Source organism: Actinophytocola sp. KF-1 (genome assembly GCF_054661535.1).
In genome coordinates this window covers 225,925-339,500 of sequence record NZ_BAAFVK010000002.1, presented here as the reverse complement: position 1 = coordinate 339,500, position 113,576 = coordinate 225,925, and the positions used below count along the sequence as shown (strand labels likewise).

General features: G+C 71.6%; 105 protein-coding genes and 1 pseudogene (2 of these 106 only partly in view). 61 read left to right on the top strand and 45 right to left on the bottom strand.

The annotated features are described in order from the left end of the window. Both ACYQ77_RS07355 and ACYQ77_RS07350 read right to left on the bottom strand, forming a co-directional pair. Positions 1 to 150, bottom strand: partial view of a hypothetical protein gene (locus ACYQ77_RS07355; protein WP_459708719.1) — the 5' end (the start) only. It extends 804 nt beyond the left edge of the window; the window shows 150 of its 954 coding nt (coding positions 1-150); it begins with the start codon at positions 148 to 150; its stop codon lies off the left edge, out of view. Between the two features lie 8 nt (positions 151 to 158). Then, positions 159 to 500, bottom strand: a complete 342-nt coding sequence (locus ACYQ77_RS07350) for a hypothetical protein (protein WP_459708718.1) — start codon at positions 498 to 500, stop codon at positions 159 to 161. Positions 501 to 671: 171 nt separating this feature from the next. On the opposite strand from ACYQ77_RS07350, the gene ACYQ77_RS07345 reads away from it, so the two are divergent. The 9 genes from ACYQ77_RS07345 (at position 672) to ACYQ77_RS07305 (ending at position 9,811) form a co-directional block, all read left to right on the top strand. Beyond that, positions 672 to 1,163, top strand: coding sequence for an NAD(P)H-dependent oxidoreductase subunit E (locus tag ACYQ77_RS07345; protein ID WP_459708716.1), 492 nt, complete (start codon positions 672 to 674; stop codon positions 1,161 to 1,163). Beyond that, positions 1,160 to 2,731 (top strand): formate dehydrogenase beta subunit, encoded by a 1,572-nt coding sequence (locus ACYQ77_RS07340; RefSeq protein ID WP_459708714.1) that lies wholly within the window; start codon positions 1,160 to 1,162, stop codon positions 2,729 to 2,731. Before ACYQ77_RS07345 ends, ACYQ77_RS07340 begins: the two co-directional genes overlap by 4 nt. Beyond that, on the top strand, positions 2,728 to 5,538 hold the full coding sequence (fdhF, locus tag ACYQ77_RS07335; RefSeq protein ID WP_459708713.1) for a formate dehydrogenase subunit alpha: 2,811 nt from the start codon (positions 2,728 to 2,730) through the stop codon (positions 5,536 to 5,538). The genes ACYQ77_RS07340 and fdhF overlap by 4 nt, the downstream gene beginning before the upstream one ends. Beyond that, positions 5,535 to 5,753 carry a formate dehydrogenase subunit delta gene (locus tag ACYQ77_RS07330; protein ID WP_459708711.1) on the top strand — a complete coding sequence of 73 codons (219 nt, stop codon included), beginning with the start codon at positions 5,535 to 5,537 and terminating at the stop codon, positions 5,751 to 5,753. Before fdhF ends, ACYQ77_RS07330 begins: the two co-directional genes overlap by 4 nt. Positions 5,754 to 5,935: 182 nt before the next feature. Further along, positions 5,936 to 6,247, top strand: a complete 312-nt coding sequence (locus ACYQ77_RS07325; protein ID WP_459708709.1) for a hypothetical protein — start codon at positions 5,936 to 5,938, stop codon at positions 6,245 to 6,247. 60 nt (positions 6,248 to 6,307) lie between these two features. Beyond that, the gene (locus ACYQ77_RS07320) at positions 6,308 to 8,005 is read left to right on the top strand and encodes a formate--tetrahydrofolate ligase (RefSeq protein ID WP_459708708.1); all 1,698 of its coding nucleotides are present in this window, start codon (positions 6,308 to 6,310) and stop codon (positions 8,003 to 8,005) included. Further along, entirely contained in the window at positions 8,002 to 8,424 is a 423-nt protein-coding gene (locus ACYQ77_RS07315; protein ID WP_459708706.1) for a cyclodeaminase/cyclohydrolase family protein, read from the top strand. Before ACYQ77_RS07320 ends, ACYQ77_RS07315 begins: the two co-directional genes overlap by 4 nt. Positions 8,425 to 8,468: 44 nt before the next feature. Continuing rightward, positions 8,469 to 9,335, top strand: a complete 867-nt coding sequence (locus tag ACYQ77_RS07310) for a class I SAM-dependent methyltransferase (protein WP_459708704.1) — start codon at positions 8,469 to 8,471, stop codon at positions 9,333 to 9,335. Next, positions 9,317 to 9,811 carry a GNAT family N-acetyltransferase gene (locus ACYQ77_RS07305; protein WP_459708702.1) on the top strand — a complete coding sequence of 165 codons (495 nt, stop codon included), beginning with the start codon at positions 9,317 to 9,319 and terminating at the stop codon, positions 9,809 to 9,811. Before ACYQ77_RS07310 ends, ACYQ77_RS07305 begins: the two co-directional genes overlap by 19 nt. A gap of 598 nt (positions 9,812 to 10,409) precedes the next feature. Here the strand turns inward: ACYQ77_RS07305 and ACYQ77_RS07300 are convergent. Genes ACYQ77_RS07300 through ACYQ77_RS07275 form a run of 6 tightly spaced genes read right to left on the bottom strand, consistent with a single transcriptional unit; the run spans position 10,410 to position 16,854 of the window. Then, positions 10,410 to 11,486 carry a hypothetical protein gene (locus tag ACYQ77_RS07300; RefSeq protein WP_459708701.1) on the bottom strand — a complete coding sequence of 359 codons (1,077 nt, stop codon included), beginning with the start codon at positions 11,484 to 11,486 and terminating at the stop codon, positions 10,410 to 10,412. Positions 11,487 to 11,488: 2 nt separating this feature from the next. Further along, complete coding sequence (locus ACYQ77_RS07295) at positions 11,489 to 12,295, bottom strand: ABC transporter permease (protein ID WP_459708699.1); 807 nt, start codon at positions 12,293 to 12,295, stop codon at positions 11,489 to 11,491. Then, the gene (locus tag ACYQ77_RS07290; RefSeq protein WP_459708697.1) at positions 12,292 to 13,185 is read right to left on the bottom strand and encodes an ABC transporter permease; all 894 of its coding nucleotides are present in this window, start codon (positions 13,183 to 13,185) and stop codon (positions 12,292 to 12,294) included. Before ACYQ77_RS07290 ends, ACYQ77_RS07295 begins: the two co-directional genes overlap by 4 nt. After that, entirely contained in the window at positions 13,182 to 14,222 is a 1,041-nt protein-coding gene (locus ACYQ77_RS07285; protein WP_459708695.1) for an ABC transporter ATP-binding protein, read from the bottom strand. Before ACYQ77_RS07285 ends, ACYQ77_RS07290 begins: the two co-directional genes overlap by 4 nt. Continuing rightward, on the bottom strand, positions 14,219 to 15,424 hold the full coding sequence (locus ACYQ77_RS07280) for an extracellular solute-binding protein (protein WP_459708694.1): 1,206 nt from the start codon (positions 15,422 to 15,424) through the stop codon (positions 14,219 to 14,221). The genes ACYQ77_RS07285 and ACYQ77_RS07280 overlap by 4 nt, the downstream gene beginning before the upstream one ends. Before the next feature lie 11 nt (positions 15,425 to 15,435). Then, positions 15,436 to 16,854, bottom strand: a complete 1,419-nt coding sequence (locus ACYQ77_RS07275; protein ID WP_459708692.1) for a glycosyl hydrolase family 28-related protein — start codon at positions 16,852 to 16,854, stop codon at positions 15,436 to 15,438. Positions 16,855 to 17,055: 201 nt separating this feature from the next. Here ACYQ77_RS07275 and ACYQ77_RS07270 point away from each other — a divergent pair, with 201 nt between their 5' ends. Together ACYQ77_RS07270 and ACYQ77_RS07265 are read left to right on the top strand one after the other, a co-directional pair. Beyond that, the gene (locus ACYQ77_RS07270) at positions 17,056 to 17,442 is read left to right on the top strand and encodes a YciI family protein (RefSeq protein ID WP_459708690.1); all 387 of its coding nucleotides are present in this window, start codon (positions 17,056 to 17,058) and stop codon (positions 17,440 to 17,442) included. 24 nt (positions 17,443 to 17,466) lie between these two features. After that, positions 17,467 to 18,726, top strand: a complete 1,260-nt coding sequence (locus ACYQ77_RS07265; protein ID WP_459708689.1) for an RNA polymerase sigma factor — start codon at positions 17,467 to 17,469, stop codon at positions 18,724 to 18,726. A 203-nt stretch (positions 18,727 to 18,929) separates the two neighbouring features. Here ACYQ77_RS07265 and ACYQ77_RS07260 read toward each other — a convergent pair whose 3' ends face one another. Genes ACYQ77_RS07260 through ACYQ77_RS07250 form a run of 3 tightly spaced genes read right to left on the bottom strand, consistent with a single transcriptional unit; the run spans position 18,930 to position 21,393 of the window. Beyond that, positions 18,930 to 19,418, bottom strand: coding sequence for a flavin reductase family protein (locus ACYQ77_RS07260; protein ID WP_459708687.1), 489 nt, complete (start codon positions 19,416 to 19,418; stop codon positions 18,930 to 18,932). Next, on the bottom strand, positions 19,415 to 20,656 hold the full coding sequence (locus ACYQ77_RS07255) for an RNA polymerase sigma factor (protein ID WP_459708685.1): 1,242 nt from the start codon (positions 20,654 to 20,656) through the stop codon (positions 19,415 to 19,417). The genes ACYQ77_RS07260 and ACYQ77_RS07255 overlap by 4 nt, the downstream gene beginning before the upstream one ends. Positions 20,657 to 20,700: 44 nt before the next feature. Continuing rightward, a complete protein-coding gene (locus ACYQ77_RS07250) occupies positions 20,701 to 21,393 on the bottom strand; it encodes a FadR/GntR family transcriptional regulator (RefSeq protein ID WP_459708684.1) in 693 nt (230 codons plus the stop codon). A gap of 532 nt (positions 21,394 to 21,925) precedes the next feature. On the opposite strand from ACYQ77_RS07250, the gene ACYQ77_RS07245 reads away from it, so the two are divergent. From ACYQ77_RS07245 to ACYQ77_RS07235, 3 genes are read left to right on the top strand one after another with little or no spacing between them, the layout of a single operon-like run. Further along, positions 21,926 to 23,173, top strand: coding sequence for an NAD(P)/FAD-dependent oxidoreductase (locus ACYQ77_RS07245; protein ID WP_459708682.1), 1,248 nt, complete (start codon positions 21,926 to 21,928; stop codon positions 23,171 to 23,173). Continuing rightward, positions 23,170 to 23,868: a DUF1365 domain-containing protein gene (locus ACYQ77_RS07240; protein WP_459708681.1), complete on the top strand. Its 699-nt coding sequence runs from the start codon at positions 23,170 to 23,172 to the stop codon at positions 23,866 to 23,868. Before ACYQ77_RS07245 ends, ACYQ77_RS07240 begins: the two co-directional genes overlap by 4 nt. Then, positions 23,865 to 25,061, top strand: a complete 1,197-nt coding sequence (locus tag ACYQ77_RS07235) for a class I SAM-dependent methyltransferase (RefSeq protein WP_459708679.1) — start codon at positions 23,865 to 23,867, stop codon at positions 25,059 to 25,061. The genes ACYQ77_RS07240 and ACYQ77_RS07235 overlap by 4 nt, the downstream gene beginning before the upstream one ends. Here the strand turns inward: ACYQ77_RS07235 and ACYQ77_RS07230 are convergent. The 3 genes from ACYQ77_RS07230 to ACYQ77_RS07220 all read right to left on the bottom strand — a co-directional run bounded on the left by ACYQ77_RS07230 (position 25,048) and on the right by ACYQ77_RS07220 (position 27,561). Further along, positions 25,048 to 25,359, bottom strand: coding sequence for a DUF202 domain-containing protein (locus ACYQ77_RS07230; protein ID WP_459708677.1), 312 nt, complete (start codon positions 25,357 to 25,359; stop codon positions 25,048 to 25,050). The genes ACYQ77_RS07235 and ACYQ77_RS07230 overlap by 14 nt on opposite strands. Positions 25,360 to 26,344: 985 nt before the next feature. Then, on the bottom strand, positions 26,345 to 26,710 hold the full coding sequence (locus ACYQ77_RS07225; RefSeq protein WP_459708676.1) for a YidH family protein: 366 nt from the start codon (positions 26,708 to 26,710) through the stop codon (positions 26,345 to 26,347). Beyond that, positions 26,707 to 27,561 (bottom strand): SMP-30/gluconolactonase/LRE family protein, encoded by an 855-nt coding sequence (locus tag ACYQ77_RS07220; protein ID WP_459708674.1) that lies wholly within the window; start codon positions 27,559 to 27,561, stop codon positions 26,707 to 26,709. The genes ACYQ77_RS07225 and ACYQ77_RS07220 overlap by 4 nt, the downstream gene beginning before the upstream one ends. Positions 27,562 to 27,644: 83 nt before the next feature. Here ACYQ77_RS07220 and ACYQ77_RS07215 point away from each other — a divergent pair, with 83 nt between their 5' ends. The 3 genes from ACYQ77_RS07215 (at position 27,645) to ACYQ77_RS07205 (ending at position 33,147) form a co-directional block, all read left to right on the top strand. Continuing rightward, positions 27,645 to 29,321: an AfsR/SARP family transcriptional regulator gene (locus tag ACYQ77_RS07215; RefSeq protein WP_459708672.1), complete on the top strand. Its 1,677-nt coding sequence runs from the start codon at positions 27,645 to 27,647 to the stop codon at positions 29,319 to 29,321. A 5-nt stretch (positions 29,322 to 29,326) separates the two neighbouring features. Next, complete coding sequence (locus ACYQ77_RS07210; protein WP_459708671.1) at positions 29,327 to 30,319, top strand: LacI family DNA-binding transcriptional regulator; 993 nt, start codon at positions 29,327 to 29,329, stop codon at positions 30,317 to 30,319. Between the two features lie 638 nt (positions 30,320 to 30,957). Continuing rightward, positions 30,958 to 33,147 (top strand): discoidin domain-containing protein, encoded by a 2,190-nt coding sequence (locus ACYQ77_RS07205; protein ID WP_459708669.1) that lies wholly within the window; start codon positions 30,958 to 30,960, stop codon positions 33,145 to 33,147. A 5-nt stretch (positions 33,148 to 33,152) separates the two neighbouring features. Here ACYQ77_RS07205 and ACYQ77_RS07200 read toward each other — a convergent pair whose 3' ends face one another. Further along, positions 33,153 to 34,382: an ROK family transcriptional regulator gene (locus ACYQ77_RS07200; RefSeq protein WP_459708667.1), complete on the bottom strand. Its 1,230-nt coding sequence runs from the start codon at positions 34,380 to 34,382 to the stop codon at positions 33,153 to 33,155. A 203-nt stretch (positions 34,383 to 34,585) separates the two neighbouring features. Here ACYQ77_RS07200 and ACYQ77_RS07195 point away from each other — a divergent pair, with 203 nt between their 5' ends. From ACYQ77_RS07195 to ACYQ77_RS07170, 6 genes are read left to right on the top strand one after another with little or no spacing between them, the layout of a single operon-like run. Further along, positions 34,586 to 36,253 carry an ABC transporter substrate-binding protein gene (locus ACYQ77_RS07195; RefSeq protein WP_459708665.1) on the top strand — a complete coding sequence of 556 codons (1,668 nt, stop codon included), beginning with the start codon at positions 34,586 to 34,588 and terminating at the stop codon, positions 36,251 to 36,253. 5 nt (positions 36,254 to 36,258) lie between these two features. Further along, positions 36,259 to 37,293, top strand: a complete 1,035-nt coding sequence (locus ACYQ77_RS07190) for an ABC transporter ATP-binding protein (RefSeq protein WP_459708663.1) — start codon at positions 36,259 to 36,261, stop codon at positions 37,291 to 37,293. Between the two features lies 1 nt (position 37,294). After that, the gene (locus ACYQ77_RS07185; RefSeq protein ID WP_459708661.1) at positions 37,295 to 38,275 is read left to right on the top strand and encodes an ABC transporter permease; all 981 of its coding nucleotides are present in this window, start codon (positions 37,295 to 37,297) and stop codon (positions 38,273 to 38,275) included. A 3-nt stretch (positions 38,276 to 38,278) separates the two neighbouring features. Then, positions 38,279 to 39,238: an ABC transporter permease gene (locus ACYQ77_RS07180; RefSeq protein WP_459708660.1), complete on the top strand. Its 960-nt coding sequence runs from the start codon at positions 38,279 to 38,281 to the stop codon at positions 39,236 to 39,238. After that, on the top strand, positions 39,231 to 40,232 hold the full coding sequence (locus tag ACYQ77_RS07175; protein ID WP_459708659.1) for an ABC transporter ATP-binding protein: 1,002 nt from the start codon (positions 39,231 to 39,233) through the stop codon (positions 40,230 to 40,232). The genes ACYQ77_RS07180 and ACYQ77_RS07175 overlap by 8 nt, the downstream gene beginning before the upstream one ends. A 15-nt stretch (positions 40,233 to 40,247) precedes the next feature. Further along, the gene (locus tag ACYQ77_RS07170; RefSeq protein ID WP_459708657.1) at positions 40,248 to 41,663 is read left to right on the top strand and encodes a GH1 family beta-glucosidase; all 1,416 of its coding nucleotides are present in this window, start codon (positions 40,248 to 40,250) and stop codon (positions 41,661 to 41,663) included. A 164-nt stretch (positions 41,664 to 41,827) separates the two neighbouring features. Here ACYQ77_RS07170 and ACYQ77_RS07165 read toward each other — a convergent pair whose 3' ends face one another. From ACYQ77_RS07165 to ACYQ77_RS07155, 3 genes are read right to left on the bottom strand one after another with little or no spacing between them, the layout of a single operon-like run. After that, positions 41,828 to 44,044, bottom strand: a complete 2,217-nt coding sequence (locus ACYQ77_RS07165) for a heavy metal translocating P-type ATPase (RefSeq protein WP_459708655.1) — start codon at positions 44,042 to 44,044, stop codon at positions 41,828 to 41,830. An 8-nt stretch (positions 44,045 to 44,052) separates the two neighbouring features. Further along, a complete protein-coding gene (locus ACYQ77_RS07160) occupies positions 44,053 to 44,958 on the bottom strand; it encodes a hypothetical protein (RefSeq protein ID WP_459708654.1) in 906 nt (301 codons plus the stop codon). A gap of 1 nt (position 44,959) precedes the next feature. Then, entirely contained in the window at positions 44,960 to 45,166 is a 207-nt protein-coding gene (locus tag ACYQ77_RS07155) for a heavy-metal-associated domain-containing protein (RefSeq protein WP_459708652.1), read from the bottom strand. A gap of 129 nt (positions 45,167 to 45,295) precedes the next feature. Here ACYQ77_RS07155 and ACYQ77_RS07150 point away from each other — a divergent pair, with 129 nt between their 5' ends. Both ACYQ77_RS07150 and ACYQ77_RS07145 read left to right on the top strand, forming a co-directional pair. Next, the gene (locus ACYQ77_RS07150) at positions 45,296 to 45,517 is read left to right on the top strand and encodes a hypothetical protein (RefSeq protein ID WP_459708651.1); all 222 of its coding nucleotides are present in this window, start codon (positions 45,296 to 45,298) and stop codon (positions 45,515 to 45,517) included. 67 nt (positions 45,518 to 45,584) lie between these two features. Further along, on the top strand, positions 45,585 to 45,815 hold the full coding sequence (locus ACYQ77_RS07145) for a hypothetical protein (RefSeq protein WP_459708650.1): 231 nt from the start codon (positions 45,585 to 45,587) through the stop codon (positions 45,813 to 45,815). Between the two features lie 1,298 nt (positions 45,816 to 47,113). Here the strand turns inward: ACYQ77_RS07145 and ACYQ77_RS07140 are convergent. Beyond that, the gene (locus ACYQ77_RS07140) at positions 47,114 to 47,935 is read right to left on the bottom strand and encodes an endonuclease/exonuclease/phosphatase family protein (RefSeq protein ID WP_459708647.1); all 822 of its coding nucleotides are present in this window, start codon (positions 47,933 to 47,935) and stop codon (positions 47,114 to 47,116) included. Positions 47,936 to 47,980: 45 nt separating this feature from the next. Between ACYQ77_RS07140 and ACYQ77_RS07135 the strand changes: the two genes are divergently transcribed. Together ACYQ77_RS07135 and ACYQ77_RS07130 are read left to right on the top strand one after the other, a co-directional pair. Then, positions 47,981 to 49,453 carry a glycosyltransferase family 39 protein gene (locus ACYQ77_RS07135; protein WP_459708645.1) on the top strand — a complete coding sequence of 491 codons (1,473 nt, stop codon included), beginning with the start codon at positions 47,981 to 47,983 and terminating at the stop codon, positions 49,451 to 49,453. Between the two features lie 7 nt (positions 49,454 to 49,460). Continuing rightward, positions 49,461 to 50,345 (top strand): aminoglycoside phosphotransferase family protein, encoded by an 885-nt coding sequence (locus tag ACYQ77_RS07130; protein WP_459708644.1) that lies wholly within the window; start codon positions 49,461 to 49,463, stop codon positions 50,343 to 50,345. A gap of 1 nt (position 50,346) precedes the next feature. On the opposite strand, the gene ACYQ77_RS07125 is transcribed toward ACYQ77_RS07130, so the two are convergent. Both ACYQ77_RS07125 and ACYQ77_RS07120 read right to left on the bottom strand, forming a co-directional pair. Next, on the bottom strand, positions 50,347 to 50,868 hold the full coding sequence (locus ACYQ77_RS07125; protein WP_459708643.1) for a DUF1697 domain-containing protein: 522 nt from the start codon (positions 50,866 to 50,868) through the stop codon (positions 50,347 to 50,349). 87 nt (positions 50,869 to 50,955) lie between these two features. After that, positions 50,956 to 51,828, bottom strand: coding sequence for an oxidoreductase (locus tag ACYQ77_RS07120; RefSeq protein WP_459708641.1), 873 nt, complete (start codon positions 51,826 to 51,828; stop codon positions 50,956 to 50,958). A gap of 103 nt (positions 51,829 to 51,931) precedes the next feature. On the opposite strand from ACYQ77_RS07120, the gene ACYQ77_RS07115 reads away from it, so the two are divergent. Continuing rightward, positions 51,932 to 52,495: a TetR family transcriptional regulator gene (locus ACYQ77_RS07115; protein WP_459708639.1), complete on the top strand. Its 564-nt coding sequence runs from the start codon at positions 51,932 to 51,934 to the stop codon at positions 52,493 to 52,495. Here the strand turns inward: ACYQ77_RS07115 and ACYQ77_RS07110 are convergent. Continuing rightward, a complete protein-coding gene (locus ACYQ77_RS07110) occupies positions 52,485 to 53,564 on the bottom strand; it encodes a calcium:cation antiporter (protein ID WP_459709742.1) in 1,080 nt (359 codons plus the stop codon). The genes ACYQ77_RS07115 and ACYQ77_RS07110 overlap by 11 nt on opposite strands. 150 nt (positions 53,565 to 53,714) lie before the next feature. On the opposite strand from ACYQ77_RS07110, the gene ACYQ77_RS07105 reads away from it, so the two are divergent. Continuing rightward, complete coding sequence (locus tag ACYQ77_RS07105) at positions 53,715 to 54,551, top strand: glycosyltransferase (RefSeq protein ID WP_459708637.1); 837 nt, start codon at positions 53,715 to 53,717, stop codon at positions 54,549 to 54,551. A 5-nt stretch (positions 54,552 to 54,556) separates the two neighbouring features. Here ACYQ77_RS07105 and ACYQ77_RS07100 read toward each other — a convergent pair whose 3' ends face one another. Continuing rightward, positions 54,557 to 55,306, bottom strand: a complete 750-nt coding sequence (locus ACYQ77_RS07100; protein WP_459708634.1) for a GAF and ANTAR domain-containing protein — start codon at positions 55,304 to 55,306, stop codon at positions 54,557 to 54,559. A 114-nt stretch (positions 55,307 to 55,420) separates the two neighbouring features. Here ACYQ77_RS07100 and ACYQ77_RS07095 point away from each other — a divergent pair, with 114 nt between their 5' ends. Next, entirely contained in the window at positions 55,421 to 55,786 is a 366-nt protein-coding gene (locus ACYQ77_RS07095) for an anti-sigma factor antagonist (protein WP_459708632.1), read from the top strand. Here ACYQ77_RS07095 and ACYQ77_RS07090 read toward each other — a convergent pair. Continuing rightward, on the bottom strand, positions 55,768 to 56,688 hold the full coding sequence (locus tag ACYQ77_RS07090) for a LysR substrate-binding domain-containing protein (protein WP_459708630.1): 921 nt from the start codon (positions 56,686 to 56,688) through the stop codon (positions 55,768 to 55,770). The two genes, ACYQ77_RS07095 and ACYQ77_RS07090, sit on opposite strands and share 19 nt — an antisense overlap. A 75-nt stretch (positions 56,689 to 56,763) precedes the next feature. Here ACYQ77_RS07090 and ACYQ77_RS07085 point away from each other — a divergent pair, with 75 nt between their 5' ends. The 8 genes and pseudogenes from ACYQ77_RS07085 (at position 56,764) to ACYQ77_RS07050 (ending at position 63,802) form a co-directional block, all read left to right on the top strand. Further along, entirely contained in the window at positions 56,764 to 57,750 is a 987-nt protein-coding gene (locus ACYQ77_RS07085; RefSeq protein WP_459708628.1) for an alpha/beta fold hydrolase, read from the top strand. A 16-nt stretch (positions 57,751 to 57,766) separates the two neighbouring features. After that, complete coding sequence (locus ACYQ77_RS07080) at positions 57,767 to 59,095, top strand: DUF2252 domain-containing protein (protein ID WP_459708626.1); 1,329 nt, start codon at positions 57,767 to 57,769, stop codon at positions 59,093 to 59,095. A gap of 123 nt (positions 59,096 to 59,218) precedes the next feature. After that, positions 59,219 to 60,082: an ATP-dependent DNA ligase gene (locus ACYQ77_RS07075; RefSeq protein ID WP_459708625.1), complete on the top strand. Its 864-nt coding sequence runs from the start codon at positions 59,219 to 59,221 to the stop codon at positions 60,080 to 60,082. 47 nt (positions 60,083 to 60,129) lie between these two features. After that, positions 60,130 to 60,627: a hypothetical protein gene (locus ACYQ77_RS07070; protein ID WP_459708623.1), complete on the top strand. Its 498-nt coding sequence runs from the start codon at positions 60,130 to 60,132 to the stop codon at positions 60,625 to 60,627. Positions 60,628 to 60,662: 35 nt separating this feature from the next. Beyond that, on the top strand, positions 60,663 to 61,943 hold the full coding sequence (locus ACYQ77_RS07065) for a cytochrome P450 (protein WP_459708621.1): 1,281 nt from the start codon (positions 60,663 to 60,665) through the stop codon (positions 61,941 to 61,943). Between the two features lie 29 nt (positions 61,944 to 61,972). Further along, a complete protein-coding gene (locus ACYQ77_RS07060) occupies positions 61,973 to 62,335 on the top strand; it encodes a DUF5313 family protein (RefSeq protein ID WP_459708619.1) in 363 nt (120 codons plus the stop codon). Between the two features lie 45 nt (positions 62,336 to 62,380). After that, positions 62,381 to 62,830 (top strand): annotated as a pseudogene (locus ACYQ77_RS07055) (SRPBCC family protein); the annotation flags it as partial. Between the two features lie 201 nt (positions 62,831 to 63,031). Then, positions 63,032 to 63,802 (top strand): DUF899 domain-containing protein, encoded by a 771-nt coding sequence (locus tag ACYQ77_RS07050; RefSeq protein WP_459708618.1) that lies wholly within the window; start codon positions 63,032 to 63,034, stop codon positions 63,800 to 63,802. 137 nt (positions 63,803 to 63,939) lie between these two features. Here ACYQ77_RS07050 and ACYQ77_RS07045 read toward each other — a convergent pair whose 3' ends face one another. The 9 genes from ACYQ77_RS07045 to ACYQ77_RS07005 form a co-directional block, all read right to left on the bottom strand. After that, positions 63,940 to 65,187, bottom strand: a complete 1,248-nt coding sequence (locus tag ACYQ77_RS07045) for a sugar ABC transporter permease (protein WP_459708616.1) — start codon at positions 65,185 to 65,187, stop codon at positions 63,940 to 63,942. Positions 65,188 to 65,412: 225 nt separating this feature from the next. Further along, on the bottom strand, positions 65,413 to 66,186 hold the full coding sequence (locus ACYQ77_RS07040) for an ATP-binding cassette domain-containing protein (RefSeq protein WP_459708614.1): 774 nt from the start codon (positions 66,184 to 66,186) through the stop codon (positions 65,413 to 65,415). Beyond that, entirely contained in the window at positions 66,186 to 67,232 is a 1,047-nt protein-coding gene (locus ACYQ77_RS07035; RefSeq protein WP_459708612.1) for an ABC transporter substrate-binding protein, read from the bottom strand. The genes ACYQ77_RS07040 and ACYQ77_RS07035 overlap by 1 nt, the downstream gene beginning before the upstream one ends. 14 nt (positions 67,233 to 67,246) lie before the next feature. Further along, a complete protein-coding gene (locus ACYQ77_RS07030) occupies positions 67,247 to 67,849 on the bottom strand; it encodes a histidine phosphatase family protein (protein WP_459708611.1) in 603 nt (200 codons plus the stop codon). Beyond that, complete coding sequence (locus ACYQ77_RS07025) at positions 67,846 to 68,856, bottom strand: 2-hydroxyacid dehydrogenase (RefSeq protein WP_459708609.1); 1,011 nt, start codon at positions 68,854 to 68,856, stop codon at positions 67,846 to 67,848. The genes ACYQ77_RS07030 and ACYQ77_RS07025 overlap by 4 nt, the downstream gene beginning before the upstream one ends. After that, positions 68,853 to 70,283: an FGGY-family carbohydrate kinase gene (locus ACYQ77_RS07020; protein ID WP_459708607.1), complete on the bottom strand. Its 1,431-nt coding sequence runs from the start codon at positions 70,281 to 70,283 to the stop codon at positions 68,853 to 68,855. Before ACYQ77_RS07020 ends, ACYQ77_RS07025 begins: the two co-directional genes overlap by 4 nt. Then, on the bottom strand, positions 70,274 to 71,719 hold the full coding sequence (locus tag ACYQ77_RS07015; protein WP_459708606.1) for an FGGY family carbohydrate kinase: 1,446 nt from the start codon (positions 71,717 to 71,719) through the stop codon (positions 70,274 to 70,276). Before ACYQ77_RS07015 ends, ACYQ77_RS07020 begins: the two co-directional genes overlap by 10 nt. Before the next feature lie 111 nt (positions 71,720 to 71,830). Further along, positions 71,831 to 72,628 carry a DeoR/GlpR family DNA-binding transcription regulator gene (locus ACYQ77_RS07010; RefSeq protein ID WP_459708604.1) on the bottom strand — a complete coding sequence of 266 codons (798 nt, stop codon included), beginning with the start codon at positions 72,626 to 72,628 and terminating at the stop codon, positions 71,831 to 71,833. Next, entirely contained in the window at positions 72,618 to 73,511 is an 894-nt protein-coding gene (locus ACYQ77_RS07005; protein WP_459708602.1) for a LysR family transcriptional regulator, read from the bottom strand. Before ACYQ77_RS07005 ends, ACYQ77_RS07010 begins: the two co-directional genes overlap by 11 nt. Positions 73,512 to 73,572: 61 nt before the next feature. Here ACYQ77_RS07005 and ACYQ77_RS07000 point away from each other — a divergent pair, with 61 nt between their 5' ends. The 10 genes from ACYQ77_RS07000 (at position 73,573) to treZ (ending at position 85,699) form a co-directional block, all read left to right on the top strand. Continuing rightward, positions 73,573 to 74,073, top strand: coding sequence for a nuclear transport factor 2 family protein (locus tag ACYQ77_RS07000; RefSeq protein ID WP_459708600.1), 501 nt, complete (start codon positions 73,573 to 73,575; stop codon positions 74,071 to 74,073). Positions 74,074 to 74,159: 86 nt separating this feature from the next. After that, positions 74,160 to 74,732, top strand: coding sequence for an XRE family transcriptional regulator (locus ACYQ77_RS06995; protein ID WP_459708599.1), 573 nt, complete (start codon positions 74,160 to 74,162; stop codon positions 74,730 to 74,732). A gap of 10 nt (positions 74,733 to 74,742) precedes the next feature. Next, complete coding sequence (locus tag ACYQ77_RS06990; RefSeq protein ID WP_459708597.1) at positions 74,743 to 75,234, top strand: GNAT family N-acetyltransferase; 492 nt, start codon at positions 74,743 to 74,745, stop codon at positions 75,232 to 75,234. Between the two features lie 129 nt (positions 75,235 to 75,363). Continuing rightward, positions 75,364 to 75,546, top strand: coding sequence for a hypothetical protein (locus ACYQ77_RS06985; protein WP_459708596.1), 183 nt, complete (start codon positions 75,364 to 75,366; stop codon positions 75,544 to 75,546). Positions 75,547 to 75,758: 212 nt separating this feature from the next. Then, positions 75,759 to 76,418 (top strand): endonuclease V, encoded by a 660-nt coding sequence (locus ACYQ77_RS06980; RefSeq protein WP_459708594.1) that lies wholly within the window; start codon positions 75,759 to 75,761, stop codon positions 76,416 to 76,418. Positions 76,419 to 76,719: 301 nt separating this feature from the next. Further along, positions 76,720 to 77,058, top strand: coding sequence for a hypothetical protein (locus ACYQ77_RS06975; RefSeq protein ID WP_459708593.1), 339 nt, complete (start codon positions 76,720 to 76,722; stop codon positions 77,056 to 77,058). Between the two features lie 12 nt (positions 77,059 to 77,070). After that, a complete protein-coding gene (gene malQ / locus ACYQ77_RS06970) occupies positions 77,071 to 78,864 on the top strand; it encodes a 4-alpha-glucanotransferase (protein ID WP_459708591.1) in 1,794 nt (597 codons plus the stop codon). 81 nt (positions 78,865 to 78,945) lie between these two features. Continuing rightward, positions 78,946 to 81,087: a glycogen debranching protein GlgX gene (gene glgX, locus ACYQ77_RS06965; protein WP_459708590.1), complete on the top strand. Its 2,142-nt coding sequence runs from the start codon at positions 78,946 to 78,948 to the stop codon at positions 81,085 to 81,087. A 41-nt stretch (positions 81,088 to 81,128) separates the two neighbouring features. Further along, complete coding sequence (locus ACYQ77_RS06960; RefSeq protein WP_459709740.1) at positions 81,129 to 83,990, top strand: alpha-amylase family glycosyl hydrolase; 2,862 nt, start codon at positions 81,129 to 81,131, stop codon at positions 83,988 to 83,990. Next, positions 83,987 to 85,699, top strand: a complete 1,713-nt coding sequence (gene treZ, locus ACYQ77_RS06955) for a malto-oligosyltrehalose trehalohydrolase (RefSeq protein WP_459708589.1) — start codon at positions 83,987 to 83,989, stop codon at positions 85,697 to 85,699. The genes ACYQ77_RS06960 and treZ overlap by 4 nt, the downstream gene beginning before the upstream one ends. Here treZ and ACYQ77_RS06950 read toward each other — a convergent pair. After that, entirely contained in the window at positions 85,686 to 86,651 is a 966-nt protein-coding gene (locus tag ACYQ77_RS06950; RefSeq protein ID WP_459708587.1) for an SDR family NAD(P)-dependent oxidoreductase, read from the bottom strand. The genes treZ and ACYQ77_RS06950 overlap by 14 nt on opposite strands. Before the next feature lie 33 nt (positions 86,652 to 86,684). After that, on the bottom strand, positions 86,685 to 87,971 hold the full coding sequence (locus ACYQ77_RS06945; RefSeq protein ID WP_459708585.1) for an MFS transporter: 1,287 nt from the start codon (positions 87,969 to 87,971) through the stop codon (positions 86,685 to 86,687). A gap of 328 nt (positions 87,972 to 88,299) precedes the next feature. Here ACYQ77_RS06945 and ACYQ77_RS06940 point away from each other — a divergent pair, with 328 nt between their 5' ends. Further along, the gene (locus ACYQ77_RS06940; RefSeq protein WP_459708584.1) at positions 88,300 to 88,929 is read left to right on the top strand and encodes a hypothetical protein; all 630 of its coding nucleotides are present in this window, start codon (positions 88,300 to 88,302) and stop codon (positions 88,927 to 88,929) included. Between the two features lie 207 nt (positions 88,930 to 89,136). Further along, positions 89,137 to 89,304, top strand: a complete 168-nt coding sequence (locus ACYQ77_RS06935) for a hypothetical protein (RefSeq protein ID WP_459708583.1) — start codon at positions 89,137 to 89,139, stop codon at positions 89,302 to 89,304. A gap of 110 nt (positions 89,305 to 89,414) precedes the next feature. On the opposite strand, the gene ACYQ77_RS06930 is transcribed toward ACYQ77_RS06935, so the two are convergent. After that, positions 89,415 to 90,071, bottom strand: coding sequence for a peptidylprolyl isomerase (locus ACYQ77_RS06930; RefSeq protein WP_459708581.1), 657 nt, complete (start codon positions 90,069 to 90,071; stop codon positions 89,415 to 89,417). A gap of 112 nt (positions 90,072 to 90,183) precedes the next feature. On the opposite strand from ACYQ77_RS06930, the gene ACYQ77_RS06925 reads away from it, so the two are divergent. Next, the gene (locus ACYQ77_RS06925; protein WP_459708580.1) at positions 90,184 to 90,573 is read left to right on the top strand and encodes a DUF6401 family natural product biosynthesis protein; all 390 of its coding nucleotides are present in this window, start codon (positions 90,184 to 90,186) and stop codon (positions 90,571 to 90,573) included. Between the two features lie 333 nt (positions 90,574 to 90,906). Here ACYQ77_RS06925 and ACYQ77_RS06920 read toward each other — a convergent pair whose 3' ends face one another. Beyond that, on the bottom strand, positions 90,907 to 91,872 hold the full coding sequence (locus ACYQ77_RS06920; protein ID WP_459709738.1) for a mechanosensitive ion channel family protein: 966 nt from the start codon (positions 91,870 to 91,872) through the stop codon (positions 90,907 to 90,909). 331 nt (positions 91,873 to 92,203) lie between these two features. On the opposite strand from ACYQ77_RS06920, the gene ACYQ77_RS06915 reads away from it, so the two are divergent. After that, complete coding sequence (locus tag ACYQ77_RS06915; protein WP_459708578.1) at positions 92,204 to 93,076, top strand: ParB/RepB/Spo0J family partition protein; 873 nt, start codon at positions 92,204 to 92,206, stop codon at positions 93,074 to 93,076. Positions 93,077 to 93,225: 149 nt separating this feature from the next. Here ACYQ77_RS06915 and ACYQ77_RS06910 read toward each other — a convergent pair whose 3' ends face one another. Continuing rightward, complete coding sequence (locus ACYQ77_RS06910) at positions 93,226 to 95,262, bottom strand: MMPL family transporter (protein WP_459708576.1); 2,037 nt, start codon at positions 95,260 to 95,262, stop codon at positions 93,226 to 93,228. A gap of 103 nt (positions 95,263 to 95,365) precedes the next feature. Here ACYQ77_RS06910 and ACYQ77_RS06905 point away from each other — a divergent pair, with 103 nt between their 5' ends. From ACYQ77_RS06905 to ACYQ77_RS06895, 3 genes are read left to right on the top strand one after another with little or no spacing between them, the layout of a single operon-like run. Beyond that, entirely contained in the window at positions 95,366 to 95,806 is a 441-nt protein-coding gene (locus ACYQ77_RS06905) for a MarR family winged helix-turn-helix transcriptional regulator (protein WP_459708575.1), read from the top strand. 17 nt (positions 95,807 to 95,823) lie between these two features. Then, the gene (locus ACYQ77_RS06900) at positions 95,824 to 96,240 is read left to right on the top strand and encodes an organic hydroperoxide resistance protein (RefSeq protein ID WP_459708573.1); all 417 of its coding nucleotides are present in this window, start codon (positions 95,824 to 95,826) and stop codon (positions 96,238 to 96,240) included. Beyond that, positions 96,240 to 97,241 carry an NADP-dependent oxidoreductase gene (locus tag ACYQ77_RS06895; RefSeq protein ID WP_459708571.1) on the top strand — a complete coding sequence of 334 codons (1,002 nt, stop codon included), beginning with the start codon at positions 96,240 to 96,242 and terminating at the stop codon, positions 97,239 to 97,241. Before ACYQ77_RS06900 ends, ACYQ77_RS06895 begins: the two co-directional genes overlap by 1 nt. Before the next feature lie 42 nt (positions 97,242 to 97,283). Here the strand turns inward: ACYQ77_RS06895 and ACYQ77_RS06890 are convergent, their stop codons facing one another. Further along, on the bottom strand, positions 97,284 to 97,988 hold the full coding sequence (locus tag ACYQ77_RS06890) for an SDR family NAD(P)-dependent oxidoreductase (RefSeq protein WP_459708569.1): 705 nt from the start codon (positions 97,986 to 97,988) through the stop codon (positions 97,284 to 97,286). Between the two features lie 230 nt (positions 97,989 to 98,218). Here ACYQ77_RS06890 and ACYQ77_RS06885 point away from each other — a divergent pair, with 230 nt between their 5' ends. Genes ACYQ77_RS06885 through ACYQ77_RS06875 form a run of 3 tightly spaced genes read left to right on the top strand, consistent with a single transcriptional unit; the run spans position 98,219 to position 105,062 of the window. Next, positions 98,219 to 99,793: a TIGR02677 family protein gene (locus tag ACYQ77_RS06885; protein WP_459708567.1), complete on the top strand. Its 1,575-nt coding sequence runs from the start codon at positions 98,219 to 98,221 to the stop codon at positions 99,791 to 99,793. After that, on the top strand, positions 99,790 to 100,986 hold the full coding sequence (locus tag ACYQ77_RS06880; protein WP_459708566.1) for a TIGR02678 family protein: 1,197 nt from the start codon (positions 99,790 to 99,792) through the stop codon (positions 100,984 to 100,986). Before ACYQ77_RS06885 ends, ACYQ77_RS06880 begins: the two co-directional genes overlap by 4 nt. Beyond that, positions 100,983 to 105,062 carry a TIGR02680 family protein gene (locus ACYQ77_RS06875; RefSeq protein WP_459708564.1) on the top strand — a complete coding sequence of 1,360 codons (4,080 nt, stop codon included), beginning with the start codon at positions 100,983 to 100,985 and terminating at the stop codon, positions 105,060 to 105,062. The genes ACYQ77_RS06880 and ACYQ77_RS06875 overlap by 4 nt, the downstream gene beginning before the upstream one ends. Before the next feature lie 39 nt (positions 105,063 to 105,101). Here ACYQ77_RS06875 and ACYQ77_RS06870 read toward each other — a convergent pair whose 3' ends face one another. From ACYQ77_RS06870 to ACYQ77_RS06850, 5 genes are all read right to left on the bottom strand, one after another. After that, positions 105,102 to 106,871 (bottom strand): hypothetical protein, encoded by a 1,770-nt coding sequence (locus ACYQ77_RS06870; protein ID WP_459708562.1) that lies wholly within the window; start codon positions 106,869 to 106,871, stop codon positions 105,102 to 105,104. A gap of 105 nt (positions 106,872 to 106,976) precedes the next feature. Further along, positions 106,977 to 107,486 (bottom strand): DinB family protein, encoded by a 510-nt coding sequence (locus ACYQ77_RS06865; protein ID WP_459708561.1) that lies wholly within the window; start codon positions 107,484 to 107,486, stop codon positions 106,977 to 106,979. Beyond that, positions 107,483 to 108,691: a sensor histidine kinase gene (locus ACYQ77_RS06860; RefSeq protein ID WP_459708559.1), complete on the bottom strand. Its 1,209-nt coding sequence runs from the start codon at positions 108,689 to 108,691 to the stop codon at positions 107,483 to 107,485. Before ACYQ77_RS06860 ends, ACYQ77_RS06865 begins: the two co-directional genes overlap by 4 nt. Continuing rightward, entirely contained in the window at positions 108,688 to 109,359 is a 672-nt protein-coding gene (gene cseB, locus ACYQ77_RS06855) for a two-component system response regulator CseB (RefSeq protein ID WP_459708556.1), read from the bottom strand. The genes ACYQ77_RS06860 and cseB overlap by 4 nt, the downstream gene beginning before the upstream one ends. Before the next feature lie 58 nt (positions 109,360 to 109,417). Continuing rightward, positions 109,418 to 110,008, bottom strand: a complete 591-nt coding sequence (locus tag ACYQ77_RS06850) for a hypothetical protein (RefSeq protein ID WP_459708554.1) — start codon at positions 110,006 to 110,008, stop codon at positions 109,418 to 109,420. Between the two features lie 135 nt (positions 110,009 to 110,143). Here ACYQ77_RS06850 and ACYQ77_RS06845 point away from each other — a divergent pair, with 135 nt between their 5' ends. From ACYQ77_RS06845 to ACYQ77_RS06835, 3 genes are all read left to right on the top strand, one after another. Then, positions 110,144 to 111,337 (top strand): LCP family protein, encoded by a 1,194-nt coding sequence (locus ACYQ77_RS06845; RefSeq protein ID WP_459708553.1) that lies wholly within the window; start codon positions 110,144 to 110,146, stop codon positions 111,335 to 111,337. A gap of 135 nt (positions 111,338 to 111,472) precedes the next feature. After that, positions 111,473 to 111,643: a hypothetical protein gene (locus ACYQ77_RS06840; RefSeq protein ID WP_459708551.1), complete on the top strand. Its 171-nt coding sequence runs from the start codon at positions 111,473 to 111,475 to the stop codon at positions 111,641 to 111,643. Between the two features lie 95 nt (positions 111,644 to 111,738). Then, entirely contained in the window at positions 111,739 to 113,463 is a 1,725-nt protein-coding gene (locus ACYQ77_RS06835; protein ID WP_459708550.1) for an aKG-HExxH-type peptide beta-hydroxylase, read from the top strand. On the opposite strand, the gene fxsT is transcribed toward ACYQ77_RS06835, so the two are convergent. Beyond that, positions 113,426 to 113,576, bottom strand: the 3' portion of a protein-coding gene (gene fxsT / locus ACYQ77_RS06830) for an FxSxx-COOH system tetratricopeptide repeat protein (protein ID WP_459708548.1). The gene runs 4,253 nt beyond the window's last position; the window shows 151 of its 4,404 coding nt (coding positions 4,254-4,404); the start codon falls outside the window, past its right edge — the gene reads right to left on this strand; its stop codon occupies positions 113,426 to 113,428. The two genes, ACYQ77_RS06835 and fxsT, sit on opposite strands and share 38 nt — an antisense overlap.

Genomic DNA, 113,576 nt, shown 5'->3' with positions numbered 1-113,576 from the left:
GCCCTCACCACAGCTGAAGAGGTTGAAGACCCGGTCGATCCGGTCATAGAGACGCGCTGACTCGCCGATGCCGTCGTCGTCGTGTTCCCGGAGGATCGCCTTGAAGTTCTCGCTGAGATCGCTCATCCGGGCCGCCCACTCGATGTCCACCGGGCCCCCTACGCCTGGCCGTCGGCTTGGCGGTACCGGAGCGCGATCTCCTTGATCGCCTGCGCCGCCAGCTGAACGTTCTCGTGGTTGTCCTGGAACACCTGGCGGAGGAGATCCATGGCGTAGTAGCACTCGTTGCCCGGCCGCCAGAACAGGTAGTACTCCTGTGGTTGCTCCGCGTTCCACGGGCCTTCGTCGTAGGACTTGCCCCGGGTGTCGAACGTCCGCGTTATCCAGCCGACCGCCTCCCGGAGTTGCGCCTCGGCGTCCGCGATCGACTTCGCGACGGCGGGCAGGTGAGTGCCGCCGACGCGGTCGAGCGCATCCAGCTGTACCTCGAACTGACTCACGTCTCCCCCTCGTGCTGTGATCACAGCGTGACCAAACGTAGCGTAGCCAGGGGTGGGCGGCGTGGCGGCCGTTTCCGGTGAACTGACCCCGGTGCGGTGATAAACAAGATCTCTCAACGGATAAGCACTAGTGCTTTGACCTGCGGGAAAAGCGTTGAGAGAGTCAGTGGCATGACACCCGGCGCAACGGCGGGCGGGTCTCCACTGGAACGCCACGTGCGCTCGGCGGTCGCCGCGCACCGGGGTGTGCGGGGGCCGCTCCTGCCGATCCTCCACGACATCCAGGCCACGTTCGGCTACGTCGACCCGGCCGTGGTGCCGGTCCTGGCCGAGGAACTGAACCTCTCGCGCGCGGACGTGCACGGCGTGCTCACCTTCTACCACGACTTCCGCTCGGCGCCCGCTGCCGGGACGCACGTGCGGATCTGCCGTGCCGAGGCGTGCCAGGCCGCGGGTGCCGACGACCTCGTCGAACACGCGAAAGCCAAGCTGGGCACGGAGATCGGGGGCACCGCGCCGGACGGGTCGGCCACGTTGGACCAGGTCTTCTGCTTCGGCAACTGCGCGCTCGGGCCGGCCGTGGAGATCAACGGCAGGCTCGCGGGGCGGGTCACCGCGGAGCGCTTCGACGTTCTTCTCGGCGAGGCGGTGCATACAGTATGAAAACTAGGGTCTACGTGCCCCGGGACTCCGCCGCGCTGTCCGTCGGCGCCGACGAGGTCGCGGTCGCCATCGCCACCTCCGCGGCGGCCGCGGGCCGCGAGATCGAGTTGGTGCGCAACGGTTCCCGCGGTCTGCTGTGGCTCGAACCGCTGGTCGAGGTCGAGACCGCGCGGGGCCGCGTCGCGTACGGACCGGTCGCGCCCGACGAGGTCGACGACCTGGTCCGCGCGGGCCTGCTCGACGGCGCGGGCACCGACCACAGCCTCGGCCTGACCGACGAGCACGAGTGGCTGCGCGACCAGCAACGCGTCACCTTCGCCCGCGTCGGCGTCGTCGACCCGCTGTCGGCCGACGACTACGAGGCGCACGGCGGCATGCGCGGCCTGCGCAACGCGCTCGCGATGGCCCCCGGCGAGGTCGTCGAGGAGGTCACCGCGTCCGGGTTGCGTGGCCGCGGCGGCGCCGGGTTCCCCGCGGGCGTCAAGTGGAAGACCGTGCTCGGCGCGCAGGCGGACGTGAAGTTCGTGTGCTGCAACGCCGACGAGGGCGACTCCGGCACGTTCGCCGACCGCATGCTCATGGAGGGCGACCCGTTCACCCTCATCGAGGGCATGACGATCGCCGCGTACGCCACCGGCGCCACCGAGGGCTTCGTCTACGTCCGCTCCGAGTACCCGGACGCGGTCGCCACGCTGCGCCGCGCGATCGACATCGCTTATGACCGGAGCTGGCTCGGCGCGGACATCCTCGGCAGCGGCACGCGGTTCGACCTCGCCGTGCGGGTGGGCGCGGGCGCGTACATCTGCGGCGAGGAGACCGCCATGCTGGAGAGCCTCGAGGGCAAGCGCGGCACGGTCCGCGCCAAGCCGCCGATCCCCGCGCTGGAGGGCCTTTTCGGCCGCCCCACCGTCGTGAACAACGTGCTCACGCTCGGCTCCGTGCCGATGGTCCTGGCCGACGGCGCCGACGCGTACCACGGCTTCGGCGTCGGCCGGTCCCGCGGCACGCAGGTGTTCCAGCTCGGCGGCAACGTCGCGCGCGGCGGGATCGTGGAGCTGCCGTTCGGCGTCACGCTCGGCGAGCTGGTCGACGGCTACGGCGGCGGCACCCGCACCGGCCGCCCGGTCCGCGCGGTGCAGGTCGGCGGGCCGCTCGGCGCGTACCTGCCGGCCGAGCGGTTCGACCTGCCGATGGACTACGAGGCGTTCGCCGCGGCGGGCGCGATGGTCGGCCACGGCGGGATCGTCGTGTTCGACGACACCGTGGACATGGCGAGGATGGCGCGCTTCGCGATGGAGTTCTGCGCCGAGGAGTCGTGCGGCAAGTGCACGCCGTGCCGCGTCGGCGCGGTCCGCGGCCGCGAGACCCTGGACAAGATCATCGCCGGCACGGACGTCGAGGAGAACCTGGTCCTGGTCGAGGACCTGTGCGAGCTGATGACCGACGGGTCGCTGTGCGCCATGGGCGGGCTGACCCCCATGCCCGTGCGCAGCGCCATCCAGCACTTCCCGGCCGACTTCCGGCGGAGTGTGCCCCTGCCCATGCCGACCTTCTGGAGTAAGTCATGAGCCTGCTCAAGGAACCCGACCTGGGCACCCCCGCACGCACGGGCGAGGCCACGGTCGACGTCGAGATCGACGGCCTGTCCGTCACCGTCCCCGAAGGCACGTCCGTCATGCGTGCCGCCGCGCTCGCCGGTGTCGACGTGCCGAAGCTGTGCGCCACGGACTCGTTGGAGGCATTCGGTTCCTGCCGCCTGTGCCTGGTGGAGATCGACGGCGTGAAGGGCACCCCCGCGTCCTGCACCACGCCGGTGCGGCCGGGCATGACCGTGCGGACGCAGTCGGAGAAGCTCGCGAAGCTGCGGCGCGGCGTCATGGAGCTCTACATCTCCGACCACCCGCTCGACTGCCTCACCTGCGCCGCCAACGGAGACTGCGAACTGCAGGACATGGCGGGCGTGACCGGGCTGCGCGAGGTCCGCTACGGCGTCGGCGAGGGCGAGAACCACCTCGACGCGCCCAAGGACACCTCCAACCCGTACTTCGACTTCGACGCCGGCAAGTGCATCGTCTGCTCGCGGTGTGTGCGGGCGTGCGACGAGGTGCAGGGCACGTTCGCGCTGACGATCGAGGGCCGCGGCTTCGACTCGAAGGTGTCGCCGGGCGGCACCGACTTCCTGTCGTCGGAGTGCGTGTCGTGCGGCGCCTGCGTGCAGGCCTGCCCGACGGCGACGCTCGAGGAGAAGTCCGTCGTGGACCTCGGCATGCCGAACCGCACGGTCCTCACCACGTGCGCGTACTGCGGCGTCGGCTGCTCGTTCAAGGCCGAGCTGAAGGGCGACGAGCTGGTCCGCATGGTGCCCTACAAGGACGGCGGCGCCAACGAGGGCCACAGCTGCGTGAAGGGCCGCTTCGCGTTCGGTTACGCCACGCACCCCGACCGGCAGCTGAAGCCGATGGTGCGCGAGAAGATCACCGACCCGTGGCGCGAGGTCTCCTGGGCGGAGGCCATCGGCACGGTCGCGACGACGATGCGCGACATCCAGGCCCGGCACGGCGTCGGCGCGATCGGCGGCATCACCTCGTCCCGCTGCACCAACGAAGAGGTGTACGTGGTGCAGAAGATGGTGCGCGCCGCGTTCGGCAACAACAACGTGGACACGTGCGCCCGCGTCTGCCACTCCCCCACGGGTTACGGTCTCAAGCAGACGTTCGGCACGTCGGCGGGCACGCAGGACTTCAAGTCGGTCGACGCCGCGGACGTGATCATGGTGATCGGCGCCAACCCGACCGACGCGCACCCGGTGTTCGGGTCGCGGATGAAACAGCGGCTGCGCAAGGGCGCCAAGCTCATCGTCGTGGACCCGCGGCGCACCGACCTGGTCCGCTCGCCGCACATCCGGGCCGACCACCACCTGGCACTCGCGCCGGGCACGAACGTGGCGATGGTCAACGCGTTCGCGCACGTGATCGTCACCGAGGGCCTGGTGGACGAGGACTTCGTCGCGGAGCGCTGCGAGGACTTCGACGAGTGGGCGTCGTTCGTGGCACGGGAGGAGAACTCCCCGGAGGCACTGGCGGAGATCACCGGCGTCCCGGCGGCGGACGTGCGTGCGGCGGCCCGGCTGTACGCGGCGGGCCCGAACTCCGCGATCTACTACGGACTCGGCGTCACCGAGCACAGCCAGGGCTCGACGATGGTCATGGGCATGGCGAACCTCGCGATGGCCACCGGCAACATCGGGCGTGACGGTGTCGGTGTGAACCCGTTGCGGGGCCAGAACAACGTGCAGGGCTCGTGTGACATGGGCTCCTTCCCGCACGAGCTGCCCGGCTACCGGCACGTCGCCGACGAGAGCGTGCGCGACATCTACGAGACGCTGTGGGGCGCGCCGATCCTGCCCGAGCCGGGGCTGCGGATCCCGAACATGTTCGACGCGGCCATCGACGGTACGTTCAAGGCGCTGTTCGTGCAGGGCGAGGACATCGCGCAGTCCGACCCGAACACCCAGCACGTGTTCGCGGCGCTGCGGTCGCTGGAGCTGTGCGTGGTGCAGGACCTGTTCCTGAACGAGACGTCGAAGTTCGCGCACGTGTTCCTGCCCGGCACGTCGTTCCTGGAGAAGGACGGCACGTTCACCAACGCGGAGCGGCGGATCAACCGCGTCCGGCCGGTGATGAAACCGAAGACCGGCAAGCACGAGTGGGAGATCGTCGCCGAGATCGCGCAGGCGATGGGCTACCCGATGCACTACGAGTCGACCGCGCAGATCATGGCCGAGATCGCGATGACGACGCCGACGTTCGAAGGCGTGTCGTTCGAGCTGCTGGACCGGGTCGGCAGCGTGCAGTGGCCGTGCAACGCGAACGCGCCGCTCGGGACCCCGATCATGCACGAGGGCGAGTTCGTGCGCGGCAAGGGCCGCTTCATGCCGACCAACTACGTGCCGACGAAGGAACGCAGCACCAGGAAGTACCCGCTGATCCTGACGACCGGCCGGATCCTGTCGCAGTACAACGTGGGCGCCCAGACCAGGCGCACGGCGAACGTGGCGTGGCACCCGGAGGACACCCTGGAGATCCACCCGCACGACGCGGAGGTCCGCGGCATCAACGACGGCGACCGGGTCACGCTCGCGTCGCGCGTCGGCCGGACCTCGTTGCACGCCAGGATCTCGGACCGCATGCCGGTGGGTGTCGTCTACACGACGTTCCACCACCCGGTCACCGGCGCGAACGTGGTGACGACGGAACACTCCGACTGGGCGACGAACTGCCCGGAGTACAAGGTGACAGCCGTCCAGGTGGGCCTCGCAACGGCGGCTTCCTCGCCGGCTGAGGACAGGGTCGCGATCCCGGTGGCGGGCTCATGAGCGGCCTGCCCTCGCACGTGCGCCTGGCGAACGAGATCGCCGTCCAGTTCGCGCACCTCCCCTTCGACGACGGCGCCGCACGGGTGGCCAGGCACGTGCACGACTTCTGGGAACCCCGGATGCTGCGGGCCCTGCTGGCCCACATCGACGCGGGCGGCGACGACCTCGACCCCATGGCGAGGGCGGCCGCGGAACAGCTCCGCCAGCCCGCGTGACCACCCGCACACCGGAGCTGACTGTGATGGAACCCTGCCCTGCCCGGGCGGGTCGAGGTTACCCTTCCTGGCTGAGCAGAGGAGGGGGCTCATGACCGACCCAGTGTGGCCGATCGTGACGACCACCGGGCCCGCGCCGCGGCCGGTGTGGCAGGAGACCCGGCAGGTACGGGGGACCGTGGATGACTGACCAGCGGGAGGAGAAGGAGCCCGGGCTGGCGGAGCACGTCGTCGACTCGCTGCTCGACACCGTGCGCGGATGGATCGCGACCATCGGCGGGCTGGCCGGTGGCGCGGGGGCCGGGATGGCGATCTGGCAGGGCCGCGCCGGCACGGTACCGGGGGTGATCTGCCTGGTGCTCGGCGTGTGCACACTGGTCGCCGCGTTCTTCGGGTTGCGGGACCGCGACCTCGGCGGGTGGGCCGGGGCGTTCATCGCGGTCGTGCTGGGGATCGCCACGTTCGTGATGTTCCTCGTGGCGCTCGGCGCGTAGGCCGCGCCGGGCTGGTTGACTGGACAGCGCACATCACCGGCGACCCCGAGGAGCGCACCCATGGCCTTCCCGTCCGACCTGGAGATCGCGCGTGGCGCGAAGCTCAAGCCCATCGACGACATCGCCGCCGACATGGGCCTGCCGCCGCGCCTGCTGGAGCCCTACGGGCGGGACGTGATGAAGGTCGGCCTCGGCGCGATCGAGGAGCTGAAGGACGCCCCGCGCGCCAAGTACGTGCTGGTCAGCGCCATCACGCCGACCCCGCTCGGCGAGGGGAAGACCACCACGACCGTCGGGCTCGGGCAGGGGTTCAAGCACGTCGGCAAGCAGGCGACGATCGCGGTCCGGCAGCCGTCGATGGGGCCGACGCTGGGCATCAAGGGCGGCGCGGCGGGTGGCGGGTACAGCCAGGTCGTGCCGATGGAGCTGCTGAACCTGCACCTCACCGGCGACATGCACGCCGTCACGGCCGCGCACAACCTGCTCGCCGCGATGGTCGACAACCACCTCCACCAGGGCAACGCGCTGGGCCTCGACGTCGGGGAGATCACCTGGCGCCGCGTGCTCGACATGAACGACCGCGCGCTGCGCAACATCGTGATCGGGCTCGGGGCCAAGGCCGACGGCGTCACCCGCCAGTCCGGCTTCGACATCACCGCCGCGTCCGAGGTGATGGCCGCGCTCGCGCTCACCACCGGCCTCGACGACCTCCGCGAGCGGCTCGGGCGGATCGTCGTCGGCTACACCACCGACGGCGAACCGGTCACCGCGGAGCAGCTGGAGACCGCGGGCGCGATGACCGTGCTGCTGCGTGAGGCCATCAAGCCGAACCTCATGCAGACCCTGGAGAACACGCCCGTGCTGGTCCACTGCGGACCGTTCGGGAACATCGCGACCGGCAACTCGTCCGTCGTCGCCGACCTGATCGGGCTGCGGACCGGCGACTACCTGATCACCGAGGCCGGGTTCGGCGCCGACATGGGCGCCGAGCGGTTCTTCAACATCAAGTGCCGGGTGTCCGGGGAGGCGCCGGACGCGGCCGTGCTGGTCGCCACCGTGCGCGCGCTCAAGGCGCACTCCGGCAAGTTCAAGATCGTGGCCGGCAAGCCGCTCCCGGCGGACCTGCTCAAGGAGAACCCCGACGACGTGCACGCCGGCGCGGCGAACCTGCGCAAGCAGATCGAGAACATCCGCATGCACGGCGTCTCGCCGGTCGTCGCCATCAACGCGTTCCCCGGCGACTTCGCCTCCGAGCACGCCGTGATCCGCGAGATCGCCGAGGAGATGGGCGCGAAGGTCGCGGTGTCCACGCACTTCGCCGACGGCGGCGCGGGCGCGGTCGAGCTGGCCGAGGCGGTGGCGGAGGCCGCGGCCGAGCCGAGCGAGTTCCAGCTGCTGTACCCGTCGTCGGCGCCGCTGCGGGAGAAGATCGAGACGATCGCGAAGCGCGTGTACGGCGCGGACGGCGTCAGCTACGCCCCCGCCGCGCGCAGGCAGCTGGACCGCTTCGAGCGCAACGGGTTCGGCGAGCTGCCGGTGTGCATGGCGAAGACGCACCTGTCGATCTCGTCGGACCCGAAGCTGCTCGGCGCGCCGACCGGCTGGACGCTGCCGGTGCGCGAGGTGCGCGCGTCGGTCGGCGCCGGGTTCGTCTACCCGATCTGCGGCGACATGCGGACCATGCCGGGTCTCGGCTCGTCGCCCGCGGCCACGCGGATCGACTTCGACGACAACGGCGAGATCGTCGGGCTGTCGTGAAGTCCTTCCTGGACGCGGTGGCGGCCCGCACGGCGGCGCCGGGTGGCGGGGCGGTGGCGGCGACGACCGCCGCCGCGGCCGCGGCGCTGGTGGCGATGGCGGCCCGCTTCGCCGACGACGAGACCACGGCCGCGACCGCCGACGAGCTGCGCGCCACCCTGCTCGGGTTGGCCGACGCCGACGCGGCCGCGTACACGGCGTACCTGGCGGCGCGCGGCGAGGCGCGGAAGGCCGCGCTGGCCGCCGCGACCGAGGTGCCCAGGAAGATCGCGTCGACCGCCGCGCGCGTGGCCGGACTGGCCCGCGAGCTGGCCGAACGCGGCAACCCGAGGCTGCTGGGCGACGCCCGCGTCGGCGAGCTGCTGGCCGACGCGGCGGCGACGGCGGCGACGGTGCTGGTGGAGATCAACACCGGGTAGAAATCGGGTCGCTCGTGCCGCGGTGGGCTGGTTAGCCTCACCGCGTGGGGTATGAACAGCCGCTGTCGTACGTGCTGGGGGTGGAAGGTCTCGCGCTGCTGCGGGCCTTCGGCGGGGAGCACGACCGGGCGTTCGTCGAGGCGCGGATCGCCGAGATCCGGGCGCTGCTCGACGACCCGGCGCTGGCCGAGGGCGTGACGTCCACCCCGGTCAGCACGGTCGACGGGTACGGCCTGTGGGCGCCGGCGTACGACGGTCCGAACTCGGCGTTCGACGTGGACGAACCGGTGCTGGCGGAGGTCCTGGCCGACCTGCCTCCGGGCCCGGCGCTCGACGCGGCGTGCGGCACCGGCCGGTACGCGGCGCTGCTCACCTCCCGCGGGCACGAGGTGATCGGTGTGGACGCCTCCCCGGACATGCTCGAACACGCCCGCAAACGCTTGCCTGCGGCGGACTTCCGGGTCGGTGACCTGACGGCACTGCCGGTCGCCGAATCCAGTGTGGACCTGGTGACGTGCGGGCTCGCGCTCACCCACGTGCCGTCGCTGGGGCCGGTCCTCGCGGAGTTCGCCCGCGTGCTGCGGCCGGGCGGCCACGTGGTGATCGCCGACATGCACCCGGAGCGGGTGCTGCGCGGCGCGGTCCCGCCGCTGCGCGACGCCGAGGGCCGCCCGGTCCGCGTGCCCGCGCACCGCCACCTGATCGGCGACTACGTGCGTGCCGCGCTGGCCGCGGGCTTCCAGGTGCGGCGGTGTGTGGAACCGGTCCTGGACCCGCCGTCCGGGGAGCGAGCCACCGACCCGGGCCCGTGGGACGTGTGGCCGTGGTCGCTGGCGGCCATGATCCCGGAGGCGACGGCGGCCGCGGACGCGGGAATCCCGGTGATGGTCGTATGGCACTTCCAGCTCTGACGCTGCGCCCACCCGCACCGGCCGACGAGCAGGTGGTCCGGCGGGCCCACGCACGGCTCGCGGAGGAGGGCTTCGTGTTCGGCCTCGGCCTGTCGGGCCTGTCGTGGCCGGACTACCTGCACCACCTGGCGGAGGTCGAGGCGGGCCACGACCCGCACGGCGGCGTACCGGCGTCGTTCTTGCTGGCGGACGTCGAGGGGGCAGTGGTCGGCCGCACGTCGATCCGCCACCGGCTGGACGAGCAGCTCGCGGTGGTGGGCGGCCACATCGGCTACTGCGTCCTGCCGGAACACCGCGGCCGCGGCTACGCCACGGAGATCCTGCGCCAGAGCCTGGCGGTGGCCCGCGACCACGGCGTGACGAGGGCACTGCTCACGTGCGACGAGACGAACGTGGCGTCGCGCAAGGTGATCGAACACTGCGGTGGCGAGCTGGCGAGCACCGACGGCCGCACCCGCCGCTACTGGATCGGCTAGCCTCCGGCCCCCGGAATCCAGCGTACCGGCGACCACCGACAGAACCGGCTCCCCGCGGGCGACCATCCACAGGCGACGGCACCGTGCCTTCGCATCACGGGGAACCCAGCCCGCGCGACGCGCCCCACCGGCAGAGCGGCCGACCACAGGCATCCACAGCCGGGCCGCGGCCTCGGCATCCACGAAGCCGCCGACCACAGGCGCGCCTCCAACCCGGAAGCCAGCCACCCAACCCGACCGTCCAGCCAGCCAGCCCCAGCCCCCACCGAGACACGCGCCGCCAACAGCGGGGCCGACCACAGGCGTGCCCCCAAGTCCCAGCCCCGCACGACCGCCGTGAGTGGGCGAGCAGGCCACGGTCGCCGTGATCGTCGGCGTGCCCTCCCTCGGGGCGGCCTCCGGCCCCCGAAATCCAGCGTACCGGCGACCACCGACAGAAAAGGCTCACCACGGCGCAACCATCCACAGGCCCGCAACCCAGCCCACGAAACCCGCCGCCCACAAGGCAAGTCCCCGCGGCCTCCGGCCCCCGAAAACCAGCGTACCGGCGACCACCGACAAAACCGGACGCCGAGACCCCGCCCATCCACAGGCGAAATCAGACCGACCGGGCCGCCTTCGCCATCGCGGTGATGGTCGGCAGGCGCCAGGCGGGGGCCAGGCCCAGGTGGTAGAAGGCGAGCCCGGTCGCCCCCGCCGTGGCCACGGCCCGCGCGTGGTCGATGAGGCCCTCCTCCGACTGCAGGACCGTCACGTACGCGTCCACCGGCCGGCCGGTCGCCGCCGCGGCCGCCACCACGGGCGCGCTGTCCGTCGGCCACGCCGGGACCACCAGCGCCGACGCGTCCGGCCCCGTCGACGGGGTCAGGCCCGGCGACGATCCGGTCACCCACGGGTCCGGGTGCGCGTGGAGGATCACCGGCACGTCAAGGCCCGCCAGCACCTCCGCCCGCAGCAGGTCGGTCGCCTCGTGGCGGGTGGCCAGCAGGTCGTCCGCGAACGGCACCTCCGCCGACGCGCGCACGGCCTCCCGCAGCGTCGACAGCACCCACACCGGGTCCAGCCCGCGCGCCGACCACCCCTTCTGGCACGCCGCGCAGCAGCACACGGACAGCCACCGCTGGGCGGTCGTCGTCCACGCGTTCTCGGTCTTCTCGTGGTGGGAGCCGTGGACGAGACCGAGCTGGCCGCACGCCTCCAGCGACACCTCGTCGGCGTCCCGCGCGGCCTCCGCCGCCAGCAGCGCGGCGTACGAGCGGACCTCCTCGTGCGACGGGCACAACGCGTACGGGTACCGGTCGCCGAAGCAGTTCACCACCGCCACGTCCGGGAACTCGGTGCCCAGCCGCGAGTTGTGCGTCAGCACCACCCACGCCGACACCCGCAGCCCGGCCTCGCGCAGCACGTCGGCCGCCACGCCCCACGAGTCCGATGTGGACAGCCACGTCGGCTCGAGCGGGCGCAGCCGCCGCCCCTCCCACACCGACGGGCGCACCGGCCGGTACAGCGCCGCGTACGTCGCGTTGACCAGCTGGTGCTTCGGGTGCCCCGGCGTCGCGGCGCGGACCGTGTGGTACGCGGCCGCGAGCGCCACCGTGTGCATGCCCTCCGCACGGGCCACGAAACCCGGGTCCCCCAGCACGTCCCACGGATACGCGTGACCGGTGAGCCGCATGCCTACTCCTTCAACCTGGTGACGAGCTGCGTCGGGTTCACGAACCGTAGCGCGATCACCAGGAGGACGAGCATGGAGCCGGTGTAGATCACGGCCATGGCGTCCACCGCCTGCTGGGCGCGGATGCCCGCCGAGAACATGGCCTCGTACAGCGACACCACCAGCGTCTGGCTCCCCGGCCCGGCGGTGAGGAACGTCAGCTCGAACATGCCGACCGTCCGGACCAGCACGAGGATCGACGCGGCGAGGATGCCCGGCACGAGCAGCGGCGCCAGCACCCGGCCGAACACGGCGGCCGTGTTCGCCCCGCACATCCGCGCGGCGGCCTCGATCTTCGGGTCGATCTGCTCGATGAACGGGGTCATCGTGAGCACCACGAACGGCACCGACGGCACCAGGTTCGCGATCACCACGCCGGCGATGCCGCCCGCGAGGTCGAACTTGTACAGCACGGTGGCGAGCGGGATGCCGTACGTCATGGGCGGCATCAGGATCGGCAGCAGGAACAGGACCGTCACGAGCTTCTTGCCGGGGAAGTTCCGCCGGGCCAGCGCGTACGCGGTCGGCACGCCGATCACCACGGACAGCACCACGACGGCCACCGCGACCTGCAGCGTCACGACCAGCACGGCGAGCAGGTCCATCTCGGCCCACGCCGTCGAGTACCACGACGTGGTCAGCCCGGCGGGCCACCACGTGCCGAACCACTGGGTGGCGAACGAGTTCACGACGACCGACGCGACCAGCCCGAACAGGTTGACCAGGAAGAACGCGACCGCGCCCCACACGAGCCACGCGGAGAGCCTCATCCCTTGCCTCCCGTCGCGCCGCGGTAGAGCCGGGACCGCCACAGCAGCACCAGCCCGATCACCGCGAGCATCACGACCGCCATGATCATCGCGATGGCCGAGCCGAGCGGGTAGTCGGTGTCGCGGAACGCCGCCTCGTACGCGGCGATGGAGATGACGCGGGTCTCCCCCTGCGGCAGCCCGACCAGGTACGCGGACGGGAACACCGAGAACGCCAGCACGAACGTGAGGCAGAACGTGATCGCGAGGCCCGGCGCGAGCAGCGGCAGCGTGATGTACCGGAAGCGGCGCCGCCAGTCCGCTCCCAGCGTCGCCGCCGCCTGCTCGAGCGTCGGGTCGATGCCGGACAGGTAGGACAGCGTCAGCAGGAACGCGAACGGGAACCCGGTGATGATCAGCGAGAACAGCACGCCCCAGTAGTTGTGCACCAACCGGACGGGTTCGTCGGCGCCGAACAGGGCGAGGACCTTGTTGAACCAGCCGACCGGGTCGAGGTAGCGGATCAGGCCCTCGGCGGTGAGCACGGTGCCGAGCGTGATCGGGACGACGAGGATCGTGGTGAGCAGCCGTTTCCCGCGGAACCGGCCACGCATCCGGTACGCGATCGGGATCGACGCGAGCACGTTGACGAGCGCGGCGGGCAGCGCGAGCCGCAGGGTGATCCAGATCGTGTCGAACAGGTACGGGTCGGAGAAGAACCTCGTGTAGTTGGCGAACGGGCCGCCGCCCTCGGTCGGTTGGAAGGACAGCTGGAGTCCATAGAGGACCGGGTAGGCGAACAGGAGCACGACGAACAGCACGCCGGGCACGAGCAGCAGCAACGTGCGGTCGACGCCGCGTTCGGCCAGGCGGTGCTTGACGCTCGGCCGCTCCGGTGCTTCCACGGTCATGGCGCGAACACCAGGACCCGCTCGCGCGGCACGTGGAACAGCACCTCGTCACCGGGCGCGAGCCTGCTCCCGGTCCGCACGTGCAGCGGCTCGCCGCCGGGCAGCCGCGCCTCGACGGCCTGCTCACGACCGTGGTACTCGACGATCTCCACGGCCGCGCGCACGGTGTTCTCGCCCTCGGTGTCGGCGACGGTCACGTCGGTCGGCCGGAACGCGGCGACCGCGGCGCCCTCGGTGAGCCCGTCGCGGTTGACGCCGGCCAGGGTGAACCCGTCCCCGGTCACGGTGTCCGGTGTGGACACGGTGACCGGCAGCAGGTTGCGGTAGCCCATGAACGACGCCACGTACCGGTTGGCCGGGTGCGCGTACACCTCCTCCGGCGAGCCGTTCTGCTGCACCACCCCGTCGCGCAGCACGATGAGCCGATCGGCGAGCGCGAGCGCCTCCTCCTGGTCGTGCGTCACGTAGACGGTCGTCAGGCCGAGCGTCTGGTGCAGCCGCCGGATCTCGGTGCGCATCTCCAGCCGCAGCGCCGCGTCCAGGTTGGACAGTGGCTCGTCCATGAGCACGAGCCGCGGTTCGAGCACGATGGCGCGGGCGATCGCGACCCGCTGCTGCTGGCCGCCGGACAGCTGCGCGGGGAACTTCGTCGCGTGGTCGGTGAGCTGCACGAGCCGCAGCGCCTCGTCGACGCGGCGTTCCCGTTCGGCGCGCGGCACCTTGCGCATGGCGAGCCCGAACGCGACGTTCTTGCGGACCGACATGTGCGGGAAGAGCGCGTAGTTCTGGAACACCATGCCGAAGCCGCGTTTCTCGGGCGGCAGCGTGTCGATCCGCGTGCCGTCCATGAGGATCTGCCCGCCGGTCAGCGGCAGCAGCCCGGCGAGGCAGTTGAGCGCGGTCGACTTCCCGCACCCGGACGGCCCGAGCAGCGCGACGAACTCGCCGCCTTTGATCGTGAGGTCGAGTTCCCGCAGGGCGACGTGCTCCCCGAACGCCCTGCTGACGTGATCGATGTGCAGCTCGGCGAAGTTCACTTGGTCTTCCCCGACCCGATCTCCCGGTCCCAGCGCTGGAACGCGGCCACCTGCTGTTCCGCCGGGAGCGAGGTCTCCTGCGGGTTGCCGGCGATCAGGTCGTCGTACTCGGGCCGCCCGAACTTCTCGATCGCGTCCCGCGACTCCCGCGGCGCCATGTCCAGTGTGACGTCCTTGACCGCGGGCCCGGGGTAGAAGTAGCCCTTGTCGTACGCCTTCGCCTGCTGTTCCGGCCGCAGCATCCACTCGATCAGCGCCAGGTCCGCCGACAGCACGTCCTCGGACACGCCGCGCGGCACGACCGCGTAGTGCGCGTCGGTCACCCAGTGGAAGCCGTCGAGCGTGGTCGTCCTCATGTGCGCGGGCACGGTGCCGAGCACGCGCGGGTTGATGTCCCAGCCGGTGGTGGTGGCGACCATGTTGACCGTGCCGTTGGCCAGGTTCTTCATGGTGTCGGTGGTGCCGGTCGGGTAGTAGTCGACGTACTTGCCCAGCTCCGCCAGGTACGCCCACGTCTTGTCCCAGCCGTTCACCGGGTCCTTCGGGTCCTCGTCACCGAGCAGGTACGGCAGTCCCATGAGGAACGTCCGGCCGGGACCGGAGTTCGCTGGCTGCGCGTACTGGAACTTGCCGGGGTGCGCCTTGGCCCAGGCGAGCAGGTCGTCGGTCGACGTCGGCGGGTCCCGCACCACGTCCGGGTCGTACTCGAGCAGCGGACCCGACGGGTAGAAGGTGACGGTGATCCCCTGCCCCTGCGCGAGTTCCTGCATGTCCGCGGCCGCGGGCAGGTAGTTCTCCTCGAGCTTCGGGAAGCGGGACGCGAAGTCCGGCAGCAGCGTCAGCACCAGCTCCTGCTCGATCACCGACGCGAGCCCGTCGGTGCCGGTGAGCACGAGGTGCGTCTGCGACGACCCGCCGCGCTGCTCGGCCTGCAGCTTGCCGGGCATCTCCGGCGCGGTCGCCTTGGTGTAGTTGACCTTGCTGACGATGTCGGGATGCGCCGCCACGAAGTCGTCGATCATGCCCTGTGTGAGCTGCAGGTTGCCCGCCACGTCGAGGATGTTCAGCTCGACCGGCGCCGACGGCTTGTCCGGCACGCTGCTCGGCACGTTCGCCGGGGCCTTCGTCTCCGGCGCCCCGCATGCCAGCGCGGCCACCAGCACCGCGGTGAGCGCGAAGGTCGACCTCGTTGTCCTGCGCATTCGCCACGCTCCTATGTCGTGCCGCGCAACCGGTGGCGCAGCTGGGCTTCGTACAGGTTCACCGGGTGGACGGCCTCGTCGAGCGCGTCGGCGACCGAGGACAGCTCGCCGGTGAAGTCGGCCGGGTGGTCCGTCGGGCCGGTGGTGCCGCGCACCCCGACCATCGCGCTGTACGGGGCGTGCGCCTCCAGCCGGACACCGTGCGACCGGCCGCCGAGCACGTCGACGTTCCAGTGGCAGAACCGCGCGCCCCAGCGCGGCCCGGCGTCGCCCGCGCCGCCCGTGGTGCCGTTGTTGGTGATCGTGATCGCGGTGCGCACGCTTTCGAACGGCAGCACGCGGTGCGAGTCGAAGGTGCCCTCCATGGTCCCGTTCGACCACACGTTGCCCGACGAGAAGCCCTCGGTGTTGATGCCGTGGTGCGCGGCGCCGGGCGCGAGCGGAGTGGTGGCGGCGGGGATCTCGAAGTGGTCGACCAGCAGGTCGTGGGTCTGGACACGGCAGATGAACGTGTGGTGGCGGGCCCGGCAGTTCAGCGCGGCCTGGAAGTGCGGGCCGTTGAAGCCGGGGTCGAGGTGGTGTGCGGTCTGCGGTACCTGGCGCATCTCGATCGTCAGGTCCTCGATGCCGGACTCGGCGACCACCGGGCCGAGCGTGGCGAACCGCGGTGACCAGCCACGACGCAGGTCGATCTTGAGCGGCTGCGCGAGCACGACCGCGTCCCGCTCGACCCGGTGGACCTGGACCGGGAACCGGTACCGCGCGAAGTTCACGGCCGGCGGCCACGTCGTCAGCTCGGGCCGCAGCCGTCTGGCGGCGGTGGCCCACGGGTAGGGCTGGCTGCGCAACCGGGACCTGACGACCGTCACCGCCGAAGTCTCGTTGCCGGTGAACCCGCTCGCCTCGAGGTCCGCGCGCAGCTCGCGCGGGATGAACCAGACGAGCCCGCCCGACCACGACCACTCGTTGCGGGTGGCGGGGCGGTAGCACTCGGTCAGGGAGCGGTCGAAGAACAGGCGGGTGCGGCCGCGGCCCGCGCCGCGGATCGCGACCCGGCTGTGGTGGACCCACACGACGCCGGTGAGCAGGTAGGTGCCGGGCGGGACGTGGACGGTGCCGCCGCCCGCGGCGCCGACCCGCTCGATCGCCGCGGTGAACGCGGCCGTGCAGTCGGTGACACCGTCACCCACCGCGCCGAACGCGGTGACCGCGGCACGCACGCCCAGCCTGGGCAGCGGCAGCTCACCGCGCCGGTAACCGGCGTACGAGACGTTGGGGATCAGCGGGTGGGCGTCCGGGGCCGACAGGCACGAGCGCCAGTGTCGATTCCATTGTGGACGATCACGCGCGGCCGCGGCGCCGGTGGCGGCGAGCAGGCAATCGCTTGCCGCCGTGGTTCCGGCAGACCGCAGGAAGTCGCGCCGATCCATACTTCGAGAGGGTAGCGCCAGTTATTCGCCAGGAAAAGGCTTTCCTGTCGTGCGCGCTTCCGGAACTTTCGCGTTCACCCGCACGGCGGCACGGCCGGTCCCGGCCATCGAGATGTCCTCCGAAATTTTCTGCGGCAGGATGTCCCGAGCGGTCCGGCGGCTCCGACGTATCGCTGTAAGCCCCCGAACGGAGGAGTGACCATGAAGTACATCCTGCTGGCCTACACCAACGCCAAGGCCTGGGAGGAGATGCTGGCGAACTGGGACCCGGACCAGCCCATGCCCAAGGAGGTCCAGGAGGCCTGCGACTTCTACGAGGAGCTGGGCAAGGAGCTGACCGCGACCGGCGAGTTCGTCACCACGGAGGGCCTGTCGGACCCGTCGCACACGAAGACGCTGCGCAAGAGCGCCGACGGCGTGGTGGCCACGGACGGGCCGTACGCCGAGGTCAAGGAGGTGCTGGTGAGCTACGCGATCCTGGACTGCGCGTCGCACGAGCGGGCGATGGAGATCGCGGCGCGGGTGTGCGACGCGGTCGGCGACACGATCGAGGTCCGGCCCATCCCCGACGGCCCGGGGCAGCTCTAGGGAGCGAGAGCGAAGGCTTGGTGGATGAGCGACGCGATCCATTCGGCACCGAACGCCTCGGTCGCCCTCGAGGACCTGCTGCGTGAGCTGGCGCCGCAGGTCCTCGGGGCGCTCGTGCGCCGGTTCGGCGACTTCGGCGCCGCGGAGGACGCGGTGCAGGAGGCGCTGATCGACGCCGCCGTGCAGTGGCCGAGGGACGGCCGCCCGGACAACCCGCGCGGGTGGCTGATCCGGGTGGCGCACCGGCGGATGACCGACCACCTGCGCAGCGAGATCGCGCGGCGGCGGCGTGAGGACACCGAGGGCACGCACATCCCGCGCGACCACTTCCTGTCCCCGGCCGCGGACGCGCCGTCGGCCGACACGGACGACACGCTGACCCTGCTGTTCCTGTGCTGCCACCCGGACCTGAGCCCGTCGGCGCAGGTCCCGCTCACGCTGCGGGCGGTCGGCGGTCTGACGACGGCGGAGATCGCGAGCGCGTTCCTGGTGCCGGAGGCCACCATGGCGAAGCGCGTGACCAGGGCGAAGCAGAAGATCAAGGGGTCGCGGTTCCGGCTCCCGACCCCGGCGGAGTGGCCGGAGCGGCTCGGCGCGGTGCTGCACGTGCTGTACCTGGTGTTCAACGAGGGCTACACGTCGACGTCCGGCGAGTCGCTGCAGCGGGTCGAGCTGGCGGCGGAGGCGATCCGGCTGACGCGGCTGCTGCACCGGATGCTGCCGGACGACCACGAGGTGGCCGGCCTGCTGGCGTTGATGCTGCTGACGGACGCCCGCCGGGCGGCGCGGACGGGCCCGTCGGGCGAGCTGGTGCCGATGGCGGAGCAGGACCGCACGCTGTGGGACCGCGCCGAGATCGCGGAGGGCGTCGCGCTGGTGTCGAAGGCGCTGACGTCGACGGACCGCTTCGGCCCGTACCAGCTGCAGGCCGCGATCGCGGCGGTCCACGACGAGGCGGCGAGCGACGAGACCACGGACTGGCCGCAGATCCTGGCCCTGTACCGCCTGCTGGCGGGCATCACCGACAACCCGATGACAACCCTGAACGAGGCGGTGGCGGAGCTGAAGGTCAACGGCCCGGCCGCCGCCCTGGCCACCCTGGACCGAGCAGCCGCCGACGACCGCCTGGCGGGCCACTACCGCGTGGACGCCATCCGCGCCCACATCCTGGAGGCGTCAGGAGACAACACCGCGGCCCGCACCCACTACCTGAAAGCAGCCCAGTCCACCCAAAGCCTCCCAGAACGCACCTACCTACAGAAAAAAGCCACCACCCTCCCCTAACCCCCGCGAGTCCCGCTCTCAAACACCGCGAGTCACGCTCGCACGCACACCGAATTGTCGGTTTCGTGCATGTGGCCCACGTGCCCGCACCCCTGACGCGTCTGCACGAGACCGACAACTCACCCTGCCCCGGAGCGCGACTCGCGAGCCGGACCTGCACGAAACTGACAACTCGGTGTGTACGAGAGCGAGACTCGCGAGGGTCAGGGTGGGTTGCCTGGGGAGAGGGTGCGGACTTGTTGGAAGGGGAGCTGGGGTTTGCCGTGGGACTCGCTCGCCTCCAGCGGGGCCAGTAGGAAGCCCTCGTGGTCGCCGGTGTCGTGGCGGGACAGGACGCGGCCGGTGAACCACTGGTCGCAGTCGTCCAGCAGGGGCACGCCGTCCGGGCCCGGGCGCCACGCGATGTCGGCGAACTTGTCCTTCTCCCACCCGGTCTCGCCGCCGAACAGTTCGGCCAGCCAGTGGTCCTTCGCCCTCGGGACGTGCACGGCCAGCACCGTCGCCGAGCACGCCACCTCGTACGTCGCGTTGCGCTTGGACAGCCACACCATGAACCGCGGCGGGTCGATGCCGCACTGCGATCCGAACCCGACGAGACACCCCGCCCGCCGCTCCCCCGCCGCGGCCGTGACGATGTACATGGGGTAGTCCAGGCCGCTGACCAGCGCGTCGAACTTCGATCCGGCCGTCACCCGCCGCCCTTCTCTGCCTTCTTCCCGGCCTTCTCCGCCGCCTTGGCCGCCTTCCGCGCGTCCTTGGCGGCTTCCTTCGCTGCCTTCTTCTCCGCCTGGCGGGCCGCGTTGGCCTCGACCTGCTCCTCGGCCTTCGCGTTCCCCGGCGACGGCTGCGCCGCCGACGGCACAGACGTCGACGGCACAGACGTTACCGCCGGCGCCGGCACCACGATCGACGGCACCTCGGCGGGTCCCGGCACCTCCGCGACGGGCTCGGCGACGGGTGCCCGCGGCCGCCCCGACGGCAGCGGCCCGTTGATGACGGTCTCCGTGGTCGACGTCGGCTCGGCGAGCGCGGGCACGTCCCGCAGCGGGTCGCACCCGGCCACCTCGGGCGACGAAGCCACCGTGGTCACGGCGGTGGCGGCGATCGCGACCACGGCGGCGACCTTCGCGACCAGCGTCTTCGCGACCGTGGCGGGCGCGGCGGCGGGCAGGTACGCGGCGGCCAGCGACGCCCCGAGCAGCAGCGGCGCCACCGACGACCGCAGCTCGGCGTTGACGGTGGCGAGCGTGTCGGCGCGGGCCCGGCAGTCCGCGCACAACGCCAGGTGCCTGCTGATCTTGCGGCTGAGCGGGCCGGGCACGCTGCTGCGCACCCACCCGGCGAGCTTCGACACGGTCGCGCGGCACTCCCGGCTCTCGACCTCGGCGAGGTGCGCGCGCAGGTACGCCTGCCGCAGCCCTTCCCGGGCGCGGTACGCGAGCGCCGCGACCCCGTTGGGCCGCAGCCCGAGCAGCGGGGCGACCTCGGCGGGCGACTCGTCCTCGACCTCGGTGTGCCACAGCACGGTCCGCCACCGCTCGGGCAGGCTCGCGAACGCGCTGGCCGCGGCGTTGGCGTCCCACCGGTGGACGACCGGATCGCCGCCCGGGCGGGGGAGGTAGGTCTCCGGGACGTCCGCGTACAGCGACACCGTCGCGCCCCGCGACCCGCTGATCGCGGCGTTGCGGAGCGTGACCAGCAGGTAGGCGCGGAACTCCTCGGTCGGCCCGCCGCCCTCCCGCAGGACCCGCAACACCCGGGTGAAGGCGTCCGCGACCAGGTCTTCCCGTTCCGCGTCCGTGCCGGACAGGCACGACGCGGCCCGTTTCGCGGCGTGCAGGTGGCGTTCGTAGAGCGCGCCGTACGCCTCGGAGTCGCCACGCCGCACGGCGGCGATCAGCTCCGCGTCGGACCTCCGGTCCAGTGTCACCGAACCTACCTACTCCGTTGTGGACGTCGGCGTCAACGGCGGGGTCAACGCCAGTCGACGACCTCCCGCATGAGCCCCGGGTGCCGCCGCCGGACATATGCGGCGTATTCCGCCATGTGCTCGCGCATCAGTTCCTCGGCCCGGGCCGCGTCGCCGTCGATGATGGCGCGCGCGATGTCACAGTGGACATTCAACACCGCGGGCCGCCGCGACTTGGGAAACAGCGGCGGGGAAAGCCGGTCGCGGACAATGTCGCCGAGCGACTGCCCGTACAGGCTCATCACGGGGTTGCCGGACATGGCGGCGACGAGCCGGTGGAAGTCGGCCGCGTCGCGGGTGTACTCCTCGTCGTCGGTGCGGGCAGGCCGGGTGAACCGGGACATCTCGGCGACCAGCTGCTGGTCGTGGTGCTGCGCGGCGAGCACGGCGAGCGTCGGCTCCATGATCACCAAGGCGTCGAGCAGGTCGCCGAAGGTGACGCCGTCCATCTGGAAGAACAGGGTGGCCATGCGGCCGAAGTTCTCGGTGTGGACCTGGTCGACGGTGGGGCCGCCGCGCGGACCGGGCTTGATCGAGATGAGCCCGTGCACCTCGAGGATGCGCAGCGCCTCGCGCAGGGAGCCGCGGCCGACCCGGTACTCCTCGAGCATCTTGGCTTCGGGCGGCAGTTGGGTCCCCGGGGTCAGTTCCTCGGCGCCGATTCGCCGGACGATATCTCGTGCGATCGCCTCTGACACCTTGTCGCTGCGTCTGACCGGCCTCCTGGGCGTCCCCGCGCCTGTTGCTGCCACTCGCACATGTTAGCGACATTGGCGAGATTGTCTCCCATTTCGGTCAGGCTTTTTCCAAAGGCAACCGGAGGATTCCGGGGGTCTGGCCCACCGGTTATTCGCGGGCAATGGTTTACCCGCGCGGGTGACGAGTAGATACAGCATCGCTGCCCGGGCCGGTGCCGTTACAAGTCTCGCCGAGAGTTGTCACAGAAGCGCGAAAAATGTCACCGCGACCGCCCTTCGCCGAAATATCCACGGCAGCGGCGATCCGGCCACGCCCATCCGGTTCACGCCGACGGCGCGGGGCGGCCCGCGAGGTGGCGCCGCCACGTGCTGGCGCCCCCGGTGCCGGCGCGGTCGCGTTTGTGCGCTGCGCCCGAACCGGAGTCGTCTCGTGGTCAGACCACCAGCCGCGGGAATAGGCCCTGCGCCCGGTACGAGCGCAGGGAATTGGATAGGAGCAAGCCGAGGGCGGTAGCGCGCCGAATCAGGGGTCATGACCACCGAGAGGGTTGCCGTGATCGGGGCCGGTGTCGCCGGCCTGACCGCCGCCTACCTGCTGCAACGCCGCTACGACGTGCTGCTGTTCGAGGCCGCGCCCCGGCTGGGCGGCCACGCGCACACCCACGACGTGCCGACGCGGGACGGCACGGTGGCGGTCGACAGCGGGTTCATCGTCCACAACGAGCGCACGTACCCGAACCTGCTGCGCCTGTTCGGCGAGCTGGGGGTGGCGACCCGGGAGTCCGAGATGTCGATGAGCGTCCGCTGCCTCGGCTGCGGGCTGGAGTACGCGGGCGCACGGAGGCTGCCGGGCCTGTTCGCGCAGCCGGGCAACGCGCTGCGGCCCCGCTACCTGCGGATGCTGGCCGAGGTCACCCGGTTTCACCGGCACGCACGGCGGGTGCTGGCGGACGGCGGGGAGGACGTCACGCTGGGCGAGTTCGCCGCCGGCTACTCCCGCTACTTCACCGAGCACTTCCTGCTGCCGGTCGTGTCGGCGGTCTGGTCGGCGCCGGAGGAGGTGAGCCGCGCCTACCCCGTGCGGTACCTGTTCCGCTTCCTCGCCCACCACGGCCTGCTGTCGGTGGGAGGCTCGCCGACCTGGCGGACGGTGGTCGGCGGGTCCCGCGAGTACGTCGAGCGCGCCGCGAAGGGCCTGACGGCGGTGCACGTCAGCACGCCGGTGCGGGCGCTGCACCGCACGCCGGACGCGGTGGTGGTCCGCGACGACGGCGACGAGACGCACGCGGTGGACCGGGTGGTCGTGGCGACGCACGCCGACCAGGCGCTGGGGTTGCTGGCGGACCCGACGCCGGCGGAGGAGCGGGTGCTGGGCGCGTTCACGTACTCCCGCAACGAGACGTGGCTGCATTCCGACGACTCGCTGCTGCCGGTGGCCCGCGGTGCGCGCGCGTCGTGGAACTACCTGAAGCCGAGCTGCGCGGGCGGCGAGAAGGTGCTGGTCAGCTACGACATGAACCGGCTCATGCGGTTGGGTGAGCCGCGCCCGTACGTGGTGACGCTGAACGCGACCGACCGGGTCGACCCGGCGGCGGTGCACGCGACCATGACCTACGAGCACCCGGTGTACACGCCGGAATCCGTTGCGGCACAGGGCTTCCTGCCCGGCCTGACGACGGCCAGGACCGCGTTCGCGGGCGCGTACCACGGCTGGGGGTTCCACGAGGACGGCTGCGCGTCCGGGGTGCGGGCCGCGGCCGCGTTCGGGGTGGACTGGTGATCCTGTACGCGGCGCGCCTGACGCACGTCCGGCACCGGGCGCTGACCCGCCGCTTCACGCACCGGCTGCGGCTGTGGCTGGTGGACGTCGACGACCTGCCCGCGTCGCGGCTGGTGTCGTTCCGCGCGGCCGACCACCTCGGCGCGCCGCACCGGTCGATCCGCACGAACCTGACGGCGTGGCTCGCGACGCGGGGGGTCCCGGCGCCGGGCCGGGTGCTGATGCTGACGGCCCCGAGGTCGCTGGGTTACGTGTTCAACCCGCTGACCGTGTTCTGGTGCCACGACGACGCGGGCGCGCCGTTGTGCGTGGTGGCGGAGGTGCACAACACGTACGGGGAACGGCACTGCTACCTGCTGCGGCCCGACGAGCGGTGGCACGCGGAGGCGGACAAGGAGTTCTACGTGTCGCCGTTCTTGGAGGTCTCGGGCCGCTACCGGATGCGGCTGCCACCGCCGGACGACCGGCTGTCGCTGACGATCGCGTTGCGGCAGGACGGCGAACCGGCGTTCACGGCGACGCTGACCGGCGACCGCGTCGGTCCCGCGACGCGGCTCCGGCTGCTCGGCTACGCGATTTCCCTTGTGCCGCAACGGGTGCGGTTCCTGATCCAGCGGCATGGCGTCGCACTGTGGCTGCGGCAGCTCCCGGTCGTGCCGCGTGCTCCCCACGTACCGCAGGAGGGTGTGCAGTGACCACGACGACCGAGACCCCGCCCTGCTCGCCGTTCCGCGCGTGGGCTGCGGCACGGCTCTTCCGGTACGCGGTGAAGGACCTGCCGGTCACGGTGTCCTTCCCGGACGGGTCCCGGCTGGGCCGGGGCGGTCCGGAGCTGCGGATCGTGCGCCCGGCGGCGTTCTTCCACCGCCTCGGCGCGCAGGCGAACATCGGCTTCGGCGAGGCGTACATGGCGGGCGACTGGGTGGCCGACGACCCGGCGGCGGCGCTGACCCCGTTCGCGGCGCGGATGGCGACGCTGGTGCCCGCCCCGCTGCAGGTGCTGCGGCGGTGGGTGGACGCGCGCCGTCCGGTCGCGGAACGCAACACCCCGGACGGCGCGCGGGAGAACATCCACCGCCACTACGACCTGTCGAACGACCTGTTCGAGGCGTTCCTGGACGAGTCGATGACGTACTCGTCGGCGTGGTTCGCCCCGGGCGACGACCTCCACGCGGCACAGCTGCGCAAGATCGACGGCATCCTCGACTACGCGGGTGTGCGGGCGGGCAGCCGCGTGCTGGAGATCGGCACCGGCTGGGGCGCGCTGGCGATCCGGGCGGCCCAGCGCGGCGCGACGGTGACGTCGCTGACCATCTCGGTCGAGCAGCAGAAACTGGCGGAGAAACGCGTGGCGGCGGCGGGCGTGGCCGACCGGGTGCAGATCGCGTTGACCGACTACCGGGAGGCCGCGGGCACCTACGACGCGGTGGTGTCGGTGGAGATGATCGAGGCGGTGGGCGAGGAGTTCTGGCCGGACTACTTCGCGACGCTGGCGCGGGTCCTGGCACCGGGCGGCCGCGTCGGCCTGCAGGCGATCACCATGCCGCACGACCGCCTGCTGGCGACGCGGCGGTCGCACAACTGGATCCAGAAGTACGTCTTCCCGGGCGGCCTGCTCCTGTCGGTGCCGGTGATCGAGGAACAGGCGGCGAGGGCGGGGTTGCGCATCGTGCGGCGCCGGAGCCTGGGGCCCCACTACGCGCGGACGTTGGAGCAGTGGCGTACACGCTTCCGGGCGTCACACGACCAGGTGAGCGCGCTGGGTTTCGACGAGGTCTTCGAGCGGTTGTGGGAGTTCTACCTGGCGTACTCGGAGGCGGGGTTCCGTTCGCGGTACCTGGACGTGTGGCAGTTCAGCCTGCGCGCGGCGCCCGTCACAGGAGGATGAGGAGCAACCCAAGCACCCCGACCGCACCGACGGCGACGGTGAGCACAAAGGCCGGGAGGACGAAGTCGACGGGCTGCCGTGCGTCCAACCGGCGGGCGGCCCGCCGGTAACGCTCGTGCGACCACCCGACCACTCCGACGGCGAGAAGAGCAGCGGCAAGCGCGGCGCCGACGGCCCAGGGCTCCGCACGCACGACGGCCAGCCGCCCGGCGAGCAGAGCACAGGCGACAAGCCCAAGCGCGGTCCGCACCCACGCGAGGGAGGTCCGCTCGTTCTGCACCCCGGGCGGCTCAGTCACCGGCAACTCCCGCATCCATCAGGCAACGCTCCCGGCCCCAGCTGCGCCCCGAAATGTCGGCCCCACAAGGTAATGTGGAAACCGGGGGACCCCAGGCCGAGCCAATGGACCGCTCGCACGGCATCCGACCGCTCGCACCGCCTCCGCCACGCACGGACCCAACCCGGCTCCCCGCCCGCCGATCGCGGGGTCGGGGCCGATCGCGGGGCCGGGCCGGGCCGCGCCGCCGAGAATTGTCGGTCCCACAAGGTAAAGTCGAAACCGGGGGACCCCAGGGCGAACGAATGGACCGCTCGCACGACACCTCCCCGACCGCATCGCCGCCCCGGACCAATCCGGTCCGGACCGATCGGCACCAGTCCGGTCCCGGTCCGGACCGCTCCGCCCCCAGTCCGGTCCAGTGCGATCCGCCCCAGTCCGGTCTCGGTCCGGGGCGATCCGCCCCAGTCCGGTCCAGGGCGATCCGCACCGTTCCCGTCCGGACCTGGCACACCTCGCACACCGGCCCCGGCCCGCACGCAACCGCCGAAAATGTCGGTCCCCCAAGGTAAAATGGAAACCGGGGGTCCCCCGGCGAGCGAATGGACCGTTCACACGGCACCCCTATCACCGGCCGCCGCCCCGCACGGACGAAACCCGGGCCCACGTCGCCCACCTGTCCCCAGGTCGGGACCGCAGCTGCCCAGGATTGTCGGTCCCCCAAGGTAAACTTGAAACCGGGGGACCCCCTGGGCCGAGCGAATGGACCGTTCGTCCGGCAACCCCACCGTCCGCATCACCGCCGCGCCCGAGCCAGTTCGGCACACCTCGCGCACCGCCCTCCGCCGCACGCAACCCCGAAATGTCGGTCCCCCAAGGTAAAATGGAAATCGGGGGACCCCCGGCCGAGCCAATGGACCGTTCGTCCGGCAGCCGGGCCGCGGCGGCCTGCGATGCCGCCGCACCCCAGCCGAACGAACTGACCATCCGCACGCGAGAAGACACCTCACCGCAGATTGGCCACCACCAGCAGCACGAACACCGCCAACGCGACCGCGGCGATCCCGTACGACAACCACGGCGCCAGCCGGGGCGGCGGCAACGGCCGTCGCTCGCGCATCGCCTCCTCGCTGCGCAACCAGCGCCGGAACGCCACCCCGCTGATCCCCACTCCCGCCAGCACCAGCAACGCCGCCAGCACCTGCCGCAAGCCCGGCACCGCGAGCGGCGGCGCGAACGCCTCCAACCCGATGCCCGCGGCGAGCAGCGCCAGCGCCGTGCGGATCCACGCGAGAAAGGTCCGTTCGTTCGCGAAGCTGAACCTCGGGTCCGGGTCGGAGCCCCGCGCACGCAGCCGCGCCGCCCACCTCACCCCGCCCACTCCCCCGCGGGCAGCCCCGCCACCCCCGGGTCCACGGCGAACAACGACCCCGCCGACGGCTGGTCCCCGAAGTCCCGCACGCCGACCCGCGCGGTCGTGATGTACAGCGTCGACAACGCCGGCCCGCCGAACGCGCACGACGTCACCCGCTGCGCGGGCACCTCCACCGTCGCCAGCAACCGGCCGTCCGGGGCGTACCGGCGGACCGCCCACCCGTCCCACAGCGCCACCCACAGGCAACCGTCGGCATCGACTGTCATGCCGTCCGGCCAGCCACGGTCGATGTCGACGATCCGGCGCCGTCGCGACAGCTCGCCGGTCGACGGGGTGTGGTCGAACGCGTCGACGCCGCCGGTCTGCGTGTCGATGTAGTACATGGTCGTACCGTCCGGGGACCATGCCAAACCGTTCGAACAGGACACTCCGGTCACCATCGTGTGCAGCGAACGGTCCGGGTCCAGCCGGTACAGCGCGCACGCCCCGTGCGGGTCGTCCAGCATCGTGCCCGCCCAGAACCTGCCCCACGGGTCGGCCTTGCCGTCGTTGAACCGGCCGCCGGGCGGGTCGGTGTCCACGGCGTGCAGCAACGTCCGCCGTCCGCCGTCCTCGAGGCACGTGTACAGCCCGGTCGTCGTCGCGACCACCAGCCCGCCCGCGGCCCGCACCGCGACCGTGCCGACGTCCTCGCCGACCTCGAAGAACGTGTCCACCCCCGACGCCGGGTCGAACCGGTGGACCCGCCCCCGGTAGATGTCCACCCACCGCAGGCACGAGCTGCGGGCGTCCCACACCGGACCTTCCCCGAGCAGCGCCTCCGCCGCCAGCACCACGTCGACGATCACACACAGGACCGTACCCGGGACCGCGTGTTAGCGAGTTGTTAGCGCCGTCTCCGAGCATGGATTGCGCACGGGGAGGTGCACGCATGGAAACGTACGAAGGCATCCGGTACCGCCTGCTCGGTCCGGTCGAGCTGTACCACGACGGGTCCGCCGTCGACCTGTCGTCGACGAAGATCCGGCTGATGCTCACCGCGCTGGCGCTCGCGCCCAACACGGTGGTGTCGTTCGAAGCGCTGGGCGAGGTCCTGTGGGAGAGCGGCCCGCCGCCGTCGGCCCGGTCCAACGTCCGCACCTACGCGACCGCGCTGCGCCGCGCGCTCGACCAGGGCAGCCGCGACCGCCTCGTCTCCAAGAGCGGCGGCTACCTGCTCGCGACCGCACCGGACGAGCTGGACGTGCACGTCTTCGGCCGCCTCGCGGAGATCGGCAGGCGAGCGCTCTCCGAGGGCGAGGCCGCGTCCGCCCGCACCCACCTGCGCCAGGCGCTCGGGCTGTGGCGCGGCCACCCCGGCGAGGGCCTGCCGCCGCGGCGCGCGCTCGCCGGGCACCTCGACGCGCTCGCCGAGCAGCGGCTGCTCGCCGAGGAGGACCTGATGGAGGCGGAGCTGGCCGTCGGCAGGCACGCCGAGCAGGTCGGCGTCGCGCGCAGACTCGTCAACGACCACCCGCTGCGCGAACGCTGCTGGGCGGCGCTGATGCTCGCGCTGTACCGCAGCGGTGACGTCGCCGCGGCGCTCGAGGCGTTCACCGAGGCCAGGAAACGCCTGGTCGAGGGGCTCGGCCTGGAGCCGGGGCCGCGGCTGCAGCAACTGCACGCCGCGATGCTCAACCGGGACAGCGCGCTGCTGGCCCAGCCTGCCGCCGCCGCGCCGGTCGTCGCGGGCAGCCGCTGCCAGCTGCCGCACCAGGCGCCGCTGGTCGACCGCGGCGAGGAGGTGCGGTCGGTCGTGACCGCCGTCTGCGCCGACTCGGCCGGTCCGCAGGTCGTCGTCGTGCACGGCCCCACGGGCGCGGGCAAGTCGGCGGTGGCGCTGCTCGCCGCGCACCAGGCGGCGTGGCACTTCCCCGACGGCCAGCTGTACGTGGACCTCGCGAGCGCGGGCCTGTCCGCGGAGACCGCCGCGCGCTGGCGCGAGTCGCTGACGGGGAAGCGCGCGCTCGTCGTGATCGACCACTGCACGACCGCCGCGCAGCTGCGGCCGCTGCTGGTGTCGGAGCCGGGGTGCGCGTTCGTGGTGACGGCCGACTCGCCGCTCGCCGCGGTGGACGCGACCGCGCGCGTGCCCGTCACGCGGCTGAGCCCGTCGGCGGGGGTGGCGATGTTGAGCAAGCTGGTCGGCCGGGCGCGGCTCGTGTCGGAGCGGCACGCCCGTGACCTCGTGGCGCGCTGCGACCACCTGCCGCTCGCGATCCGGGCGGTCGCGGCGGTGCTGATCCAGAGCCCGCGGCTCGGCATCGAGGACCTCGTGCCGCGGCTGCACGACCGCAACCTGCTCGACGAGCTGGCCGTCGACGACCTCGACCCGAGGGCGCGGCTGCTGGGCCGCTACCGCGAGCTGACCGCGTCGGACCCGGTGGCGGCGACGGCGTTCCGGCACCTCGGCGGCGGTATGCCCGTCGACGAGCTGCCGCCGCACGTGGCGCGGCGGCTGGTCGAGCACGGCCTGCTCGAGGACGGCGGCATCGGGCGGTTCGCGAAGCTCGTCGCGGCGGAGCTGACCGAACAGGACACGGAAGCGGGCGTGGTGAACGTATCCTGACCTGCATGCGCGTGACGATCGCCGAGGTCGCCAGAAGAGCGAGGGTCAGCAAGACGACGGTGTCGCGCGTGCTCAACAACAAGGGCGACGTGGACGCGGCCACCGCCATCCGGGTGCGTGAGGTCATCGCGGCGACCGGCTACACGCCGAGCGCGGGGGCGGTCGGCCTGGCCAGGGGGCGTACCCAGACGGTCGGCATGCTGGTGCCGGGGCTGACCTGGCCGTGGATGGGTGACGTGCTGCAGGGCGTGGCAGACGTGCTGGAGGCGCGGGGGTACGGCCTGCTGCTGCACACGGTGAACCGTGGCGAGCAGTCGCTGACGCAGTTCCAGCGGCACGTGTCCGCGAACGCGTTCGACGGTTTGCTGCTGGTCGAGCCGCCGGACACGCTGTCGTACATCACGAGCCTGCACGAGAACGGCCTGCCGGTGGTCATGATCGACGACCGCGGCCACCACCCCGGCTTCCCGTCGGTCGCCACCAGCAACGACAGGGGCGCGGCGGACGCGGCCGCGCACCTGCTGGCACTGGGCCGCAGGCGGCTCGCCATGGTGACCGGCCCGTCGGAGTTCGGCTGCACGCGCGACCGCACCGCGGGCTTCCGCGACACGGCGGGTCCGTCGTGCGACCCGGCGCTGGTGGTGGAGGGCGACTTCACGCGCGGCGGCGGCCAGGCGGCGATCGAGGAGCTGCTGGCGAGGGACGTGCCGTTCGACGCGGTGTTCGCGCACAACGACCTGATGGCGGTCGGCGTGCTGGACGGCCTGCGCGCGGCGGGCAAGGACGTGCCCGGGGACGTGGCGGTGATCGGCTTCGACGACATCTCGATCGCGGAACACACCCAGCCGGCGCTGACCACGGTCCGCCAGCCGTCGCGCGAGATGGGCGAGGCGGCGGCCACGATGCTGCTGGCCCACCTGGCAGGCGACCCTCCACCGGAACAACCGCTGGTAGTCCCCACCTCCCTGGTGATCCGAGAAAGCGCCCCAGCCACCTGACCCAGCCCCTCGCGAGTCACGCTGTCAGGCACACCGAGTTGCCAGGTTCGTGCAGACGACCGCCGCCGGAAGCGCACCAAACCGACAACTCGCACCGCCTGACAACGCGACTCGCGACGCCCCGAACCCGCGAGTCACGCTCTCACGCACAACGAGTTACCAGTTTCGTGCACCTGCCGGGGCCCGAGGGTCTGCACCAAACCAGCAACTCGCACTGCCTGACAGCGCGACTCGCCAAGTCCTGCAGCCGCGAGTCGCGCTCTCGCGCACAACGAGTTGCCAGTTTCGGGCAGGTGCCGCGCGCCGTGAGGTGCACCAAACCGACAACTCGCACTGCCTGACAGCGTGACTCGCGAGGTCCTGGAGCCGCGAGTCGCGCTCTCGTGCATGCCGAGGGGGGCGGTTTCGTGTAGGTGTCGCGCGCGGGGATGTGCACGAAACCGGCAACTCATGCTGCTTGAGGGCGTGACTCGCGGGGGTTGAGGGCGGGACTCGCGGGGCTGGGCCGTTTGTTGGATTGACTTTGGGAGTTGGCGGCTTGTTAAATGCATCACAGGTTCGGAACCGGTTCCGGTACCGGTTCCGAACCGTTGTCCGATCCATCCCTGCTCGCTTTCTGGATCGAAACAGGTACGCCCATGAAACGCATCCTCGCCGTCGCGACAACGGTGTTCGCGGCCGCGGCCCTCCTCGTGGTTCCCCAGGTGCAGGCGGCTCCGCTCGCCTGCGGGACCACCAACGTCGCCCAGGGCAAGACCGCCACCGCCTCCTCCACGGAGAACGCCGGGACGCCTGCCTCCGCCGCCGTCGACGGCAACGCAGGCACGCGCTGGTCCAGCGCCTTCTCCGACCCGCAGTGGCTGCAGGTCGACCTCGGCTCCTCCCAGCAGATCTGCCGCGTCGGGCTGAACTGGGAGACCGCCTACGCGCGCGCCTTCCAGGTGCAGGTCTCCGACAACGCCAGCACCTGGACCACGATCTACTCGACCACCACGAGCGCCGGGGGCAACCAGTCGCTGGACGTCACGGGCACCGGGCGGTACCTGCGCGTGACCGGGACCGTGCGGGCCACCCAGTGGGGTTACTCGTTGTGGGAACTGTCCGTGAACACCGACGGCGGCGGCACCACGATCCCGCCGACGGACCCGCGCAACCCGAACTTCGGGCCGAACACGTTCGTCTTCGACCCGTCCACGCCGCAGTCGACCATCCAGTCCCGGTTGAACGCCATCGCGACCGAGATGAAGACCAACCAGTTCGGCACCCAGCGGTACGCGGTCCTGTTCAAGCCCGGCTCCTACAACGCCGACGTCAACCTCCGCTTCTACACGCAGGTCGCCGGCCTGGGTCTGTTGCCCGATCAGGTGAACCTCAACGGCCACGTCCGGGTGGAGGCCGACTGGCTCCAGCAGGGTGACAACCCCAACAACCTCGGCAACGCCACGCAGAACTTCTGGCGCTCCGCCGAGAACCTCTCCGTCACCCTCCCCAGTGGACAGATCGAGCGGTGGGCCGTCTCGCAGGCCGCGCCCTACCGGCGCATGCACCTGCGCGGCCAGGTCCAGCTCTGGAACGGCGGCGACGGGTGGGCCTCCGGCGGCCTCATCGCCGACTCGCAGATCGACGGGGTCGTCGAGTCCGGGTCGCAGCAGCAGTTCTTCACCCGCAACAGCGACCTGCGCGGCGGCTGGTCCGGCTCGGTGTGGAACATGGTGTTCACCGGCTCCACCGGCACACCGCCGCAGCACTTCCCGAACCCCTCGCACACCGTCGTCGACACCACGCCGAAGGTCCGCGAAAAGCCGTTCCTGTACCTCGACGGCACCGGCGAGTACCGCGTCTTCGTGCCCGCGCTGCGGGAGAACACCCGCGGCACCTCGTGGGCGGGCGGCAACCCCGCCGGCACGTCGATCTCCCTCGCCAACTTCTACATCGTGCAGGTCGGCACCCCGGCCGCCACGATCAACACCGCGCTCGCCCAGGGCAAGCACCTGCTGTTCACGCCGGGCGTCCACCACCTCGACGACACGATCCGGGTCACCAACCCGAACACGGTCGTGCTGGGGCTCGGGCTCGCCACGCTCACCCCGGACACCGGCAAGGCGGCCATCACGGTGGCCGACGTGGACGGCGTGAAGCTCGCGGGCATGCTGATCGACGCGGGCCCGACGAACTCGCCGGTGCTCGTCGAGGTCGGTCCCGCGGGGTCGACCGCGAGCCACGCGACCAACCCGACGTCACTGCACGACGTGTTCTTCCGCGTCGGCGGTCAGCACGCGGGCAAGGCCACGGTTTCCTTGCGCGTCAACAGCAAGGACGTGATCGGCGACCACATGTGGCTGTGGCGCGGCGACCACGGCACCGGCATCGGCTGGAACGTCAACACCGCGCAGAACGGCCTCGTGGTCAACGGCGACAACGTGATCATGTACGGCCTGTTCGTCGAGCACTACCAGCAGTACAACACCATCTGGAACGGCAACAACGGCCGGACCTACTTCTACCAGAACGAGATGCCCTACGACCCGCCGGACAACGCCACTTGGGGCTCGTCGGGCGGCGGCTCGCTCGGCTGGGCGTCGTACAAGGTGGCCGACTCGGTGACGAACCACGAGGCGTGGGGCGTCGGGTCGTACTGCTTCTTCAACACCAACCCGTCGGTCGTCGCGAGCCGCGGCTTCGAGGCGCCCAACCGGACGGGCGTCCGGTTCCACGGCCTGGTCACCGTGTCGCTGGGTGGCGTGGGCACGATCAACCGCGTCATCAACGACACGGGTGAGGTCGCGAACCAGCCGCACCAGGTGAGCTACGTCGCCAACTACCCGTGATCCTGCTACAGCGCAGGGGCCTTGGGACGGACCCGCGGGTCCGTCCCAAGGCTCAGCAGTGCCTCGACCGGGAGGGTGGCCGCGCCGACGGCCACCGCGTCGGGGCCGAGTTCACAGAGGACGATCGACGTCTGCTCGTAGGCGTGCCGCAGCGCGTGGGCGGCTGTGGCGGTGCGGATCTCGGGCAGCAGCCGGGAACCCAGCGCCATGCCCGCCCACCCGCCGAGCACGATCCGCTCCGGGTTGAACAGGTTGACGAGGTTGGCGATACCCGCCCCGAGGTAGCCGATGGTCTCCTCGACGACGGCGGCCGCGGTCTCCGACCGGTCCACCGAGGACAGCAGGAAGTCCAGTTGGGACTGTTCGTCGGTGCGTGGGATCGCCTTGCCGCCACGGGCTTTCCGGAACCGGTCGAGGATGCCTTCCGCGCCGACGTACGCCTCGAGGCACCCCGTCGCACCACACCGGCACGGGCGGCCGCCGTAGGAGAGCGTCGTGTGCCCCCACTCCCCCGCGCTGCTCGTCGCGCCCCGGTACGTGGTGCCGTCGGTGATCACCGTGGCCCCTATCCCGGACCCGATCAGCGCGATCACCGCGTGCCGGGCCCCGCGCCCGGCGCCGAACCACATCTCCGCCTGCCCCTGGGTCTTCGCGCCGTTCTCGACGAAGACGGGCACCGTGATCCCGTTGTGACGTACCAGATCCGCGAGCGCGACCCCGTCCCAGCCGATCGTCTGGGCGTGCACGCGGATCGTGTCACCCTGCTCGACCGTGCCGGGCACGCCGATGCCGACGCCCAGCAGCGACGACTCCGCCACCCCGGCCTCCGCGAGCAGCGCGCCGAACCCGGCCGCGATGATCTCACCGACCAGCGCCACGTCCGGCTGGGGAGTGGCCAGCGGCCGGTCGACGGTCGCGAGGCGGGTCATCGACAGGTCGAACAGCTCCATGGTCACGCCGGTCTCGCCGACGTCGATGCCGACCACGTGCCCGTACACCGGGTTGACCCGCAGGAGCACCCGGGGGCGGCCGCCGTCCGACTCCACCAGGCCGGCCTCGACCACCAGGCCGTCGTCGATCATCTCGCCGGTCACGTTGCTCACCGTCGCCGCCGAGAGGCCCGTCCGGCCACCCAGCTCGTGCCGGGACAGCGGGCCGTCGAAGAACAGCGTGGACAGCAGCGTCGACCGGTTGCGCCTGCGCAGGTCACGGACCGTCGCACGTCTCGGCTGCATGGGCACCGTCCTCTCCCGACCTGGTCGCGTCAGCCTAACGAGCCCGAACCATAGTTCATGCGCAGACTTTATTCGCGTCTTTAAATAAGGCTAAGTTCGTTACCTGTCCGTTATTGACGTGACCCTGCTCACCCGGTTGACTCCCCTCCAACAGGCAGCGTGCACGCTCGCGTTCCCTTTCCCCGACAAAGGAGTCCGGTTCCATGCGACTCAGGCGAAGGGCCGTGGCGGTCGCCGCGGCGTTACTGCTCACCGCCGGTCTGGCGGCCTGTGGCGATGGCAAGACGGGCGGCGGCGGCAACGCCGGTGGCGTGCTGAACATCGGCATGCCGAACGGCCCGCAGACGGAGAACCACAACCCGTTCCTGCCGTCCAGCTCGAGCAACTCGCTGGGCTACCGCTGGGCGCTCTACGAGCCGCTCGTCATGACCAACCAGGTCAAGCCGGCCGAGGAGGGCAAGCCCTGGCTCGCGACCGAGTGGAAGTGGTCGGACAACTACCGCAAGCTCGAGCTGACCATCCGCGACAACGCGAAGTGGTCCGACGGGCAGCCGCTGACCGGCGCGGACGTCGCCTACACGTTCACGCTGCTGAAGAACACCCCGGCGCTGAACATCAACGCCATCCCGTACGCCGACGCCACCGCGGACGGCAACAAGGTGACCGTGACGTTCACGAACTCGCAGTTCGTGAACCAGATGGACATCCTCACCCAGACCCCGATGGTGCCGGAGCACCTGTGGTCGAAGATGTCCGACCCGGCCACCGACACCGTGAAGGACCCGGTCGGCTCCGGACCGTACACGCTGAAGTCGTTCACGCCGCAGACCGTCACGCTGACCGTGCGTGACGAGTACTGGCAGGACCTGCCGCAGGTCAAGGAGCTGCGCTACACGTCCTACAACGACAACAACGCGCAGACCACCGCGCTCGCGAACGGCTCGTCGGAGTGGGCGTTCACGTTCATCTCGAACTACAAGGCCGTCTACGTCGACAAGGACCCGCAGCACCACAAGCTGTGGTTCCCGCCGGTGCTGGCCGCGCACGGCCTGTTCCTCAACACCGAGCTGAAGCCGTTCGACGACCCGGTCCTGCGCCGCGCGATGAACATGGTGATCAACCGCAACGACGTGTTCATGCAGGGCGAGGCGGGCTACTTCTACCCGGAGATCAAGAACGTCACAGGCATCCCGACGCCCGCGGGTGACGCGTTCCTCGCCGACGAGTTCAAGGGCAAGGAGTTCACGGTCGACGTCGAGGGCGCCAAGAAGCTCCTGACGGACAACGGCTACAAGTATCAGGGTGACACGCTGCTCGACAAGACGGGCAAGCCGGTGAAGCTCACCATGTCGAACCCAGCGGGCTGGTCGGACTACATCACCACGCTGGAGATCCTGAAGGACAACTTCTCCGACATCGGCATCGCCGCCACCGTCGACAAGGCCAACCAGGACACCTGGACCACCAACGTCGACACCGGCCAGTTCGAGGCCGCCATGCACTGGACCAACAACGGCGCCACCCCGTTCGACCTGTACCAGTCCATCATGGACGGAGCGCTGTACAAGCCGGTCGGCACGTCCGGGGTGAACGGCAACTGGGGCCGGTTCCGCAACGCCGACGCGACCGAGGCGCTCAACCAGTACGCCAACGCCGCCGACGAGCAGGTCCGCAAGGAGGCGATGGACGAGCTGCAGCGGATCTACGTCGAGCAGGCGCCGGTCCTGATCACCGGCGCGGCCAACGCCGGTGGCGAGTACAGCACCAAGAACTGGGTCGGCTGGCCCGACGAGAACAACCAGTACGCGCCCGCCCAGCCGACGCAGCCGAACGCGCTGGACATCATCCTGCACCTGAAGCCGGCCTCGTAACCCTCATGACGGCGAGCACCAAGCCCACCGCCCCCAGCGCCACCGACGTGGTGCTGGAGGCGGTGGGCCTCACCAAGCACTTCCCCATCCGGCGCAGGCTGCGGACCCTGTTCGCACCGCAGCGGGCGGTCCACGCCGTCGAGCAGGTCGACCTGGTGCTGCGCAAGGGCCGGGTCACCGCGATGGTCGGCGAGTCCGGGTCCGGCAAGTCGACCGTGGCACGGCTCATGGCGCAGCTCATCCACCAGACCGACGGCCGGGTGCTGCTGCACGGCGAGCCCGTGCGCGCCACCGGCCGGCGGTTCCGCGCCTACTGCCGCCGCGTGCAGATGGTGTTCCAGGACCCCTTCGCGTCGCTGAACCCGGTCCACACCGTGCGCTACCACCTCACGCGCGCGCTGAAGATCCACCGCAGCGACACCACGGCCGAGGAACTGCTCACGCGGGTGGCACTGACCCCGCCGGAGCGGTTCCTCTCCAAGTTCCCGCACGAGCTGTCCGGCGGGCAGCGCCAGCGCGTCGCGATCGCCCGCGCGCTGGCCGCCGGTCCGGAGGCGCTGCTCGCCGACGAGCCGGTGTCCATGTTGGACGTGTCGATCCGGCTGGGCGTGCTGAACCTGCTGCGGGACCTGCGGGACCGGCTCAACCTGGCCATCCTCTACATCACGCACGACATCGCGTCGGCGCGCTACTTCGCCGACGAGGTGCTGGTGATGTACGCGGGGCAGGTCGTCGAGGGCGGCAGCGGCGAGGCGGTGACGCAGCACGCGGCGCACCCGTACACGCGGCTGCTGATCGCCTCGGCGCCCGACCCGGACCGGATCGCGGGCGCGGAGGCCGAGGTCGAGGACGTGGGCGGCGGCGAGCCGCCGAGCCTGATCGAGCCGCCGACGGGGTGCCGGTTCCACCCGCGCTGCCCGCACGCGATGGCGCGCTGCACGGTCGAGGCGCCGCCGCGGCTGGCCGTCGAGTCCAACGGCGACGGTCCGCACTGGGCGGCGTGCTGGCTGTACGACAAGAACACGGTGGAGGCGACCTGACATGGGTTATGTGCTCCGCCGCGTCGGGTTCTACGTGTTCACCGCGTGGGCCGCGATCACCATCAACTTCTTCCTGCCGAGACTCATCCCCGGCGACCCGGTCCAGTCGCTGATCGCCCGGTCGCGCGGCCAGCTCGACGCCAACGCGATCCAGTCGCTGTACATCCTGTTCGGGCTCAACACCGACAAGAGCATCGTCGAGCAGTACGTCGACTACCTCGGCCAGCTGTTCCGCGGCGACCTCGGGCTGTCGTTCACGTTCTTCCCGACCCCGGTGTCCGAGGTGCTGGCGGACTCGCTGCCGTGGACGCTGGGCCTCGTCGGCCTGACCACGATCATCAGCTTCCTCCTCGGCACGTTCATGGGCGTGCTCGTCGGCTGGTGGCGCGGCTCGTGGGCGGACATGCTGATGCCGGTGACGACGTTCCTGTCGTCCATCCCCTACTTCTGGCTCGGCCTGATCGCCATCACGCTGCTCGCCGACGCCGGCGGGCCGTTCCCGTCGTCGGGCGGCTACGACCCCGGTGTCGTGCCCAGCTGGGACATGGACTTCGTGTGGAGCGCGGTCTACCACTCGCTGCTGCCCGCGATCACGATCCTGATCTCGTCGATGAGCGGCTGGGTCCTGTCGATGCGCAACATGATGCTGACCGTCTCCTCGGAGGACTACATCACGGTCGCGCACGCGAAGGGCCTCTCCGAGCGCCGCGTGATGATCGGCTACGCGGCACGCAACGCGCTGCTGCCGAACGTGTCCGGGTTCGCGCTCTCCCTCGGCCTGATCGTCGGCGGGACCCTGCTGGTGGAGATCGTGTTCTCCTACCCGGGCGTCGGGTTCCAGCTGTTCCAGGCGGTCGGCGCGAAGGACTACCCGCTCGTGCAGGGCATCTTCCTGATCATCACGCTGTCGGTGCTGGTCGCGAACCTGTTCGCGGACCTGATCTACCTCCTGCTTGACCCGCGCACCAGGAAGGAGGGCTGAGCCGTGGCACTGCCCACCGCGGACGTCATGACGGCCGTCCCGCCCGCCGCACCGGTCAAGCGCCGCCGCCGGTCGCGGCTCCTCGCCAACCGCAAGGCCGTGGCCGGTCTGGTGATCTTCGCCTTCTTCTGCCTGCTGGCGGTCTTCGGGCCGGTGCTCGCGCCCTACGACCCCGGCCAGCGGGGGCCGGACCTGCTGGTCTCGCCCGACGGCGACCACTGGTTCGGCACCACCCACCTCGGCCAGGACCTGTTCAGCCAGATGCTCGACGGCTCCCGCAGCGTCATGCTCGTCGGGATCGTCGCCGGGGTGGTGGCGACGGTGCTCGCCGTGCTGATCGGCGTGACCTCCGGGTACCTGACGGGCGCCGGCTCCGAGGGCCTGTCCGCGCTGTCGAACGTGTTCCTGGTGATCCCGGCGCTGCCGCTGATCCTGATCATCACGCTGTCGCTGCCGGACACCGACGACATGACGATCGCCCTGGTCATCGGCTGCACGTCCTGGGCGTGGGGCGCACGCGTGCTGCGCGCGCAGACGCTGTCGCTGCGGCGGCGCGACTACGTCGAGGCGGCCCGCGCGACCGGCGAGTCGACGTGGCGGATCATCGGGTTCGAGATCCTGCCCAACCTGACGGCGGTGATCGCGGCCAGCTTCATCGGCACGGTGATCTTCGCGGTGCTGTCGGAGATCACGCTCGCGTTCATCGGCGTACCGGGGGTGTCCGAGTGGAACTGGGGTGCGATCCTGTTCTGGGCGCAGAGCCAGCAGGCGCTCGCGCAGGGCGCGTGGTGGTGGTTCGTGCCGCCGGGTGTCGCGATCGCGTTGCTGGGCACCGGGCTGGCGCTGCTGAACTTCGGCATCGACGAGTACGTCAACCCGCGGCTGCGCACCAGCAGCACCGTCCGCGGCGTGAAGATGCGGGTCGGTTTCACGCCCGTGCTGAAGGGGGCGCGCGATGAGTGAGCCGGTGCTGGAGATCAGGAACCTGAACGTGCACTACGGCCTCGGTGACGAGGGCGTGCACGCGGTCCGGGACGTGAGCCTCACGCTCGACCGCGGCGAGGTACTCGGCCTCGCGGGTGAGAGCGGCAGCGGCAAGTCCACCCTGGCCTACGGGATGCTGCGGCTGCTGCCGCCGCCCGGGGTGGTCACCGGCGGGCAGGTGCTGTACCACCCGCGCGACGGCGAGCCCATGGACCTGATGACGCTGTCGACCGCGAAGCTGCGCCGGTTCCGCTGGTCGGAGATCTCGATCGTGTTCCAGGGCGCGATGAACTCGCTCAACCCCGTCCACACGATCGCCGCCCAGCTGTGCGACGTGATCGCCGCGCACGAGCCGAGGACCAGCCGGGCAGCACAACGCGCCCGCGCACGCGACCTGCTGAAGCTCGTCGGCATCAACGCCGACCGGCTGAACAGCTACCCGCACCAGCTGTCCGGCGGCATGCGGCAGCGCGTGATGATCGCGATGGCGCTCGCGCTGGAGCCGCGCGTGGTGGTGATGGACGAACCGACCACCGCGCTGGACGTGGTGATGCAGCGGCAGATCCTCGCCCAGCTCGTCGAGCTGCGCGAGCGGATCGGGTTCTCCGTCCTGTTCATCACCCACGACCTGTCGCTGCTGGTCGAGTTCTCCGACCGGATCGCGATCATGTACGGCGGGCGGATCGTGGAACAGGCGCCCGCGCGCGACCTCTACCGGGAGTCGCTGCACCCGTACAGCGACGGCCTGCTGCACTCGTTCCCGGCGCTGCGGGGGCCGCGCCGGGAGCTGACCGGCATCCCCGGCTCGCCGCCGGACCTGCGTGCGATGCCGTCGGGGTGCACCTTCCATCCCCGCTGTCCCAAGGCGTTCGAGCCGTGCGCCGACCGGTCGCCGGTGCTGTCGGCGCCGAGCGATGCGAGCAACCGGACCGTGGCCTGCTGGCTGCATTCGGTGGAGAAGGTCAACACCTGACCGAGATTACGGAGGATGGATCTCTTGGATACCACGGTGACACGGGAGGCGGCGGACGAGGCGGAGCTGATCGCGAGCCTGCCGTCGGACTTCCGGTGGGGGGTGGCGACCTCCGCCTACCAGATCGAGGGGGCGTACGACGAGGACGGGCGCGGGGTGTCCATCTGGGACACCTACTGCCGCACGCCGGGCATGGTCGACGGCGGTGACAACGGTGACGTGGCGTGCGACCACTACCACCGGATGCCGCAGGACGTGGCGCTGATCAAGTCGCTGGGCGTGGACGTGTACCGGTTCTCGGTGGCGTGGCCGCGCATCCAGGCCGACGGCACCGGCCCGGCGAACGAGAAGGGCCTCGGGTTCTACGACCGGCTCGTCGACGAGCTGCTGCGGTCGGGCATCGACCCGTGGGTCACGCTGTACCACTGGGACCTGCCGCAGGCACTGGAGGACAGGGGCGGCTGGCCGGAGCGGGACACCGCGTACCGGTTCGCCGACTACGCGATGCTGGTGTTCGACCGGCTGCAGGACCGCGTGCGCACGTGGACCACGCTCAACGAGCCGTGGTGCTCGGCGATGCTCGGCTACTACGAGGGCCGCCAGGCGCCGGGCAGGCAGAGCTTCGCCGACGCCATGGATGCCGTGCACCACCTGCTGCTCGGCCACGGCCTGGCCGCGCAGCGGATGCGGGCCGCGGCGACGGAGCCGATCGAGCTGGGCATCACGTTGAACATGGGCACCGCGATGGCGGCGTCGGAGAGCCTCGCCGACCAGGAGGCGGCGCGGCGGGCCGACGGTCTCGGCGCCCGCATCTACCTGGACCCGCTGCTGCGCGGGCAGTACCCGGGCGACATCGTCGACGACCTGTCCGTGCGCGGGATCAAGCTGCCGGTCGTCGACGGCGACCTGGGCATCATCAGCGAGCCGATCGACGTGCTGGGCGTGAACTACTACTCGTCGCACCGGTTCACCGGCGTCGACGCCGCGGGCCGCACCGAAGACGAGGACGGCAACCCGATCACGGTGAACGTGCCGCTCGGCCGCCCCGTGACCGCGATGGACTGGGAGATCGTGCCGGAGGGCTTCACCGAGCTGCTGGTGCGGCTGTCGCGGGAGTACCCCGGCACCCCGCTCGTGATCACCGAGAACGGCGCCGCGTTCGACGACGAGCCGGACCCGTCCGGGTACGTCGCCGACCACGACCGCACCGCGTACCTGTCGTCGCACATCGCGGCGGTGGCGGCGGCCCGGCAACAGGGCGCGGACGTGCGCGGCTACTTCGCGTGGTCGCTGATGGACAACTTCGAGTGGTCGTACGGCTACGCGAAGCGCTTCGGGCTGGTGCACGTGGACTACGAGACCCAGGCGCGCACCCCGAAGCAGAGCGCACTCTGGTACCGGGACACGATCCGCCAGGTCCGAGGCCACTGACCCCGCGAGTCCCGCCCCAGACCACCGCGAGTCGCGCTCTCACGCACACCGAGTTGGTGGTTTCGTGCAGTCCGGCACGCCGGTCGTCTGCACGAAACCGACAACTCGTTGTGTTCGAGAGCGTGACTCGCGGTGTTTGAGAGCGTGACTCGCGGGGTGGGGGGTCAGTGGGTGGTGAAGGTGCGCAGGCGGAGGCTGTTGGTCACCACGAACACCGAGCTGGCGGCCATCGTCAGGCCGGCGAGCATCGGGTTCAACAGGCCCGCCGCGGCCAGCGGGATCGCCGCGATGTTGTAGGCGAACGCCCAGAACAGGTTGCCCTTGATCACGGCGAGGGTGCGGCGGGACAGCCGGATCGCGTCCGCCGCGGCCCGCAGGTCACCGCGCACCAGCGTCAGGTCGCTCGCCTCGATCGCCACGTCCGTGCCCGTGCCCATCGCGAGCCCCAGGTCGGCCTGCGCGAGCGCGGCCGCGTCGTTGACGCCGTCGCCGACCATCGCGACCACCCGGCCCTCGTCCTGGAGTCGCTTCACCGCGTCGACCTTGTCGGCAGGCAGGACCCCCGCGATCACCTCGTCGATGCCGACCTTCGCCGCCACCGACCTGGCCACGGCCTCGTGGTCACCGGTCAGCATGATCGGTTCGAGGCCCAGCGCACGCAGCCGTCGCACGGCGTCGGCGCTGGTCGGCTTGATCGTGTCGGCCACCACGAGCAGGCCGCGGGCCGCGCCGTCCCACGCGACCGTGACCGTCGTCTTGCCTTCCGCCTCGGCCGCGGCCTTGGCCGACGCCAGCGCCTCCGGCAGCGCGGGCAGCCAGTCGTCCCCGCCGACCACCCGGCCCGCGGTGATCTCGTGGCCCTCGACGGTGCCGCGCACGCCGAGCCCCTCGCGGGCGGCGAACCCGGTCACGGCGGGCAGCGCGCCGACCCGGTCCCGGGCACCGTCCGCGACCGCCTTCGCGATCGGGTGTTCCGACGCGTCCTCCAGGGCGCCCGCGTACCGCAGCAGCAGCTCCTCGTCGACACCGTCGGCGGCGACCACGTCCTCGAGCGACATCCGCCCGGTGGTCACCGTGCCGGTCTTGTCCAGCACCACGGTGTCGACCCGGCGCGTGGACTCCAGCACCTCCGGGCCCTTGATCAGGATGCCGAGCTGCGCGCCCCGGCCCGTGCCGACCAGCAACGCCGTCGGCGTCGCGAGGCCGAGCGCGCACGGGCACGCGATGATCAGCACGGCGACGGCCGCGGTGAACGCCGCCGACGACGTCGCGCCCGTGCCGAGCCAGAAGCCGAGCGTGCCGAACGCCAGGACGATCACGACCGGCACGAACACCGCCGACACCCGGTCCGCGAGCCGCTGGACCTGCGCCTTGCCGGTCTGCGCCTGCTCGACCAGCCGGGCCATCTGCGCGAGCTGCGTGTCCGCGCCGACGCGGGTGGCGCGCACGACGAGCCGCCCGCCGACGTTCACCGTCGCGCCGACCACGTTCGCCCCGGGCGCCACCTCGACCGGCACCGACTCGCCGGTCAGCATGCTCTCGTCGACGGCGGACGAGCCGTCCTCGACGACGCCGTCGGTCGCGATCTTCTCGCCGGGCCGCACGACGAACCGGTCGCCGACGGCGAGCGACTCGACCGGGATCCGCGTCTCGGTGCCGTTCCGCAGGACGGCGACGTCCTTGACGCCCAACGACAACAGCGCGCGCAGCGCGGACCCGGCGCGGCTCTTCGCGCGTGCCTCGAAGTAGCGGCCCGCGAGGATGAACGTCGTGACCCCGGCCGCGACCTCGAGGTAGATGTTGCCGGTGCCGCCGGTCCGCTCGATGGTGATGCGGAACGGGTGCTCCATGCCGGGGATGCCCGCCGTGCCGAGGAAGAGTGCGTACAGCGACCAGCCGAAGGCGGTCAGCGTGCCGATGGAGATCAGCGTGTCCATGGTGGCCGCGCCGTGCCGGGCGTTCACCCAGGCGGCGCGGTGGAACGGCAGCGCGCCCCAGACGACCACGGGCGCGGTGAGCACGAGCGACGCCCACTGCCAGTACTCGAACTGGAAGGCCTGGACCATCGACATGGCGACGACCGGGATCGTAAGGACGGCGCTGACCAGCAGCCGCGTGCGCAGCGCCCGCAGTTCGGCGTCGTGGGGTTCCTCGGGCTCCTCCGCCTTCGGCGGTGCGGGGAGGGCGGCGGTGTAGCCGAGCTTCTCGACGGTGGCGATCAGGTCCTCGGCGGCGGCGGTGCCGCGGACCAGCGCCTTCTCCGTGGCGTAGTTGACGGTCGCCTCGACGCCGTCCATGCGGTTGAGCTTCTTCTCGATCCTGGCCGCGCACGACGCACAGGTCATGCCGCCGATCACCAGCTCGACCTGGTCGGTGGCCATGTGCCCTCCTAGTGCCCGTGCCCGCCCGCGACGGCGGTGAACTCCGCGGTCCGCACGACGTCGCCGTGCTTGAAGTCCAGGTACAGCCGGTAGGTGCCCGCCGTGGGGACCTCGGCGTAGAAGACGATGTTGGGCCCCGGCCTGGTCGTCCCGTCGCCGGGCTCGCCGTCGGGGTGGACGTGCAGGTAGGCGAGGTCGCCCTGGCGCAGCGCGATCAGGTGGCCGTAGGCGGCGAGGTACGGCTGCAGGTCGGTGACCGGCACGCCGTCCTTGTCGACCGACAGGGTCAGCCTGCTGGTGGTGCCGGGGGTGAGCTTGCCGCTCAGGGTCACCCGGTAGCCGTCCACGGTCGCGGTCAGCGCTGCGGGCGGCAGCGGCACCGGCCGGTAGGCCCCGGTGACCGGCACGTCGGCGCCGAGGGTGTGGCCCTCTTCCTCGTCGGCGAGCTGGAAGTCGGCGAACACTCGGAAGTCGCCCGCGGCCGCGAAGGTCAGCGGCACGCGCCACGTCCCGTCGGCGGCCATCTCGGGGTGCACGTGCTGGAAGCCGGACAGGTCGCGCCGGGCGACGACCAGGTGCATCAGCTTGTCGTGCGTGGGCTGGAAGTCGGTGACCGCGTGCCCGTCCTCGTCGAGGATCCGGAACGCGAAGTCGGTCGCCCGCCCCGCGGCGAGCCCGTCGGACAGCACGTCGAGCGTGACGCCACCCTCGCTGACCTGCAGCCCCTTGGGCACGGCCGCGCCGCCGTGGTCGTCGCCGTGACCGGCCTCCTGCGCCCCCATCCCCTCGTGCTCGGCCGCCGCCGGCTCCGGCTCCGCCGCGACGGGCCCCACGGCCTTGCCGATCCCGTAGGCGGCGCCGAACACGGCCGCCACGACCAGGACGAGGCCGCCGAGCTTCGCCGCGGGGTTCATGTCAGCTCGCCAGTTCGTAACCGGCCTCGTCGACGGAGGCGCGGACGGTCTCGACGTCGATGGGCTCGTCGCTGGTCACGGTGACCTGGCCGGTGGACAGGTCGACCTGGACGTCGGTCACACCCGGGATGCGGGAGACCTCGCCGCGCACCGCACCCACGCAGTGCTCGCAGGTCATGCCGGTCACCGTGTACGTGTTCGTCGCCACCGTTCACTCCTCGTGTCCGTGTCCGCGGCATACCCGGCCGCGCTGCGGTCAAACCTACTATACCCCCGCACGGTATCCAAGCGGGTGAGACTCATGTCCCGGTCGAGCGGCGCCTGAGACCCTCGCGACATGACCCGTGAGGACCTGGCCCGCGAGATCGACCGCCTCGCCGGAGTGTCCCATGAGGACGTTCACGCACTGTCGTCGGTGGACGTCATGCGCGTGGTCAACATGCTGCGCGTGCGCGGACTCCCGGTGACGTACCGTGATCTGGCGGCGGAGCCCGACTTCGACGCCTGGTGGACGCGAATCAGCCACCTCCTGGCGGCGAACCCCCATCTGGCGGCATGAGATTGTCATGCCCGATCCCTCACCGGCACACTGGTTCGAGGGACGTGACGGCGCTCACACTTGAGGCATGAGCACGCTGGAAGAAATGGGCCACGTGATGCGCACCGCGCCCGGCCCGGCGGCCAGCATTCACGAGGTCGCCGACTGGTACCGCCGCAAGGCACGGCTCCTCGACCACCTCGCCAACGGCGGTCCTGCCGCTGAGGCCACTCGTATGCACGCCTTGGCGGATCTGGCCCGGGAGCACGCGGATTCGTTGCTTTCCTTGTCGCGGAACGATCTCGCCAACGCTTCTTGACGGGATGACCGGGCTGCTGGCCGCCGGTTTTGTCGGTGGTGGCCGGCAGGCTTGGTTTCGGGGGCCGGAGGCCGTCGCTTGTGGATAACTCCGCTGTTGTCGGCCGGGACTGTCGGTGGTCGCGGCTAGGCTGGTTTCCGGGGGCCGGAGGCCGTCGCTGTGGATGACTTCGCCCTTGGTGGCCGGGATTGTCGGGGGTCACGGATACGCTGGGTTTCGGGTGCCGGAGGCTGGCTTCGCCCTTGGTGGCCGCGATTGTCGGGGGTCGCGGCTAGGCTGGTTTCCGGGGGGCCGGAGGCCGTCGCTGTGGATGACTTCGCCTTTTGTGACCGGGACTGTCGATGGTCGCCGCTCGCCTGGGTTTCGAGCCGGAGGCCGCAGTTGTGGATAGCTTCGCCTTGGGGCCGGGACTGTCGGGGGTCGCGGCTAGGCTGGTTTCCGGGGGGCCGGAGGCCGTCGCTGTGGATGACTTCGCCTTTTGTGACCGGGACTGTCGGTGGTCGCCGCTAGGCTGGTTTCGGGGGCCGGAAGCCGTCGCTGTGGATAACTATCGCCTTGGTCGGCCGCGAATGGTCGGTCGTCGCCGCTAGGCTGGTTTCGGGGGCCGGAGGCCGTGTTTTGTGGCTTACTCGGCTGTTGACCGTTGCGGCTTAGCCCAATCTCGGGGAGAGGTTGGGGATAATCGGCCGTCGTCGGCCGGGGGCTGTGATAGCCCGTTCTCAGGGCCGGAGGCTGCGGACAGGGCTCTCGTCGCTGGGATTGGCGGTCGTCGCGGCCAGTTTGGGTTTCGGAGGGCCGTCGCTTGTGGATGACCTCGCCGTTGTCGGCCGGGATTGTCGGGAGTCGCGGCCAGGCTGGAAGTTGGGGGCCGGAGGCGCTCGCTGTGGATAACCTCGCTTTTGGCGGCCGGGATTGTCGGTGGTGGCGGCTAGGCTGGATGTCGGGGGGCCGGAGGCCGCAGTCGATCTTGTCGTCCCCGTCTTGTTTGTTGCGTGGCCTCGGGGTTTCCCTCCGGGGGGTCCTCGCCGGACGGGCTGGTCTCCGGGATGGCAGGGGGTCCTGCACGGGGTTGGTTTGGCAAGGACTGGTGTCCGTGGCTGCCTGCCATCCCGTCGACCTCCCGCCGGGCTATCACACCGCGTCAAGGGGGCCCGGCGGCTTGGGCATGTGGGTGCGTCGTGCTTCGGGCCCCCTTGACACAGTGTGATCGGGCTTCGCCAGGTCGACGGGATGGCAGGCAGTCCTTGTGTGGTGGGGGGCTGTCCGGCTTTGGCGCGGTTCGTGCGTTTGGTCTGTGGTCAGAAAAGGGTGGGTGGGCTTGCCGCTTCGAAGGGGTCGTAGGTGTCCAGGCGGGTACCCGCCTCCACGGTGAAGCGCAGGGACAGTCCTGAGTGGTCGGTCAGCCTGGTGGACCTCGGCTCGTGGACGTACTCGCACTCCACCAGTTCCTCCGCCAGTTCCTTGCTGCAGTGCGCGTGGTCGTAGCGGTAACCGTCGCCGGTGCGGCCTATCCAGCTGTGCTCCACGCGGTCCGGGTTCAGGTGGCGGTACGCGTCGACCAGGCCGTGCTTGTCGGTCAGGCCCCGGTAGAAGTCGTACTCGAACCAGCGGAACGTCGTGTACGCCGGGTCGTGGTCCGGTTCGACGACGTTGAGGTCGCCCAGCACCACCGTCTGCGCGCCCGCGTCGGTCATGCCCGCGGCGCCCATGGCCGCCGAGAACTCCGACAGCCAGCGGCGTTTGCGCTCGGTCTTCTCGGCCGTGGCGTCTCGTGTCGGAACGTAGGTGCCCAGAATGCGGATCAGACCCATACGGGTGGAAATCAGTGCACCGGTCACCCGATTGGGTAGGTACGACAGCATTTCGCCGATCGGGTCGGCCTGGAGCGGGAGTTTGCTGACGATCATCACGCCGTACTCGGCCGGGGCGGGCTTCGGGTAGAGCACCGCGTAGCCGGCCGTGCGGAACGCGTCCGCGAGGTGTTTGCACCCGTCGCTCGTCCTCGTCTCCGTCAGCACCAGCACGTCCTCGTGCCTGGTGGCGAGCCACGCCAGCTGGCGGTGGGCACGCTCCTCGGAAGGGCTGCCGATGTTGAGCGTCAACATGCTGAGACCGGACATGAGAAGTGATGGTAGAGAGCTGATCGCTGCGGGAGAATTCCGCCCGTGAATGACGCCCCGGCCACCACCAGGTCACCCTTCGCCTCGGCGCCGGTCACCCTGGTCGCCGCCACGTTGTTCACCGCGCTCATGGCCGTCAGCACCCGGTACGGCTATCACCGTGACGAGTTGTACTTCCGCCTCCTGGGTGAACGTCCCGCGGCCGGGTACTTCGACACGCCGCCGCTCACGCCGATGGTCGCGAAACTCTCGGTGGCGCTCTTCGGCGACAACGTCGTCGCGCTGCGGGTCGTGCCCGCACTGGCCGTCGCCGGGACGGTCGTGCTCGTGGCGATGGTGTGCCGCGAGTTCGGCGGCACCGCCGGCGCGCAGGTGCTGACCGCGATCGCGATCGCCGTGTCGTCGATGGCGTTGATCGCGGGCCACATGCTCCTCACGCTCACCCTCGACCTGCCGCTGTGGGCGGCCGCGATCCTGTTCCTGTGCAAGGCGGTCACCGGCGACGGGCGGTGGTGGCTCGCGTTCGGGGCGGTCGTCGGCGTCGCCACCTACAACCGGCAGCTGATCGCCCTGCTGGTGCTCGGGGTCGCCGTCGGCATCGTCCTCGCCGGGCCGCGTGCGGTGCTCGCCGTCAAGTGGCTGTGGCTCGGGGCCCTGCTGGCACTGGTGATCGCGCTGCCCAACCTGCTCTACCAGTCCGGCCACGACTGGCCGCAGGCCCAGATGGCCGAGGCGCTCGAGCACCAGAACGGCGAGGACAACCGGCTCATGTTCGGGCCCCTGCAGTTCGGGCTGCTCGGGTTCGGGTCGGTGATGGCCGTCGTCGGGCTCGTGTCGCTGTGGCGGGGCCGCACGTTCCGGTTCCTCGTGCTCGCCTACCCGGTGGCCTGCGCGATCACCCTCTACACGGGTGGCCGCCCCGACTACGTCGTCGGGTTCCTGATGGCGTTGTGCGCCGCGGGGTGCGTGCCGACGGCCGAATGGATGACCACGACCGTGCGGCGGACGGCTGTCGTGCTCGGGCTCGTCGCCACCGCGGTCGTGTCCGTACCGCTGGGACTGCCCGTCCTGCCGGTGTCCGCGCTCGACGACCTGCCGGTGGGCGAACTGAACGAGACGGCGCCGGAGTCCATCGGCTGGCACCGGTTCGCCCAGCAGATCGCCGACGTCGCCGCCGTGATCCCGGCGGAGGAACGCGTGCACACGATCGTGCTCGCCGAGAACTACGGGCAGGCCGGCGCCGTCGACCGGTGGGCGCAGGAGCTGGACCTGCCACCCGTCTACAGCGGGCACAACGAGCTGTGGTGGCGTGCCGTGCCGGAGGACCACGTCGTGACGGTCATCGCCGCCACGGACTCGTCCCGCGTGCGGGACCTCTTCGAGTCGTGCGAAGCGCACGGTGTCGTCGACGACGGCGTCGGGTCGTGGAACGAGGAACAGGGCAAGCCGATCCTGCTGTGCCGCGGCCCGGTGCGGCCGTGGGCGACACTGTGGCCGGAGTTCCGCCACTACAGCTAGGACACGCATGCACCCCGGCACGCACCCCATCGACGACGACCTCGTGCGGCGGCTGGTCGCCGGGCAGTTCCCGCGGTGGGCGGGGCTGCCGGTGACCCGGTTCCCGTCCGGCGGCACGGTCAACGCCATGTACCGGCTGGGCGACGACATGGTCGTCCGGCTCCCGCTCGTCGCAGGCGGCGCCGGTGACGTGGCGACCGAACAGGCGTGGCTGCACCGGCTCGCGCCGCGCCTGCCCGTCGCCATCCCCGAGGTGCTCGGCGCCGGGCGGCCTGCCGAGGGGTACCCGTGGCCGTGGTCGGTGTACCGGTGGCTCGACGGCGAGAACCCCGATGCGGACGCGCTCGGCCAACCGGTCCGGCTCGCCGAGGACCTCGCCGCGTTCGTCACGGCGATGCGCGCCATCACCCTGCCCGGCGCGCCCACCGCCCACCGCGGCGGACCGCTCGTCGCGCTCGACGCGGAGACCCGCGCGGCGATCGAGCGGCTGCGCGGCATCCCGGAGGAGGGCGTCGACTGCGACGCCGCTGCCGCCGTGTGGGACGAGGCGCTGCGGGCACCGGGCCGGTACGGCCGGCCGGTGTGGCTGCATGCCGACCTCATGCCCGGCAACCTGCTCGTGTCCGGCGGCAGGCTGACCGCGGTGATCGACTTCGGCTGCCTCGGCACGGGCGACCCGGCCTGTGACCTGTTCCCGGCGTGGAACCTCCTCCCTCCCGGTGCGCGGCGGGCCTTCCGCGACGCGCTGGACGTCGACGACGCGACCTGGCGCCGCGGCCGGGCACGCACGCTCTCGCAGGCGTTGATCGCGCTGCCCTACTACCGGACGACGAACCCCGCCATGGCGGGCAACGCCCGGCACGTGATCCGCACCGTGCTCGCCGAGACCTGAGCTACGCCTCCGCCATCGCCAGCAGCTTGGTGACCGTGTTCCAGTTGCGCATGGTCGCGATCTGCCCCTTGCGCGCGGGGAACGCCGCGAGGAGCTTCGAGTTCTGGGTGCCGTCCGGCACCCAGAAGTACGCCTCGCGCTCGGCGAGGTGCACGCGCTCCGGCTCGAAGGCGGCCGCGTCGATCGCCGGCCACTCCCCCGCCACGTCCACAAAGGACACGAAGTAACGAGATGGGTTGGTGGCCACGTCCCCCAGCGGGTCGGCCGCGACCACCGCGCGTAACTCGTCCGCGGTCCGCAGCACGCAGTCGATGTGGAACCCGGCGCCCTCCTCGAGCGCCGCCTCGACCTCCTTGCGGACGGTCGCGGGCTTCTTGTTCGTGCGGAACACGGCGTTGCCGCTCTGCAACAGCGTCCGCACGTCCTCGTACCCGAGGCCGGTCAGCCACGCACGCAGGTCGGCCATCGCCACCCGCCGCTTGGCGGCGAGGTTGATGGCCCGCAACAGGGCGATGTACACCATGGCGCGCACGATAACGCGCGGCACCGACAACGGCGCTCGACGTTCGCTCCGCGAGCTCCGCTCAGCGGTGCCGCGCGTCGGCGAGGTTCAGTCGCGCAGCGCGGCCAGCGGATCGATGCCTGCCTGCGTTGCCTCGTCGTGGTCGGTCGACACCGACAGGTGCCGCCACTTCTCGTCCGACTCCTTGCGGGCCCGCGCGACCTGCTGGGCGTAGTGGTACGCGTCGCTGCCCAGCAGCAGGCGGACCGGCGGCTCGTCGAGGCCGGCGACGGTCAGCACGACGTCCGCGACCTTGGCGGGGTCGCCCGCGGCACGCGTGGCGAAGTCGCCGCGCATGGCCACGACCCGGCCGACCGTCTGCTCGTACGGGGCCGAGATCGGCGGGACCTTCATCGACGACCCGGCCCAGTCGGTGCGCATGCCACCCGGCTCCAGCACGGTGACCTTGATGCCCAGCGGCGCGGCCTCGAGCGCGAGCACCTCGGAGAAGCCGCCGACCGCGAACTTGGCGGCCTGGTAGGCGGACATGCCGGGCGTCGGCATGCGGCCGCCGACCGACGAGACCTGGATGATGTGCCCCTCGCCCTGCTCGCGCAGCACCGGCAGCGCGGCCTTGGTGACGTTGACGACGCCGAACAGGTTCGTGTCGACCTGCTCGCGGAAGTCGGCGTCGGTGATGTCCTCGACGGACACGGTGTTGGCGTACCCCGCGTTGTTCACGACCACGTCCAGCCTGCCGAACTCCGCGACCGCGACGGCGACCGCGTCACGGGCGGCCGCCGGGTCGGTCACGTCCAGCGCGATGGCCCGCACCCGCGGCCCGAACCGCTCGACCAGGTCCGCGAGCTGCTGGGGACGACGTGCGGTCGCGACCACCCGGTGCCCCGCGACCAGGGCCTTCTCCGCGATCTGACGGCCGAGGCCCCGCGAGCTGCCGGTGACCAGGAAGACCTTCGACATGGCTTCACACCTTCTAACTGACTGTTTGGTTAGCTCCGTTCTCCAGAGAAGCACCCTCGACCACCGCTGTCAACTAGACGGTTAGTCAGGTAGGGTGGATCACATGGCAGGCGACGCGGAGGCAACCCGGCGGCGGCTGCTCGACGCCGCCGCCAAGGAGTTCGCCGAGTACGGGATCGCGGGCGCCCGGGTGGACCGGATCGCGACCGCGGCCAAGAGCAACAAGGCGCAGATCTACCACTACTTCACGAACAAGGACGGCCTGTTCGACGCCGTGATGGGCGAGCTGGCCGCGCACACGCTGCGGGAGGCGCCCATCGACGCCGGCGACCTGCCGGAGTACGCGGGCAGGCTGTACGACCGCTTCGCCGCCGACCCCGTGATGGCGCGCCTCGCGAGCTGGTACCGGCTGGAGGGCGCCGGCTACCAGGCCGTCGACCTGGTCGTGTCCAGCACCCGCGACAAGCTCGCCGCGGTGACGGAGGCGCAGGAGGACGGCCGGATCCCGGACCGTTTCACGCCGGTCGAGGTGCTCGCGCTCGTGGTGCACCTGTCGTCGCTGTGGTTCGCCGTGACCCCCGAGATGGCCGCGCTCACCGAGGACATCCCGCACGAGCGGCGGCGCGAGGTGGTCGTGTCGGCGGTGCGGGCCCTGCTCAGGGATTGACCGCCAGGAACAGGAACGCCGCGAGCAGCACCAGGTGCACGCCGCCCTGCAGGCGGGTGGCCCGGCCTGGCACGACCGTGAGCACGCTGACCACGACGGTCATCACGAGCAGCACCAGCTGCGTCGACCCGAGGCCCAGCACCAGCGGGCCATCGAGCCAGATCGAGGCGAGCGCGATCGTGGGGATCGTGAGCCCGATGCTCGCCATGGCCGAGCCGTAGGCGAGGTTGAGGCTGGTCTGGATGCGGCCGCGGCGGGCGGCGCGGACGGCGGCGAGCGTCTCCGGCAGCAGCACCAGCAACGCGATCACCACACCGACGAACGACGGCGGGAACCCGACCGCGGCGACGCCCTCCTCGATGGTGGGCGACTCGACCTTCGCCAGGCCCACCACGGCGACCAGCGACAGCAGCAGCATCCCCAGGCTGACCAGCGCCTCCCGGCCGCTGGGCGGCTCGGCGTGCTCGTCGCAGTCCTCCTGCTCGCCCTGCCCCCGCTGCGCGACCGGGAGGAAGAAGTCGCGGTGCCGCACGGTCTGCGTGAGCACGAACATCCCGTAGAGCGCGAGCGAGGCCAGGGCGGCGAAGGTGAGCTGGGCCGGGGAGAACTCCGGACCGGGCTGGCTCGTGGTGAAGGTGGGCAGCACGAGGCTGAGCGCGGCGAGCGTGGTGACGGTCGCGAGCGCGGCGCCGCTGCCCTCCGCGTTGAAGAGCGTGACGTGGAACCGCTGTGCGCCGACCATGAGCGACAGCCCGACGATCCCCGTCGTGGTGATCATGAGCGCCGCGAAGACGGTGTCCCGGGCCAGCGACGCGGACTCCGGGCCGCCCGACACCATGAGCGTCACGATCAGCGCGACCTCGATGACGGTCACGGCGACCGCGAGCACCAGCGACCCGAACGGCTCCCCGACCCGGTGCGCGACCACCTCGGCGTGGTGCACGGCGGCCAGCACCGAACCGGCCAGCAGGATCGAGACGACCACGATCGCGATGACACCCAGTTCACGCCCCCAGGTCGCCGCGAGCGCGAGGACGGCGAGAACGGGCACGACACGGGTCCACTCCAGCCACGTCCTGCGCCCGTCCGTTCCCACTCCCCGACCCTAACCGGCCAGGGAGGACACACGTGCAGCGACCCGACCGGTATGTCCGATTGGTCACACTGGCGTGATCGAGGTTGGACCGAGGCTCCACCCCGTCGACCTACGGTCTCGGGTATGCACCTCCTCTTCCTCTCCAGGCCCGCCCCGGGACACCTGTACCCGACGCTGCGGCTCGCGGAGGAGCTCGGCGCGCGAGGTCACCGCGTCACGTTCGCGTCCTCGGACCCCTACCTCGACGAGCTGGCCGAGCCGGGGGTGCGGCCGATCCGGTTCGGCAGGAGCGAACGGCGCCTGCTCGACACCGCCGTGCTCGGCCTCGACGCCGTGGTCGCCGACCCGCGCACCGCCGCCGTCGCGGCCGACCTGGCCCGGACCTGGGACGTGCCGCTGCTCGTGGCGGGCGAGAACCTGCCGCCGTCCGCCCACGGCTGGCCCGCCGAGCAGGCCTACGGGTCGTACGTGTTCAGCATCCCGGGGGCGCGTGGCACCGTGCACAACCCGTGGCGCCGCCACGGGCACCGCCCGGTGGTGCTCGTCGACGGCCCGCCGATCGGCCCGCTGGTGCGGGCGCTGGGCGAGACCCGGTGGCAGGTGGTGGTGAGCGACACGGAGCTGCCGCACGCCGACGTGTTCCTCAACGACGGCCGCCTCGCCGCGGTGAGCGCGGGGCTGCGGGCGGGGGTGCCGATGGTGCTGGCGCCGCAGACCGCCGAGGACGTCGCGCACGCGGAGCGGGTCGCGGCACTGGGCGTGGGCGTGGTCGTCCCGTCGCTGGGCGACGCGCACGCGGAGGAGCTGCGCAAGATCGTCGAGCACCTGCGGGTCGACGAGCCGACGCTGACGACCGCGCGGTGGTTGCGCGGTCAGGTCGCGGCCGAGGGCGCGCCAGCGCGGGCGGCGGACCGGGTGGAAGAGCTCCTCGCGGCGCCCCCGCTCAGCGAGGCCGCCTGACCGGCTCACACGGCCGGGCTGACGTCGCTCGCCTTCCCGGTCACGCCGAGCTGGGCGAGCACCTCGTCGAAGCTGCCGCCGTCGTGCGCCGTGACGAGCACGTGCGCGAGGTCGCGCAGCTTCTCGTTCCGGTTCTGGGACGTGCGCTTCAGCAGGTTGAACGCCTCCTCGGACGGGCAGTCGAAGTGGCGCATCAGCAGCCCCTGCGCCTGGCCGACCAGCGAGCGGGTGCGCAGCGCGGACCGCAGCTGCGTCACCAGCTCCCGCGAGTCGTGGTAGAGCGACGCGTTGTCGAACGCGACGCCCGCGTGCAACGTCAGGAGCAGCACCACGTCGAACGCGGCCTCCCCGAACTGGTCCGGCTGACGCGACAGGAGGCTCAGTACCGCGGACTCCTCGCCCTCGGTCGACAGCGGAAGGCACAGGCAGCTGCGGTAGCCGGCGTTCACGAACTGCGTGCCGAAGGCGGGCCAGCGCTGGTCGTGCGCCACGTCGTCGAGCCTGCGCGGCTCGGAGTACGTCACCGCCTCGACGATGGGGCCGGGCACGAGCGGGTCGAAGCCGAGGTCGTGGGACGAGTGCACGGTCTCCACGCCGGACGCCGAGCGCACCGTGATGATCGCGTCGTCACAGCCCGGAACCGTACGCACGATTCGCGTGACGAACCGTGCCATGGTGGAGCCGAAGTCGTCGTCGGCGACCAGCTTGGTGATCTCGGCGAGTTCTCTCGCCATCGTCAGGATGTCGTCTTGCACGCAGGGAGTCTGAGCGTTCCAGCCCCCGCAGGCAACTCCCCCGGGGTTGGTAATGTGGTCGCGAAGTTCACGGTTACGAAGTCAGCCGTGCGTCCTCTTCCCCGGGAGACCACATTGGCTGACCTGTCATCGCTGCGCATCCGCCAGAGAGTCGTGACCACCGGTGTGGTCGTGGTGTCCGTGGCCGGGGAGATCGACCTGGCCACCGTCGACGGGCTCCGGGAGGGCCTCGCCCCGCACCTCGCCGATCCCGTCACGCGACTCCTCGTGTGCGATCTGTCGCAGGTCGGATTCCTGGCGTGCAGCGGGTTGTCGGCGCTCCTGGACGTGCGGTCGGAACTGGAGGAGAGGGGTTCGCGGTTCGCCGTGGTCGCCAACAGCCCCGCCGTGCTGAGACCGGTGACCATCACCGGCCTGGTCGACGTGCTCACCGTGCGACCGACGCTGTCCGCCGTGCTCCGTCAGTCCATTGTGGAATGAACGCGGTGCGGGGGCCGTACTCGGCGGGTCAGGTCCCTGGCCAGCGCGGTGAAGTTCGCCGCGGTCGCCGAGGGCTTCGCCGGGAGCGCGATCGCGAGGTCCACCAGCCGCACGAGCGGGCTGACCGGCACGAACACCACTTCCGGCCGTGGCGCGGCCGCCGAGTTCGGCAGGATGCTCACCCCGCACCCGGCCGCGACCAGCCCCACGATCGTCGGCAGCTGCACCGCTTCCTGCGCCACCGACGGGGTGAACCCGCCGCGCCTGCACAGCGCCGTGATCTCGTCGTACAGGCCGGGGCCGAGCGCGCGCGGGAACAGCACGAACGGCTCGTCCGCCAGCGTGCTCACCGCGATCCGCCGCCTGCGCGCCAGCCGGTGGTCGTTCGGCAGCACCGCGACCAGCGGCTCCCGTGACACCGACACCAGCTCCAGGTCGTCGGCCGGACCGGGCAGCGGCGGGCGCAGCAGGCCGAGGTCGAGCGCGGCCGCGCGCAACCGCTCGACCTGGGTGACCGTCGGCAGCACGTGGAAGGACAGCGCCACGTCCGGGTAGCGCGCCCGGAACGCCCTGATGATCGCGGGCAGCGGGTGCTGGACCGCCGACCCGACCATGCCGATCACCAGCTCACCGGTCTCCCCCCGGCCCGCCGCCCGCGCCCGTCGCGCCGCACTGTCCACCATGGACAACGCGGCGCGCGCGTCGGCGGCGAACACCTCGCCTGCCTGCGTCAGCGCGACCGCGCGGGTCGTGCGGTCGAACAGCGTCACCCCCAGCTCGGTCTCCAGTGCCTTGACCTGCTGGGAAAGCGGCGGCTGCGCGACCCCGAGCGCGGCGGCGGCCCGGCCGAAGTGCAGGTGGTCGGCGACCGCGACCACGGCACGCAGGTGCTTGAGATCCATATCACCATCGAATCAATGCACACGGTTCCTGTAAACAGTCGACACAGTTGCTCCGGACGGCGGCATCCTGCCGTCATGTTCACCGGCTTGGCCATCGCGTTGCTGACCACCGTCGTGCCCGCGTGGGAACCGGACCGGCTCGTGCGCCACGACTGGCACGTGCCCGGCGGCGCGGGCACGCTGCACGTCCGCGAGGTGCGGCTCTCCTCGGCGGCGCGGGCGCGCCCCGTGCTGCTCGTGCACGGCGCCCGCGTGCCCGGCGTCGCGTCGTTCGACCTGCCGGTGCCCGGCGGCTCGCTCGCCGGGGACCTCGCACTGGCCGGGCACCGGGTGATCGTCGTGGACGTGCGCGGGTACGGCGGCTCCGCCCGCCCCGCGGTGATGTCCGGCCCACCGGCGGCGCACCCGCCCGCGGTGACCGGCGACCAGGTCGTCGCGGACATCGACGACGTGGTGCGGTGGCTGCGCGCGGGCCGGGTCGACCTGGTCGGCTGGGCGACGGGCGGGCACTGGGCGGCGTGGTACGCGAGCGAGCACCCGGAGCGGGTGGCGAACCTGGTGGTGCACAACAGCCTCTACGGCGCGACCGCGGGCCACCCGATGTTCGGCGAGCGACCCACGGGCGCGTACCGGCTGAGCACGGCGGCGCAGCTGCTGCCCGCGTGGGACGAGAGCATCCCGGTGCCGGACAAGACGGCGTGGCGCGACCCCCGTGTCGCACAGTCCTATGTGGACGAGGCGCTGGCGAGCGACCCCACGGCGGGCGACCGGGAGCCGCCGAGCTTCCGCAGCCCGAACGGCGCGATGCTCGACAGCCACCACCTCGCCACCGGGGCCCAGCTGTGGGACGCCCACCGCATCCGCGCGCGGACGCTGGTCGTGCGGGGCGAGTACGACTTCTGGTCCCGCCCGTCCGACCTGACGGCACTGGCGGCGGACCTGACCCGCGCGCAGGACGTCCGCGCGGTCACCCTGCCCGCCGCGACCCACCACGTGCACCTCGACCGGCCGGAGCGGGGCAGGGCCCGGCTGCTGGCGGAGATCACCGCGTGGCTGGCGTAGCTGGCACAGTGGGGGGATGGATGACGTCATCGACCGCATCGCCGAGCGGGGCGCGGAAGCACGGCAGGCGCAGATCGTGGACGTGCTGGTGGCCGCGTTCGACGAGCTGATGAGCGCGGACCCGGTGGCGTTCCGCAGGAAGTTCCGGAAGATGGCGGCGGCGCCGTTCGCGTTCTACCGGGGCAGCGCGTGCCTGTTCTACGCGGACATGGCGCAGGACGGCGACCCGTGGGCCGACGAGCGCACCAGCAGGGTGTGGATCCAGGGCGACCTGCACGCGGAGAACTTCGGCACCTACATGGACTCGTCCGGCACGCTCGTGTTCGACGTGAACGACTTCGACGAGGCCTACCTGGGCTGTTTCACGTGGGACCTCAAGCGGCTGGCGGCGAGCGTCGCGCTGATGGCGTGGGGCAAGGCGATCTCCGACGACGACATCGCGCACCTGATCGGGACGTACCTGCGCGAGTACGTGCGGCAGGTGCGGTCGTTCGCCGACAACCCGGGCGACGAGGGCGTGCGGCTGCAGCTCGACAGCACGGAGGGGATGCTGCACGAGGTGCTGCTGCGCGCCCGCCTGCGCACCAGGACGGGCCTGCTGTCGACGATGACGAAGGTGGAGGACTACGAGCGGCAGTTCTCCCGCGGCCCGGGGGTGCGCGAGCTGGCGTCGGCGGAGCGGGACGCGGCACTGGCGGCGTTCGAGTCGTACCTGGACACGATCCCGGCGGGCAAACGCTTCGACGCGGCGACCTATCGCGTGAAGGACCTGGTGGGCCGCAGCGGCTTCGGCATCGGGTCGGCGGGGCTGCCCGCGTACAACGTGCTCGTGGAGGGGCACACGCAGGCGCTGGAGAACGACGTGGTGCTGTCGATGAAGCAGGGCAACGTCCCGGCGCCCAGCCGCATCGTCGACGAGCCGAGGATGCGGTCGTACTTCGAGAACGAGGGGCACCGGACGGCCGTGTCGCAGCGGGCGCTGCAGGCGCACGCGGACCCGTGGCTGGGCCACACCGCCATCGACGGCAAGGGGTTCGTGGTCACCGAACTGTCCCCGTACGCCTGCGACCTGGACTGGTCGGAGCTCACGGAGCCCGCGGACATGGCTCCCGTCCTCGCCTACCTCGGCCGCGCGACCGCCAAGATGCACTGCGTCTCAGACTCCGACTCGGAACAGACACTGGTCGACTTCCAGAGCGAGGAGGCCATCGCGTCGGTGATCACGGACGAGGACGCGTTCGTCGAGACGCTGACCCGGTTCGCGATGTCGTACGCGGCGCAGACCCGCGAGGACCACAGCCTGTTCGTGAACGCCTTCCGCGGCGGCCGCATCCCGGGCATCTAGCGGGGAAACGGGTGATCGCGGCGCTCCTCCGAGAGGGGGCGTGACGGGATGACGCGGAGCGTTTACAATCCGCAACTCCGGGTATGCAAATTGCATATTCCCCGCCGATCACCGAGACGAGAGATGATCGATCCGCCCGAGTTGATGCTCGCAACGCCGACCGATCGCCGTTTCTCCGACGACGACTGGCTGTTCGAACGGAAGCTGGACGGGGTGCGCGCCCTGTCGATCCGTGACGGGTGGCGGCCACAGCTGTGGTCACGCACCCACAAGCGCCTCGACGACGCCTACCCCGACCTGGTCGAACTGCTGGGCGAGGCCGGCACGAACCGCTTCGTCGCCGACGGTGAGATCGTCCGCGACGGCGACGTCGCGCACTACCACCTCTTCGACCTGCTCTCCTTCGAGGGCACGAACCTCACCGCGCGCCCGCTGTGGGAACGCAAGGAGATCCTGCGCACCGCCTTCCGCTTCGACGACCGGCTGCACTACACCGAGCACCGCGAGGGCGGCGGCGAGGAGTACTACCGGCACGCGTGCGAGAACGGCTGGGAAGGGCTGATCGCCAAGCGCGCCGACTCGCCGTACGTCGGCGGGCGGTCCGCGGACTGGCTCAAGTTCAAGTGCGTGCGCGGCCAGGAGTTCGTCGTCGGCGGGTTCACCGAGCCGCAGGGGTCGCGGGCCGGGTTCGGCGCGCTGATCGTCGGCTACCACGAGAACGGCGCCCTGCGGTACGCGGGCAAGGTCGGCACCGGCTACGACCACGCGACCCTGCGCGCGCTGCGGGCCCGCATGGACGCCATGGCCCAGGACTCCTCCCCGTTCGCCGACCCGGTGCCGGAACCGACCGCGCACTGGATCCGGCCCGAACTGGTCGTGCACGTCGGGTTCAGCGAGTGGACCCGGGAGGGCAGGCTGCGCCACCCCCGCTTCGGCGGCCTGCGCACCGACAAGCCACCCGCCGACGTCGTCCGTGAGCAGCGCTGACGTTTGCCGGGGCGGCGCGGCGGTATCCCCCGTGCGAGGTGATACCGGTGCGTGAGTTCGCGAAAGAAGGACCCCGGGCGGAGGGCAACCCGGTGGTGTGGGCGGGCCGTGAGGACGGTCCCGCCCTGGTGGTGGTCGACCCGGCAGGCACGGCCAGGCACGACGAGCTGCCACCGACGTGGGACCGGCTCGCCGCCCACTTCCAGGTGGCGTGGTGCCGCGTCCCGGCGAGCAAGCAGTCGATCGAGGACCTCGAGGACGTGTTCGAGACCCTCGCCGACCGGCGGTCGGCCGCGAACCTCGTGGCGAGCGGCGAGGCCTGTGAGGCGGCGCTCGCGCTGGCCCGCGAGTACCGCGACATCGTCACGTCCGTCCTGCTGGTCGACCCGCCGGACGAGGAGGAGGAACCGCCCGCGGACGACATCGAGGTCCGGGTGGTGGCCCGCAGCCACCCCGGCCCGGACGACCGCGTCGAGCCGCCGCTGCCCCTCGGGCACCCCGAGGTGGTCGCCGGCCTGGTGACCGCGCTGGCCGACCTGAAGTGACGTTTCCGCCGGTCAGCGACCGGGCACCCGGTGGCATGACCAGCGTGATCACCACGACCCGTGCCTCCGCGACCGACACCGCCCGCGTGCTCTCGACGGTGCTGCTGCCCACGCTCGCGGGCGGTGTCATCAAGCGGCGCCCGCTGCTGATGGGGCTCGCCGGGCGGCTCGGCGCCGACGACCGCGCGGTCCGCGAGATCGCCCGCCTCGCCGGCCGCTACGGCGACGGGCCGCTGCTGCTGCGCGTGCCGGGTGACCGTGCGATCGCCGTCGTCCTGTCGCAGGCGGACGTCGGGCGGGTGCTCGACGCGACGCCCGACCCCTTCACCCCGGCGAGCACCGACAAGGTCGGCGCGCTGAAGCACTTCCAGCCGCACGCGGTGCTCATCACCCGGGACGAGGCCACCCGCGCGAAACGCCGCGCGGCCAACGAGCGCGCGCTGGAGACCGCGCGCCCGCTGCACCACCTCGCGGACCCGATCCACCGGGTCATCACCGAGGAGGCGGCGGCACTGACCGGCCGCACCCTCGACTGGGACACCTTCGACACCGCCTGGCAGCGCGTGGTGCGCCGGGTCGTGCTCGGCGACGCCGCCCGCGACGACGAACGGCTCACCGCGCTGCTGGACCGACTGCGCCGCACCGCGAACTGGGCGTGGGCCGCGCCCCGGCGCGAGCAGGCACTGGCCGAATTCACCGGACGGCTCCGCGCGCACGTCGAGCGCCGCGACCCGGACGCCGTCGCCGCGGGCTTAGGGCCGGACGTCGACCCGGTGGGCCAGGTGCCGCACTGGCTGTTCGCGTTCGACGCGGCGGGCATGGCGATCATGCGCACGCTTGCCGTCCTCGCCACGCACGGGGAGGCCGCGGCGAAGGCCGAACGGGACGACGGCGCACCGGCGCAGCTGCCGTACCTGCGGGCGTGCGTGCTCGACACGCTGCGGCTGTGGCCGACGACCCCCGCGATCCTGCGCGAGACCACGGAGACGACCGCGCTCAGCGGCCACGAACTGCCCGCCGGCACGACGTTGCTCGTGTTCGCGCCGTACTTCCACCGCCAGGTGTCGCAGCGGTTCGACCCCGCCATGTGGCTGGACGGTCGCGCGCGGTCACACCCGGCGCTCGTGCCGTTCAGCGACGGACCGGGACAGTGCCCGGGCCGCAACCTCGTCCTGTACACGACGAGCACGATGCTCGCGGTCATGCTGGCGCACCGTGACTTCGCGCCGGCGCACGACCACGGTCTGCGCGAGCACGCGGACCTGCCCGGCACCCTGGACAACTTCCACCTGGTGTTTCGCGCCACGGCACGTTGACCCGCCGTCCTGGCGGGTACCCCCAGGACATGGAGATGACGAGGCCGGGCCCCGTGCGGTGGCTCCGCTACGCGTACGGCGGACGGCTGCCCGACCGCTACCGCGAGTGGGTGTTGCACGACGCGACCGACCGCGGCTGGCTGGCGCGCTTCGCGCTCCTGGTGGTGGCGCAGACGTTGCCGTGGCTCGTCGTGGCGTTCCTCGTACTGGTGCTGCTGACGCCGTTGCCCGTCGGCTGGGCGTTGCTCGCGGTCGGCGCCGCGCTCGCGCTGAGCCTGTTCTTCACGCTCACGAGCGCGGACGAGCTGACCGAGGCACGCCTGGTCAAGCACGGCTTCGCACCGGGAACGGGCAAGAACCGCCGCAAGGACAGACATGTTTCGTCGTGGTGAGACGTGGAACGTCTTGCCATGCACGCGATCGAAGGAGGAGAGACAGTGACCACCATCGAGAAGTCGGTGGATGTGCAGACTCCCGTGCGGACCGCGTACAACCAGTGGACGCAGTTCGAGTCGTTCCCGGCCTTCATGGAGGGCGTGGACCGCATCGAGCAGATCACACCGACGCGCACCCACTGGCACACCACGATCGGCGGCGTCAGCCGTGAGTTCGACGCCGAGATCACCGAGCAGCACCCGGACGAGCGGGTCGCGTGGCGGTCGGTGAGCGGGCCGGAGCACTCCGGTGTCGTGACGTTCCACCGCATCGACGACCAGACCACGCGGGTGCACCTGCAGATGGACTTCGAGCCGGAGAGCCTGACCGAGAAGGCGGGCGCGGCGCTGGGCGTCGTCGGCCACCGCATCCAGGGTGACCTGAGCCGGTTCAAGGAGTTCATCGAGCACCGCGGCGCCGAGACCGGTGGCTGGCGCGGTGACGTGGACCGGGCGCCGCAGCAGGGCGAGTCGCGCATGGCTCCCCGCGGCGGCAGCCCCGCCCAGAGCGTCCCGCCGATGGGCGCGGGACCCGGTGGCGCGGTGCCCGGCGACCCCGCAGGCATGGACCGCGACCGCAACAACCCGTTCTGACGGTGTGTGACCACCGGGGCGGCGCGATGAGTTTCGCGCCGCCCCGCGGTCTGTACGGACATGAACCTGCCGAGGATCGTGAGCCGCGCGGAGTGGCTCGACGCGCGGAAGGAACTGCTGGCCAGGGAGAAAGCCCTGACCAGGGCCCGTGACGAGCTGGCGGCGGCGCGCCGGTCGCTGCCGATGGTGCCGGTGGACAAGGAGTACGTGTTCACCGGGCCGGACGGGCCGCGGACGCTGCTCGACCTGTTCGACGGGCGCAGGCAGCTGATCGTGCACCACATGATGTGGGCGTACGACGTCGACGAGGACGGCAACGAGGTGCCCCGCGACACGGGCTGCCCGAGCTGCTCGGCGCAGGCCGACAACATCGGTGACCTCGTGCACCTGCACCAGCGGAACACGTCGTTCGTCGCGGTGTCGCGGGCGCCGTACGAGAAGATCGGGCCGTTCCACAAGCGGATGGGGTGGTCGTTCCCGTGGGTCTCCTCCCACGGCAGCGACTTCAACCACGACTACCACGTGACCGTGGACGACCGGGTCTGCCCGGTGCTGCTGAACTACCGCACCGCCGACGAGCTCCCCTTCGCGTGGACCCCCGCCCGCCGCGGCGACTACCCCGGGATGTCGTGCTTCCTGCGCGACGGCGACCGGGTGTTCCACACGTACTCCACGTACGCCCGCGGCCTGGAACAGATCGGCGGCACCCACTACTTCCTCGACATGACCGCCCTGGGCCGCCAGGAACCGTGGGAGAAACCCGAAGGCCGCGCGGCGGCGTTCGGCGCCCAAGCAGGCAGCCCCGACCTCCGCTTCCACGACGAGTACTGACCCGGCGTGCCACGCCCCCGAACCTCGCGAGTCACGCTCGCAGGCACATCGAGTTGTCGGTTTCGTGCGGACGCCGGGGATGGCGATGTGCACGAAACCGACAACTCGGTATGCGCGCGAGCGTGACTCGCGAGGGGTCAGGCGCGGCCGTGGGCTGCTCGGGAGCGGCGGGCCACCGAGTCGAGGGCGACGGCCAGTGCCAGCACCAGACCGGTCACCATGAACCGGAACGACGAGTCCAGGTCCAGCAGCGTCAGTCCACTCGAGATGGACTGGATCACCAGGATGCCCAGCAGCGCGGAGAACGCGCTCCCCCGCCCGCCGAACAGGCTGGTGCCGCCGATGACGGCCGCCGCGATCGCGTTGAGGTTGACGTCACCGGCGCCGCTCGCCTGGTTCGCCGCCGCGAGGCGGGCCGCCGCGATCAGACCACCGAGTGCCGCGAGCGAGCTGCACAGCATGAACACCGTGGTGTACATGCGTTTCACATTGACACCCGCGCGCCGGGCCGCCTCGACGTTGCCGCCGATGGCGAACACCGCGCGGCCCCACGCGGTGCGGGTGAGCACGTAGTTCATCACCAGCACCAGCGCCACGAACGTCACGAACATCCAGCCGACGCCGCGGGCCTGGTTCAGGTACCACGCCGCGAACCCCAGCGCCACCAGCACGGCCGCGCTGCGGATCACGAGCAGCGGCGTGGACCGGGCCGACAACCCGGCCGCGCGCCGGGCGCGGGCCAGCGAGTACCCGGTCACGAAGATCCCACCCGCCGCGAGCACGACCAGCACGTACGACAGCCACGCCGGCACGAACGCGAGCTGCGCGAAGTGCACCAGCCCGGAGTCGAACGGCAGGTTGATCGCGCCCTTGCTGCCGAGCAGCCACAGCTGCAACCCGAGGAACCCGAGCAGCCCGGCGAGCGTGGCGACGAACGACGGCACCCCGAGCCGCGTCACCATCTGCGCGTACACCCAGCCGATCGCCCCGCCCGCGGCGATCGCGGCGATGATCGACGCCCAGAACGGCCAGCCCAGGTCGACGAACGTGACCGCCGTGAGCGCGGCGGACAGCCCGCTGACCGACCCGACCGACAGGTCGATCTGCCCGACGAGCAGCACGCACACGACACCGAGCGCGATGATCCCGACGGACACGCTCTCCATCAGCAGGTTCACGAGGTTCGCGCTGGAGAGGAACACGGGGTTGAGGATCTGGAACACCGTCCAGATCACGACGAGCCCGACCACGATCGGCAGCACGCCGAGGTCCCCGCCGCGAACCCGCTCGGCGACGGCCCCGAGCACACCCCGCACCCCGTCCCCGCGCCGCAACCGCTCGTCGAGCAGGTCCATGGCGGGCGCGGCCGCCTTCATCCGCGTCATCGCGAGTCCCGCTCTCGAACAGCGCGAGTCGCGCTCTCGTGCATGCCGAGTTGCCGGTTTCGTGCACGTCCCGCCCGGGACCGGTGTGCACGAAAACGGAACTCGGTGTGTTGGAGCGCGAGACTCGCGGTGTCTGGGCACGAGACTCGCGCTGCTTGTGGTCGCGAGTCGCCCGTTCGGGACTCGCGAGTCGCCCGTTCGTGACCGCCGAGCCGGCGGTTCGGGTCAGTCATGGGTGTTCCTCCGCGCGCGTTGCGTCGCCACGTTGTCGGCCGCGCCGGTGATCGCGGCCACCAGGTCCTCGGTGGACACGCCGGCCGCGTCGAACTCGCCGTTGTTGCGGCCCAGCCGCAGCACCACGATGCGGTCGGCGACCGCGCGGACGTCCTCCATGTTGTGGCTGATCATGATCACGCCGAGGCCGCGCTCACGCAGCCGCTCGATGAGGTTCAGCACCTCCGCGGTCTGCTCGACGCCGAGCGCGGCCGTCGGCTCGTCCAGGATGATGATCTTCGGGTCGCCGAGCAGCGACCGCGCGATCGCGACGGTCTGCCGCTGGCCACCGGACAGCGACGCCACCGGCACGCGCACGGTCGGGATCTTCGCCGACAGCTGCCGCAGCAGCTCCCACGACCGGGTCTCCATCGCGACCTCGTCGAGCCGCCCGCGCCGGATCTCCCTGCCCAGGAACAGGTTCTCCACCACGTTCAGGTTCTCGCACAGCGCGAGGTCCTGGAACACGGTCGCGATGCCGAGCGCGTGCGCGGCCGCCGGGCTGCCGATGGTCACCGGCTCCTCGGCGAACATGATCGTCCCCGCGTCCGGCCGGTGCACCCCGGACAGCACCTTGACCAACGTGGACTTCCCGGCGCCGTTGTCGCCCACGATCGCGACCACCTGACCGGCGGACACGTCGAGGTCGACGTCGGTGAGCGCGGCGACCGCGCCGAAGTTCTTGCTGATGCCACGCAGCGACAGGACGGCGGTGTCCGTGAGCATCAGGCCACCCCGTGCTCCGCGCACGCCGCCGCGTACTCCTTGACGCACACCTCGGACGGCTTGATCTGGTCGGACTTCGACAGCACGTCCGCGATGTTCTCGAGCGTCACCACGGTCGGGTCGAACAGCTGCGACGGCGTGTCGAACAACGTCGTCTTGCCCTCGGGCTTCTCGCCCTTGACGAACCGGTACGCGACCTCGGCGGCCGCCTCCGCGACGATCTTGATCGGCTTGGAGATCGTGTTGTACTGGTCGCCTGCCACGATCCGCTGCGCCGCTGCGACCTCGAAGTCGTTGCCGGTCACCGGCGGCACCGGGTTGACCCCGGCGGCCTTGAACGCGGCGATCGCGCCACCGCCCGTGCCGTCGTTCGCGGCCACCACGCCGACGATCTTGTCACCGAAGCGGGTGATCTGGCCCGACACCCAGTCCTGTGCCTTCGACGGCTGCCAGTCCGGCGTGTCGTACTCGGCGAGCAGCTCGAACCCGCTGTCGTCGACGGCGGCGTGGATGCCCTTCTTGATCAGCCCGGCGGCGGCGTCCGTCGGGGAGCCGTTGACCTGCAGGATCCCGCCCTTCGCGCCGGTCTCCTTCAGGTGCTCCACCAGCGAGTCGCCGATCGACTTGCCGATCTTCTCGTTGTCGAACGAGATGTAGTAGTCGGCCGGGGTCGTCGGGATCGGCCGGTCGTACGCGATGACCGGCACGCCCTGCGCGCGGGCCGTGTTGACGATGGACGCCGCGGCCGTCGAGTCGACCGGGTCGATCACGATGGCCTTCACGCCCTGCGCGAGCGCGGAGTTCGCCTGCTGCTGCTGGCGGGACGCGTCGGCCTGCGCGTTCTGGTAGATGACCTCGCAGTCGGCGCAGAGTTCCTTCATCTTCGCCTTGAACAGCGGGCTGTCGTACAGCTCGTAGCGGGTCGAGGCGATGTCCGGCATCAGGAAGGCGATCTTGGCGCCCGCCGCGTCGCCGCCGCCGTTGCCGGACGAGCAGGCGGAGACGACCAACGCGAGCACCGCGACGAGGACCGGGAGTCGGCGCATGGAGGTGGGTCCTTTCAAGGCTGGCGGTTCATGGAGCGGATGGCGGCGGGCAGGGCCGGACCGGCGGGCAGCCGGATCTCGGTGAGCGCGACGTTCTCCAGCAGGGGGAAGACATGCCGGTAGTGCGCGACGGGCAGTCCGATGAGGACACAGAGGCCGATGCGGAACAGGCTGCTGTGCGCGACGACGAGCACGGTCCCGTCGTGTTCGGCGTCGACCGCGCGCAGCGCGGCGGCACACCGCTCCCCCGCTGCCCGCAACGGTTCGGCGTTCGGGAACGCGTTGGCCTCCGGGTTCTCGCGGAACCGGCGAACCGCTTCGGGGTCCATTTCGGACAACGTGTGGCCCTCGAGGTCGCCGAAGTCGACCTCGCGCAGGTCGGGGCGCAGGTGCAGCGGGACGCCGAGCGCCTCGGCGGCCGGGGTCGCGGTGGTGACGGCACGCCGCTGCGGCGAGCTGACCACCACGTCCACGCCCAGCGCGACCGCGGCCTTCGCGAGCTGCTCCGCCTGCCGCAGCCCGCGGTCGGTCAGCTCGGGTTCGCTGCGGCCACCGGCGTACCGGTTCTCCGCGTGCCACACGGTTTCCGCATGACGCGCGAGCAGCAGACGACTCACGACAGCACCTCCGGGTTCGCGCAGTGCAGCGGTGGTTCACCGGCCAGCCAGCGGGCGGCCTCGACGCCGACCATGCGGGCGGCCCGCGCGGCGACGGCCCGGCTCGCGCCCGCGAGGTGCGGCGTCATCACCACGTTCGGCGCCTCCCGCAACGGGTGCCCGGCGGGCAGCGGCTCCTCGTCGTACACGTCGACCGCCGCCGCGAACAGGTGGCCGTCGGTCAGCGCCTTGGCGAGCGCGTGGTAGTCGAGCAGGCCGCCGCGCGCGCAGTTCACGAGCACCGAACCGGCGGGCATGAGAGCGATCTCCCGCGCGCCGATCATGCCGCGCGTCTCGTCGGTGAGCCTGGCGTGCAGTGAGACCACAGTGGACCGGCGCAGCAGCTCGTCCAGCGGCACCGACTCGACGTCCGCGTACGGGTCGGCCACCAGCACCGTCGCGCCCATGGCCCGCAACGCGGCGGCCACGCGCGACCCGATCGCGCCGTACCCGACGAGGCCGATCGTGCTGCCCGCGATCTCCAGCCCGGTCTCGTCGTAGGCGAACATCGCGCTCTCCCACCGCCCGGCCACGACGGTCTCGTGCGCGACGGGGATCCGGCGCATCGCGGCGAGCATCATGCCGATCGTGTGCTCGGCGGTCGACTCGGCGTTGCGGCCGGGCGCGAACGTCACGGCGACCCCGTGCTCGGTGGCGGCGGCGAGGTTCGCGTTGACCGGGCCGCCGCGCGACACGGCGAAGAGCTCCAGGTCCGGGCACGCGTCGAGCACCCGGGCGGTCAGCGGCGCCATCTGGGTGAGGCACACCTTCACGCCCCGCAGCGCCCCGATGAGCGCGTCCTCCACATCGGACGCCTCGTCGACCTCCGCGACCGTGCCGAACGGCACGTGCGGCCACGGCAGCTCCAGCGTCCGCACGTCCCACGCGCCCGGCGCCAGCTCGGCCGCCAGCAACCGGTTCAGCACGAACCGGTCACCCGCCAACAGGATCGGTTCTGGCACAGTCATCCCTTCCACCAGCCGCGTTCGGTGAGCGCGGCGACGAACGACTCGTACGCGGGCATGAGGTCGGCGTGCCGCGTCAGGTCCGGCTCCAGCGTGCGGCGCACCCGCACGAGGCGCTTCGCCGCGGCCGGGATGTCACCCGTCCGCGCCCCCGCCGCGAGCACCGCCATGCCCAGCGCGGGTTCGGGGTTCACCGGGAGGCGCACCGGTACACCCAGCACGTCGCAGCGCAGCTGGTTCCACCACTCGTTGCGCGCGCCGCCGCCGGTGAACGTCACGGTCCCGCCCACGTCCGCGCCGGCCGACGCCAGCAGCTCGAACGACAGCCGCTCGACGTGCGCGACGCCCCTGCACACCGCGGCGAACACCGTCGCCGAGTCGCCGGTCAGCGGCCCGTCGCCGAGGAAGCCCCGGGCCTGCGGCGCCACGAACGGGAAGCGCTCGCCGTGCCCGACGAGCGGGTAGCACAGCGGCACGTCCCGCACCTGGGCCGCGGCGGCGGTCAGCGCGTCGAGGTCCGCGCCCGGGAAGAGCGCGCGCACGGCCCCGGCGCCGGTGCTCGACGCACCCCCGGGCAGCCACAGGTCGCCGTGCGGCGCCCGGTGCGAGTACACGGCGCCGGTCGGGTCGTGCGGCAGCGACGTGCTGACCCCCTTGAGCGCCAACGTGGTGCCGAGCACGGAGTTCCACTCGCCGACGTCCAGCGCACCGGCCGCGAGCTGCGCGGCGCACCCGTCGGTCATGCCGGCGACCACCGGCGTGCCGACCGGGAGCCCGGTGCGCGCCGCCGCCTCCGCGCACACCTCGCCGAGCACCGTGCCGGGCCGGACCACCCGCGGGAGAACGCTCTCCGGCACGTCCAGGGCGGCGAGCACGTCGCTGGGCCAGCGGTCCTCGATCAGGTCGTAGCCGGTCTTCAGCGCGTGGCTGGCGTCGCTCGCGACGGGGTGGCCGACGAGCGCGGCCGTGACCACGTCGGGCTGGTGCGCGAGCCGCACGCCCGGGCCGAGCAGGCCCTTGTCCCGCCACCACAACAACTTCGGCAGCGCCCACGCCGGCTGCATGCGGTAGCCCAGACGTGTCCACAGCGCCGCGCCCGCGTCCTGCGCCTGCCGGGCGAGCGCTCCCGCGCGGGCGTCGTCGTACATCAGGCCGGGGGTGCGCGGGGTGCCATCGGCGTCGGTCAGCAGGACGGTCCCGGAGGTCGCGCACACGGCGACGCCGCCGACCTCGCGACCACGCAGGTCCAGCTCGGCGAGCGCCTCCGCGGCCAGCACCCACCACGCGTCGGGGTCCTGCTCGTGCCGGGTGCCGGAGCGGGTGCCGCGCAGCGGCCGCTTCGCCGCCGCGACGGTCCTGCCGTCGTCGTCGACCGCCAGCGCGCGGATGCTCTGGGTGCCGACGTCGACACCGACCCAGGTCACCGCCACCGCGCCCACCTGGTCGCCGCGAGCGCGCGGGTCTCGAGGAACTCGGCGTGCGCGGCGTCGTACCGGGATCGTGCCCCGGGGTCGGGTTCGTACCGGGCCGACGGCCGGACGAGCGCGGCCGCGGCGGTGGTCAGGTCAGGGTACTCGCCGAGCGCGGTGAGCGTGTACACGAGCGCGCCCTTCGCACCCACCTGCGTGTCCTCGGTGGACACCGTGGGCACACCGGTGATGTCCGCGATCAGCCTGCACCACAGGGCGCTCGCGGCGCCGCCGCCGCACAGGCCCAGCTCGACCGGTCGGCCGGGGGCCGCGTCGAGGCAGTCGCGGATGACGTGCGCGAGCCCTTCGAGGACGGCCCGCGCGAGGTGGGCGCGGCCGTGCCCGAACAGCATGCCGGTGACCAGGCCGCTCGCGGCCGCGTCGAGGAAGGGCGCGCGCTCTCCCGCCGGCGACAGGTAGGGCAGCACGCGCAGCCCGTCCGCGCCCGCCGGTGCCTGCGACGCGAGCCGGGTGACCTCGGCGTGGTCGGACAGGCCGAGCAGGTCGACGAGCCAGTCGACCACGCCCGTGCCCGCGAGCGTGGGGAACGACCGCATCAGCAGGCCGGGCACGCCGAAGTCGAGCGTGAGGCCGGACGGCTCGCCGGTGGTGTCGGGGGCCTCCACCAGCATCTCCGTGCACAGGGTCGTGCCGAGGATGCAGGTCGCCTGACCCGCGGCCGTGGCGCCGGTGCCGAACGCGGTGGTCACGATGTCGTACGGCGCGAGCACCACGGGCGTGCCCGCCGGGAGGCCGAGTTCGGTGGCGGTCAGCGGGTGGACCTGGTCGGTCAGCAGCTCCGGCAGGACGGCCGGGTCGATGCCGTACAGGTCGGTGAGGTCGGTCGAGTACGTGCCGTCGTGGATGTCGAGCCAGGGCGCGGACGCCTCGGACTTCTCGATGCCGCGCACGCCGGTGAGCTGCGAGTACAGCCAGCCGCCGCAGGTGAGGACGGTGTGCGGGCGGGTCTCGCCGATGCTGCGGAGGATCGCGTTCGGCAGGCCGGCGTTGGTGAGGGAGCCGTTGATCCGGTAGGCCCGCTCGAGGGTGCCGTCGGCGCGCCAGCCGCGGACGACGTCGGCGGCGCGGCCGTCGTTCCAGAGGACCGCGGGGCGCAGCGGTTCGCCGTCCGCGCCGACGAGCCACGCGCCGTCCCCCTGCGCGGTGACCGCCAGCAGCCGCACCGGGCGGCCGACCCGCGCGACCGCCTCCCGCACGGTCGCGACGACCGCGGCCCACACCTCGTGCATGTCCTGTTCGCACTGCTCGCGGGTGGGGTGGCGCACCTCTGTGTCGCGCCGGGTGACCACCAGTTCCCGCCCGTCCGCGTCGAACACCACGGCCTTGATGACGGTCGTGCCCGCGTCGACACACACCGCGACTTCGCTGTCTGCCACGTGCGGTATTACAAGCGCGTCACCGAGAACTTCGCAACTTTTAACATTGATCTTGATCTGCCATCGGCGAATCCCCAGGTTGAAACGTTTGACGGGTCGCCGAACTTCACATCACTTAGCAACGACGTCGATCGTGGCACCACGGGCCCGCTCCCGGCGGACCACCTGTTCCGGCGTCGCGTCGTCGACCACGACCCGGTCCAGTTCCCGCAGCCCGACCAGCCGGTGCAGCGCGCGGCGGTCGAACTTCGTGTGGTCGACGAGCGCCACGCTGCGAGCCGCGGACGCGATCAGCGCGCGCCGGGTGATCACGGTGTCGAGCGACTGGATGTAGCAGACGCCGTCGGCGACCGCGGTGGTCGACAGGAACAGCAGGTCGTAGCGCAGTCCGGCCGCGGCCTCGGCGGTGGCCTGGCCGAGGAAGGAGTCGTAGGCGGCGTCGTAGCGGCCACCGAGCCCGATCAGCTCGATGCCGGGTTGCGCGGCGAGCGCGCGGATGACCGGCAGGAAGTGCGTGACGACGGTCAGCGGCGCCTTCTCCGGCAGCAGGCGCGCGAGCACGAGCGAGGTGGTGCTGTCGTCGAGCGCGACCACCTGCCCGGACTCCACTTCGGACCGCAGCACCTCGCGGGCGATGGCGAGCTTCGCGTCGACCTGCGCCCGCATGCGGTGCTCGAGGTCGCCGTGGAAGGTGGTGGTCGGCGCGCTGGTGGCGCCGCCGCGGACCTTGTGCAGGAACCCGAGCCGCTCCAGCTCGTCGAGGTCGCGGTGGACGGTCATGATGCTGACGCCGTAGTCGCGGGCCAGCGTGTCGACGCGCACGAACCCGGCCTCCGCGATCTGCCGCCGCATGGCGACACGCCTCAGCTCGGGGTTGCGCCGCGCGCTGTCCGGAAGCTCACTGACCACGGCCATCAGCATGCACCAGGCCCCGGACGACCCGCACGAACTCCCCGGCCAGCGGGTTGACCGGCGCGCGCGGCCAGGCGAGCACGATCCGCAGCGGCTCGACGTCGGTGATCGGCAGCCACACCAGGCCGGGGTGCCGGTAGTACTCGGCGATCGACGCGGACCCGACGCACACCGCGGTCCCGGCGGCGACGTGCTCGAGCATCTCGTCGGCGTTGTCGTTCTCCGGCCCCCACACGGGCTCCGACCCGTCGGGCCGCGGGTTCACCGCCCACCAGTCCACCCACTCCGCCGGGGCCTTCCTGGTCCACACGATCGGCTCGTCCCGCAGGTCGGCGATGCTCACGTGCTGCCGCGCGACCAGCGGATGTGTGGCCGCGACAGCGACCAGCCGATCCTCGGTCTCGACCGTCTCACTGTGCAACCCACTGAGGTCGGCGGGCAGCCACACGAACGCCACGTCGGCGAGGCCGTCGCGCAGCGCCCGCGGCTCGCCACCCCAGTCGAACCGCTTGGGCTCGACCGTCGCCCCCGTCCGCTCGGCGAACACGGCCCGTGCCCGGCGCGCGAGCGCCCCACCACCCGCGACGACGAACCCGAACCGCAGCACGTTCCCGTCGGCCGCGGCGGTGGCCCGGACCAGCCGGGTCGTGTGCTGCCAGTCGGCGAGGTGCCTGCGCGCGGCGGCGAGCAGGTGCTCCCCAGCCGCGGTGAGCCGGACGTCGGGCCGGGTGAACAGCTCCACCCCGAGGCGCTGCTCGAGCTGCCGGATCTGCCGCGACAACGAAGGCTGCGCGACGTAGAGGTCCCGCGCGGCCGCGGTGAAGCTCAACCGCTCCGCGACCGCGACGAAGTACCGCAGCACCCGCGTGTCGACATCCATGCCCGAAACGTATGGGCACAGGTATTGGCCTCGGGTGAGGTCGCGCCGGTTGCCTGGAGACATGCCGACACGACGACAGATCATCGCCGCCGGTGCGACGACCGCCGCCGCCACCGCGCTCACCACCGGCACCGCGGACGCGGCAGCCACGAACCCCAACATCAGGTTGATCCAGGAGTACTACGCGGCCTACGCGTCAGGTGACCTGACCGCGCTGCGCCGCTTCTTCCACCGCGACATCCGGTGGACGATCCCCGGCCACCACCCGCTTTCCGGCACGAAAGAGGGCGTCGACGAGGTGCTCGCGTTCTTCGCGGCGTTGGGCCGCGCGGGTTTCCGCGCCGAGCTGTACGCGCTGGCGGCCGACGGCGACTGGGTGATCGACCTGCACCGCGGCTGGAGCACCACCCCGGAGGGCCTCGACATCACGTGGGTGCTCGCGTTCCGCATCGCGGGCCGCGAGATCGTCGAGGCGATCAACTTCGCGGGCGACCAGCACGCCGCCGACGCGTACTTCTGGCGCACGTTCCCCCTGGCGCCGCTACCCGGGAGGTTCGAGTGAGGCACCCGCTGCCCGCGCCCCCACGGCGGGCGGTCGGCACGAGCTGGGCGCCACCGCCGGGAGCCTGACTGGACAAGACTGGCGGCATGACCGACACGATCACGGCCGCGCTGGCGGAGGTCGGGCCCCGGCTGCGACGGCTGCGCAACCGGCGCGGCGTCACGCTCGTGGAGCTGTCCGCGGCGACCGGCATCTCCAAGAGCACCCTGTCCCGGCTGGAGTCCGGGCAGCGCAGGCCGAGCCTGGAACTGCTGCTGCCGATCTCCGTCGCCCACCAGGTGCCGCTCGACGAGCTGGTCGGCGCGCCGGTGGTGGGCGACCCGAGGGTCCGCCTCGTGCCGAGGCGGCAGGACGACCGCGTGGTCGTGCCGCTGACCGGGCACCCCGGCGGGCCCATGGCGCAGAAGATGGTCTTCCCGCCGGGCAGGGCCGTGGAGCAGAAGACCCACGTGGGCTACGCGTGGTTCTACGTGCTGTGCGGCCGGGGCAGGCTGCTCCTCGGCGAGCACGACATCGCCATGTCCCCGGGTGAGGCCGCCGAGTTCGACTGCCACGTGCCGCACTGGTTCGGCTCGGCCGACGACAAACCGGTGGAGGTCCTCATCCTGTTCGGCAAACAGGGTGAGCGGATGCGCGTCCGGGCGAGGCCGGCCGGGTAAGTTGACGTGCATGGCTTGGCTGCCCGACGACTTCACGCATCCCACCTGTGTGCCCGTGCTCGACGGCTACCACCTGAAGCCGATCAGTGCGTCTCATACTGAGATCGACTACCCGGCCGTGATGGGCTCGCGCGAGCGGCTGTGGCAGATCTACGGCGAGGCCTGGGGCTGGCCGCCCGCCACGATGACCATCGAGGAGGACCGGGCGGACCTGGCCAGGCACGAGCGCGAGATCGCGGCCCACGAGTCGTTCAACTACGCGCTGCTGAACCTCGACGAGAGCGCCCTGTTCGGCTGCGTCTACATCGACCCGCCGGAGAAGGCGGGCGCGGACGCGGAGATCAGCTGGTGGGTCGTCGACGAGAAGGTCGGCACCCCGCTCGAGGACGCGCTCGACATCCTCGTGCCGAGGTGGATCGCGCGGGTCTGGCCGTTCGAGAAGCCCAGGTACCTCGGCAGGGACCTCAGCTGGGCCGAGTGGCTGGCCCTACCCGGCGCCTGACCCCTTACCCAGGCATCCCGACGCCCTCCGAGGCCCGGGGTAAGGGGTTTGGTGCGTGATCGTCCGATGCCCGGACCCCGGCCTCAGGACGACTCTTCTCCTTGTCACCGAAACGAGGAGAAGAAACCGATGTTCACCACGCAGGAAGCCGTCAACGCCGAGATCAGCTACCGCCTCGAGCAGGCCCGCCACGCGGCGCGCGGCGCGCAGGTCCGGCGCCCGTCCTTCGTCCGCAGGCTGTTCACGAAGAGGTCGCCGAGGGCCCGGTCCTCGGTGATCACCCGGGGCAGGCCGCTGTCCGCACGCATCTGACGTCCGGCAGCGGCACCTCGCGACCCTCGTCGTCGACGAACGCCACGCCCGGCGGGCGGTCGTCGACGGAGCGGCGCTCGACGGTGGGGCCGGGTCGCCCACTGTTGCAGCGCCCCGGGCACCACCCGCGGGTCCGCACGGTCCGCGCGCGCTGGTCCGGGCCGCTGCCGGACCTGTACCCGGACGTGGCTCGAGGCCGATATCGTCGCCCGGTGCTGGTACCGCCCACCGTCGAGGAGGCCGTCGCGCTGCAGTCGGCGCTGGCCCCAGCGGTGATCAGGACCCCACCGCCGGGCTTCGCGCCCCGCACGGCGACGGGCCTGGACGTCGCGTACGCGGTCGGCTCGCCGGTGGTCGCGGCGGCCGTGGTGACGGTCGACGTCGCGTCCGGTGCGGTGCTGGAGTCGGCGACCGCGGTCGGCGAGGCGTCGTTCCCGTACGTGCCGGGCCTGTTCGCGTTCCGCGAGCTGCCCGCGCTGCTGGAGGCGCTGTCACGCCTGCGCACCACCCCGGACCTGCTGGTCGCCGACGGCCACGGCCTCGCCCACCCGCGCCGCTTCGGGCTCGCGTGCCACCTGGGCGTGGAAACCGGTCTCCCCACGATCGGCGTAGCGAAAACCCCGATGGGTGACTACGACCCACCCGCCCAGACACGCGGCGCGACCACCCCCGTGGTGGACGGCACCGAAGAGGTAGGCGCCGCCCTGCGCACCCAACCAGACGTGAAACCAGTCTTCGTGTCGATAGGCCACAAGATCGACCTCCCCACGGCCCGCACCCTGACCCTCGCCCTCTCCCCCCGCTACCGCCTCCCGGAAACCACCCGCCAGGCCGACCACCTGAGCCGAACCACCCTGAAAACCCACACATAGCGGTCACGCCCCCACCTCGCGAGTCACGCTCTCGAACACACCGAGTTGTCGGTTTCGTGCAGGTGCCGCGCGCCGGGCATGTGCACGAAACTGACAACTCGGTGTGCCTGCGAGCGCGACTCGCGAGGTCTGGGGGCGAGACTCGCGGTGTGGGGGGCGTTAACTCTGTGTGTCGGGGGTCAATCATTTGGGTTTGGACTGGGTTATCGGGTTCAAGAGTGCGAGGATCGGGGTATTCGGGCACGCCGCGGGACTGTCAGGGGCCCCTGCCGGCATCGCCTGAACAAGCTGGAGGGTCGCGGTGACCAAGCAACAGTTGTCCGTGCAGTCCCCAAGACGAGTCCCACCCGTACACAAGCGGCCGCTGCCCGTGCCGGGCGAGCGCCTCGGCCGCGCCGTCGACGTCGTGCTCACCCGGTTGGGTGCGGGCGACGCTGACCTCACCCAGCTCGACGACGTCCTGCGCACCGCGCTCGCGTGGACCGCGGCCGCGGGAGAGACCTGCCGGATCGCCACCGCCGTGCGGCAGGTGCGCGACGCCCGCATCAGCCTGCACCAGGCCGACACCGAGCACGCCAGGTCGGCCCTGCTCGCGGCCCGTGACGACCTGCACGCCGTGCCGAACCAGCGCATGCACTGACATCCTTACCGGATGGATCAACAGCTGAGTGCGCTCGCCCGCGCGCACGGAGTTGCCACCTGGTACGAGAACGCCGACCGCCACCGGGTCGAGGTGGCGGACGACGTCGTGCGTGCCGTGCTCGCCGAGATGGGAGTGGACGAGAGCACTCCGCCGCCACCCAAGGTGAAGGTCGTCCGTGAAGGCCCGGACACTCCCCCACTCGGGTATCACCGGCTCGATGACGGTCAGGAGCTGATCGTCACGCCGCGTCGCCTCGCGCCGGTCGATCCGGCGTGGGGCTGGATGCTGCAGCTGTACGCGCTGCACTCACCCGGCTCGTGGGGCATCGGCGACTACGCCGACCTGCGCGACTTCACGAACGCCTCCGGCGCGGGCGTGGTCCTCGTCAACCCGGTGCAGGCCATCACGCCCGCCCTGCCCGTGCAGCGGTCCCCGTACTCGCCGTCGAGCCGCCGCTTCGCCAACCCCATCTACCTGCGGATCACCGAGCTCGACGAGTTCCACCGCGCCGACCCCGCCACCAGGGACGCTGTCGCCGCGCTCGCCCCGCCGCACACCGAACTGATCGACTACGACGCCGTGTGGACCGCCAAGCACCGCGCTCTGGAGCTGCTGTGGCCGGGCACCGCCGAGGACGTGCCGGACGACCTGCGCGACTTCGCCACGTTCTGCGCGCTCACCGAACGCCACGGCCCCGACTGGCGGCAGTGGCCCGCCGACCTGCGCCGCCCGGACAGCCCGGCGGTGGCCAGGGCACGCGCGGAGCTGGCCGACCGCGTCGCGTTCCACGCCTGGCTGCAGCGGCTCTGCGAACGCCAGCTCACCGCCGCCCGCGACGCCACCACCGCGAAGATCGTCCACGACCTGCCGGTCGGCGTCGACCCGGCCGGCGCGGACGCGTGGGCGCTGCAGGACGTGCTGGCCTCGGACGTCACCGTCGGCGCGCCGCCGGACGCGTTCAGCCAGCAGGGCCAGGACTGGAACCTGCCGCCGTTCCGCCCGGACCGGCTGGCGGCGACGGGCTACCGGCCGTTCCGCGACGTGATCCGCAGCGTGCTGCGGCACGCCGACGGCATCCGCGTCGACCACATCGCGGGCCTGTTCCGGCTGTGGTGGATCCCGCCGGGTCGCCCGGCCAGCGAGGGCACGTACGTGTACTACGACGCCGACGCCATGCTCGGCATCCTCGCGCTCGAGGCGCACCTGGCGGGCGCGATGGTCGTCGGCGAGGACCTCGGCACCGTGCCCGACGAGGTCACCGACGCCATGCACGACCGGGGCGTGCTCAGCTCGTCCGTCCTGTACTTCGAGCGCGACGACGAGGCACCGGGCGAGCCGCTGCTGCCGCCGAAGCGCTGGCCCGTCGACGCCATGGCGAGCATCTCGACCCACGACCTGCCGACCACCACCGGCTTCCTCCGCAAGGAGAACGTGCGCGTGCGTGCCGAGCTGGGCCTGGTCGGCGACCCGGACGGCGAGTACGCCCGCGCGGAGGCCGCGAAGCAGGAGATGCTGGCGGCACTGAACGCGCACGGCCTGCTCCCGGACGACCCGGCGGAGGAGGAGCTGGTCGTCGCCTTGCACCGGCTCCTGGCGACGGCCGCGAGCCGTCTCCTGCTCACGTCACCGCAGGACGCGCTCGGCGAGCCACGTCAACCCAACCTGCCCGGCACGGTCGACGAATACCCGAACTGGCGAATACCGCTCCCCCTGGAGGTCGACGACCTGCTGGCGCATCCCACATTGGTGGCCTCCGTCGCTGCGCTGCGTGACGCGCGGCCTGGCGGGGTATCACCCCACTGACAGTCCGTTGGCGGTAGCGCCACAACACCGGCGCTCTACGGTGGTAGAGCACAGAATCGATTCTTTTCGTGAGGAGCAGGCGTGCAGCCCTGGCCAGGTTCTCCCTATCCGCTCGGCGCCACCTACGACGGTGCCGGCACCAACTTCGCGTTGTTCTCGGAGGTCGCGGAGCGGGTCGAACTGTGCCTGTTCGACGAGAACGGCAACGAGACCCGCGTCCGCCTGCCCGAGGTCGACGGCTTCGTCCACCACGGTTACCTGCTGAACGTCAACCCCGGCCAGCGCTACGGCTACCGGGTGCACGGCCCGTACGACCCGGCGCAGGGCCTGCGGTGCAACCCGAACAAGCTGCTGCTGGACCCGTACGCGAAGGCCGTCACCGGTCAGGTCGCGTGGGACCAGGCGGTGTTCGGCTACAACTTCGGTGAGCCGGAGAGCCGCAACGACGAGGACTCGGCCGGGCACACGATGCTCGGCGTGGTGGTGAACCCGTTCTTCGACTGGGCGAACGACCGGTCGCCGAACATCCCGTACAACGAGACGGTGATCTACGAGGCGCACGTCCGCGGCCTCACCAAGCTGCACCCGGACATCCCGGAGGAGCTGCGCGGCACGTACGCGGGGCTCGCGCACCCGGTGATGATCGACTACCTGAACACGCTCGGCGTCACCGCGGTCGAGCTGATGCCGGTGCACCAGTTCCTCCACGACCACGGGCTGATCGAGAAGGGCCTGCGGAACTACTGGGGTTACAACACGATCGCATACTTCGCGCCGCACGCCGAGTACGCCACGCACTCGGCGGCGGGCAACCAGGTCCAGGAGTTCAAGGCCATGGTCCGCACGCTGCACGAGGCGGGCATCGAGGTGATCCTCGACGTGGTCTACAACCACACCGCCGAGGGCAACCAGCTCGGCCCGACGCTGTCGATGCGCGGCATCGACAACGAGGCGTACTACCGGCTCGTCGAGGACGACAAGCGGTACTACATGGACTACACGGGCACCGGCAACTCGCTGAACGTGCGCAACCCGCACACGCTGCAGCTGATCATGGATTCGCTGCGGTACTGGGTGAACGAGATGCACGTCGACGGCTTCCGCTTCGACCTCGCGGCGACACTGGCCCGCGAGTTCTACGACGTGGACCGGCTGTCGACGTTCTTCGACCTGGTGCAGCAGGACCCGGTGATCAGCCAGGTGAAGCTGATCGCCGAGCCGTGGGACGTCGGTCCCGGCGGCTACCAGGTGGGCAACTTCCCGCCACTGTGGACGGAGTGGAACGGGCAGTACCGGGACACGGTCAGGGACTTCTGGCGGGGCGAACCGGCCACGCTCGGTGAGTTCGCGTCACGCATCACCGGTTCGTCGGACCTGTACCAGGACGACGGTCGCCGCCCGTACGCGTCGATCAACTTCGTGACCGCGCACGACGGGTTCACGCTCAACGACCTGGTGTCGTACAACGACAAGCACAACGAGGCGAACGGCGAGGACAACCGCGACGGCGCCAACGACAACCGGTCGTGGAACCACGGCGCCGAGGGCCCGACCGAGGACGAGAAGATCACCGAGCTGCGGGCCCGCCAGCGCAGGAACATGATCGCGACGCTGCTGCTGTCGCAGGGCGTGCCCATGCTGCTGCACGGCGACGAGATGGGCCGCACGCAGCAGGGCAACAACAACGCGTACTGCCAGGACAACGAACTGTCCTGGGTGGACTGGTCGCTGCTGGAGACCAACGGTGACCTGGTCGATTTCGTGACCGGCGTGGTCGACCTGCGGCACAGCCACCCGGTGTTCCGGCGCCGCCGGTTCTTCGCGGGCCGGCCGATCCGCAAGGGCGAGGAGCTGCGCGACATCGCGTGGTTCACCCCGGCGGGTGAGGAGATGTCCGACGAGGACTGGGAGTCGGGCTTCGGCCGGTCCATCGTGGTGTTCCTGAACGGCGAGGGCATCCCCGACCTGGACCGCAGGGGTGAGCGCGTCACCGACGACTCGTTCCTGATGTGCTTCAACGCCCACGACGACGAGATCGAGACGAAGCTGCCGGACGGCAGCTACGGTGCCGAGTGGACCATCGTGGTGGACACGTGCACCGGCGAGGTGCTGGAACCGAACGGCGGCGGCACGGGCGAGAGCCGCACGTTCGAGGCGGGCACCGTGGTGCCGGTGCCCGCCCGGTCGCTGATCGTGTTGCAGCGCACGAGGGCCGGCGAGTGATCGCGTCGACCTATCGCCTGCAGATCAGCCCGGCGTTCACCATGGACGCCGCCGCGTCCGTTGTGGACTACCTGGCCCGCCTTGGCGTCTCGGCGATCTACACGTCCCCGCTGCTGACGGCGTCACCCGGCTCGACCCACGGCTACGACGTGGTGGACCCGACGAAGGCCTCCCCCGAACTGGGCGGTGAGGAGGCGCGCGGGCGGCTGGTGTCGGCCGCGCGGGCCGCGGGTCTGGCGGTGGTGGTCGACATCGTGCCGAACCACATGTCGGTGGAGGTGCCGTCGGCGAACCCGTGGTGGTGGGACGTGCTGCGGCACGGCCCCGAGTCGCGGTACGCGTCGTACTTCGACGTCGACTGGTCGCGCGGGCCGATCCTCCTGCCGGTCCTGGGCTCGGATTCGCTGGACGACCTGTCCGTGCGCGACGACCGCCTCGTGTACTACGACCACGAGTTCCCGCTGGCGCCGGGGACGGCGGGCGGGACTCCGCAGGAGGTGCACGAGCGGCAGCACTACCGGCTGGTGAACTGGCGCGAGGGCAACGCCGGGTTGACGTATCGCCGGTTCTTCGACATCACGACGCTGGCGGGCGTGCGCGTGGAGGACCCGGCGGTCTTCGAGGCGACGCACGGTGAGGTGCTGCGGTGGGTGCGGGCCGGGGAGGTGGCGGGCCTGCGGGTGGACCACCCCGACGGGCTGGCCGACCCGGGCGCGTACATGCGCAGGCTGCGCGCGGAGGCGCCGGACGCGTGGCTGGTGGTGGAGAAGATCCTGGCGGTGGACGAGTCCCTGCCCGCGTCGTGGCCGGTCGACGGGACGACGGGGTACGACGCGTTGCGGGAGGTCTGCGGAGTTTTCGTCGATCCCGCGGGCGAGCACGCGTTGACCGCGTTGGCGGCGAACCTTGGTGGGGGCGGCCTCCGGCCCCCCGATCACCAGCGTACCGGCGAGCACCGACAGGAATCGGCGTCCGGAACCGAGGCTGTGGACAACCCACTGGGAACGGTTACTGGCACCCCGACCGCGGAAGACGCCGCGCACGAGGCCGCTCTCGCGGCGGAGCGCGGCCTCCGGCCCCCCGAAATCCAGCGTACCGGCGAGCACCGACAAGAATCCGCCGCCGGAGCCCAGGCTGTGGACAACCCGCAGGGAACGGTTGCTGGCACCCCGACCGCGGAAGACGCCGCGCACGAGGTCGCTCTCGCGGCGGAACGCGGCCTCCGGCCCCCCGAAATCCAGCGTACCGGCGACCACCGACAAGAATCCGCAGCCGGAACCGAGGCTGTGGACAACTCGGGCGCACGGGGAACGCTCGCCGCGAGTCATGGCCTTCGATCCCCCGCGGCGGCGAGCATCCAGACCGAGGAAGAGGCCGCCCTCGCGGCGGAACGCGGCCTCCGGCCCCCCGAAATCCAGCGTACCGGCGAGCACCGACAGGAATCCGCGGCCGGAGCGGGCGCTGTGGACAACTCCAGTGCCGGGTCCGCGCCTGTGGACAACTCCCCGGAACTGTCGGTCCCTTCCGGTAGCGTGGAAACCGGGGGCCGGAGGCCGACCCTCCACGAGGTCGAGACCGAGTGCCGGCGGCTCATCACGCGTACCTCGCTCGTCGCCGAGATGCGGCGGATCGCCGCGCTCGCGAACGTGGCGCCCGAGGCGATCGCCGAGATCATGATCGCCTTTCCCGTCTACCGGTCCTACCTTCCCGAGGGCCACGACCACTGGACGACCGCCGTCGCCGCCGCGAAGCGGGGCAACCCGCACCTCGCCGCTGACATCGACACCGTCGACCACGCCGTGCGCAGCGATCCGCGCGGGGAGCTGGCCACCCGCATCCAGCAGACCTCCGGCATGGTCGTCGCCAAGGGGGTCGAGGACACCGCCTTCTACCGGTGGAACCGGTTCGTCGCGCTGAACGAGGTCGGTGGTGCGCCCGACCGGTTCGGCGTCACGCCCGGCGAGTTCCACACGCGCGCCGCCGCGCGGGCCGCCGGGTGGCCGCGCACCATGACGACACTGTCCACTCACGACACCAAGCGGTCCGAGGACGTCCGGGCGCGGCTCGCCGTGCTCTCGGAGATCCCCGACGAGTGGGCCGCGACGGTCACGCGGTGGTCCGGCAAGCACGGCATCGACGAGCCCTCGCTGAACAACCTCGCCTGGCAGTCGCTCGTCGGCGCCTGGCCGATCAGCGCCGACCGGCTCCGCGCCTACCTCGACAAGGCCGCCAAGGAGGCCAAGGTCCGCACCTCGTGGACCGACCACGACGAGGACTTCGAGGCCGAGATCCACGCCTGGCCGGACCGGGTGATCGAGGACCTCGGCGACGAGGTCGAGGCCTTCGTGGCGCGGATCGCCGGGCCCGGCTGGTCGAACTCGCTCGGCCAGAAGATCGTCCAGCTCGCCGGGCCGGGCATCCCGGACGTCTACCAGGGCACCGATCTGTTCGACCTGTCCCTTGTGGACCCCGACAACCGGCGGCCGGTCGACTTCGCCAAGCGGCAGCGGTTCCTCGGCCGCCTCGAGGACGGCTGGCTCCCCGACGTCGACGACACCGGCGCCGCCAAGCTGCACGTCGTCCGGCAGGTGCTGCGCCTGCGCCGCGACCGGCCCGACCTGTTCACCGGCTACCGCCCGCTCGCCGCGGCGGGCCCGGCCGCCGAGCACGTGCTCGCGTTCGCGCGCAGCCCCGAACTGGTCGTCGTCGCGACCAGGCTGCCCGCCACGCTGGCCAGGACGGGGTGGCGGGAGAGCGTGCTCCCCCTGCCCGCCGGCCCGGGCAACTGGCGCGACCTGCTCACCGGCAACCCCGTCGACACCGGCCCCGAGCCGCGCTGCGCGGTCCTCGCCGACCTGCTCTCCCACTACCCCGTCGCCCTCCTGCTGCGAGGAAACCGTTGAGCCACTTCTCCGTCTGGGCCCCCGAACGCGACCGCGTGCGCCTCCGGATCGGCCCGGCCATCCACGACATGACCCGCGACGACGGCGGCTGGTGGCACGCCGACGTCCCCGGCACGGGCGACGGCACCGACTACGCGTTCCTCCTGGACGACGACGACACCGCGCTCCCCGACCCGCGTTCCGCCTGGCAGCCCGCGGGCGTGCACGGCCCGTCGCGCCGCTACTCGCACGACGCGTTCGACTGGACCGACGACCGCTGGACCGGGCGAGCGCTCGCAGGCAGCGTGATCTACGAGCTGCACGTCGGCACCTTCACCGAGCAGGGCACGTTCAACGCCGCGCTCGAGCGCCTCGACCACCTCGTCGACCTGGGCATCGACTTCGTGGAGGTGCTGCCGGTCAACGCGTTCGACGGCACCGCGGGGTGGGGGTACGACGGCGTCGCGTGGGGCGCGGTGCACGAACCCTACGGCGGCCCGGACGCGTTCAAGCGCTTCGTCGACGCGTGCCACCGCCGCGGTCTCGGCGTGCTGCTCGACGTCGTCTACAACCACCTCGGCCCGTCCGGCGCCTACCTCGACCGGTTCGGCCCGTACTTCGCGGGCCGCACCATCTGGGGTCCCGCGCTCAACCTCGACGGCCCGCTCTCCGACGAGGTCCGGCGGTACGTCATCGACAACGCGCTGGGCTGGCTGCGCGACTTCCACGTCGACGGCCTGCGCCTCGACGCCGTGCACGCACTGGTGGACAAGGGCGCGACGCACCTGCTGGAGGAGCTGGCGTCCGAAGTGGACGCACTGGCCGCCGGGCTTCGGAAACCGCTCTCCCTGATCGCCGAGTCCGACCTCAACGACGCCAAGCTGGTGACCTCCCGCGACGCGGGTGGCTACGGCCTGACCGCCCAGTGGTGCGACGACATCCACCACGCGCTGCACGTCGCGCTCACCGGCGAGGTCGAGGGCTACTACACGGACTTCGGCGCGCCGGGCGCGCTGGAGAAGACCCTGGAGCACGCCTTCTTCCACGCGGGCACCTGGTCGTCGTTCCGGCAGCGCACGCACGGCCGCCCGTTCGACCGCTCCCGCGTGTCCGGCCACCGCTTCCTCGCCTACCTGCAGAACCACGACCAGATCGGCAACCGCGCGCAGGGCGACCGTCTCACCGCGACGATCTCCCCGGCGCGTCAGCTGTGCGGCGCGGCGATCGTGCTGACGTCGCCGTACACGCCGATGCTGTTCATGGGCGAGGAGTGGGCGGCGAGCTCGCCGTGGCAGTTCTTCGCGTCCTTCGAGGACCCGGAGCTGGCGCGGGCGGTGCGCGACGGTCGCCGCGAGGAGTTCGCCGAACACGGCTGGGGTGCCTCGGAGGTACCGGACCCGATGGACGTGGCGACGGTCGTGCGGTCGACGCTGCCGTGGGGCGAGCTGGCGGACCCAGCGCACCGGGAGGTGTACGACACCTACCGCGCGCTGATCGCCTTGCGCCGCGAGCACCCCGAGCTGGCCGATCCGCGCCTGGACCGCTACCGGGTGGAGCAGGTGGACGGTGCGCTCGTGCTGCACCGCGGTGCGCTGCGGGTGCTGGTGAACCTGGGCACGACCACCGCGGAGGTCACAGTGGACGGTCCGGAGCCGCTTCTCGGCACCGCGGAGGTCCGGGACAAGGGCGTCACCCTCGCCCCGGACACCTTCGCCGTCATCCGCGTGTGACGGCGTCCACCCCGGTCAGCTCCACCGAGTACGCCCACAGCCGGGCGGCCTCGTCGGGGTCCACCGCGTACGGGTAGACGCCCTTGGCGGTCATCTCGTCGCTCTCCCGGATCCCGGCGACGTCGCAGTCCTCGAGGAACAGGCCGCCGAGGTCGGCGAGCTGCGGCGACGTCGCGGCCCACACCTGGGTCGCGGCGCCCTGCTCCGGTGTCTTGAACCGGCCGGGGATGTCGTTGCCGTTCTCGTCCAGGACGCCGAGGGCGATCAGCTCCTCCTGCGTGAGGTGCCGCTGCAGCGGCGTGTGAATGCCGCCGGGGTGCAGGGAGAACGCTCGGACACCCTGGTCCTTGCCGAGTTCGTCCAGGTGGACGGCGAAGAGCGCGTTCGCGGTCTTGCTCTGCCCGTAGGCCTTCCACTTGTCGTAGCCGCCGGTGAACATCACGTCGTCCCAGCGCATGGCGGAGTGCCGGTGCGCGGCGGAGGACACGGCGACCACGCGCGCCCCCGGGGAGAGCGCTCGCCACAGCCGGCCGACGAGCGCGAAGTGGCCGAGGTGGTTGGTCGCGAACTGCGCCTCCCAGCCCGGCCCGACCCGCGTCTCCGGGCACGCCATGATCCCGGCGTTGTTGATCAGGATGTCGATACCGCGGCCGGAGGCGAGGAACTTCTCGGAGAACGCCGCCACGGAGGCCAGATCCCCGAGGTCCAGCTCCGCTACCTCCACATTGGACAGTCCGGCGAGCGCGGCGGCCGCGGTGTCGGTGCGCCGGGCAGGCACGACGACGAAGGCGCCCGCGTGCACGAGCGCCTTCGTCGTCTCGATGCCGATCCCCGAGTACCCACCGGTGACCACCGCCAGCTTGCCGGTCAGGTCGATCCCGTCGACGACCTCGGCCGCCGTGCTGGTGAAACCGAATCCCGAGCCGATCTTGTGCTGGTCAGTTGCTGCCATACCGCGACGGTACGACGTGGAGCACGCTCCAGGTCAAACCCCGGCCTTGAGCTTCACCGGCGCCATCTGCGGTTTGGTGTCGATGCCCGGAATGCCGTCGCCGCGGATGGAGCACGCCCGCGTCTCCGGCACGAACCACAGCGCGATCGCACCGACCACGCAGGCGGCCATCATGTAGTAGGCGGGCATGAGCTGGTCGCCGGTGGAGTTGATCAGCGCCTGGTTCACGGCGGGCGCGGTGCCGCCGAACAGCGACGTGGACACGTTGTAGGCGATGGCGAAGCCCGCGTACCGCACCTTCGTCGGGAACATGGCCGGGAACATCGCCGAGATCGTCGACAGCTGCGGCACGTAGAGCAAGCCCAGGACCGCGAACGCGATGATCGCCGGCACGAAGCCGGTGCCCATCAGTTTGAACAGCGGGATCGCCAGCACGAACAACCCGATGATGCTGATCCACCACATGGTCTTGCGGCCGACCCGGTCCGACAGCGCACCGGAGAACGGGATCACGAGCATCATGGCGGTCTGCCCGATGATGATCAGGATGAGCGACGCCCGCGACGAGAGCCCGATCTCACCCTCGAGGTAGGTGGGCATGTACGCGAGCAGCGTGTAGTTCGCGATGTTGAGCGTGACCACCAGGCCCATCAGCAGGACCAGCGGCTTCCAGTACTTGAACAGGTCGCGCAGGTGCGACTTGGCCTCGTGGTCGATCTTGCCCGCGGCCTCCGCCTCGCGGAACACGGGCGTGTCCTCGAGCTTGCTCCGCAGGTAGAGCCCGACGAGGCCCATCGGCGCGGCGACGAGGAACGGCAGGCGCCAGCCCCAGTCGGCCATGTTGTCGGCGCCGACGATCAGCTCGGTGATCAGCACGAGCGTGGCGCCGAGCGTGAACCCGGCGAGCGTGCCGAACTCGAGGAAGGACCCGAAGCGGCCGCGTTTGCGATCGGGGGCGTACTCGGCCATGAAGGTGGCCGCGCCGCCGTACTCGCCGCCGGTCGAGAAGCCCTGGATCATCCGGAGCACGATCAGGCCGATCGGCGCGAGGATGCCGATGGTGACGTAGCCGGGGAGGATGCCGACGCAGAAGGTCGCCGCGGCCATGAGCAGGATCGTGGTCGCGAGGACCTTCCGCCTGCCGAGCCGGTCGCCGAGCGGTCCCCACACCATGCCGCCGAGCGGGCGGATGAGGAAGGACACCGCGAAGACGAGCAGACTGCCGAGTGTGGACGCCGTCTCGTTCTCGCTCGGGAAGAACGCGTCACCGATGTAGACCGCGGTGTACGCGTAGACCCCGTAGTCGAACCATTCGGTCATGTTGCCGATAGCGGACGCGGATATCGCCCGTCGCAGTGTCTTGGCATCGGGTTCCGCCACCCGACCGGCAGTGCCGTCCGCATGAGCCGACGTCATGATTTCCCTCCGACCTGGGCAAACGCCTGCCCCCACCAGAGCGCAGGCGTAGCTGACCGGACGGGTGTACCCCCATCCGGACCAGTGAAACGCTCCCAAGTGGACGCGTACCCGAAGTGACCAAACCCGGGCGGCGTCCCCTAGGGGGAGGATCGAGGGCCTTCCCCGGATGTGGCGTGCCGCACGCGGTGCCACGGTTTTCCCCGCCACCGGAACAAGGGGAGAACCGTCCATGATCAGAACCGCGTTCGTCGCCGCGCCGTTGTTCCTCCTGCTCGGCGTGCTGGGCATGAAGCTCGGCTGGAAACCCCACCCCGATCTGGACTGGACGATCGCGCTCCCCCTGTGGACGGCCGCACACCTCGCGTACGTCATCGGCAACCTGGCGATGTTCGTCGTGATCGCGACTCTCTGGTCGCGGGTCCGGGACGCGGCCCGACTCCGGCTCGAGCGGGTCGTGGTCGGCGCGGTCGCACTCGCCGGGGTCGTCGGCACGGTCGCGATGACCGGTCAGATGGTGATTGACCTGATTGTCGGATTCCGCGCGGGGGCGCGGAGCGAGATGTCCGCGATCTCCCGCTCGATCCAGGAGCTACCCGGATTCGAGGCGTTCTTCTACGGCGCCGTCCCGGCTCTCGGTCTCACCGGTGTCGCGCTACTGGCCGTGGCCTCGGCGGCGCGGCGGCAAATGCCGTACTGGGCCGCGGCGGCGTTCTTCGCCGGCGCGCTGCTGATCGGCTCCGGCAGCACCGTGCTCATGATCATCGGCGGCCTGACCTCGTGCGTCGCGCTGCCCGCCATGGTGCGACCGGGGCGGGCCGCACCGGCGGCAGCTGCCGGTCGTGTCGCGGTTGTATCCTGATGGGATTCGGCTCGTAAATCCTGTCGGCTATTGCCGGTATCTTTTGGTGCCATTTGACAATTGCCCCGCGCACTTGCATCGGCACTAGCGAACACGGATTGTCATGCTGTTATCCTGATGCCCGCCGTCCGGGTGACACCACTCGCGACGGAGTTCCGAATGTCGCATCATGAGACACACATTCCGCCGATTCTTCAGGAGAACGCGATGTCCGAACCCTCGCACCGCGCGATATCGGGCTACGTGAACGACGACTGCATCTGGACGTACTCCGTGTACGACCAGAACAGCCGCGCGTGGCTGGACGTCAGCCAGAACCGGCACGAGGCCGAGCAGTACGCGGCCCACCTCCCCGAACCGCGACACGGCGACTAATCCATAGTCGACGCCGCATGGGACGAGTTCGTGTCAACGTGACGCGCATCTCGTCCCGACATCCGGGAAACGCTGACGATCTGCTCGGATAAATCAGCGCATCCCATTTGTCACCGCAGTTGGAATGCGAAGTGGATCCGTACGGGGTACTTCGGTAGTCCATCCGTCGCGCCGTCGGCAATGCCGGCGGCGACGATGCGGTCCAGGGTCGCCATGCCGTGCGTGACCCGGCCGAGCACCGAGTACGCGGGCGCGATGTTCGCGTGCGAGTGCACGATGAAGAACTGGCTGCCGTTGGTGCCGGGCCCCTGGTTGCCCATCGCGACCGTGCCACGCGGGTAGGTCTCGGCGCCCGTCACCTCGTCGGCGAACCGGTACCCGGGCCCGCCCTCCTCGACGCGGTGGATGTCGCCGCACTGGAGGACGCCGAGGCGCGCGGAGTTCGTCAGCCGGAAGCACTGCGTCGCGTTGTAGAACAGGCTCCGCACCAGGTGCGTGAAGTTGTGCACCGCGCAGGACGCGTTCCCCCGGTCGAGGTCGATCACCACCGGGCCGTAGTTGGTCCGCAGGTAGACCGTGGCCGTCCCACGGGTGGACGCCACCGGCCGCGGCGGGCGCACCGGCTTGGCCGCCGGCTTGTCCGGGGTCGGGACGAACTCGCAGTGCTTGACCGGCGGATCGGCGGGTGCGGCAGCGGCCGCCGACACCGGCGCGACCACGCCCAGCAAGCCGACGGTCACGGTGAGGATCCCTCGCAGCAGCTTCATGCACTCGCACCCTACTGGTGTCGCGATGTGGTGAGGAACACTTCCACAATCGGTTTAGCTACTCGGCGTGATACACACGCGGGTGGTTTTCGATTGATAGTGGGTGATCTTCATGGGGGTCCGGCGCCTCGAACGGTCGGCACGGCGAACGCTCGAACGTCTCCACGAGCAGTTGGGCACGGCGGGCCTGGTGGCCGCGGCGTCCGTCCCCGGCCTCGCGGCGGTGCTCGACCAGCACTCCGCGGCGGTCCGCGACATCCTGACCACGGGCGTGGAAGCGGGCGCGACGGTGGCCGGCGCGGTCCTGCTGGCGGGCTACGCGCAGGGCATCCAGGACCACATCCGGGAGCGCGGCCTGACCCTGCGGATCCCGGTCGACGTCACCGAGTGGCGCACGGCGAGCTGGTTCCACGTGCGGCTGCTGGCGGTGTGCTCACTCGCGAGGAACGTCCTGCCGGGCCACCCGGTCACGAGAACCGACGACCTGCCGTCGCTCGCCTGACGGGTTCGTCCTGAGCGCGGTGCTGGGTCTCAACCGCGTGCTCTCCGGGCAGCCCCGGACCGCGACGCCCCAGCGCCTTTCCGGACACGCAACACCCCGAAAGCGCCAGCGGAACGCGACCCCGGCAAGCCGCTGACCTGCGAAAACGTGCCCCCCAGTACGTACGGCAGGCCCCACCCGTTCCCGGGGGCCACCCGCCTTGCCAGTCTACCAGTGGGGGCTGACATTCCCGGCTCGGAGCGGTGGGGCTGTGGACAACCGGTGTGGCTGTGGACAACTCGGCGGCGGCCCGGGAGCCGGATGGGCTCACGGGCCGCCGCCGGGTAGGTCGGGTCACTGTTGCGGACGGTTGGGCGGCAGGGTGCCGCCCTGCTGGGGGTAGCCGGGGTTCTGCGGGTACTGCTCGTAGCCCTGCGGCATGCGCTGCTGCTGCATGCCCTGCGCCCCCGCCGTGCCGCCCGGCATCGGGCCGGTCTGGGCGCTGTGGGCACCGCTGTGCGCACCGCTGTGGGCGCCGCCGCCCGTGTGGGCCATGTGCTCCGTGCGGGTGGTGGTGGGCGCGCCGGCGCGGGTCGCGTCCTCCTTGCCGCGCTGGTACGCCTCGGCGGCCGCCCTGGCCTGCGGGAACTCGTTCTCCGCGCGGTTCAGCCAGGTCTCCCACCGCTGCTGCATCGGCCGCACGAGGCCGCCGCCGACGCCGATGATCGCGATGCCGCCGATGGTGGCGAGGACCGTGATCAGCACCGGGGTGGTCACCGAGGTCGCGACGCCGATCTGGTTCAGCGCGGCGATGATGCCCAGGCCCCAGATGAACACCGAGGCGAGGGTGCCGAGCAGCCTGCCGTACGACAGACCGCCGAGCGCACCCGTGACCAGGTCCTTGACGGCACGGGCCACCGCACCGGCCACGACGACGATGACGATCGCGACGACGGCCCTCGGGAGCCACGCCACGATGCCGGTCAGCATGGCGCTCACCGGGTTCGGGCCGAACACGCCGAACGCCATCTGGAGGGCGATCAGCAGCACGGCGTAGTACACGAGCTTCGCGATGATGTCCGATGCGTCGTATTTGCTCCGGGACATCATGCGGTTGATCCCGCCGCGTTCCACCACACGGTCGAACCCGACCCGTTCGAGGACCTTGTCGACGACCTTGCTGAGCGCCTTGGCGATCAGCCAGCCGATGAACAGGATCAACAGGAACGCGAGCAGTTTGGGCACGAACGTGGCGATCGTGCTCCACGCGTTCGAAATCCCCTGACCGAAATCGACGGCCGCGAGGTTGGAACTCTGCAACGCCATCGCCTCCTTCCAGGCGTGACGGCACGTCCCCTCTGGACGCGCGTTAGAGAAAGCCTGTACCCACTCTGTGACCTGCCACACTTCGGACCAGGGGTATTCACCTGGCCGGGTGAGGTCCACAGTCCATTCCGTACGCCTTCTACCTGCGGCGTCACGCTTGGTCGGCGCTCGGATCGATACGGTGTGCGAATACAGCCGGGAACAGATCCCGTGCGTTCCGTGAATCCGTCACTGGCGGCGAGGACCGCGGGCTGGAAACGTCGTAGGGAACGTTTGCTTCTCGACCGCGGCCCGAGCAGGGCCGCCGTTTTCCAGGGGGGCCGACATGCCGTTCGATGTCGACGGTCCTGTCACCATGGTCGCGGTGTCGGAGGTGCGCGGCGGCCATTCACCCCGCCAGAGCGGGGAGAACCTCGAGCACGTCCGCACGCTGGCCGACACCGACGGCGAGTTACCACCCATCATCGTCCGCCGCGATGACATGCGGGTCGTGGACGGCATGCACCGGCTTCGAGCCGCACGCATGCGCGGCGACGAGCGGATCGCGGTCCGGTTCTTCGACGGCGGCGACGACGAGGCGTTCGTGCTGGCGGTGCGCACGAACGTGACGCACGGCCTGCCGCTGTCGCTCGCCGACCGCAAGGCGGCGGCCACGCGCATCATGGCCTCGCACGCGCACTGGTCCGACCGCATGATCGCCAAGGTCGCCGGGCTGTCGGCGGCGACCGTCGCGCGGATCCGCCGGGAACGCCCGGAGCCAGCGCCGGACGTGCGGCTCGGGCACGACGGCAAGCTGCGGCCGGTCAACAGCCTGGAGCGGCGCCGGGTGGCACGCGCGATCCTGTTGACCGAGCCGGACCTGTCGCTGCGCGAGGTCGCGCGCCGGGCGGGCATCTCCCCGGAGACCGCCAGGTCGGTGCGCCGCAGGCTGGCGGAGGCCGGTCCCCCGCCGAGCCCGGACCCGGCGACGCTGGTGACGCGGCTGCGCAGCGACCCGACGCTGCGGTTCTCGGAGACCGGCCGGACGCTGCTGCGGCTGCTCGACGCCCGTTCGGTGCCGCCGGAGAAGTGGGCCGAGATCGCGGCGAACGTCCCGCCGCACTGGCGCGACACGGTGGCGCGGATGGCCGTCGAGTGCGCCGACACGTGGCGCACGTTTGCGGAAACCCTGCTGACCCCGCGCACCAAAGCAGGCTGACCCCCGCGAGTCACGCTCTCGAACAGCGCGAGTCACGCCCAGGAACACACCGAGTTGCCGGTTTCGTGCACACGCCGGGCCACCCGGCCTGCACGAAACCGGCAACTCGGTGTGCGCGAGAGCGCGACTCGCGAGGGCCGGGGGGTGGGTCAGGGGGTTTCTTGGCGGCTCAGTTTGGCCGGCCACCAGATCTTTTTGCCGATGTCGATGGTCAGGGCCGGGACCAGCAGGGAGCGGACCACGATCGTGTCCAGCAGGACGCCGAACGCGACGATGAACGCGATCTGGGCCAGGAACAGCACCGGGATCACCGACAGCGCCGCGAAGGTCGCCGCCAGCACCACGCCGGCCGACGTGATCACGCCGCCCGTCACCGCGAGACCGCGCAGCGTGCCCTTGCGGGTGCCGGACTCCAGCGCCTCCTCCCGCACCCTGGTCATCAGGAAGATGTTGTAGTCGATGCCCAGCGCCACCAGGAAGATGAAGCCGAACAGCGGTATCGCCGGGTCGGCACCCGGGAAGTCGAAGACGTGGTTGAACACGATCGCGGACACGCCCATCGTGGCCGCGAACGACAGCACGACCGTCGCGATCAGCAGGAGCGGGGCCACGAGCGCGCGCAGCAGCAGCGCGAGGACCAGGAAGATCACCACGAGCACGATCGGGATGATCAGCGTGCGGTCGTGGCGGGACGCGGTCTGCACGTCGAGCTGGATCGCGGTCTGACCGCCGACGTGCGCGTCCGCGCCCGGCACGTCGTGCACGGCGGCGCGGATGCGTTCCACAGTGGACAGTGCAGCCTCGGAGTCGGCCGGGTCGGTCAGGGTGGCCTGCAGCAGCGCGAGACCGTCCTTCTCCCCCGTCGGCACCACCCGCGCCACCCCGTCCACCGTGGCCGCCTTGACGACCTCCTCGGCCTGCGCCGCGTTGGCGATGATCACCGTGGGCGAGCCGGAGCCGCCGGGGAAGTGCGCCGACAGGATGTCCTGGCCGCGCACGGAGTCCACCTCGGTCAGGAAGATGTCCGACTGCGCGGTGCCGTTCGCCTTCAGCTGCGGCACGAACGCGACCCCCGCGAGCAGCACGACCGTCGTCACGATCCAGATCAGCCGGGGCCGGGCGCCGACGTGCCGCGCGATCCACCCCCACAACCCGCGGTGCTCCGGCTTCTCCGACCCGTGCCTGGGGCGGAACGGCCAGAACGCGGCGCGGCCGACGAGCGCGAGCACCGCGGGCAGGAACGTGAGCGAGGCGAGCAGCGCGGCGCCGATGCCGATCGCGGCGACCGGGCCGAGGCCCTGGTTGGAGCGCAGGTCGCTGAACAGCAGGCACAGCAGCCCGAGCACGACGGTGCCCGCCGACGCGGCGATCGGCTCGAGGGTCGCGCGCCACGCCGTGCGGATGGCGGTGTACTTGTCGTCGATGTCGCGCAGCTCCTCGCGGAACCGGGACACCAGCAGGAGCGCGTAGTCGGTGGCCGCGCCGAAGACCAGGATGAACAGGATGCCCTGGCTCTGGCCGTTGAGCGTCAGCACGTCGTGGTCGGCGAGCTGGTAGACGACGAACGCGGCGACCCCGAGCGCGAACACCGCCGACAGCAGCACGATCAACGGCAGCAGCGGGCTGCGGTACACGACGACGAGGATCAGCGCCACGACCAGCCCGGCGACCAGCAGCAACAGCCCGTCGATGCCGCCGAACGCGACGACGAGGTCGCCGATCTGCCCGCCCGGCCCGGTGACCAGTACCGTCAGCCCGTCCGGTGTGCCCTCGGCGAGCTCGGCACGCAGGTCGGCGACGACCTTGTCCGGCTCGCCCCCGTCGGCGGCGATCGGCACGACGAACTGCGCGGCCTGGTCGTCCTCCGACCGCTCCGGCGGCATCGCGCGCCCGGCGATCCCCTCGACGTCCGCGAGGGCCGCACCGCGTTCGGCGAGGAAGCGCAGGTCGTCCTCGGTGATCCCGGACTTCCGCTCGGCGACGACCACCGCGGGCAGCACCTGCTTCTCGCTGAACCGCCGCTGCAGGTGCTCGACCTCGGTCGCCTCCGCCGACTCCGGCAGGAAGGACGCGTTGTCGTTCTTCGCCACGTCGGCGAGCTTGCCCGCGAACGGCCCGCCGACCCCGCCGATGGCGAGCCAGACGACCACGAGCAACGCCGGTAACCACCATCGGACACGACCCATGCGCAGAGCCTAGAGGCACTATTGGCAGCGTGCTCAATAGCGGGTGGGGTGAGCCGCGGCACATTGGATTGTGCACAACTGAATTGTGCGTAATGTATCTGACGTGACGGCCGAGGACCTGAAGCTCGAGAAGCAGGTGTGCTTCGCGCTCTACGCGGCGTCGCGGGCGGTCATCAACCTCTACCGGCCCGCGCTCGACGCGCTCGGCCTCACCTACCCGCAGTACCTCGTGCTGCTCGTGCTCTGGGAGCGCGGGCCCGCGCTGGTCAAGGAGCTCGGCGAGGCGCTCGACCTGGACTCGGGCACCCTCTCCCCGTTGCTCAAACGGCTCGAGGCGAACGGGCTCGTGCGCCGGGAGCGGTGCGCGGACGACGAGCGCGCCGTCCGGGTCCACCTCACGGACGCGGGGAGCGCGCTCCGGGCCAGGGCGACCGACGTGCCGCGCAAGCTCTCCGGCGCGACCGGCATGCGACTGCGGGAACTCGAGGCGCTGCGGGACGACCTCGTACGCCTGACCGAAGAGATCACCGCACAGCGGGACTGACCGAGAAGGGGATCCACATGGAAGCGCTCTACACCGCGAAGGCCACGTCGTCCGGCGCGGGCCGCAACGGGCACGTCGCGTCGTCGGACGGCGTGCTCGCGCTCGACCTGTCCATGCCGAAGGAGATGGGTGGCGCCGGCGGCGCGGGCACCAACCCCGAGCAGCTGTTCGCCGCCGGGTACGCGGCCTGTTTCCACAGCGCGCTGCAGGCGGTCGCGCGCCGGGAGAAGGTGTCGGTGCGCGAGTCGACGGTGACCGCCGAGGTCGGCATCGGCAAGCAGGACGGCGGTTTCGGCCTCGCGGTCGACCTGGTGGTGTCGCTGCCGGGGGTCGAGGAGGAGACCGGCCGCAAGCTGGTCGACGCCGCGCACCAGATGTGCCCGTACTCCAACGCGACGCGGGGCAACATCGACGTGAACCTGCGGGTCGCCTGATGGGCGTCACCGCGCGGGAGATCCGCCTCGCGTCCCGGCCGAGCGGCTGGCCGACCGACGAGAACTTCGCGTTCGCGGACGTCGAGCTGCCCTCGCCCGGGGCGGGGGAACTGCTGGTGCGCAACACGTTCATGTCCGTCGACCCGTACATGCGGGGCCGGATGAACGACGTCAAGTCCTACACGCCGCCGTTCGAGCTCGGCAAGGCCCTCGAGGGCGGCGCCGTCGGCGAGGTCCTGGAGTCCGGTGTGGACGGTGTGGCGGCAGGCGACCTGGTGCTGCACAACGCTGGCTGGCGGTCGCACGCGCTGGTGTCGCAGTACACGCCGCTGACGCCGGTCGAGGGCGTGTCGCCGTCGCACTTCCTCGGCGCGCTGGGGATGCCCGCGCTGACCGCGTACGTCGGCCTGCTCGACATCGCGGAGTTCAAGCCGGGCGACGCGGTGTTCGTGTCCGGCGCCGCGGGCGCCGTCGGCAGCGTGGCCGGGCAGATCGCGCGGCTGAAGGGCGCGAGCCGGGTGGTCGGCAGCGCCGGTTCGGCGGAGAAGGTCGCGCACCTGACCAGCGACCTCGGTTTCGACGCGGCGTTCAACTACCGCGACGGCGACGTCGGCGAGCTGCTCGAACGGGCCGCGCCGGACGGCATCGACGTGTACTTCGACAACGTCGGCGGCGACCACCTGCGGGCGGCGATCGACGCGCTGCGCACCTACGGCCGCGTCGCCGTGTGCGGGTCGATCTCCATGTACAACGAGAAGGAGCCGCCGCCGGGGCCGCGCAACCTGCACCTGGTGGTCGGCAAGCGGCTCAAGCTGCGCGGGTTCATCATCCTCGACCACTACGACCGCTTCGGCGCCATGGCGAAGGAGGTCGGGCAGTGGCTCGCGAGCGGTGAGCTGGTCGCCGAGGAGACCGTTGTGGACGGTCTCGACAACGCGCCCGCCGCGTTCCTCGGCATGCTGCGCGGCGAGAACACCGGAAAGATGGTCGTCCGGCTGTGAGCGTGGGAGAGCGCTCGCCGCGGACGGCGAGCGCTCTCCAGCTCACCAGGGCAGCCTGCCGTCCACCGCGTACGGCCCGTTGCCGTGGTACCCGCCGGTGCCACCCGCGCCGAGCGCCAACCGCACGGGGAGCTCGGCGCCCTGCTCGACGGTCTGCACCCCGTCGCCGGGCGTGAACCCGTTGAGGTCGGTGCCGACGAGCCCCGGGTCGACCGCGTTGACCCGGATGGGCGCGAGCGCGCGGGCGTACATGACGGTGACGGCGTTCAGCGCGGCCTTCGAGGAGCTGTAGGCCATCAGCTGCCGCTGGGCGGGGCGGCTGTCGAAGTCGGCGAGGGTCGAGACCGAGCCGAGCGTGCTGGACATGTTGACGATCCGCGCGTCCGGCGAGCGGCGCAGCAGGGGCACGCAGGCGCGCGTGACCGTGACGACCCCGAACACGTTGACCTCGAAGGCGTCCCGCATCACGGCGGCACTCATGTCGGCGGGATCGATCCCCCAGTCGACGGCGACGCCCGCGTTGTTGACGAGCACGTCGAGCGCGTCGAGCCCGGCGACCGCCTTGGCGACCGATTCCTCGTCGGTGACGTCGAGCAGCAGGAACCGCGCCCCGATCTCGGCCGCGGCGGCCTTACCCCGGGTGGCGTCCCGTGCCCCGAGGTAGACGGTCATCCCCTCGGCCACGAGCCGCCGCGCGATCTCCTTGCCGATCCCCTTGTTCGCTCCGGTGACCAGTGCTGTTTCCATGGCTCCAGCCCACCAGCGGAACCCCGGGACGAGAAGGACCGCTTCGGTCCGGGTCCATACCGGGCGGGTATGAATGCCCCGGTAGTGGTTCGGTGGTGGCGGCGGGCACGGGCGGGGAGGCGCACCACCCGGTGACAGGTACGGGGCGGATCGGCGGAACGCCCGTGTCCCCCGGGTGGGTGGGGCACGTCGCCCAGCATTGTCGGCGGGCGCGGGTAGGGTGGGCGACCGTGTCATCGGAACCGGCAGCCAACGCGTCCGCCGCGCCGGCCGACCTGGCCGCGGACGAGGCGCGCCGGCTCAAGCTGTACGCCTACCTGGACGCACGCGAGCACCGGCGCACCTATCTGTGGATCATGCGGCTGTTCGCGTCGACGCTGCTCGCGGACCTGTCCGCGGGTGAGGTGTCGGCCGCGCTGAGCGCCGCGGAACGCAGGGGCGACATCGCCCCCGGCGAGTCGCGCGTGGAGAACGTGATCACCCGGCTCAAGCAGCTCGTCGAGTGGGGCAACCTGGTCGCCGGGCGGCGCGAGGTGGTCGCGTCGTCGATCGCCGAGTTCCAGCACGGCAGCGTCCGCTACCAGGTCAGCAAGCTCGGCGTGCGCGTCCAGCGGGACGTCGACGAGCTGCTGCGCACCACGGAGGGCGCCCGCGAGGTCTCCCGCGAGCTGCTGCCCGCCATCGCCGCGGGTCTCGACGAGCTGCTGGTCCGCCTCTCCCGCGCGAGCTACGAGCACGCCCGCGACCCGGGTTCGGACGCCGCGCAGAAGGCCGTCGAGCGGATGGCCGAGCAGGTCACCACGCTCTTCCTGCAGCACGGCGAGCTGGCCGCGACCGTCCGGGACTTCTACGCCTACCTCGGTCAGGTCGTCACCCGCTACCACCTGGCCTCCGACGAGATCTCCGGCTTCCGGAACCTGCTCGTCGAGTACATCCAGATGGTCGTCGAGGACGTGCTGCGCTACACGCCGGCGATCGCCGAGATCCTGACCCGCGACGAGTTCGCCGGCGCCACCCGCCACCTGCTGCGGCTGCTCACCCCGTCCGGCTCGCTGGGCCGCGACGTGGAACGCGCCCGCGGCCGCGCCGCCGCCGACTGGCGCGAGCTGACCGACTGGTTCGTCGACCGGCCGGGCCGCCCGTCGCAGGTCACGGCGCTGCGGGAGGCCACGGCCCGCGCCATCGGCACGCTGCTCGCCACCGTCAAGCGCGCCACGTCGGCGGGCGGTCCCGAACCGGGGCGCCGCGCCGAGCTGCTGCAGCTCGCCAAGTGGTTCGACGAGTCGACGCCCGACCAGGCGCACACGCTGGCCGCCGCCGCGTTCGGGTTGTACCCGGCACGCCACATCGGCCCGCCGCCCGAGCACGACGGCGACGACGAGCAGACCCCGTGGGCCGACGGCCCGGTGGTGGACGTGCTGGTCACGGTCCGCGGCCGGGGCGAGCGGACCCGCGGGCGCACGTCCCGCATCCTCGACAACCCGCTGGGCCGTGAGCAGCTGCTCGCCGAGGCCCGCAACGCCGACGCGCGGCACGCGGCGGCGGTCGCCGAGCTGGCGTCGGTGAAGCGGCTGGCCGACGTGACCCTGTCGGCCGACGCGCTGGGCACGCTGTGCGGTCTGCTGACCGACGCCATGGCGCAGCGCGAACGCGCCACCGACCCCGGCGAGGCCGTCGACCCGGTCGGCGGGCTGACGCTGCGGCTGCGCCCGGAGTCCGGTGGCACGGCGGTGATCCGCACGGAAGGCGGTGTGCTGGAGCTGCGGGACACCGCCGTCGAGTTCAGTACGGGCGGTGCTCGTTGAGCGCGGAAGTACTGGACAAGCTGAGTGAGATCGACCAGGCCGACGCGGTGCGCTGTGCCCGCGTCCTCCTGCGCCGCCCGCTCGTGCGCACGGGCGGCCCCGAGAGCGAGCTGCTGCCGCTGACCTACCGCCACCGCGCGGTGCTGTCCGAGCTGTTCGCCGGGGTCCTCGGCTACCGGCTCGTCGTGGAACGGCGGTTCGCGCGGCTGTACAAGTCCGGTCCCGGCCACGACGCCACCCGCGGCGAGCCGACGCTCACCCCGCGCGGCTATGCCTACCTGGCGCTCACGCTCGCCTCCCTCACCGGCATCGGCCAGCAGACGCTCCTGTCGCGCCTGGTCACCGACATCCGCTCGGCCGCGACGCAGGCGGGCATCGAGCTGTCCGACGACCTCGGCGAGCTGCGGGCCATCGCCTCCGCGCTGCGCTACCTGGTCTCGCTCGGCGTGCTCACCGAGACCGAGGGCACGGTCACCGGCGACGAGGAGGCGCTCCTCACGATCGACACGACGCTGCTCGGCCAGCTGGTCGCGGGTCCGCTCGGCGTCGCCACCACGCCGAGCGAGCTGGTCGCGCTCGCCGCCCGGCCAGGGCCGCGCGGCATCGAGCACGCGCTGCGCCGCAAGCTCGTCGAGAACCCGGTCACCCACTACGCCGACCTCACCGACGACGAGGCCGCCTGGCTGCGCAAACGCGCGCGGGCGGAGTCGCGGCTGATCGAGAAGTGCTTCGGGCTGGTCGCCGAGGTGCGGCGCGAGGGCATCGCGGTCACCGACCCGGAGGACTACCTCACCGACGTCTCCTTCCCCGGCCAGTCGACGGTCGCGCGGGTGGCGCTGCTCGCACTGCCGGACCTGCTGTCGTCCGGCGAGACCAGGGATGGTTGGGTTGCGGTGCCGGTCGAGCGCGTCACGACGGTGTGCGACGAGCTGGTCGACGCCTACCCCGCCGCCTGGTCGAAGCTGATGGTGGCGAGCATCCCGAAGCTGGTCGACGACGTCCTGCACCTGTTGCTGTCGCTGGGGTTGGCGAAACCCGCCGAGGACGGTTCGTGGCTGCTCAGCCCGGCCGCGCACCGGTGGGCGCCGGAACCGGACGGGGCGCCGCGCTCCGCCGAGGAGCCGGAGAAGGCGCCGGAACCGGAGCCGGGCTGGTCGCTGTTCGATCACCACGAGGGGGAGGAAGCCGGATGACCGCCACAGCAACGCGCTGGAAGCTGCACCGCGGCGGCATCGTCAACGTCTGGCAGTACGCGGTGGAGGAGTTCGACTTCTCCGGCGGCCGCGTGATCTTCCAGGGCACCAACGGTTCCGGCAAGTCCCGCACGCTGGAGCTGCTGCTGCCGCTGTGCCTCGACGGCGACCTGCGCCAGATCGGTTCCAAGGGCTACGACACGGTGTCCATGCGGCGCCTCATGCTCGACGACTACACCGGCGGCCCCAACCGCATCGGGTACGCGTGGATCGAGCTGCGCCGCGAGGTGAACGGCCGCGAGGAGTTCCTGACCAGCGGCATCGGCATCAAGGCGTCCGCGAACTCGCAGCAGATCGGCGACTCGTGGCGGTTCGTCACCGACCGCCGCGTCGGCGTGGACTTCCAGCTCGTGTTCGACGGCACCCCGGTCGGCGCGACCCAGCTGCGCGACCTGCTCGGCGCCGACTGCCTGCACGACGAGGAGCCGTTCCGCGCGAAGATCGCCGAGCTGGTGTACGGCATCCCGGCCGTCCGCTACGCCGACCTCCTGCACCTGCAGCGGACCCTGCGCAACCCGGACGTGGGCCTCAAGGTCCTGGAGGGGCAGCTGGAGCAGATCCTGTCCGACTCGCTGCCGCCGCTGGACCCGACGGTGATCGAGCAGCTGGCGCGGTCGTTCGAGGACCTGGAGTCCATCCGCGACAACATCCGCACCCTGGGCGCGGCCGACACCGCCCTGCAGCGGTTCCTGTCGAGCTACGCGGGGTACGCGTACCGTGAGCTGCGGTCGGCGGGCAAGCGCGGGGTGGACGCGTCGAAGGAGCTGTCGGCCGCGCGCAACGAGATCACCAAGCTCGTGGCGCGGCTGCGGGACGAGGAGGCGTCGGCGGAGAAGGCCGAGGTCGAGGTCGCGCAGCTGGAGGAGCAGGAGCTGACGCTCGAGGCGAGGATCGACTCGCTGAAGAGCAGCCCCGCCTACGACAGCGTGCGTGACCTGGCCGACCGCAAGCGGGTCGTGTCCGCGGCCCGTCAGGCGGCGGTGAGCGCGCTCAAGCAGCTGCGCACCCAGCGGGAGCACACCGAGCAGCTCGTCGACTCGGTCGTGTCCGAGCTGGCGCGGTTCGTCGACGACACCAACCAGGCCGCCGAGCTGGCCGACTCGGTGCGGTCCCGGATGCGCGAGGCCGGACTGGACCCGCGCCTGTGCCCGCAGGTCCCGGCCGTGCCGGAGGCGGCGGCGACGGAGGTGCACGAGTTCGTGCGCCTGTCGCTGGACCCCGAGGCGGCGCCGGAGGAGGCGACCCGGCGCGTGCCGCCGGACATCCAGCCGCACTCGCTGCGTGCCGCGCTGGAGGCGTGCGGCGCGCAGGCAGCGGAGGCGGTCGCGGCGCTGCGGGAGCGGTGCGCGGTCACGCTGACGCTGCTGGAACGGGCGCGCGAGCTGGACTCCGAGCGGTCCGAGGTCGAGCGGCTGCAGCGGGAGGCCCGCGAGGCGCAGCTGGAGGCGACCGAGTCGGTCGGGCGGCGCAACGAGGCCGCGCAGCGCCTGGAGGACGTGGCGGCGACGTGGCACGCGGCGGTGCTGCAGTGGTCGTCGGCCGGTCCGCTCGCCACCGTCGAACGCGGCGACGAGCTGGTGCCGCCCGCGCTGGCCGACCTGACGGCCGACGTGGACGCGGCCCGCGGCGCGACCGAGCGGGCGGCGGCCTGGCTGCGCGGGCGGCTGCCCGTGCTGCACGCCGAGGTCGACCGGGCCGGCCGCGGCGTCGACGAGCTGGACCGGCGGATGGCCGAGTCCGAGGACGAGCTGAACGCGCTGCGTGCCGGTGTCGACCCGGAGCCGGCGCTGCCGGTGTCCGATGTGGACCGCGACCCGGCTTCGGGTGCCGCGTTCTACCGGCTCGTGGACTTCGCGCCGACGCTGACGCCGTCCGAACGGGCGGGGTGCGAGGCGGCGCTGGAGTCGTCCGGGCTGCTGAACGCGTGGGTGACCGCCGACGGCACGCTCACCGACGCCGCGTCGCGGGACCTGACGGCGATCGTCGCGGGCCCGGCCGTGTCCCCGTCGCTGTCGGACGTGCTGGTCCCCGCGGTGCCGCCGGGCTCGCCGGTGTCGGCGGACCTGGTGACGCAGGTGCTCAGCCGCGTCGGTCTGGACACGGACGCCGGCCTGTCGATCTCCCTGGACGGCCGCTGGCGGGCCGGTGTGCTCACGGGTGCCATGACCAAGCCCGCGGCCGAGTTCGTCGGTGCGGGGGCCCGGGAGACCGCGCGGCAGAAGCGGATCAGCGACCTGGCGTCGGAGCTGGCGCGGCTGGCGGACGAGCGCGAGCTGGCCGTGAAGGCGCTGACCGTGGCGCAGGAACACGTGGTCGCGTGGGAGCGGCACAGCGACGAGTACCCCGACGACCGCGAGCTGCTGGCCGCGCACGTGACGCTCCGCGCGGCGGCCGCGTCGGCGGACGACGCGAGCAACAAGGCGTTCTCGTTGCGGGACAAGCACTCCGGCACCGGTGACCGCTACCGGGCCCGGCAGGACGCGCTGCTCACCGACGCGCGCGCGGCGGGCTTGGACGCGACGGCGGAGTCCCTGCAGCTGGCGCGCGCGTCGGCGCTGGAGGCCCGCACGACGGCGGAACAGCTGCAGACCGCGCTGACGAAGCGCTGCCTGGGTGGCGTGGACAGCCTCACCAGGTCGCTGGACAACCACGCCCGCGTCGACGCCGAACTGGCCGACGTGCAGGCGGGCGCCGACCGGGCGTGCCTGGACTACCTGAACGAGCAGGCCGGGTACGAGGAGCGGGTCCGCGCCATCGGCGGCGCCGCCGAGCAGCTGGAACGCGAGCTGTCGGCGGCCGAGGAGGAACGCGCGGCGGTCCGCCAGCGCCTGCCCGAGATCCGCCAGGAGGCGACGGCGGCGAGGGTCAAGGCGGGCAAGACGCAGACGCAGATCGACACGAAGCAGTCGAAGATCGAGGAGTTGACCGACCGCGAAGCCGCGGCACAGCAACGCTTCCGCGACGCGCTGTCCGCGGACGGCGTGTGGCCCGCGGCGGTCGAGGCGCCGATGCCGGACGACCTGGCGGAGGCGTACCAGGTCCTGACCGCGCACCCGCGCGACGGCGTCAGCGAGGACACGGTGCTCGGCAACCTGCAGACGCTGCAGTCGACCCTGGCCGGCAGCCACGACGTGATCGCGCAGCGGTCGGCGGACATCCTGACGGTCACGGTGACCGGTGCGCAGGGCCCGCAGCCGGTGGCGGTCGCGGCCCGCGAAGTGGCGGAACGCCTGACCGCGCAACGGGACCTGCTGTCGGAGGAGTACCAGCAGATCTTCGACGCGTTCATGCTGCGCGACCTGGCCGACAAGCTGGCCACGCAGATCGAGGTGGCCGACGACCTGTGCCGCCGGATGAACGAGACGCTCGACCGCGCGCGCTCCAGCCAGGGCGTGCACGTCCAGCTCGACTGGCAGCCCGCCCCGGACCTGGAGGACGAGATGCGCCAGGCCATGCAGCTGATCCGCACCCCGTTCGCCAAGCGCGCGGAAGGCCAGGACGAGGCGCTGCGTTCCGCGCTGACCGAACGCATCACCGCGGAACGCGACGGCCACTCGGGCGACTACGCGGAGGTTCTCGCCCGCGCGCTGGACTACCGCTCGTGGTACCGCTTCACGGTGCGCGTCAAGGACCTCGGCCCGGACGGCAGCCCCCGCACCCGCCGCATGCGGCAGCTGTCGTCGGGTGAGACCCGCCTGATCTCGTACGTGACGCTGTTCGCGGCCGCGTCGGCGTTCTACGACGCCGTCGGCACGGCAGCCGAGCGCCCGCCGGTGCGTCTCGTGCTGCTGGACGAGGCGTTCGAACGCCTCGACGAGCCGACGATCGCGCGGATGCTCGGCCTGCTGGTGGACCTGGACATGGACTGGATCATCACGTGGCCCAGCGGCTGGGGCCTGTCGGAGAAGATCCCGCGCATGCACATCTACGACGTGCTCCGCCCCAAGGGCGGCAGCGGGATCGCGTGCACCCACGCCATCTGGACGGGCAAGTCCCTCACCGACGACCCGAGGTAGTGCGGCGCGCCCGGTGGTGACCACCGGGCATGCCGCGACTCACGCCTGGCCGTGGCCGGGTCCCTCCGCCGGCCGTGCCGGGTCCGGCGGCACGACCCCACCGGACGGCGGCTCGTGCCCGGGCAGCGGCGCACCGGACCAGGCGGGGCCCGCCGCGGGTGGGGCCATCACCGGCACGCGGATCGGGCCGGTCGGGTCGTCGGGCCTGCCGACGGTCGCCGTCATGCGGTCCAGGTGCAGTGCCTGGACGGCGGCCAGGGCCACGAAGCCGAGGACGACCGCCACCAGCGGTGTCGTCGACGCCACGGAGAAGTCCTGCGCGGTCAGGTTCGCGTTCACCATGTACAGCCGCAAGGGCGCCGACGCGTCCTCCGGTGACTGCGTGGTGAGCAGGCTCCAGAACAGGTCCTGCGCGGTGAGGAACGCGACCACGACGACCATGACCAACGCGGCGGGCAGGGTCTGCAGCACGACCGTCCGGAAGAACGACCCCGCCGCGGGCGCGCCGGCCGCCGTCTGCTGCCGCCACCGCTCCGCCTGCCCCCGGCACAGCACGGCGAGCACCAGCAGCGACACGAGGCTGACGAGGATCGGCGGGAACACCGCCTCCTCGCCGAGCGATCCCTCGTCGCGCAGCGACGTGAAGAGCGCCACGCCCAGCGGGGCCGCCCCCACGAACAGCCACGGCGCGAACGGCATGAGCAGCCATTCGCTGTGCCTGCCCAGCGGGCGCAGGCCGCTGATCCCCAGCGCGGCGAGGTAGGCCACCCCCACCCCGACGACCGCCGACAGGACGGCGGGCTGCCAGGTGGGGCCGCCGGACGGACCGTCCGGCGCCGGGCCGCCCAGCGCGTCGAACCACGGCCGCGTGGTGAGCACGGCGACGACCACCACCGCGGCCAGCGCCAGCAGCGCGAGGACGATCGCGCCCCCGTTCACCGGGGTCCTCGGCCCCCGGGACCGCCACGGTGCCACGCTGACCCGCAACCGGGTCAGGATCACCACGAGGACCGCCGCCACCCCGAGCACGGCCAGCAGCGCCAGGAGCACGGTCGACGCGGCGGCGCCCACACCCAGGTTCCCGTGCTGGAACGCCTCCCGGAACACCAGGCCGGCCGGGGTCATGGTCTCGTCCTCCGGCCCGAACGCGGTCATCACGATCGGCAGCGTGAACTGCTGCAGCCCGACCGCGAGCAGGCCGAGCACGACCAGTCCCGCGAGGGTGAACAGCGTCGGCCACCGCCGGTGCCGCGCGCGGAAGGCGGGCAGGAACACCATCACCCCGATCGCGCACACGACGCCGAACGTCATCAGCGCCACGCTGGTCCGCACCGTGCCGCCCGCGAGGTCGGGGTCGGCCAGCAGCGCGGGTTCGTCCCGCAGCGCACGCAGCCACGCGATGCCGAGCGCCACCGGCGAGAACACCACCACCGCGAGCGACAGCACCACCCGCGTGGTCACCCGCGCCCAGCCGCCCGCCCAGTGCACGGCCGCCGCGAGCAGTGGCGCCACGACCACGGCGGCGAGGATCGGCAGCACCACGAGCGACACCGCGTACCCCAGCGCGGGCCAGAACCCGCCGTCCCCCAGCACGGTGCCGAAGTTGTCGAAACCGACGTCCTCGGCGTCCCGCTCACTCAGGAACGTCTCGTTCCGCGTGCTGGTCCCGACGGTCCCCACGGTCGGGACGACGAGCGTGATGATCGTGAGCACGGCGGCGGGCAGGAGCAGGAGCACGCCGACCGCCCTGGCGACCACACCCCCGTCCACCGACCGCGGTCGCTGCTGGGTGAGCACCTGTGGCTGCATCGCGGGCTTCCTCCGTTCCGAGTGGCGAACCGCTGACGCAGCGCCGGGACCCCTGGTTCCCCACACCCTGGCACGACCGGAACGTTCCGGCGATCGCAGCGGCGCTCAGGCGGGAGCGGTGACCGCGGGCCGCCGTGCCGCCCGGTACAGGTCGCGCATGAGCACGACCTCCGCGCCGTAGTGGATGATCTCGCGGTTCATGTGGAGGATCAGCGTGGTGAACGAGTCCTCGTCCGCGGGCTCGTGGACGCGGGCGCCGCGCCGCCAGTGCTCGTAGTGGGTCGCCAGGGCACGCAGGCCCTCCGCCGCGGTGCGCGGCCAGCGGACCGTCTCCACCGTCAGCGACCCGTCGCCGAACAGCGCGCTGGCCCTGATCCCCAGCGTCTGGATGCCCATGTGGGCGAGGCGCCAGGCGATCGTGGTGACCGGGGCCGGCGTGGGCGCCGGCCACTCCCAGTCCATCGACCACGTGCCGTCCGCGCGCTTGCGCACGGACCAGCAACCCGGGACGGGTTCCCAGAAGCACTCCTCGTCCGTGAGCCCGCGCAGGCGCGGCCACAGGGTGTGATCCCAGTAGAACTCCAGCTGTGCCAACAGCTCTTCACGATCACTCACGGCGCAGACGGTAGTACCACCGCGACCTCGGCTCCACCATCGGTCGCGTTCCGGAGCGTGAGTTCGGCCGACAGGACGCGTGCCTGTGCCAACGCGATGGTCAATCCGAGCCCGTGACCGTCGGAACGGTTGGGGTCGGCGGTGCGGAACCGGCTCGGTCCCTCGGCCAGGATCTCGGGCGGGAACCCGGGTCCGTGGTCCCGCACCCGGATCGTGGCGCCCTCGACGGTCACCGCCACGGGCGGCTCGCCGTGCCGCTCCGCGTTCTGCAGCAGGTTCACCAGCACGCGTTCGAGCCTGCGCGGATCGGTGCGGACCGTCTCCGCGTCCCTGACGACCGCCGACGGCACCCGCCGCGACACGAACTCGCCCAGCGGCACGTCCACCAGCTCCGCCCGTTCGGTGGCGGCGTCGAGCCGCGCCACCTCCAGGATGTCCTCCACCAGCGCCCGCAGCACGGTCACGCGGTCCCGCACCAGTTCGGCGGGCCGTGACGGGGGCAGCAGCTCGGCCGCCGTCACCAGGCCGGTGACCGGGGTGCGCAGCTCGTGCGCGATGTCGGCGGTCACCCGCTGCTCGGCCACCAGCCGCGCCCGCAGCGCCGCCGCCATCGCGTCCACCGCCTGCGCCAGCTCGGTCGCCTCGTCGCGCGGCCGGTCGCCGATCTCCGCGCCGACCGAGAGTGTCGCGTCGCCGTCCGCGACCCGGCGCGCGGCCACCGCGGCCCGGCGCAGCCGCCGCGACAACCGTCCACCGAGGACGATGCCGAGCACGCTCGCCAGCACCAGCACCGCCGCCGAGCCGAGGACCAGCACGTTGTCGAGCTGCCGGAGGGTGGCGTCGCGGTCGGCGTAGCTGCTGCGCAGCGAGAGCACCTTCCCGTCGGTCTCGGCCGCCGCCCAGATCCACGCGCCGTCGGGCGTGCGCTGCAGGTAGGTGGCGCGGCGGCCGCCGCGGACCGCGTCGAGCAACTCGGCTGGCACGTCGGCGGCGCCGATCCGGCTGCCGAGCGCGGCGCGCCCGGTCAGCCCGTAGTCCCGCACGACGAGCTGGATCCGCTCGTCCTGCACCCGCCGCGCGTCGGCGAGCTGCGCCCGGCTGAACTCCGACCGCACGAGCAGCGACAGCGCCACCGCGAGCACGACGCTGACGAGCGCGATCACGGCGGACAGCCGCCACCGCAGCGACTGCGGGAAGACCCTCACGAGCCGGTGTTCTTGAGCTTGTACCCGAAGCCCCGCACGGTCTCGATCATGTCCTGGCCGATCTTCGCGCGCAGCCGCTGCACGTGGACGTCCACGACCCGCGAGTCGCCGCCCCACTGGTAGTCCCACACCTGTTCCAGCAGCACGTCCCTGGTCAGCACGGTGCCCGGCGAGTCGACGAAGCACAGCAGCAGCCGCAGCTCGGTCGGCGTCAGCTCCACCGGCCTGCCTGCGAGGCGCACCTCGAGCGCGTCCCGGTCGACCTCGAGCGGACCGAACACGCTCCCGTTCTGCGACGGCACGGCCGCGCGGGTCATCCGCCGCACCACGGCGCGGATCCGGGCCACGAGCACGGTGCTGTCGAACGGTTTGGTGACGTAGTCGTCGGCGCCCGCCTCCAGCCCCAGCACCACGTCGACGGGGTCCGCGCGGGCCGACATCATGATCACCGGGGTCGGGCTCTCCTCGCGGATCTGGCGGCACAGCGACACCCCGTTCATGCCGGGCAGCATGATGTCGAGCAGCGCCACGTCCGGCCGCCGCGCGCGGAACGCGGCCAGCCCGGCGAGCCCGTCGGCGGCCACGTCGACGGTGAACCCGTTGCGCTCCAACGCGAGCTGCGTGGCCTCCCGGATCACGTCGTCGTCCTCCACCAACAGCACGATCATCGGGGCTCCCTCACAGGCTCGGTGCCGCGGTGGTGATGGTTCGCGCCGCGAGTTCCGCTCACCTGGGCACCTCGACGAGTCTCGAGCCGTTCCACCGGTAGAGCACCACCGACTGGTCGAACGGGCAGCACGGGTCGTCCGCCGCCGACCACGTGCCGCGGATCAGCACGAGGTCCTTGTCCTTGCCCGGCAGCACGTCGATGGACTGGCCCTCGACGCCGAGCAGGTGCGTCGGCGGTTCCGTCGCCAGGTCGTACACGAAGACCGCGTAGCCGGGGAACGGGACCACCACGACGCCCTCGGCGGCGGCCTTGGCGTACCGGTCGGAGTGGCAGTCGAACAGCAGCACGACCAGCTCCGCCGCACCGTCGCCGGTGAGGTCGACGTACCGGTCGTCGGCCGGGTACTGGCCGCCCTCGCACGGCACCAGGTTCGCCTTGATCTTGGGGCTGACCTGGGGGTCCGCCCGCAGGATCGCGACCGGGTCGGCGGAGACCGGGGTCCCGCTGGGCAGGGTCGGCGGGGACGGCGGCGGGCTGACCTGGCTCGCCCGGCCCGCCACCTCCACCCCGCCCCGGGTGGCGCAGCCCGCGACCAGCGCCAGGACGAGCCCGCACAGGGCCACCGCCCGTCGCACCGTTCCGCGCACGAGCACAGGAGACCACGACCGCGCCGGTCCGGCCACACGGGTCCCCCCGGCTGTTACGTCTCCGCGAAACGACCGCCGGACGGCTGTTACAGAACAGAGGCACCACGGCCGGAATCGGTCCATAACGTCGGGAACATGCTGGTGTGGGCGGGGAGGGCACTGGCGGCACTCGTGTCGGCCGCCGTCGTGGCGGCCGTCGGGTTCGGCTGGTGGACCTACCGGAGCGCCGACCAGGACGTGGTCCGCGACGACGTCATCGCCGCGGGCCCGCCCGCGGACCCGGTCGACCTGCCCTCGGCACGCGACCTCCCGCGCACCGAACAGACCATCCTGCTGGTGGGCCTCGACTCCCGCACCGACACGCACGGCGACCCGCTGCCCCAGGACGTCCTCGACGCGCTGTCCGCCGGTGCGGCGGAGGGCGAGCAGAACACCGACACGATGGTGCTGGTGCACATCCCGGCGGACCCGGAGAAGAAGGCGTTCGCGCTGTCACTCCCCCGCGATTCCTATGTGGACATCCCGGGCGGGTTCGGCACGCACAAGCTGAACTCCGCGTACGCGCGGGGGAAGAACGACGCCGCCGCCCGCCTGCGCGACGAGGGCGCCGACGACGCGACCGTCGAGCGCGAGTCCACCACCGAGGGCAGGAAGACCCTGATCGCGACGGTGTCCGCGCTGACCGGTCTCACCGTCGACCACTACGCGGAGATCGGCCTGTACGGGTTCAGCGAGCTGACGAAGGCCGTCGGCGGCGTGCCCGTGTGCCTGAACGAGGCAGTGCACGACTCCTACTCCGGCGCAGACTTCCGGGCGGGCAGGCAGACGCTGACGGGCGTGAACGCGCTGAAGTTCGTGCGCCAGCGCCACGGCCTCCCGAACGGCGACCTGGACCGGGTGCGCCGCCAGCAGGCGTTCCTCGCGGGCATGGCGCACCAGGTGTTCAGCTCGGGCACGCTGACCTCGCCCGCCAGGATCAGCGCGCTGGTCGAGGCGCTCACGACGTCCGTCGTGCTCGACGCCGGCTGGGACCTCATGTCGTTCGCGACGCAGCTGGCCACGCTGACCGGCGACGACATCGAGTTCTCCACCATCCCCACCGGCAGCATCGACCTGCGGACCCCGTCGGACGGCAGCGCGGTCGAGGTCGACCCGGCGCAGGTGCGTGCGTACGTGCAGCACCTGCTGACCGGTCCCCCGCCGAGCACCACGACCGGATCCGGCGCAGGGAAGCCAATCGTGAACGCTGGGAAGGTGACCGTGCGCAAGGTCGCCCAGGAGTCCGGTGAACGACCGATAACCGCAGGTGGGATCGCCTGCGTGAACTGAAACACCCGGCGCCGGGCACAGGACAAAAGCTGGACAACCGGGTCGCCGGGCCGTTCCAGGACCGGGAATCCTGGCGGGAAAGCGGTTGTCAACGGCTACAATTGGCGTAGACCTGCGACAGTTCGGGGAGGCGGCATGGCAAACCTGACGGATGCTGATCTGGACTCGCAATTGGTCGACCTGACCTCGGTCCCACTCGCCGAGCTGCGTGTCATGAGAACATCCGAGCTGGTCACGGCCCTGGAGGACCTGTACGAAGCCGCCGCGTGGAACACCGGCAACGAGCTTCAGGGACAGGAACAGTAACGACAGCTGATCTGGTTGGGGACACGCTGTTCACTCACCAACTGACCCGGGCAACGTTCGACGAGGTGTGTTCCGGTCCGATCACGGACGACACCATGCGGCTGCTCGAGGCAGCACAGCACAGCCACCGACGGCTGGCATTGCGCGCACTGCTCGACCAGCTCCAGGCGAACCCCGCGGCCGTGGGCGGGAACGTCGCCCCGGAGGCGGCCTGGGCGGTGCTCGCCGAAGCCGATTCCCGTGACCCCGCCGCGATGGCGGACATCCTCATGCACCCCGCGGTCGGCGTGTGGCTGACCAGGGCGCTATACCACACCCGTCCCGGCAACGACCGGCCGTGGCCGGAACTCGGCTACCTGCACGCGATCGCCGCGGCGGCGGCGGTGCGCACCGGTCTGGCACGCACGCTGCGGGTGCCGGTCTGGCACGGGATCGTCTCGCTGCCGACCGTCGGGCACGCCAGGATCCCCGGCTCGTTCCCCGTCGGCGCGGTCGACGTGGCCGGCGCGGGCATCGACGCCCGCATCGTGGTCGGCCCTTCGGTGTCGATCCCGCTCGACGGCTCGGACGAGGCGTTCACCCCGGCACGGCGGCACGTCAGCACCAGCCACGGCCTCACGCTCAGCGCGTGGCTCGACCACCACGACCCCTACCACGGGTTCGGCACCCCGCGCCCGCCCGCGGAACTGACGGACGTCGACCTGGCCGAGTGGCGCAAGCTCGTCGACGAGGCGTGGCACATCCTGACCCGCGACCACCGGCCGTACGCGCGGGAGCTCGCGACCGGGCTGCGTGTGCTGGTGCCGATAGAGCCGGGCAGCGACACGGTCGGCGCGTCGTCACCCGCCGCGTTCGGCGGGGTCCAGCTGTCCGCCAGCGAGTCCGCCGCCGAGTTCGCCGAAGCGCTGGTGCACGAACTGCAGCACTCGAAGCTGAACGCGGTCCTGGGACTGGCGAAGCTCACCGACGGCGACCTCACCCGGCGCTACCTCGCGCCGTGGCGGGACGACCCCCGCCCGCTCACCGGTGTCCTCCACGGCGTCTACGCGTTCACCTGCGGGGTCGAGTTCTGGCTCACCGAGACGGCCGCGACGGGCGAGGACGGGAGAGCCGCCTTCAGCATCGCGCACCGGCGCACCCAGGTCCGGCACACCCTCGAGACGCTGGCGGCGGACCCGCACCTGACGAACGCGGGCCGCACACTGGTCGAGATCGTCTCGGCCCGGCTCACGGAGTGCGAGGCGGCCCCCGTGCCACCTCTACTGTCCACAGTGGTCACCGCGATGGTCGACGACCACCGGGCGCTGTGGCGGCTGCGGCACGCGCACCCCGACCCGGCCACGGTCGACGCGGTGGCCGCCGCGTGGTGCGCCGACCGCCCGCCACCGCCGTGGCAGGACCGCACGCGGATCATCCCCGACGACAGCACGCGGCTGCCCGCGAACCGGCGGAACCTGTTGCGCGCCAAGGCGATCGACCCCGGCATGTTCACGTCGCTGACCCGCGGCAGGAACACCCTGCCCGGCACGACGCCGTACGCGGACGCCGCGTTCTGCACCGGCGACGCCGACAGCGCGGCGCAGGCCTACCACCGGCACCTGACGACCGACCCGGACGACGTCCAGGCGTGGGTCGGACTCGGCCTGTCCCTCGACGCGCAGGGCAGGGACGCCGCGCCACTGCTGCGGCACCCGGAACTGACCCTGGCCGTGCACCGCCGGGTCAGGGCACTCACCGGGCGAGGCCCTGACCCGCTGGCACTGGTCGCGTGGCTCGCGCCGGTTACAGCTGCATCGTGTCGGTGTCGACGTTCGCCCTGACGTTCTGGCTCGCCGCCACCGTCGCCGGGTGCTCCTCGCCCAGCACGGTGCGGAAGCTCGCGGCCGTCCTGGTGTGCAGGATGGCGGCCTCCTCGGACTGACCGAGCAGGTTG

Excerpts from the sequence above, each read along its gene's own strand:
- ACYQ77_RS07275 (WP_459708692.1), bottom strand. The coding sequence starts at position 16,854 with ATGGATCGGCGCGACTTCCTGCGGTCTGCCGGAACCACGGCGGCAAGC.
- ACYQ77_RS07130 (WP_459708644.1), top strand. The coding sequence starts at position 49,461 with ATGCACCCCGGCACGCACCCCATCGACGACGACCTCGTGCGGCGGCTG.
- ACYQ77_RS07330 (WP_459708711.1), top strand. The coding sequence starts at position 5,535 with ATGAGCGGCCTGCCCTCGCACGTGCGCCTGGCGAACGAGATCGCCGTC.
- cseB (WP_459708556.1), bottom strand. The coding sequence starts at position 109,359 with ATGATCGTGCTGTTGGTGGAGGACGACGACGTGATCCGGGAGGCCACG.
- ACYQ77_RS07085 (WP_459708628.1), top strand. The coding sequence starts at position 56,764 with ATGTTCACCGGCTTGGCCATCGCGTTGCTGACCACCGTCGTGCCCGCG.
- ACYQ77_RS06875 (WP_459708564.1), top strand. The coding sequence starts at position 100,983 with ATGACCGCCACAGCAACGCGCTGGAAGCTGCACCGCGGCGGCATCGTC.
- ACYQ77_RS07190 (WP_459708663.1), top strand. The coding sequence starts at position 36,259 with ATGACGGCGAGCACCAAGCCCACCGCCCCCAGCGCCACCGACGTGGTG.
- ACYQ77_RS07185 (WP_459708661.1), top strand. The coding sequence starts at position 37,295 with ATGGGTTATGTGCTCCGCCGCGTCGGGTTCTACGTGTTCACCGCGTGG.
- ACYQ77_RS07305 (WP_459708702.1), top strand. The coding sequence starts at position 9,317 with ATGGCACTTCCAGCTCTGACGCTGCGCCCACCCGCACCGGCCGACGAG.
- ACYQ77_RS06930 (WP_459708581.1), bottom strand. The coding sequence starts at position 90,071 with ATGAAGCTGCTGCGAGGGATCCTCACCGTGACCGTCGGCTTGCTGGGC.
- ACYQ77_RS07065 (WP_459708621.1), top strand. The coding sequence starts at position 60,663 with ATGACCAGCGTGATCACCACGACCCGTGCCTCCGCGACCGACACCGCC.
- ACYQ77_RS07140 (WP_459708647.1), bottom strand. The coding sequence starts at position 47,935 with ATGTCCGGTCTCAGCATGTTGACGCTCAACATCGGCAGCCCTTCCGAG.
- ACYQ77_RS06985 (WP_459708596.1), top strand. The coding sequence starts at position 75,364 with ATGTTCACCACGCAGGAAGCCGTCAACGCCGAGATCAGCTACCGCCTC.
- ACYQ77_RS07245 (WP_459708682.1), top strand. The coding sequence starts at position 21,926 with ATGACCACCGAGAGGGTTGCCGTGATCGGGGCCGGTGTCGCCGGCCTG.
- ACYQ77_RS07025 (WP_459708609.1), bottom strand. The coding sequence starts at position 68,856 with ATGACTGTGCCAGAACCGATCCTGTTGGCGGGTGACCGGTTCGTGCTG.
- ACYQ77_RS07280 (WP_459708694.1), bottom strand. The coding sequence starts at position 15,424 with ATGCGCAGGACAACGAGGTCGACCTTCGCGCTCACCGCGGTGCTGGTG.
- ACYQ77_RS07150 (WP_459708651.1), top strand. The coding sequence starts at position 45,296 with ATGACCCGTGAGGACCTGGCCCGCGAGATCGACCGCCTCGCCGGAGTG.
- ACYQ77_RS07125 (WP_459708643.1), bottom strand. The coding sequence starts at position 50,868 with ATGGTGTACATCGCCCTGTTGCGGGCCATCAACCTCGCCGCCAAGCGG.
- ACYQ77_RS07320 (WP_459708708.1), top strand. The coding sequence starts at position 6,308 with ATGGCCTTCCCGTCCGACCTGGAGATCGCGCGTGGCGCGAAGCTCAAG.
- ACYQ77_RS07160 (WP_459708654.1), bottom strand. The coding sequence starts at position 44,958 with ATGAACCCCGCGGCGAAGCTCGGCGGCCTCGTCCTGGTCGTGGCGGCC.
- ACYQ77_RS07080 (WP_459708626.1), top strand. The coding sequence starts at position 57,767 with ATGGATGACGTCATCGACCGCATCGCCGAGCGGGGCGCGGAAGCACGG.
- ACYQ77_RS07050 (WP_459708618.1), top strand. The coding sequence starts at position 63,032 with ATGAACCTGCCGAGGATCGTGAGCCGCGCGGAGTGGCTCGACGCGCGG.
- ACYQ77_RS07145 (WP_459708650.1), top strand. The coding sequence starts at position 45,585 with ATGAGCACGCTGGAAGAAATGGGCCACGTGATGCGCACCGCGCCCGGC.
- ACYQ77_RS07075 (WP_459708625.1), top strand. The coding sequence starts at position 59,219 with ATGATCGATCCGCCCGAGTTGATGCTCGCAACGCCGACCGATCGCCGT.
- ACYQ77_RS06835 (WP_459708550.1), top strand. The coding sequence starts at position 111,739 with ATGCGGCTGCTCGAGGCAGCACAGCACAGCCACCGACGGCTGGCATTG.
- ACYQ77_RS06950 (WP_459708587.1), bottom strand. The coding sequence starts at position 86,651 with ATGGCAGCAACTGACCAGCACAAGATCGGCTCGGGATTCGGTTTCACC.
- ACYQ77_RS06845 (WP_459708553.1), top strand. The coding sequence starts at position 110,144 with ATGCTGGTGTGGGCGGGGAGGGCACTGGCGGCACTCGTGTCGGCCGCC.
- ACYQ77_RS07105 (WP_459708637.1), top strand. The coding sequence starts at position 53,715 with ATGCACCTCCTCTTCCTCTCCAGGCCCGCCCCGGGACACCTGTACCCG.
- ACYQ77_RS07300 (WP_459708701.1), bottom strand. The coding sequence starts at position 11,486 with ATGCGGCTCACCGGTCACGCGTATCCGTGGGACGTGCTGGGGGACCCG.
- ACYQ77_RS07290 (WP_459708697.1), bottom strand. The coding sequence starts at position 13,185 with ATGACCGTGGAAGCACCGGAGCGGCCGAGCGTCAAGCACCGCCTGGCC.
- ACYQ77_RS06870 (WP_459708562.1), bottom strand. The coding sequence starts at position 106,871 with ATGCAGCCACAGGTGCTCACCCAGCAGCGACCGCGGTCGGTGGACGGG.
- ACYQ77_RS07175 (WP_459708659.1), top strand. The coding sequence starts at position 39,231 with ATGAGTGAGCCGGTGCTGGAGATCAGGAACCTGAACGTGCACTACGGC.
- ACYQ77_RS07090 (WP_459708630.1), bottom strand. The coding sequence starts at position 56,688 with ATGGATCTCAAGCACCTGCGTGCCGTGGTCGCGGTCGCCGACCACCTG.
- ACYQ77_RS06895 (WP_459708571.1), top strand. The coding sequence starts at position 96,240 with ATGGGCGTCACCGCGCGGGAGATCCGCCTCGCGTCCCGGCCGAGCGGC.
- malQ (WP_459708591.1), top strand. The coding sequence starts at position 77,071 with ATGGATCAACAGCTGAGTGCGCTCGCCCGCGCGCACGGAGTTGCCACC.
- ACYQ77_RS07340 (WP_459708714.1), top strand. The coding sequence starts at position 1,160 with ATGAAAACTAGGGTCTACGTGCCCCGGGACTCCGCCGCGCTGTCCGTC.
- ACYQ77_RS06925 (WP_459708580.1), top strand. The coding sequence starts at position 90,184 with ATGGGGGTCCGGCGCCTCGAACGGTCGGCACGGCGAACGCTCGAACGT.
- ACYQ77_RS06945 (WP_459708585.1), bottom strand. The coding sequence starts at position 87,971 with ATGACCGAATGGTTCGACTACGGGGTCTACGCGTACACCGCGGTCTAC.
- ACYQ77_RS07115 (WP_459708639.1), top strand. The coding sequence starts at position 51,932 with ATGGCAGGCGACGCGGAGGCAACCCGGCGGCGGCTGCTCGACGCCGCC.
- ACYQ77_RS07165 (WP_459708655.1), bottom strand. The coding sequence starts at position 44,044 with ATGGCCACCGACCAGGTCGAGCTGGTGATCGGCGGCATGACCTGTGCG.
- ACYQ77_RS06940 (WP_459708584.1), top strand. The coding sequence starts at position 88,300 with ATGATCAGAACCGCGTTCGTCGCCGCGCCGTTGTTCCTCCTGCTCGGC.
- ACYQ77_RS07120 (WP_459708641.1), bottom strand. The coding sequence starts at position 51,828 with ATGTCGAAGGTCTTCCTGGTCACCGGCAGCTCGCGGGGCCTCGGCCGT.
- ACYQ77_RS07265 (WP_459708689.1), top strand. The coding sequence starts at position 17,467 with ATGAGCGACGCGATCCATTCGGCACCGAACGCCTCGGTCGCCCTCGAG.
- ACYQ77_RS06995 (WP_459708599.1), top strand. The coding sequence starts at position 74,160 with ATGACCGACACGATCACGGCCGCGCTGGCGGAGGTCGGGCCCCGGCTG.
- ACYQ77_RS06990 (WP_459708597.1), top strand. The coding sequence starts at position 74,743 with ATGGCTTGGCTGCCCGACGACTTCACGCATCCCACCTGTGTGCCCGTG.
- ACYQ77_RS06935 (WP_459708583.1), top strand. The coding sequence starts at position 89,137 with ATGTCCGAACCCTCGCACCGCGCGATATCGGGCTACGTGAACGACGAC.
- ACYQ77_RS07035 (WP_459708612.1), bottom strand. The coding sequence starts at position 67,232 with ATGCGCCGACTCCCGGTCCTCGTCGCGGTGCTCGCGTTGGTCGTCTCC.
- ACYQ77_RS07325 (WP_459708709.1), top strand. The coding sequence starts at position 5,936 with ATGACTGACCAGCGGGAGGAGAAGGAGCCCGGGCTGGCGGAGCACGTC.
- ACYQ77_RS06890 (WP_459708569.1), bottom strand. The coding sequence starts at position 97,988 with ATGGAAACAGCACTGGTCACCGGAGCGAACAAGGGGATCGGCAAGGAG.
- ACYQ77_RS07040 (WP_459708614.1), bottom strand. The coding sequence starts at position 66,186 with ATGCTCACGGACACCGCCGTCCTGTCGCTGCGTGGCATCAGCAAGAAC.
- ACYQ77_RS06900 (WP_459708573.1), top strand. The coding sequence starts at position 95,824 with ATGGAAGCGCTCTACACCGCGAAGGCCACGTCGTCCGGCGCGGGCCGC.
- ACYQ77_RS07200 (WP_459708667.1), bottom strand. The coding sequence starts at position 34,382 with ATGCAGCCGAGACGTGCGACGGTCCGTGACCTGCGCAGGCGCAACCGG.
- ACYQ77_RS07045 (WP_459708616.1), bottom strand. The coding sequence starts at position 65,187 with ATGACGCGGATGAAGGCGGCCGCGCCCGCCATGGACCTGCTCGACGAG.
- ACYQ77_RS07060 (WP_459708619.1), top strand. The coding sequence starts at position 61,973 with ATGGAGATGACGAGGCCGGGCCCCGTGCGGTGGCTCCGCTACGCGTAC.
- ACYQ77_RS07195 (WP_459708665.1), top strand. The coding sequence starts at position 34,586 with ATGCGACTCAGGCGAAGGGCCGTGGCGGTCGCCGCGGCGTTACTGCTC.
- ACYQ77_RS07170 (WP_459708657.1), top strand. The coding sequence starts at position 40,248 with ATGGATCTCTTGGATACCACGGTGACACGGGAGGCGGCGGACGAGGCG.
- ACYQ77_RS07205 (WP_459708669.1), top strand. The coding sequence starts at position 30,958 with ATGAAACGCATCCTCGCCGTCGCGACAACGGTGTTCGCGGCCGCGGCC.
- ACYQ77_RS07215 (WP_459708672.1), top strand. The coding sequence starts at position 27,645 with ATGGAAACGTACGAAGGCATCCGGTACCGCCTGCTCGGTCCGGTCGAG.
- ACYQ77_RS07345 (WP_459708716.1), top strand. The coding sequence starts at position 672 with ATGACACCCGGCGCAACGGCGGGCGGGTCTCCACTGGAACGCCACGTG.
- ACYQ77_RS06960 (WP_459709740.1), top strand. The coding sequence starts at position 81,129 with ATGGACGCCGCCGCGTCCGTTGTGGACTACCTGGCCCGCCTTGGCGTC.
- ACYQ77_RS07005 (WP_459708602.1), bottom strand. The coding sequence starts at position 73,511 with ATGGATGTCGACACGCGGGTGCTGCGGTACTTCGTCGCGGTCGCGGAG.
- ACYQ77_RS06915 (WP_459708578.1), top strand. The coding sequence starts at position 92,204 with ATGCCGTTCGATGTCGACGGTCCTGTCACCATGGTCGCGGTGTCGGAG.
- ACYQ77_RS07000 (WP_459708600.1), top strand. The coding sequence starts at position 73,573 with ATGCCGACACGACGACAGATCATCGCCGCCGGTGCGACGACCGCCGCC.
- ACYQ77_RS06840 (WP_459708551.1), top strand. The coding sequence starts at position 111,473 with ATGGCAAACCTGACGGATGCTGATCTGGACTCGCAATTGGTCGACCTG.
- ACYQ77_RS07270 (WP_459708690.1), top strand. The coding sequence starts at position 17,056 with ATGAAGTACATCCTGCTGGCCTACACCAACGCCAAGGCCTGGGAGGAG.
- ACYQ77_RS07295 (WP_459708699.1), bottom strand. The coding sequence starts at position 12,295 with ATGAGGCTCTCCGCGTGGCTCGTGTGGGGCGCGGTCGCGTTCTTCCTG.
- fdhF (WP_459708713.1), top strand. The coding sequence starts at position 2,728 with ATGAGCCTGCTCAAGGAACCCGACCTGGGCACCCCCGCACGCACGGGC.
- ACYQ77_RS06910 (WP_459708576.1), bottom strand. The coding sequence starts at position 95,262 with ATGGGTCGTGTCCGATGGTGGTTACCGGCGTTGCTCGTGGTCGTCTGG.
- ACYQ77_RS07210 (WP_459708671.1), top strand. The coding sequence starts at position 29,327 with ATGCGCGTGACGATCGCCGAGGTCGCCAGAAGAGCGAGGGTCAGCAAG.